The 115,343-nt window shown below is 46.1% G+C and carries 100 protein-coding genes, 1 tRNA gene and 1 pseudogene (1 of these 102 running past the window's edge); 16 read left to right on the top strand and 86 right to left on the bottom strand.

Going from position 1 to position 115,343, the window contains the following annotated elements; all coding sequences use genetic code 11:
- Positions 1-709, bottom strand: partial view of a DUF6612 family protein gene (locus H065_RS0119320; RefSeq protein WP_017814733.1) — the 5' portion only. Its footprint begins 158 nt before the window's first position; the window shows 709 of its 867 coding nt (coding positions 1-709); its start codon is at positions 707-709; its stop codon lies off the left edge, out of view.
- A 258-nt stretch (positions 710-967) separates the two neighbouring features.
- Positions 968-1,441 (bottom strand): hypothetical protein, encoded by a 474-nt coding sequence (locus H065_RS0119315; RefSeq protein WP_017814732.1) that lies wholly within the window; start codon positions 1,439-1,441, stop codon positions 968-970.
- Between the two features lie 160 nt (positions 1,442-1,601).
- Between H065_RS0119315 and nfi the strand changes: the two genes are divergently transcribed.
- Positions 1,602-2,282 carry a deoxyribonuclease V gene (gene nfi, locus H065_RS0119310; RefSeq protein ID WP_017814731.1) on the top strand — a complete coding sequence of 227 codons (681 nt, stop codon included), beginning with the start codon at positions 1,602-1,604 and terminating at the stop codon, positions 2,280-2,282.
- Between the two features lie 221 nt (positions 2,283-2,503).
- Here nfi and H065_RS0119305 read toward each other — a convergent pair whose 3' ends face one another.
- The 25 genes from H065_RS0119305 to H065_RS0119185 all read right to left on the bottom strand — a co-directional run bounded on the left by H065_RS0119305 (position 2,504) and on the right by H065_RS0119185 (position 33,652).
- Positions 2,504-3,040 carry a 3'-5' exonuclease gene (locus H065_RS0119305; RefSeq protein ID WP_017814730.1) on the bottom strand — a complete coding sequence of 179 codons (537 nt, stop codon included), beginning with the start codon at positions 3,038-3,040 and terminating at the stop codon, positions 2,504-2,506.
- A gap of 369 nt (positions 3,041-3,409) precedes the next feature.
- On the bottom strand, positions 3,410-3,739 hold the full coding sequence (locus H065_RS0119300) for a hypothetical protein (RefSeq protein WP_026136344.1): 330 nt from the start codon (positions 3,737-3,739) through the stop codon (positions 3,410-3,412).
- Positions 3,740-4,514: 775 nt separating this feature from the next.
- On the bottom strand, positions 4,515-5,201 hold the full coding sequence (locus H065_RS0119295; protein ID WP_017814728.1) for an Imm3 family immunity protein: 687 nt from the start codon (positions 5,199-5,201) through the stop codon (positions 4,515-4,517).
- An 11-nt stretch (positions 5,202-5,212) separates the two neighbouring features.
- Complete coding sequence (locus H065_RS0119290; RefSeq protein WP_017814727.1) at positions 5,213-8,509, bottom strand: deaminase domain-containing protein; 3,297 nt, start codon at positions 8,507-8,509, stop codon at positions 5,213-5,215.
- 18 nt (positions 8,510-8,527) lie between these two features.
- Positions 8,528-8,947, bottom strand: coding sequence for a DUF4280 domain-containing protein (locus tag H065_RS0119285; protein WP_017814726.1), 420 nt, complete (start codon positions 8,945-8,947; stop codon positions 8,528-8,530).
- A gap of 32 nt (positions 8,948-8,979) precedes the next feature.
- Complete coding sequence (locus H065_RS0119280; RefSeq protein WP_017814725.1) at positions 8,980-9,510, bottom strand: hypothetical protein; 531 nt, start codon at positions 9,508-9,510, stop codon at positions 8,980-8,982.
- On the bottom strand, positions 9,507-10,814 hold the full coding sequence (locus H065_RS26405; RefSeq protein WP_017814724.1) for a pentapeptide repeat-containing protein: 1,308 nt from the start codon (positions 10,812-10,814) through the stop codon (positions 9,507-9,509). The genes H065_RS0119280 and H065_RS26405 overlap by 4 nt, the downstream gene beginning before the upstream one ends.
- Before the next feature lie 190 nt (positions 10,815-11,004).
- Positions 11,005-12,420: a phage baseplate assembly protein V gene (locus tag H065_RS0119270; RefSeq protein ID WP_017814723.1), complete on the bottom strand. Its 1,416-nt coding sequence runs from the start codon at positions 12,418-12,420 to the stop codon at positions 11,005-11,007.
- On the bottom strand, positions 12,401-13,060 hold the full coding sequence (locus tag H065_RS26400) for a hypothetical protein (protein WP_017814722.1): 660 nt from the start codon (positions 13,058-13,060) through the stop codon (positions 12,401-12,403). The genes H065_RS0119270 and H065_RS26400 overlap by 20 nt, the downstream gene beginning before the upstream one ends.
- A gap of 144 nt (positions 13,061-13,204) precedes the next feature.
- The gene (locus H065_RS0119260; protein ID WP_017814721.1) at positions 13,205-13,981 is read right to left on the bottom strand and encodes a hypothetical protein; all 777 of its coding nucleotides are present in this window, start codon (positions 13,979-13,981) and stop codon (positions 13,205-13,207) included.
- A gap of 530 nt (positions 13,982-14,511) precedes the next feature.
- On the bottom strand, positions 14,512-17,199 hold the full coding sequence (locus tag H065_RS0119255; protein ID WP_017814720.1) for an acetate and sugar kinases/Hsc70/actin family protein: 2,688 nt from the start codon (positions 17,197-17,199) through the stop codon (positions 14,512-14,514).
- Positions 17,200-17,221: 22 nt separating this feature from the next.
- Positions 17,222-17,911, bottom strand: coding sequence for a hypothetical protein (locus H065_RS0119250; protein ID WP_017814719.1), 690 nt, complete (start codon positions 17,909-17,911; stop codon positions 17,222-17,224).
- A complete protein-coding gene (locus tag H065_RS0119245; RefSeq protein ID WP_017814718.1) occupies positions 17,908-19,227 on the bottom strand; it encodes a hypothetical protein in 1,320 nt (439 codons plus the stop codon). Before H065_RS0119245 ends, H065_RS0119250 begins: the two co-directional genes overlap by 4 nt.
- Before the next feature lie 55 nt (positions 19,228-19,282).
- Positions 19,283-21,058: a PP2C family protein-serine/threonine phosphatase gene (locus tag H065_RS26395; protein ID WP_017814717.1), complete on the bottom strand. Its 1,776-nt coding sequence runs from the start codon at positions 21,056-21,058 to the stop codon at positions 19,283-19,285.
- Between the two features lie 11 nt (positions 21,059-21,069).
- Complete coding sequence (locus tag H065_RS0119235) at positions 21,070-21,933, bottom strand: PP2C family protein-serine/threonine phosphatase (RefSeq protein ID WP_017814716.1); 864 nt, start codon at positions 21,931-21,933, stop codon at positions 21,070-21,072.
- Positions 21,934-21,947: 14 nt separating this feature from the next.
- Positions 21,948-22,484, bottom strand: a complete 537-nt coding sequence (locus H065_RS0119230) for an FHA domain-containing protein (RefSeq protein ID WP_017814715.1) — start codon at positions 22,482-22,484, stop codon at positions 21,948-21,950.
- Between the two features lie 19 nt (positions 22,485-22,503).
- The gene (locus H065_RS0119225; RefSeq protein ID WP_017814714.1) at positions 22,504-23,040 is read right to left on the bottom strand and encodes an FHA domain-containing protein; all 537 of its coding nucleotides are present in this window, start codon (positions 23,038-23,040) and stop codon (positions 22,504-22,506) included.
- 27 nt (positions 23,041-23,067) lie between these two features.
- A complete protein-coding gene (locus tag H065_RS28490) occupies positions 23,068-23,520 on the bottom strand; it encodes a DnaJ domain-containing protein (RefSeq protein WP_017814713.1) in 453 nt (150 codons plus the stop codon).
- Positions 23,521-23,601: 81 nt separating this feature from the next.
- Entirely contained in the window at positions 23,602-24,027 is a 426-nt protein-coding gene (locus tag H065_RS0119215; RefSeq protein ID WP_017814712.1) for a hypothetical protein, read from the bottom strand.
- 308 nt (positions 24,028-24,335) lie between these two features.
- A complete protein-coding gene (locus H065_RS0119210; RefSeq protein WP_017814711.1) occupies positions 24,336-26,504 on the bottom strand; it encodes a hypothetical protein in 2,169 nt (722 codons plus the stop codon).
- Between the two features lie 734 nt (positions 26,505-27,238).
- A complete protein-coding gene (locus tag H065_RS0119205) occupies positions 27,239-28,264 on the bottom strand; it encodes a serine/threonine protein kinase (protein WP_017814710.1) in 1,026 nt (341 codons plus the stop codon).
- A gap of 413 nt (positions 28,265-28,677) precedes the next feature.
- The gene (locus H065_RS0119200) at positions 28,678-29,283 is read right to left on the bottom strand and encodes a HEAT repeat domain-containing protein (protein ID WP_017814709.1); all 606 of its coding nucleotides are present in this window, start codon (positions 29,281-29,283) and stop codon (positions 28,678-28,680) included.
- Between the two features lie 278 nt (positions 29,284-29,561).
- The gene (locus H065_RS0119195) at positions 29,562-30,899 is read right to left on the bottom strand and encodes an L-lactate MFS transporter (RefSeq protein WP_152425936.1); all 1,338 of its coding nucleotides are present in this window, start codon (positions 30,897-30,899) and stop codon (positions 29,562-29,564) included.
- Between the two features lie 207 nt (positions 30,900-31,106).
- Positions 31,107-31,964 (bottom strand): LytR/AlgR family response regulator transcription factor, encoded by an 858-nt coding sequence (locus tag H065_RS0119190; protein ID WP_017814707.1) that lies wholly within the window; start codon positions 31,962-31,964, stop codon positions 31,107-31,109.
- The gene (locus tag H065_RS0119185) at positions 31,961-33,652 is read right to left on the bottom strand and encodes a sensor histidine kinase (protein ID WP_017814706.1); all 1,692 of its coding nucleotides are present in this window, start codon (positions 33,650-33,652) and stop codon (positions 31,961-31,963) included. The genes H065_RS0119190 and H065_RS0119185 overlap by 4 nt, the downstream gene beginning before the upstream one ends.
- 304 nt (positions 33,653-33,956) lie before the next feature.
- Here H065_RS0119185 and H065_RS28345 point away from each other — a divergent pair, with 304 nt between their 5' ends.
- A complete protein-coding gene (locus H065_RS28345; RefSeq protein WP_017814705.1) occupies positions 33,957-34,097 on the top strand; it encodes a hypothetical protein in 141 nt (46 codons plus the stop codon).
- A complete protein-coding gene (locus H065_RS0119175; protein WP_017814704.1) occupies positions 34,097-34,417 on the top strand; it encodes a hypothetical protein in 321 nt (106 codons plus the stop codon). Before H065_RS28345 ends, H065_RS0119175 begins: the two co-directional genes overlap by 1 nt.
- A gap of 366 nt (positions 34,418-34,783) precedes the next feature.
- Here the strand turns inward: H065_RS0119175 and recG are convergent, their stop codons facing one another.
- The 3 genes from recG to H065_RS0119160 all read right to left on the bottom strand — a co-directional run bounded on the left by recG (position 34,784) and on the right by H065_RS0119160 (position 39,620).
- A complete protein-coding gene (gene recG / locus H065_RS0119170; RefSeq protein WP_026136341.1) occupies positions 34,784-36,835 on the bottom strand; it encodes an ATP-dependent DNA helicase RecG in 2,052 nt (683 codons plus the stop codon).
- A gap of 13 nt (positions 36,836-36,848) precedes the next feature.
- Complete coding sequence (locus H065_RS0119165; protein ID WP_017814702.1) at positions 36,849-37,709, bottom strand: DegV family protein; 861 nt, start codon at positions 37,707-37,709, stop codon at positions 36,849-36,851.
- Between the two features lie 102 nt (positions 37,710-37,811).
- Positions 37,812-39,620 carry a DAK2 domain-containing protein gene (locus tag H065_RS0119160; RefSeq protein WP_017814701.1) on the bottom strand — a complete coding sequence of 603 codons (1,809 nt, stop codon included), beginning with the start codon at positions 39,618-39,620 and terminating at the stop codon, positions 37,812-37,814.
- Positions 39,621-40,079: 459 nt separating this feature from the next.
- Between H065_RS0119160 and rpmB the strand changes: the two genes are divergently transcribed.
- Complete coding sequence (gene rpmB, locus H065_RS0119155; RefSeq protein ID WP_017814700.1) at positions 40,080-40,268, top strand: 50S ribosomal protein L28; 189 nt, start codon at positions 40,080-40,082, stop codon at positions 40,266-40,268.
- 283 nt (positions 40,269-40,551) lie between these two features.
- Here the strand turns inward: rpmB and rpe are convergent, their stop codons facing one another.
- From rpe to dapF, 16 genes are all read right to left on the bottom strand, one after another.
- Positions 40,552-41,214: a ribulose-phosphate 3-epimerase gene (gene rpe / locus H065_RS0119150; protein WP_017814699.1), complete on the bottom strand. Its 663-nt coding sequence runs from the start codon at positions 41,212-41,214 to the stop codon at positions 40,552-40,554.
- Positions 41,215-41,216: 2 nt separating this feature from the next.
- Positions 41,217-42,140, bottom strand: coding sequence for a ribosome small subunit-dependent GTPase A (gene rsgA / locus H065_RS0119145; RefSeq protein WP_017814698.1), 924 nt, complete (start codon positions 42,138-42,140; stop codon positions 41,217-41,219).
- Positions 42,141-42,187: 47 nt separating this feature from the next.
- On the bottom strand, positions 42,188-44,404 hold the full coding sequence (gene pknB, locus H065_RS0119140; RefSeq protein WP_017814697.1) for a Stk1 family PASTA domain-containing Ser/Thr kinase: 2,217 nt from the start codon (positions 44,402-44,404) through the stop codon (positions 42,188-42,190).
- Positions 44,401-45,174, bottom strand: coding sequence for a Stp1/IreP family PP2C-type Ser/Thr phosphatase (locus H065_RS0119135; RefSeq protein ID WP_017814696.1), 774 nt, complete (start codon positions 45,172-45,174; stop codon positions 44,401-44,403). Before H065_RS0119135 ends, pknB begins: the two co-directional genes overlap by 4 nt.
- 6 nt (positions 45,175-45,180) lie before the next feature.
- Positions 45,181-46,227: a dual-specificity RNA methyltransferase RlmN gene (gene rlmN / locus H065_RS0119130; protein ID WP_017814695.1), complete on the bottom strand. Its 1,047-nt coding sequence runs from the start codon at positions 46,225-46,227 to the stop codon at positions 45,181-45,183.
- A gap of 220 nt (positions 46,228-46,447) precedes the next feature.
- Positions 46,448-47,797 carry a 16S rRNA (cytosine(967)-C(5))-methyltransferase RsmB gene (gene rsmB, locus H065_RS0119125; RefSeq protein ID WP_026136340.1) on the bottom strand — a complete coding sequence of 450 codons (1,350 nt, stop codon included), beginning with the start codon at positions 47,795-47,797 and terminating at the stop codon, positions 46,448-46,450.
- Positions 47,798-47,931: 134 nt separating this feature from the next.
- Positions 47,932-48,867 carry a methionyl-tRNA formyltransferase gene (gene fmt / locus H065_RS0119120; protein WP_036630397.1) on the bottom strand — a complete coding sequence of 312 codons (936 nt, stop codon included), beginning with the start codon at positions 48,865-48,867 and terminating at the stop codon, positions 47,932-47,934.
- A gap of 24 nt (positions 48,868-48,891) precedes the next feature.
- Complete coding sequence (gene def / locus H065_RS0119115; RefSeq protein WP_017814692.1) at positions 48,892-49,371, bottom strand: peptide deformylase; 480 nt, start codon at positions 49,369-49,371, stop codon at positions 48,892-48,894.
- A 254-nt stretch (positions 49,372-49,625) separates the two neighbouring features.
- Positions 49,626-52,178, bottom strand: coding sequence for a primosomal protein N' (gene priA, locus H065_RS0119110; RefSeq protein ID WP_017814691.1), 2,553 nt, complete (start codon positions 52,176-52,178; stop codon positions 49,626-49,628).
- Entirely contained in the window at positions 52,175-53,404 is a 1,230-nt protein-coding gene (gene coaBC, locus H065_RS0119105) for a bifunctional phosphopantothenoylcysteine decarboxylase/phosphopantothenate--cysteine ligase CoaBC (RefSeq protein WP_017814690.1), read from the bottom strand. The genes priA and coaBC overlap by 4 nt, the downstream gene beginning before the upstream one ends.
- A 379-nt stretch (positions 53,405-53,783) precedes the next feature.
- Entirely contained in the window at positions 53,784-54,017 is a 234-nt protein-coding gene (rpoZ, locus tag H065_RS0119100) for a DNA-directed RNA polymerase subunit omega (RefSeq protein WP_017814689.1), read from the bottom strand.
- Positions 54,018-54,063: 46 nt separating this feature from the next.
- A complete protein-coding gene (gene gmk, locus H065_RS0119095; protein WP_017814688.1) occupies positions 54,064-54,636 on the bottom strand; it encodes a guanylate kinase in 573 nt (190 codons plus the stop codon).
- Positions 54,637-54,703: 67 nt separating this feature from the next.
- Positions 54,704-54,964, bottom strand: coding sequence for an extracellular matrix/biofilm regulator RemA (gene remA, locus H065_RS0119090; RefSeq protein WP_017814687.1), 261 nt, complete (start codon positions 54,962-54,964; stop codon positions 54,704-54,706).
- Positions 54,965-55,027: 63 nt separating this feature from the next.
- On the bottom strand, positions 55,028-55,915 hold the full coding sequence (locus H065_RS0119085) for a YicC/YloC family endoribonuclease (RefSeq protein ID WP_017814686.1): 888 nt from the start codon (positions 55,913-55,915) through the stop codon (positions 55,028-55,030).
- Positions 55,916-55,947: 32 nt separating this feature from the next.
- Positions 55,948-57,840 carry a bifunctional homocysteine S-methyltransferase/methylenetetrahydrofolate reductase gene (locus H065_RS0119080; protein WP_017814685.1) on the bottom strand — a complete coding sequence of 631 codons (1,893 nt, stop codon included), beginning with the start codon at positions 57,838-57,840 and terminating at the stop codon, positions 55,948-55,950.
- 100 nt (positions 57,841-57,940) lie between these two features.
- Positions 57,941-58,777 (bottom strand): diaminopimelate epimerase, encoded by an 837-nt coding sequence (gene dapF / locus H065_RS0119075; RefSeq protein WP_017814684.1) that lies wholly within the window; start codon positions 58,775-58,777, stop codon positions 57,941-57,943.
- A gap of 204 nt (positions 58,778-58,981) precedes the next feature.
- On the opposite strand from dapF, the gene H065_RS0119070 reads away from it, so the two are divergent.
- A complete protein-coding gene (locus H065_RS0119070; protein ID WP_017814683.1) occupies positions 58,982-60,790 on the top strand; it encodes an Rqc2 family fibronectin-binding protein in 1,809 nt (602 codons plus the stop codon).
- A 182-nt stretch (positions 60,791-60,972) separates the two neighbouring features.
- Here H065_RS0119070 and H065_RS26390 read toward each other — a convergent pair whose 3' ends face one another.
- The 8 genes from H065_RS26390 to H065_RS0119035 all read right to left on the bottom strand — a co-directional run bounded on the left by H065_RS26390 (position 60,973) and on the right by H065_RS0119035 (position 66,811).
- Positions 60,973-61,578, bottom strand: coding sequence for an NAD-dependent epimerase/dehydratase family protein (locus H065_RS26390; RefSeq protein ID WP_274517942.1), 606 nt, complete (start codon positions 61,576-61,578; stop codon positions 60,973-60,975).
- A gap of 3 nt (positions 61,579-61,581) precedes the next feature.
- Complete coding sequence (locus H065_RS28340; RefSeq protein WP_017814681.1) at positions 61,582-61,719, bottom strand: hypothetical protein; 138 nt, start codon at positions 61,717-61,719, stop codon at positions 61,582-61,584.
- Positions 61,720-61,807: 88 nt separating this feature from the next.
- Positions 61,808-62,659 carry a PHP domain-containing protein gene (locus H065_RS0119060; protein ID WP_036630395.1) on the bottom strand — a complete coding sequence of 284 codons (852 nt, stop codon included), beginning with the start codon at positions 62,657-62,659 and terminating at the stop codon, positions 61,808-61,810.
- A 140-nt stretch (positions 62,660-62,799) separates the two neighbouring features.
- Positions 62,800-63,702: a LysR family transcriptional regulator gene (locus H065_RS0119055; RefSeq protein WP_017814679.1), complete on the bottom strand. Its 903-nt coding sequence runs from the start codon at positions 63,700-63,702 to the stop codon at positions 62,800-62,802.
- Between the two features lie 163 nt (positions 63,703-63,865).
- Positions 63,866-64,303, bottom strand: coding sequence for a hypothetical protein (locus H065_RS0119050; protein WP_017814678.1), 438 nt, complete (start codon positions 64,301-64,303; stop codon positions 63,866-63,868).
- 436 nt (positions 64,304-64,739) lie between these two features.
- Entirely contained in the window at positions 64,740-65,060 is a 321-nt protein-coding gene (locus H065_RS0119045) for a YlbG family protein (RefSeq protein WP_017814677.1), read from the bottom strand.
- Positions 65,032-65,475: a YlbF/YmcA family competence regulator gene (locus tag H065_RS0119040; protein WP_017814676.1), complete on the bottom strand. Its 444-nt coding sequence runs from the start codon at positions 65,473-65,475 to the stop codon at positions 65,032-65,034. Before H065_RS0119040 ends, H065_RS0119045 begins: the two co-directional genes overlap by 29 nt.
- A 157-nt stretch (positions 65,476-65,632) precedes the next feature.
- On the bottom strand, positions 65,633-66,811 hold the full coding sequence (locus tag H065_RS0119035) for a M20 metallopeptidase family protein (protein ID WP_017814675.1): 1,179 nt from the start codon (positions 66,809-66,811) through the stop codon (positions 65,633-65,635).
- Between the two features lie 410 nt (positions 66,812-67,221).
- Between H065_RS0119035 and ftsW the strand changes: the two genes are divergently transcribed.
- Positions 67,222-68,457 (top strand): putative lipid II flippase FtsW, encoded by a 1,236-nt coding sequence (gene ftsW, locus H065_RS0119025; RefSeq protein WP_036630392.1) that lies wholly within the window; start codon positions 67,222-67,224, stop codon positions 68,455-68,457.
- A gap of 90 nt (positions 68,458-68,547) precedes the next feature.
- On the opposite strand, the gene H065_RS0119020 is transcribed toward ftsW, so the two are convergent.
- Positions 68,548-68,940, bottom strand: a complete 393-nt coding sequence (locus H065_RS0119020; RefSeq protein ID WP_017814673.1) for an Asp23/Gls24 family envelope stress response protein — start codon at positions 68,938-68,940, stop codon at positions 68,548-68,550.
- A 419-nt stretch (positions 68,941-69,359) separates the two neighbouring features.
- Between H065_RS0119020 and cax the strand changes: the two genes are divergently transcribed.
- Complete coding sequence (gene cax / locus H065_RS0119015; protein WP_017814672.1) at positions 69,360-70,421, top strand: calcium/proton exchanger; 1,062 nt, start codon at positions 69,360-69,362, stop codon at positions 70,419-70,421.
- Positions 70,422-70,649: 228 nt separating this feature from the next.
- Here the strand turns inward: cax and H065_RS0119010 are convergent, their stop codons facing one another.
- From H065_RS0119010 to H065_RS0118995, 4 genes are all read right to left on the bottom strand, one after another.
- On the bottom strand, positions 70,650-70,949 hold the full coding sequence (locus tag H065_RS0119010; protein ID WP_017814671.1) for an Fpa/YlaN family protein: 300 nt from the start codon (positions 70,947-70,949) through the stop codon (positions 70,650-70,652).
- 250 nt (positions 70,950-71,199) lie between these two features.
- Positions 71,200-71,454 carry an HPr family phosphocarrier protein gene (locus H065_RS0119005; RefSeq protein WP_017814670.1) on the bottom strand — a complete coding sequence of 85 codons (255 nt, stop codon included), beginning with the start codon at positions 71,452-71,454 and terminating at the stop codon, positions 71,200-71,202.
- A gap of 233 nt (positions 71,455-71,687) precedes the next feature.
- A complete protein-coding gene (locus tag H065_RS0119000; RefSeq protein WP_017814668.1) occupies positions 71,688-72,803 on the bottom strand; it encodes an aminopeptidase in 1,116 nt (371 codons plus the stop codon).
- Between the two features lie 154 nt (positions 72,804-72,957).
- A complete protein-coding gene (locus H065_RS0118995; protein ID WP_017814667.1) occupies positions 72,958-74,922 on the bottom strand; it encodes a sensor domain-containing diguanylate cyclase in 1,965 nt (654 codons plus the stop codon).
- 395 nt (positions 74,923-75,317) lie between these two features.
- Between H065_RS0118995 and rpsD the strand changes: the two genes are divergently transcribed.
- Positions 75,318-75,917 carry a 30S ribosomal protein S4 gene (rpsD, locus tag H065_RS0118990; protein ID WP_017814666.1) on the top strand — a complete coding sequence of 200 codons (600 nt, stop codon included), beginning with the start codon at positions 75,318-75,320 and terminating at the stop codon, positions 75,915-75,917.
- Between the two features lie 162 nt (positions 75,918-76,079).
- On the opposite strand, the gene H065_RS0118985 is transcribed toward rpsD, so the two are convergent.
- The 3 genes from H065_RS0118985 to tyrS all read right to left on the bottom strand — a co-directional run bounded on the left by H065_RS0118985 (position 76,080) and on the right by tyrS (position 82,197).
- The gene (locus H065_RS0118985) at positions 76,080-78,095 is read right to left on the bottom strand and encodes a methyl-accepting chemotaxis protein (protein ID WP_238557995.1); all 2,016 of its coding nucleotides are present in this window, start codon (positions 78,093-78,095) and stop codon (positions 76,080-76,082) included.
- Positions 78,096-78,322: 227 nt separating this feature from the next.
- Complete coding sequence (locus H065_RS26385) at positions 78,323-80,575, bottom strand: methyl-accepting chemotaxis protein (RefSeq protein ID WP_017814664.1); 2,253 nt, start codon at positions 80,573-80,575, stop codon at positions 78,323-78,325.
- A gap of 365 nt (positions 80,576-80,940) precedes the next feature.
- Complete coding sequence (gene tyrS / locus H065_RS0118975; RefSeq protein ID WP_017814663.1) at positions 80,941-82,197, bottom strand: tyrosine--tRNA ligase; 1,257 nt, start codon at positions 82,195-82,197, stop codon at positions 80,941-80,943.
- A 599-nt stretch (positions 82,198-82,796) separates the two neighbouring features.
- On the opposite strand from tyrS, the gene H065_RS0118970 reads away from it, so the two are divergent.
- On the top strand, positions 82,797-85,916 hold the full coding sequence (locus H065_RS0118970) for a transglycosylase domain-containing protein (RefSeq protein WP_017814662.1): 3,120 nt from the start codon (positions 82,797-82,799) through the stop codon (positions 85,914-85,916).
- 439 nt (positions 85,917-86,355) lie between these two features.
- On the opposite strand, the gene ccpA is transcribed toward H065_RS0118970, so the two are convergent.
- The gene (gene ccpA / locus H065_RS0118965) at positions 86,356-87,360 is read right to left on the bottom strand and encodes a catabolite control protein A (protein WP_017814661.1); all 1,005 of its coding nucleotides are present in this window, start codon (positions 87,358-87,360) and stop codon (positions 86,356-86,358) included.
- Positions 87,361-87,476: 116 nt separating this feature from the next.
- On the bottom strand, positions 87,477-87,818 hold the full coding sequence (gene ytxJ, locus H065_RS0118960; RefSeq protein WP_017814660.1) for a bacillithiol system redox-active protein YtxJ: 342 nt from the start codon (positions 87,816-87,818) through the stop codon (positions 87,477-87,479).
- A gap of 359 nt (positions 87,819-88,177) precedes the next feature.
- Here ytxJ and H065_RS0118955 point away from each other — a divergent pair, with 359 nt between their 5' ends.
- Entirely contained in the window at positions 88,178-88,705 is a 528-nt protein-coding gene (locus H065_RS0118955) for a type 1 glutamine amidotransferase domain-containing protein (protein ID WP_026136337.1), read from the top strand.
- 75 nt (positions 88,706-88,780) lie between these two features.
- Here the strand turns inward: H065_RS0118955 and ptsP are convergent, their stop codons facing one another.
- The 4 genes from ptsP to aroA all read right to left on the bottom strand — a co-directional run bounded on the left by ptsP (position 88,781) and on the right by aroA (position 94,580).
- Positions 88,781-90,550, bottom strand: coding sequence for a phosphoenolpyruvate--protein phosphotransferase (ptsP, locus tag H065_RS0118950; RefSeq protein WP_017814658.1), 1,770 nt, complete (start codon positions 90,548-90,550; stop codon positions 88,781-88,783).
- Complete coding sequence (locus H065_RS0118945) at positions 90,547-92,427, bottom strand: glucose PTS transporter subunit IIA (protein WP_017814657.1); 1,881 nt, start codon at positions 92,425-92,427, stop codon at positions 90,547-90,549. Before H065_RS0118945 ends, ptsP begins: the two co-directional genes overlap by 4 nt.
- Before the next feature lie 395 nt (positions 92,428-92,822).
- Positions 92,823-93,254 (bottom strand): CoA-binding protein, encoded by a 432-nt coding sequence (locus H065_RS0118940; RefSeq protein WP_017814656.1) that lies wholly within the window; start codon positions 93,252-93,254, stop codon positions 92,823-92,825.
- Between the two features lie 36 nt (positions 93,255-93,290).
- A complete protein-coding gene (gene aroA / locus H065_RS0118935) occupies positions 93,291-94,580 on the bottom strand; it encodes a 3-phosphoshikimate 1-carboxyvinyltransferase (RefSeq protein WP_017814655.1) in 1,290 nt (429 codons plus the stop codon).
- A 190-nt stretch (positions 94,581-94,770) separates the two neighbouring features.
- Between aroA and H065_RS0118930 the strand changes: the two genes are divergently transcribed.
- Entirely contained in the window at positions 94,771-95,076 is a 306-nt protein-coding gene (locus tag H065_RS0118930) for a rhodanese-like domain-containing protein (protein ID WP_017814654.1), read from the top strand.
- 91 nt (positions 95,077-95,167) lie between these two features.
- On the opposite strand, the gene H065_RS0118925 is transcribed toward H065_RS0118930, so the two are convergent.
- The 3 genes from H065_RS0118925 to H065_RS0118915 all read right to left on the bottom strand — a co-directional run bounded on the left by H065_RS0118925 (position 95,168) and on the right by H065_RS0118915 (position 98,335).
- Positions 95,168-95,692, bottom strand: a complete 525-nt coding sequence (locus H065_RS0118925; RefSeq protein WP_017814653.1) for a shikimate kinase — start codon at positions 95,690-95,692, stop codon at positions 95,168-95,170.
- A 428-nt stretch (positions 95,693-96,120) separates the two neighbouring features.
- Positions 96,121-97,536, bottom strand: coding sequence for an NADP-dependent phosphogluconate dehydrogenase (gnd, locus tag H065_RS0118920; RefSeq protein WP_017814652.1), 1,416 nt, complete (start codon positions 97,534-97,536; stop codon positions 96,121-96,123).
- 202 nt (positions 97,537-97,738) lie between these two features.
- The gene (locus tag H065_RS0118915) at positions 97,739-98,335 is read right to left on the bottom strand and encodes a YkzI domain-containing protein (protein ID WP_017814651.1); all 597 of its coding nucleotides are present in this window, start codon (positions 98,333-98,335) and stop codon (positions 97,739-97,741) included.
- Positions 98,336-98,604: 269 nt separating this feature from the next.
- On the opposite strand from H065_RS0118915, the gene H065_RS0118910 reads away from it, so the two are divergent.
- Complete coding sequence (locus tag H065_RS0118910) at positions 98,605-99,240, top strand: YktB family protein (RefSeq protein ID WP_017814650.1); 636 nt, start codon at positions 98,605-98,607, stop codon at positions 99,238-99,240.
- A 429-nt stretch (positions 99,241-99,669) separates the two neighbouring features.
- Here the strand turns inward: H065_RS0118910 and H065_RS27480 are convergent.
- Positions 99,670-99,861: pseudogene (locus H065_RS27480) on the bottom strand (MFS transporter); the annotation flags it as partial.
- Between the two features lie 372 nt (positions 99,862-100,233).
- Here H065_RS27480 and H065_RS0118895 point away from each other — a divergent pair.
- On the top strand, positions 100,234-101,712 hold the full coding sequence (locus H065_RS0118895; protein WP_017814647.1) for an aminotransferase class I/II-fold pyridoxal phosphate-dependent enzyme: 1,479 nt from the start codon (positions 100,234-100,236) through the stop codon (positions 101,710-101,712).
- A gap of 220 nt (positions 101,713-101,932) precedes the next feature.
- On the opposite strand, the gene H065_RS0118890 is transcribed toward H065_RS0118895, so the two are convergent.
- Positions 101,933-102,244: a DUF1292 domain-containing protein gene (locus H065_RS0118890; protein ID WP_017814646.1), complete on the bottom strand. Its 312-nt coding sequence runs from the start codon at positions 102,242-102,244 to the stop codon at positions 101,933-101,935.
- Between the two features lie 162 nt (positions 102,245-102,406).
- Positions 102,407-102,961 (bottom strand): stalk domain-containing protein, encoded by a 555-nt coding sequence (locus tag H065_RS0118885; protein WP_017814645.1) that lies wholly within the window; start codon positions 102,959-102,961, stop codon positions 102,407-102,409.
- Between the two features lie 280 nt (positions 102,962-103,241).
- On the opposite strand from H065_RS0118885, the gene H065_RS0118880 reads away from it, so the two are divergent.
- Positions 103,242-103,982 (top strand): MBL fold metallo-hydrolase, encoded by a 741-nt coding sequence (locus H065_RS0118880; protein WP_017814644.1) that lies wholly within the window; start codon positions 103,242-103,244, stop codon positions 103,980-103,982.
- Between the two features lie 166 nt (positions 103,983-104,148).
- On the opposite strand, the gene H065_RS0118875 is transcribed toward H065_RS0118880, so the two are convergent.
- Both H065_RS0118875 and H065_RS0118870 read right to left on the bottom strand, forming a co-directional pair.
- Positions 104,149-104,592, bottom strand: a complete 444-nt coding sequence (locus tag H065_RS0118875) for a GNAT family N-acetyltransferase (RefSeq protein WP_017814643.1) — start codon at positions 104,590-104,592, stop codon at positions 104,149-104,151.
- Positions 104,593-104,758: 166 nt separating this feature from the next.
- Complete coding sequence (locus H065_RS0118870) at positions 104,759-107,041, bottom strand: glycoside hydrolase family 3 C-terminal domain-containing protein (RefSeq protein ID WP_017814642.1); 2,283 nt, start codon at positions 107,039-107,041, stop codon at positions 104,759-104,761.
- 320 nt (positions 107,042-107,361) lie between these two features.
- Between H065_RS0118870 and H065_RS26380 the strand changes: the two genes are divergently transcribed.
- Positions 107,362-107,781 carry a hypothetical protein gene (locus H065_RS26380; protein WP_017814641.1) on the top strand — a complete coding sequence of 140 codons (420 nt, stop codon included), beginning with the start codon at positions 107,362-107,364 and terminating at the stop codon, positions 107,779-107,781.
- Positions 107,782-107,971: 190 nt separating this feature from the next.
- On the opposite strand, the gene murI is transcribed toward H065_RS26380, so the two are convergent.
- From murI to H065_RS0118825, 8 genes are all read right to left on the bottom strand, one after another.
- On the bottom strand, positions 107,972-108,742 hold the full coding sequence (murI, locus tag H065_RS0118860) for a glutamate racemase (protein ID WP_017814640.1): 771 nt from the start codon (positions 108,740-108,742) through the stop codon (positions 107,972-107,974).
- Between the two features lie 115 nt (positions 108,743-108,857).
- Positions 108,858-109,853: an alpha/beta hydrolase gene (locus H065_RS0118855; RefSeq protein ID WP_017814639.1), complete on the bottom strand. Its 996-nt coding sequence runs from the start codon at positions 109,851-109,853 to the stop codon at positions 108,858-108,860.
- Between the two features lie 249 nt (positions 109,854-110,102).
- Positions 110,103-110,705, bottom strand: a complete 603-nt coding sequence (locus tag H065_RS0118850; protein WP_017814638.1) for a YdhK family protein — start codon at positions 110,703-110,705, stop codon at positions 110,103-110,105.
- A gap of 371 nt (positions 110,706-111,076) precedes the next feature.
- A complete protein-coding gene (locus H065_RS26375; protein ID WP_017814637.1) occupies positions 111,077-111,646 on the bottom strand; it encodes a DUF3841 domain-containing protein in 570 nt (189 codons plus the stop codon).
- Between the two features lie 323 nt (positions 111,647-111,969).
- Positions 111,970-112,128, bottom strand: coding sequence for a hypothetical protein (locus H065_RS27955; RefSeq protein WP_017814636.1), 159 nt, complete (start codon positions 112,126-112,128; stop codon positions 111,970-111,972).
- A 341-nt stretch (positions 112,129-112,469) separates the two neighbouring features.
- Positions 112,470-112,778, bottom strand: a complete 309-nt coding sequence (locus H065_RS0118835) for a hypothetical protein (RefSeq protein ID WP_017814635.1) — start codon at positions 112,776-112,778, stop codon at positions 112,470-112,472.
- Positions 112,779-112,883: 105 nt separating this feature from the next.
- Entirely contained in the window at positions 112,884-113,126 is a 243-nt protein-coding gene (locus H065_RS0118830; RefSeq protein WP_017814634.1) for a hypothetical protein, read from the bottom strand.
- 26 nt (positions 113,127-113,152) lie between these two features.
- Positions 113,153-113,986 (bottom strand): MerR family transcriptional regulator, encoded by an 834-nt coding sequence (locus H065_RS0118825; protein WP_017814633.1) that lies wholly within the window; start codon positions 113,984-113,986, stop codon positions 113,153-113,155.
- Positions 113,987-114,088: 102 nt separating this feature from the next.
- Here H065_RS0118825 and H065_RS0118820 point away from each other — a divergent pair, with 102 nt between their 5' ends.
- Complete coding sequence (locus H065_RS0118820) at positions 114,089-114,550, top strand: GNAT family N-acetyltransferase (RefSeq protein ID WP_017814632.1); 462 nt, start codon at positions 114,089-114,091, stop codon at positions 114,548-114,550.
- A gap of 82 nt (positions 114,551-114,632) precedes the next feature.
- Here H065_RS0118820 and H065_RS0118815 read toward each other — a convergent pair.
- Both H065_RS0118815 and H065_RS0118810 read right to left on the bottom strand, forming a co-directional pair.
- Positions 114,633-114,704, bottom strand: a tRNA-Val gene (locus H065_RS0118815).
- 197 nt (positions 114,705-114,901) lie between these two features.
- Complete coding sequence (locus H065_RS0118810; protein ID WP_017814631.1) at positions 114,902-115,183, bottom strand: hypothetical protein; 282 nt, start codon at positions 115,181-115,183, stop codon at positions 114,902-114,904.
- Positions 115,184-115,343 lie beyond the last annotated feature (160 nt).

The raw sequence follows: 115,343 nt of genomic DNA, 5'->3' as shown, positions 1-115,343 counted from the left end.
TCGTTTTGTCCATCATATAAGTAACTTCCATATCATGAATATTCATTTGTTTCATCATTTCAGCCATTTGTGCATTGGCAGCATCACCGCTCAGGAACTTTTGAGCCTGTTCTTTTACTTTGTCGCCGGTCAGCGTAGCTACCAGATTGTAGTGATCGCCCTCATCGGTTACTTTAGTGTCGCTTGCCATGGATTTCATGCGATCGATCGTATCTTTCAGGGTACCCTGTTGTTTGATCAGATCAACAAACTGCTGCTTGGCAGAGTCTGGTGCTTTCTGCCAGGTATCGTTAGCGTTCAGATACACTGCATCATTTGTTATGTACAGTTCCTGCTTTTGCTCCTGGTTTTGCTCACCTTGTACCACTTTGGTAGAGATATTCATGTGTGCAGACATTGGCTCTTGAACAACTTCCATTGTTGTAGAGTTCTCATTCTGCATTTTTTGTTCCTTGCCATCTACACTTACAGTAATATCCTGCTTGATGACTGCGTCTGCAGCATAACTTTTTACTTTGGCTGCTGCTTCACTCGCTTTGGTCAACAGCTCATCTGCTGTAGGTACGGCTGCTGGAGCGGTAGTAGATGCTTCTGTACCTGCAGGTGCGGTAGTGTTGGCAGGTGCTTTTGCGGCTTCCTGATCATTACCACAAGCTGCCAGTGATACAGCTACTGCTGCTCCGAGTAATACAACGCTAAACTTTTTCAAAACAAAAACCCCCATTTTTTATAGTCAACTTATTATACAGTAATTTAATTGGAAATAAAAGGGCGGCAAGCCCCGAAAAATTGGTAGTAAAGTTGATGTCAGGTTTCTACAAATAAATAGTTATTCGTCATAGTTCGTCATTCCCTTGTTATAACCAGTTATTTACGAAATGAAATCATCAGTATCCCCTCCCCATTATTTCATGTAGATAATGGGGTTGCTGACCGCTCTACTAAAATGCAAAGCGACTGCGGATACCTATAACCAGTATTTCTGCTCATCAGGAAGCTGTTCCATAAAATTCTCGTAATGCCCCGTCCATCCATCCGGCACATATTGTTCGAACGAAGCAGGCTCGGGAAAATAGGAAAACAACTGGCGCTGATCAAAATCAAGCAGCAGCGATGGCGTCCAGCCTGCTACAAATTCCGAATCTCCACCATGCTTGTTGACCTCTGCAATGAAGCCTGCATGCAGATCGGCCACGCTAAACTGCTCTTCTTGAATACATTTCAAAAAAGTATGCACGGTATTCTCATTCAATACCGGAATATGGAAACGATAATCATAATCCGTATCCGCAGATAATGTATGTCCTTTATGTGCAAAGGCTTGTTCAAATCGGGGCAGATCCATAAACCAGTATTCCTTTTCTGTCACATACCAGCTCCAGCTGCCTTCTAGTCGAACCGCTACAATAATATTCTCACCATAGCTAACGGGTATTGTCATAGGATATAGTCACCTGCCAGAAAGGATTGTAAGAAATATAAACGAAGCTGACTATAACAGCCTGCGTTTACATTTTGCCATTATACTATGTATCATACATAATATGAAAACTATCCGATTGCTTGATATCTATAATACATAAAGACAGGTGGGAAAAATGATGAAAGTAAATCTTCAGCATCGCTGGGATTTGAATGAAGAAGAAGCCATATTACTTCAGCAAGAGCTGGCTGAACAGATAATCACAACGGATCAGCTGCCAGATATCCATTATGTGGCTGGAGTAGATGTTGCCTACAGTGAGCACACGGATCAGCTGATCGCAGCCGTCGTTATCCTGAACGCCGTTACGCTGGAAGTGGTCGAATCGATCACGGTAAAGGATGCTGTACAATTCTCTTATCTGCCGAGTCTGTTCTCTTTCCGGGAACTGCCACCGGTGATTAAGGCATTGGAGCAGGTTCATCATGAACCACAGCTGATCGTATGCGACAGCCAGGGACTCGCTCATCCGAGACGCTTTGGACTGGCCTGTCATCTGGGCCTGTTATTGGATGTGCCTGCTATTGGCTGTGGAAAAACGAGATTGATCGGTGAGTATACAGAGCCAGGCCGGAGCCGCGGATCCGCTGCTCCTCTCATTGATGGAGAAGAAAAAGTGGGTAGTGTACTGCGCACACAGACTGATGTAAAACCTGTATTTGTATCCGTAGGGCACCGCATCAGCCTGGAATCTGCCAACGAATGGATTCTGCGGCTTGCTCCGCGCTATCGCTTGCCCGAGACGACCAGGATGGCAGATCAACTTGTACGCAAGGCAATGTCTGAGCAGCAGCTTTGATTGGTCATTGAAGGACTTGGTTTGGATTATTTCAAATCAATGTCCAAATGGTTACTTGCTATCCGGCTATATACATTATTGAATGCTTCGCTTATTTTCATATCATCAGCTTCATTCTAAATGTTATTAGGGTTCATGAAATCTAAATTCTATGGTAGATGAGTAAGAGCAAATTTGCAGTGTACTTCATCTAGTTTTGGTTCGAGGAGACTGTAGTTGTATTATTCCCAGCGAATATGCTCGAATATATGAGTAAAAATACCAGCGATATTGCGTGCATCATCGATAGCACGATGAGGTGTCCCGAGAAATGGCAGATTCATCATCTGCAGGGCACGCTGCATGCCTATTCCCTTTTCGCGGCCAATCATCCGTCCATGCTGATGTTTGATACTGATATGCTGCTGAAGCCAATCGCTTGGCAATTGATGCAGTCGGCAGTCCTGTTCCAGCTGACGCCGGTCATAGAATCCCCACGAACATAACAGATACTCCTCCGTCCCGATCCAGCTCCGGAATCCGCTGAGCGCTTCCGGAAAATAGGGAGCATGCTCGATCTGCTCTTGTGAAATGGATGTTAGCTGCGTACAGAATGGGGAGAGCTGGTAATGCAGTACCGGTCGTACAAATGTCTGGTACTCTCCGATCTGCTGCAGCCGGTCGTCGAGTCGTACGGCTCCAATCTCAATAATCTCTCTGGCTCTGGAAGTATGCTCTTGCCAGCAGGTCGCTTCCAGGTCAAAAATAATATAGTTCATGTTGCCTCCTTCAGTATGGATAAACAGAGAACGATGCTATAAAGGAATAATACTATATATGTTATCATATCGCTCCTCTCTTGATTTTGCCTGATATGGACACACGGATACATACAGAAAACAGGCTGTTCCCAGTAGCTTTTATACGCCGGGAACGGCCTGTTTTTTGTGATTTTTTGTAGTTATACTCATGCAGTAATATGCGGCGATCCTACTCAGCAAACTCTGTATCTATTAAGGTAAACATGTATACCGTTCTATGTACATGAGACAGTTGTAATATATCTGCTGCTTATAAGTATGTATCTTTCATATTACTTGACAAGTGGGTCGTACGATCAAGCTATCGTCTGCGGCTATCCGCCAGTATTAATCGAAAAGAGCGGTCAAGATACAGACGAAACCAAGAACCAGCCCAATGGGTCCCCAATAATGCATAGGAATAAAGAAAAGACTATGCTGGTTGCCCATACGGAAAGCTTCACCGGTCTCCTGATCAATAAAAACACGATCCGACTTGGCATTGAACTTCTTCCCCAGATGCCAGATGATCATACCGGATATAATGAAGGCCAATGCCATCGGCAACCGCGAGTCGATTCCATCCAGTCCTACAAGGGAAAGTAATCCATGTACCGCAAAAACCATCACCCCCATAATCACAATATTTAAAATTCCCCAGCCTTTCCAAATCAAAATCACGTACGTTTCCTCCTGTTTTTCCTTAGTATTTGACTTCACCACTTCTTTTGGTACTTTCCAGTAGTATTTTAATTATACGATTAAAATACTTATGCAAATAATCATATACAACAAATTTTATACTCGTTTGATTAAGATTAAAGATTTGCTCGATAATCTGAGGTCACGTCAAATTATTATTGGCGGAACTCTTTCATCATTCGAAGTTCAAAGTAAAATGTTAGTATCCTATAACTTAAGTCTTAAACGTGAGGCAAAGCGCTTAAGGTATTCCCTGTTGTTTTCTTCATTCTGTATCAAGAAGTTGCTTCTCGCTTATTCGTTGGTGCCAATATCTTGATCCTACACTTTGCCATAGGGTGTGGCAATTTTGTGGATCTGTTTGTTATTAAGTTATTAGCAGATTCTAAATGAACACTTATAACGCTTGCTATCCAGTCCATATGTATGCGAGATGGCTTTATCGGTCAGGTAATGCACTCTGTTGATTACCTGTTTTCCACTTACATAACTATGCCAAAGAAAATTGGATATTGGTAATACATGCTTTTACCTGGGTATATCGTTTGAAGCTTTGACATATAATTTGATAATACCAGTAAAGATCATCTAGGCATGATTTTAATCTAGTAATATGTGATCGCATACTGAATAGGAACCTCCAAATCATTATGAAAGACCGACACAGCATCCTATAATATAAATAAAATAGTACTACTGTGCCAGTCTAGTTTTATTTAATTCTGTAATACTCTTCTGGATTAAATAATAATTACAAAACTTTCAAAACCTTATCAATACGTGCTTGAAGCTCTTCTTTTTCATTATTGGTTAGTTGCTCTCCTAATTCCTCAACATTATATTCTTTTAAAACAGTTTTAAGGCTTTCAAAATCAATGCTATTTATTAAGCCACTACTCAGTAATTGTTCAGCAAGGGTAATATAAACCACAAATTTTTCACTTTTAGTATTTTTACAATCTCTTTTAAACCGATCTAAAGTCTTCTTTATTAATTGCTCTGCTGTTATATCACTTTGAAAAATTGTTTTATAATAATTAATAACTTCAGTAGTTAATTCGCTATAATACCATCTAGCTCTTGCACTATTGGTTAAGGGTTTGTTGTTAAGCTCAGATATTGCTTTGTCTCTTTTTTTAATCAATTCATCATATTGCATACTTGACAGTTCTTTTTTTACTAAATCATAATTAATTTCTTTAAGATAATTTATTAAATAATCTTTTGATTTATAAAATATATATGGTTGTTGCATGACTTTCTCACAATATTCGATTAATATTATAGCTTTCTGTAAATCTCCTTGATTCATAATCAACTCAAAATCTTCGTAAGTTTTAGATAAAGCCTCTAAATTACTCATGTTTCTCTTTTTATAGTCTTGAAATGTCTCATTGAATGAATCTATTAATTCTTGGTAAAGTGGATTTGTGGTCATAATTTTACTCCTTAATTTTTTTTAATGGGAATGATAGGTTTTCCTTGATTGTGTACTACTTCAATTTGGATAAATTTATAATATTCTTTAAACTGACTAATGATATAATTACAGCTACCACAAGTATCTTTTTCTGTAAACAAAGTTATTTTACCTTTTACATTTGGCTTATCACCTATATCTTTTGCTATATTATTTAATATTTTATACTCAGTATCATCATCTCTCAAAGATTCAATTCCAAGACCATTTGGTGCTACTTTAGCTTCAAACTTTGGTTCCTCAGGCATTTCAGATATATCTTTTATATTAGGATTTCCCGAATGCTTTTCGATTTGACTATGAGCATAATATTCGGTTTTAGGTAATTTTATATCTAAATCTACTTTTGTGTAAGAAAAATTTCCTTTTCCGCTTTTAAGAACTGTATTAGATAATTTACCTTTATAACTTGCAGCAGTATCCAGTAATGCTCGGTCTTTATCCAGATCAGCTGCTTTTGTCGTTACCCATTCAAAATCTAATAATTGCTCAGTATCTGGATCACGAGCATATCTATGTTCATGAGGCGTATGACCATCAAGTGATTTAAATGTATCTATTTTTTGACTTGAAGATTTACCATTGGCTCGTTCCTGTTCTAATGATTGCTCTGCTTTAAAGTGGTCTCCAATATTCGAACTTTCACGCGCCGCTCGGCTATCGGCAATATTCGCTTCGACCCGGCTTCTTGTGGCTGAGGCAGAATCTACTATCGGAGCAGTCGATACTTTAGCGGGCGGAAGCTTTTCTCCAGCTATTCCCTTCACTGGAAAACCTTTAAGCCCAAAAAACAACCCTGCTAAGCCAATGCTATTGGCCCAGTGTTCTTTTGAGAAGGGATCTTTAGGATTTAGAGCTCCACCGGCCATATCCAGCGTTCCTGATGTCAGCCAGTTTGCCCAGCCATAAATGTCTGTATTACCTTGAATTCGGTTATAATTGCTTTCATTCATATCGGCTATATTTTTAATGCCGCCTGGAATACCAATTAAAATCCAATTTACAAAGTCATAAGTTGAATCCAGTTTGTGATCATTACGCTCAGTAACGCCACCCCAAAAGTCAGTGACTAACCCACCCAAACTATTCATGGATTTATTAAATCCACCTATAAAAGTAGCTTCCTCTGCGCGTTTCGCAGCTTCTTGTCTGGCTTTTTCTTCTGCAGCCTGTTTGGCCTCATATGCTTTTTGCTTTTCCCACCAATGTTGACGAATATGAGGAGGCACTTCCTGATACGCATCATAGATACCTTTTGCTGCGTCCCCTAAATTGGATAACGCTTGGCTTGGATGGCTAAGCAGATCTCCTAGAGAAACATGCCTTGCTTTCGTCCATGCTTTTCCCCAGGCTTGATACATATGATACCTGGCTTGCTGCTCCTGAACAGCTGCCCGGTAGACGCCCTGAATCGCAGCCGTCACAATGCCCTGACTTCCTCTGCTACTACCTCCGCCGCCGGATCGACGTGCCGGCACAGTAGCATTTACCTGCATCATTACTCCTGCCACTCTTGCCAGCGGGTTGTTGATTCCCATTAACACCTTGCTCGTCGTCTTCATCGGAATGGCAGCAGTCACCTTGGATAGCAAACCCAGCAGACCGCTTGCTTTTTTCTGTTCGGCTGGTGGGGTCACTTTCGCTTTCGGTGGTGCAGCTACTGCCTGAGCTTTCGCCTTCTGCTGCTGCGCTGCGGCCTGACCGGCTTTGTACGCTTCTATCGTCATTAGCGGTGGCTCTGGTACTGGGGCAAGATCGGCTACAAACACAGGAGCTTTGACCGTTCCCACCTCATGAATGGTCGGCGCATGCAAATCGGTATCGCCATCGACAATCATGCTGCTCTGGCCGCCTTTCAGGCGAATCGCTTCTCCAGCTTCCAGCGATAATGTCTGGCTGGCATTGAGCTGTACACTGCCGCCCTGAATGCTAACACTTCCCGGACTGGTAATCTCAATTCCGCTGTCTGGCTGCAAGGAAATCGTCATGTGACCAGAAGTGAACAGGCGAAGCTCCTGTCCATCCATCTGCAGCTGACTGCCTGCCGGGTGGCTCCATATTTTGGTATCCGGATCACTAATACCGGCATTTTGCTGGCGCAAGCTGCCTAGCACATGAGCATTGGATTCCAGAGAATTAGGCATATGCAGCTCGATCTGCTCCCCTTTCTCGGGCATGTCGTACCAGCCGGTATGCTGTTCGGCAGCATAAGGCGTACTGACTGGAAACCAGCCGAGTTCTTGGTTCACTGCTGCTCTCGGATGCTTACGATGATACGCCTCATCGATATCCAGCTTCACGCGGACAAAGTCAGCCGCTACTTCCTCTACCGTACCGGTTAGGGTAATCCCGATCATCGATTCATTGTCATAGCTGTAGAATCGGATTTGCTGGGGATGCTGCAGTTCATAGGAGGTCTCGAGTAATCCGTCTCGCAGCACCGTATGGGCTTGTACCACAACCAACTCGGTCGAACCGGCACTCGCTGGCAAGGTGAGATGATCCCCCAGTGCATAATACTGCAGGCTGTCAATAAAGTAGGAGATATAACCAGGCATAGGCTTGTTATTAGAAGAGGTACTTGCATTGCCACTATAGTCTTCTACATCTCCATCCGCTGAGCGAATCTGTCCAAACGTTTTGCGAATTCGGTAAAAGGTATCTTCACCGAGCACATAGGCTTTTCCTTCCGGCACGCCAAAAAAGACTTTGGGCGAAGCCGCCGTAATCTCCGGGACAAGTACCGAACCAAATCGGGAGGCCAGCCGCTTCAGGAACTGCCAGTCCGTCTCATCATACTGTAATACCAGGCCACCTAACGGGGTAATATTCGCTATGGTATCAATAGCATCTCCATACGTATACTCGCGTACCAGTGCAGTGACCAGTTCAGCATACGTCTGCTCCGTATGCTGAAAAGATCGCCGTTTACGCTCCACATCCATTTGCCCTGATTGCGAGATCGCTTCCAGCTCAAACGTATACACACTTCGAATACAGTGAACCGTGAAGCGGGTAATGATCCCATGAAATAATCGCTGAACCGAATGACCCTCCGTATCCAAGTGACGAAGCACCACCGGTTGCCCTTCCAGCTCATGATGAATCATACCTGCACCTTGTTCTTCTGGCAATACCCCGGTGACCATCATATAACCATGTTCATTGATTTTGCGGGTAATGGTCAGCTCATTGAAATGCTGGGGATGAATAGGGCCATCCAGCCGCAGACTTTCATAGCCAATCCCTTTGAATAGTAAAGTCAAGGTATGTAGTCTCCTATTCTAGAAATCTAATTCCTGTCCATCATTCTCAATCTTGATATTGCCTCCATACAGACATTGATGGGTGCAGTTATGAGTAAGTGCAGGCTGTCCTTCAATCAGCACATCCGACTTTCCATTTAGCCATGGTCGGGTGAGTGCTGGTATGCATGGCGCCTTTTTGACACCATAGATATCGACCATATTGCTGGCTTGCACAGCAGGATTTTGTAGACAAGAACAATGGCCAAATGAGCTGATATTGGTACCCGGCAGATAGTCACCAATATTCATTTGCGCCTTGTTTTTGACATAGACGCCATGACTAAACGGGCGCTTTAGCCGGGTAGGCTGCGTACCGTAACTGCAGCTGAGAATAGCCCCTGCTACTACATAGCTTTTTTTGGCACCATTGCCTGCCTGAATCTGGGAATTCTCCATAAGTCTCTCCTTTCCACGCCTGAATAATATATTTATTCTGCTCTCACTGTCGGTATTCTAATCAGCCGGATTCCTGTATAGGATCGACGCAGCATACTTTCTGCTGCAGCCAGATTGATATAGATATACGGTTCACGCAATCCGGCAACACGAAAAACAGGCTGCTGGATCTTTTCATGATGCAATACAAGCTGCTTCAAGGTACCATCCGGGCGAAATATACTTTGAACAGAACGGGCTTCAACAACGTCCGGCTGCAGCAGCCAGTATAGATGCTGGCGGCCACGATCGATATCCGACAGCATCACCGCACGCCATCCTTTGTTCGGCAAGAACTTTTCCAACAACTGCTTCAGTGAATCCGATACGAGCGGTGCCGGAATGTTCAGAATATCCGGATAAATAGTATAATCATCTTCATGTACATGAATGGTTAACGGAGGCAGCTCTCGACCGGGAAGTGATAGCGAAGACAAGATGTCACGCTGCTGAAGAATTGACCAGGCTGGCGGCTTAATCGTATTCGGTATGCGATCATCACCTGATAGTTGAAAATACCTCATTGCAATCTACCTCCGGCTACATCGATACCGTATGCATTATGACGCTGCTGCGCGTCCAGCTGTTCAACCGATAATACAGCATCCGTAAAATCTATATTTTTCAGCTTTGTTCCGTTAAAAGATGCTCCCTGCAAATTAGCTCCTGCAAAAGAAACATTATCCAGGTTGCAGTGATCAAAACACGCATTTCGAAGATCGGCATCCTGAAAAATAATATTCGTAAGCCGGGATTCCCGGAAATCGACCTGTCGCAAACCTGCTTTGCTGAAATCGACCTGATCGAGTTGGCTGTATTGGAAACAGGCTTCCTGAAGTTTGGACTCCCGCAGCCAGCAATGTGAAATTTGTGTCTGCGTAAAATTCACACCATCATATCCAAGCGGTTCCCAATCCAGTTCCTCTATTCCTGCCGATCCCATAACTCCATCCAGCAGTACATACTGTAATGTACAACCACTAAAATCAGCTCCATGCAGCAGACTGAATGGAAGAGCAGACTTTTCCAGTTTGCATTCCCGCCACTGGGTACCTGCCAGAATTGAGAAATCCATACGACATAGCTCCACTTGAATATTTTGAAAAGTAGTGTATCTAAAATCCATTTCCTTATAATCATTCATCGAAAGCGTTATATCATGTATATGCTGATACCCATAGGTGTAAGAATTCTTTTCTGAGAGCCAACGATGTATCTCGGCAGCATCGGGATCAGTACAATCCTCTTTGTAAATTAAAATACTCTGATCAAGGTACTCACCTGCTCGTATTTCCAGCTGTTCTGATCGATTCATCTCCATATACTCCGGCAGCTGAACGGCTTGGCGAATCGCTTTACGCAATAAAGGTATTATTGCATGATGAAAATAATTTGCTTCTTCCAGACGGATATGCTCCATTTCGACCACACTGATTTGCCAGCCGCTGCTGCTTGCTTCTGCAGCCAGCTCTTCCAACAGCAGTTTCCAATAGCGATACAGACAATTACCGTCATACTCATATTCTAAGGGATCGCGGTCAAAGACATTGTTTTCGTCTGTTGCTTGGATCAGATAGGCAGGCTGATCGTCTATCAGCCCAGTACGCAGAAGCGAATACAAAATGTAATGGACTGCTTCTTTGGTGCCAGCAGCCTGCTGAATGCAAATGTGACGACAGCATGAGATAAAGTTTGCTTTGATCTCTTCTAACCAGTCATTTCGAAATACACGATAATCACTTCTCATCTGCTGCTGAATACGCGCTCTAACCTGACTACGTATACTTTCTTTTTGCTCTGCCGTTATTATGGATCTGTTTAAAAACATTATTTCTCACCTGCTCTAGATATGCTGCATCCGGTCTATTGAGTTTCGTTACAGATTTTCTGCCATATCCGTGATGGAGTTGTATATGGTTGTAATTCTTACCAATTTAATAAAGACTGCGATTACACTGGGCAACACCATGGTGCTTATTTTTTTGGCATCCTTTGGACTGGAGCATCCAAATTATAATTTAATTCGATTTTACTTCGGCACCCTTCACATCTGCTGTTCCGCTGAGGTTAATATGACTTCCATTACAATCCAGTGTCAGCGATCCGCCTGCTGATAAGCTCATCGTTTTGCCTGCCGATAGACTGAGATTGCCACCTGCAGAGATACTTACCTGTTGATTGCTGACAATCTGGATGCCATTTTTATTATCCAGATGGATATATACAGCGCCGTCCTGAGCGCTCACAGTAATTCCATCCGGTGCCAACTGGATCTCACGTCCATAAGGAGTACGCCATATTTTTACAGCTGGATTGGAAAGTTTGTTATTGGAGGCGTTTCTTGCAGCCCTGCGAATGGCTCCCCGTGCGAATCCATCCTCTTCTCTGCTGCCCGGGAAATACAGACTAACCGGGTCTCCTTTTTCAGGCATTACATACCAACCTGTATGATCCCCCGCACTATAGACTGTGGAATATGGGAACCAATGCGCTCTGGATACATCCTGTTTTTCATCACAATCCAGCTGTATTTTTACTTGATCGCCTTGAACATCAATGACCGTACCATTTAGCGAAGCACCAGCGAGTATTTCCTGATAATAACTTTTCTGTCGCAGGCCCTTATAGGAACTAAGCACATAGAGGTGACGGATTAAGCCGTTATGCATATCCATGTAGGCCTCTGTTACATATAGAATTTTGCCTTGAAAATGAATATGGCTGCCTAAATCCAGTACTTCATCGGTCTCTACTTCATATACTACAAAATCATTTTCTTCCATGGTTGTGCCATCATTCTGCTGAAAATAACGGAAAGGTACCATACGCTTGCGCACCGTATAACGTGTATGGTCCAGAGCTACAGGCTGATATGTATGCTGAATACCGAAATAAAATTTCGGTTCATCAAACTGCGCTACTGGCATGAGACTTGTATGATAACGTGACGCGAGGCGGCGAAGAAATTGCCAATCCGTTTCTTTGTATTGAATAGCAATACGTTTCATTGCTATTCCTCCTGTAGCTCCATCGATCACGTCCAAACCTTCGTAATTTTTACCGATTTGTTTTAGTAGTTCAGGTAAAGTCATTTCTACATCCTGAAATGAACGGATTCGGCGCTGCACATCCATTCGATAGGTATGGGAAGCAGCTTCTACCTCCAGATAATACACACCGCGTACTACTTTCACTTCAATAGAGAGTGCAATCCCGCTAAATAAAGGTTTGATTTGTCCACTTTCATCCAGCTGCCCTACCTGAATAACAGTGTCTGCCTCCGTACTGTTAATATAGCTATCCTTCATTTCTTCAGGAATAACTCCTGTAAAGTATAAGTGAGTGTGCTCATTAATTTTCTTTGTTAAGTTGAACTGCTCCAGATTCAATAGCGGAAACGGCTGTATTTGCAAATTATGATAATCCAGACTCATATGTATGCTCCTTTTCTGTCAAAAAACGCAATGAACGGATAATGGCTTCTGTCACTGGTTCCCACTGCTCCATTTGTTCGGCTTCACAATGAAAAGTACCGATTTGTAGCCTACCATTACGATTAAACAGGAGCATTTTATTATAAATATGACCATCAATCGCCGATGTTACAAAGCGCATGATAATTAGCATCATATGCTCGGTTGTCAGCGTCTCCATGCCTTTCCAACTGCGGATAGGCTGTGTGTCACGAAGCATAACAGAGAGCTGCTTGGCAATCTGTTCCAATTCATGATCTTCGGCCTCCATATCGGAAGGATTGAGTGTGAAATCCACTGTGCCTTCCGGATTACAGTAAATTACGGTTGGACGCTGCTCGGATGGATATTTCACACGTGCTTCTTCTATAGGCATTGGAGCAAAGTAATCAGGAAGCAGACACGCTATGCCTTCTTCCGGCAGTTCTACAGCTGTAAGGCGAATCGGTTTTTCATCTATAGTAATTACTGTTTCTTCCTGTGAGCCCTCAACTGCTGTATTTAAGACAGCTCCTTTATTCTTCAGTTCGTTAGATGAACTGGAGTTTGTAGAAGAAGTTCCGTACATTCGCGAGATAATATATTCATCCATATGTTTCATTAGCAAGTACCTTCTTTCATTCCCACTGCAAATAATGATACCGATTTTTTACACCTATAATGCCTTTAACGGCTTGGATTATCAAATCCTACTTTGCTATTATCTGCCCTATTACTCAACTTACTTTTATTCTCAATAAAATGTTCAGTCTACCAGCATACGCTGCGGACCGGAGCGCTGCATACCCGACTTGCCGCGTCGTCCGCCGTTTTCGGCCAGTACGCGTTCCAGGGAATGATGTATCTTGGTATTGTCCATCTCGCGATAAGGATGACCGAAACGGGCAGAGAGATAACTCAGTACTGCAGCACGCTGTATGCGTTCCTCATTCAGACACATCAGTCCAAATGACAGATCCAGCGGATTCGGATGACTGGCTCCCTGGGCGAACAGTTCACGGGCAAACCAGCGGAAAACAAAAGGCGATACCGTGGCTTCCCCAATACCGCTGTACAGAATATGAATCGTATGGAACGTGTTATACTCCGTCACCAGATCGGCAAAGTCCACATATTCCGAACGTAATACAGCTCCATGTTTCAATTTGAATCGGCCCAGCTCGATTTCGTTGTCACTGACGATTTCTTCTTCCAGTACAATCTCGCCGGTATATCGTTCGAAATCCCGGTCTGATCCATTTTCGTAAAAACGTACTTTTAGTACGGTCTCTACGCCGGTCGCATCGTATTCAATCTGCTGCTCCTGCTCCAGCACATATATCCGGCCCTGGTGCTTGATCAGTCCCGGAGCAATCGTCAGCTCCCGTTCGTTTACGGTCACCTGCGCACCTGTAATAATGCCGTCGCTGTACTCATGATAGCGAACATCGACCAGACTGCGGGGATAATCCCGTACACTGGCGAGCATTTCTGTCTTGAGTACGCGTCCTTTCTCGAACCGGGGATAAGTGTATTGGAACATACCGGTTCCTCCCTTCTTTCTGTTGTAAACATCGATAATATAATAGGTTGCTTAACTCCGCTGCTTCAGAGTGACTCTGTTGCTTCTGCTCTCTGTCCTGGCTGTATTCTGATTGGATCGTGTTCCGGTAGTACTACTTATCTTGGAGACTGCTATTCAACTGCCATGTTGCTCATTTACTTTCTTGTAGGTGTATGGATTCTTATAGGTGTATGGATTCTTATAGGCAGGAACAGACAGAATCTGATCCCTGGCACTGAACCGGCCTTTCCGGCTGAAGGATATGGGCAGATCCGTTGAAAAGAACTGCTAATTATATGCGATCCGGAACAAATGCTGCTTATGATTAATTCAACGATATGGAGAACACATATGGAGTAACAGAATCACTCTGAAGAAGCGCAGCGAGCGGAGAATCTTCCGCTCTGCAGGCTTCTATTCAATCTTGGTCTTGATCTGGATCAGACTATACTACGTAGAACCAGAGCTGATGATTCGTACTGATTATCTGAACCGAATATCAATACGATTTATTTGGTGCCGTCAAAGAAATCAAGCTCCGACAGATCATTTTCAAAAGCAAAGAACTGACGATTCGCCACATACAGCTGTTCATTGTCACGCAGTACCGGTACCACATTGAACCCCCAGCGCTGATCGCCGGCAAAGACGAAGAACTTGGTCTCTCCGTTGCTGATCGAATCCGTCTCGTCCTGGATGATATGGTCGCCGTACATATCGGCAATCTCTTCATACACAACCTGGCGGAAGCTTGGTGCCCAGCCTTTGTAAATGTATCGGTGGCGCAGGCTGCCGTCATCGGCCCAGACGAAGAATTCGATCTCGGATGTATGCTGCGGTCGGGAGACATGACCATACGTATGATTGCGTTCCAGGCTGCGGATCAGCATTTTCTCCTGACGGGTATGCGTATAGGCGCTGACCGAATATGGAATTGCCGGGATTTCATTGGTCAGTACTGGCTTGATCATGCCGATTTTCTTGGCATTCAAGTAACGGATCGCGCCGCGCAGGCAGGCGAGCTTAAGATCGGGCACCTGGCTGTTTTCTTTGGCCTTCTGACGGAACTCGATACTGCGACCGGGAACGAATTCTTTGAGTGCTTCACGGAACACATCGATTCGGCAGGACTGTCCGGTCAATTTGATAATCGAGTAATCCTGCAGCCGTCCATCCTGATAGAACTCATCCAGGAACTTGCGGACAATCTCGTAGATATCCGCCTTAATTAGCTGATTGATCTCGCGGATATTAAATACAACATCCGGTGGACGGTACTCATTACGCAGTCGTCCATCGGGCTCACTGACAGACAAGAACCAGCGGTCTACTTTGGTGATTTTGATGTCACTGTCCAGAATGGTCTCGTTATCATCCTGGAAGCGGCTGCGCAGAATACCGGTCTTGCGGAAGAACTCCTGCTTCATCTGATCGGCCATCGCCCACAGGAAGTAGAAATTACCGCGTACACGCTGATATTCATCCCGGCTGTGATGCTCATAATCCCGGTATTTCGTCGGAATAATCTTCTCCGCTTCCAGATAGCGTGCTTCCATACCTTCATATACAGCCTTGATACCGTACTCATCCACATAGCGGAACAGCTCCGCACCCGGAATATCGATCAGGGCATCCATATCGATCCGGCGCTGCTGACCGCTGTACCATTCGGCAAATACAATCTTCATCCACTGCATAATCCGGTAGGTGATATTGTTACCGCCAAAGTTGGTGTCCCCGTTCTCATAGCTGGTATGGATATCCAGACCGTAGGAGATACGACCTTCATGAATGCTGAATCGGCAGGAACTGAGATCGGTTGTTCCGCCGCCGCAATCGATTACAAGCGCCTGATACTCTTCGCCATCAATATAGGTTCCTTTGTCAATCTGGTCGGCGATGGTGTTGTACAGTACCGCCATGCCTTCATCCAGCGCATCGTTCATCTCGATCCGATAATCCGGCAGGATCTGGTTGAACATGTCGAGGAACTGGGTTTTGAGCTTGACCGGACTGGAAATATGCAAATGCTCGAACCGGCATTTGAACTGCTGCTCGGCGGTCTCAACTACATAGGAAATATAGCCTTTGAGAATCTCACTGCGGGACAGATAGGCGGTATTGCCTGCCGCATCCATCAGCTCTTCCACCCGCTCATAATCATTCACCCAACGCTTCATCCCGCGGAACACAGTAGCTCTGCTGTTATGACCATTGCGCTGAATATAAGCCAGCGCATCATAGCCGTATACCAGTCGGACATTATCCGGGTCAGCGCAATCGGCGGCTGCTGCCAGTGTCGGCAGCAGCTCCAGCCACTGCTCCTGCTTGTCAGTCACATTTGGGAAGACTACATAATTGACAGCATCCTGAGTGCGATAAGCATTACTTTCTCCAAGCAGACGATCCGTACTGCGCACTGGAGAATCTTCCCGCTGGATCATCGAACCGTAGCCACTACCCAGATACGCACCTGCTGTTGTATTCGATGTACCAAAGTCGATTGCCAGCACCGTATCGGTTGGCTCCGGCATACGAATCTCCAGTTCTGCTACCGGCACCCGGTAATAATGCAGATTGGAAGGAATCAGCGGACGATCACTGTAATACGCGTGATATAGATAATCCGAATCCTGACGGCGGGTAAAGTAAAGACTGTAATTCTGGTTCGATGTCATTCGGTGTTCCCAGTGACTTGGTGCGCTGAGCAGATATTTGCCAGGTTGATCTTCAATCATCTTCACGTTCAGAATACCGCACAGCTCTCCATTGCCGTTCACGAGCAATACATTCTCGCCGATCACTGTACCGGACTCGATTTTGTATCCATCGAGTCTCCCCAGGCGAATCCCCTGGTACAGTACGATACGGGCAGGCACTCTGATGCTGCCATGATCCGGCTTTTGTGCATTCAGATAGCGTCCCAGTACCGACTGAATCCGCTCGAATCCACCTTTGCGGAACTGCTCGATACGCAGTGTATTCTGCATACCACGGAACTTGAGAATCGTGCGAATCAGTTCTTCGCGGTCCAGTGTACCTGCGATCCCTTCGACCAGACGCTCTTTATAACAAATATTGCGCAGTTCAAAGGTGGTCATCTCTTCCAGTTCTTCTCTGGTAAAACGAGCCTGACCTTTACTGCTCTGGGGTTCCAGCGGATGATTGTGCAGCCGGTAGGAGTATGGTTTATTCATTGCGGTCATTCCTTTCCCTCAATCAGTACATTGCGATCCGGTCCATAATCATCGTCTCTCCTGTGCCGATCAGACCAAAGTGATGTGTCCAATACAGTCGTACTTCGAAATGCACAGGCAGGAACAGCGTCAGCAGCAGTTCTACTTTGGCTCTATTCGGCGGTGTATCCTGCTTGCCGATATAGATCATCAATTCTTCCTTTTCCTCACGGTTGACATAGATCAGGGAACGCGGGAACCAGTCACGGAGTGTACGGCGTAGCAGCGCAAGCGGCTCTCCGGTCTCGTACAGACGCAGCAGCTGCTCTCCCAGCTGTTCCCGTTCTTCGCGGCTGAGCAGTGCCAGCTGATGAACAGCGGCCTCTCCAAATACACCTTCTTCGATATCACGCAAAATAAAACGAATATGATACTCTCTTCGGGTCATGCCCTGGTACATATCCATCTGCGCCAGGAAATGAACGATAATATCGAACAAGGCATGTCGGAACTCCTCATCCTCTTCCAGATCCGGATGGAACCAGCTGCCAAACAATTGTTCAAAACGATAGTACGGATTCAGTTCCACATACGTATCGACCGTAGTTGCATTCAGATCATACAGACTGAGTTCCATATATGGCGAATAATTGCGAGCCGGCCGAAAATGAATCTGCTGCGGCTCTATGCCATTATCCTGTGCTTTGATCATCAAATCCCAGATATAGTTCACAGCCAGACTCCTTTGCAGCGGTATTCTGGCAGCTGGCGCTGAAGTTCAGCCGTAAGATAAGCCAGCTGATCACCATGCAGAAAAGCAGGAAGACGGTGTTCAGGTAACCGGCGGAAATGAAGTTCCAGTATCGGACGATGTGCATCCAGACGAATATTATCCCCGAGAAACGGGTTCAGTTCGATCGCTTCTGTAGAATCAGCATCGCCAGTATCTGCATGCTGGCGAACCTGTACATTTTGTAGTTCGACTCCTACTGAAGCCTGCTGTGCGCGAACCATTCGGGTTAGTTCTCCCATAGTACGCACCGGCAGCATCTGTCCTGCAGCATGATGATGAACAAATTGATCCAGATGACCATTGCTCACCAGCGGATACGAAGAAGATGACCAGCGCTGCTCGACCGGGCGGTTGATTTTGATAATATCCCAGAATCCCGAACGATCTCCTGGCGAGACGATGACCATTTCTCCTGGACTGCGTTTGATATAGCGGATATCCGACGCTTCTCCATCTGCCAGGTATCCGTGTTCGGAGCCATATTTATGCAGTGCAATAATATGCTCATAATGTATCCGGTCCAGCGCCGGAATCGGAAAGCCACTGTTCTTGATCTTCAATCGCTGCACGTTCCATACCGGGATCCAGCCGGGGCGCTGATACGATTCGTACTCTTCCATATCTACAGTAATGGATACAATAGATTCTTCCGGTTGCGGCTTCTGTTCCCAGCTATGTAACATGACATCTACAAATTTATAAATATACGGATGATGAACCGTTCGCCATGCCAATCCATTTACCTGAAAATTATGATACAGCCGTTCGATCTCACGCTGGTAATCGGTACTTGGTCTGAGCTGAACCCCTACATGATACACACCAACATCTGTCGTTACCCGCGCCCGGAAAATGCGTTCACTGCGGGTGAGTGCCAGTACTTGCGCACTGTCCATTTCCAGAAAAAGGCGGATCAGCCGATTGCCGGATGGCTGTTCTACTCCCTGCTGAACCATCAGCAGCTCCGGCAGACTCAGTACCTGTGGCTGTACATCTTCCGGCAGTACCGGATGCAGAAATTCATGCGATACATCCCAGTCTTCCTGTCGGTAGATCGTAGTATGAATATCGTACAGGCTGCTGAGCGTTTTGCTTTCTTCCAGTACACGCTGCTCCAGTTTGTCCAGCATCTGATCCTGATAATCAACCATATTAACAAGGAATTCATTAACCAGCTGACGCATCAGTTTGCGGTCTTCGAGCTGGCTCAGCTTATGAATCCGATCCTGCATGAGGGACTCCAGCATTTCTTTCATGGATCACCCTCTCCTTTCGCTGCTGTCTGTTCTAAATTCAATGAGGAAAACGATATTATCTGGCAATTCGGCTGTCTGTCAGTCCATATTGTGTTCCTGCACCCGTACCGGCAGCTGTACCACTTGTGCCGGAAGCTACTGTATCGGGGCTATTGGTGTTGGCTGCTGTGCCTGCGGGATTCATCCCCGTACCTGACGCAGCTGCAGGCATACTGCTATTCATGGCTGCTGCGGCCGCTGCCTGAGCTGATGCCGCGGATGCCGCATCAGCAGCACTTTTGGCTTCTTCAGCCAGCTTATCCTGTTCGGCTTCCACTTTGCTGATTTTGCGCTCCATCGCCAGTACTTTTTCCAGCTTGTCAATATCCTGGTAAATGCCCTGCGCATCTCCATAAGCATCTACAGCCAGATCATAGTTACCAGCGTCCAGTGCTTTGTCTCCACGTTTCTCTTGCTTCTCGGCGCGCAGCTCCTGGGTCTGCTGCTGAATATCATCCAGCTTGGCCTGTGTATCATTGAGCTTGGTCGCTACATCCTTTTGGGCATCTGTGTAGGAGGCCTGAGTAGCTTCCTTGCTCGCTTGTTCATACAGCTTCTTGGCTGCGCTGTATTCACCAGACTGGAATTTGAGATCCGCGTCTTTGACCGTTTCATTCACAGCAGCAAACGATTTGGTCTGATCCAGCTTTTTCTGAATATCCGCTTCACTGAAAATCGGATAATTCTCCGCCTGTTTCTGGGCGCTCTGATAGCTGATAATCGCTTTGTCATACTCCTGATTTTTGAGATGGCCATCGCCATCGACCAGTGCCTGGGCGATTTTCATTTTATCGGTCAGTGTCACTTTATGCAGACGATCCTTGATCTTGATCGCAGCATTGCGGGCTTCACTGTACGATTTGAGCGCTTTGCTGTAGTCTCCCTGCTGGGTATACTGGTCACCGGTCTGCTGATACTCGACCAGGTTGGCTGCGGCTTCCGCTTTTTTCTCGATATTACGGTAGGTTGCCCAGAGCACACCTCCACCGAGTACAAAAAATACCAGTGCAGCAATCAGAATACGACGGATAATCCGCCATTTCTTCTTGGGATCATCCTGGTACACCTTGTTCATATAAACGGCTGCTGCCGTATAGTTGTCATAGTAATAAGACTGCTTGCTGAGCAGTACCTCTTCCAGCGTATCCGTGAATTCCTCCGGTCCTTTGGCTTCGGACAAGGAATCCAGAATCTCGGTCAGATCAAGACCTTTCCACAGTCCGGCACTGCTCAGCAGCAGCACATCGCCATCGACCATACGCGTTTTGCGGACAAAGGACATGCCAAACCCTTCCGGCATGCCAAGATACTGCATCAGATTACTGCTCTCTTCGTGATGATATACACGATCCGGCGCCAGCTTGCCCCGATCCGCCATAATCTGGGCCAGACTCTGGTCATTGCTTTTGAGCAGCAAACGACCATTGCGCAGATGATGCAGACGGGTATTCCCGCTGGAGGCACATACATACTTGGTATAGTCGGTAACGACAACAAGCAGACTGGCCTTGAGGCGCATCCGGCGACTCTCGAACTTGAGTGTCTCATGTGCTTCTTTCAACCATCTGCGTATGCGCCATTTGGACATCGTCGGCTTTTCCATAAAGTTCTCAAGGATGATCTTGGCAGCCAGCTCGGCGCTGCGCTGCTGCTGATCTTCATCCAGCCCATCCGCAAGTACATAACAGGCCATATCATCCAGTTCGGTATATGCAAAATAATCACGATTATCGAGCAAAGAGCCTGCTTCCGACACAAAAGCCGTCTTTACGTCGCTATTTTCCCTTCTCATCGGTACCCCCGTTAGCCCTGCTGCATAATGATGACAGTCGCATTATCCTGATGCTTCAGATTTTTTTGCTCAATATGATCAATGATCTGATCGGCAGCATCCTGCGGATCGTCTGTACTTGTCAGAATCGCTTCCAATTCCACTTCCGTCAGTGCGTCATGAATACCGTCGCTGCACAGCAGCACCTTGTCCCCCGGGCGCAGTACGAATGGATAGTCCCCTATCTCCATACTGTCGAAAGCTTCGTAGCCCAGGTAGTTAACGAGCTGTTTGCGCTGCGGACTGCTGTCTGCCTGTTCCCGTGTCATTTCACCAGCCAGTACTTTTTGATTAAGTACCGCCCCCAGTGTATGCATGGAGTTGACCGGGATAAAGCTGTTATTGCGGAATACGCTGATAATACTGTCGCCTACCGCTCCCCAGTACAGATGATGTCCATTCATCACGACAGCAGCCAGTGTAGTTCCTCCATGATTGCCCTTGAGCTGCTGTACAATCTCTCGATTACTGGCATAAGCTGCTTCTTCCATATAGTCCGGAATCTGCTGGTAATTCTGTACTTCATCATATTCCCGCAGGAAAGTCGTAACTGCCAGCGTACTCGCCATCCGTCCATTTGCCAGTCCGCTGATCCCATCAGCCAAAACCGCAAGTGTACCGGCAGCAGTCGCCTTGCTGGCAAAATAGTCATCTTGTTCAGCGCGTGTTCCAATAGTCTGACCGTTACCGATCAGCACCTGGGACGCTTCTCTGGCTGTCTCGCCTACCAGAATGGGATCTTCCTGCATACCGGTAGTCAAATGACGACGCCAGAGAATCAATCCGATCAGGATGATACAGGCACAGAGTACGATAATATAAGGTGTTCCACTCATACGATTTCGTTCTCCTATTCTGCAATCATCGCGTTGTTTTCCCATTCGAAGTGGGCACCGCACAGCGGGATAAAGATAAATTTGCTATGTCCCAGCTGGATCACATCATAAGCATTCAGCTCCACCGGTGAGTAGACCGCTTCATTGTTATGATAAGCCAGTCCTGAAGCATCACCCGGTAGCAGATAGAAATTGCGCTTTTTCGGATCATAGACGATAACCGCATGATTGCGTCTGGAAATGGTGTTATCACCAATGATGCGAATATGCATTTCTTCCGCACGACCGATAAAGTTTTTCTCCGCCATAATACGATAATCCTGACCCAGTTGCGGGCCTTCGATGCATACTAGCCATCCGGTTACCGGATGAATGCCAACTGTCTCTCCGAGATAAGGCATGGTCTTGTCTTCTTCATCCTGAACACGTACAGCAGGACGCTGATTCGGATAAGCCGCTTCAGCAGCTACAACCGTATTGCAATAAGGGCAAGTGCTTCCGTGTCTTCTTGTACTGAACATGTGTCCATTCGGGCATCTGGTCAAACTCATTTATGCTCATCTCCCAATCTTAATTTACGAGTAGTCTGGTGTTGGCAATATATAAAACGTCTCCCGGTCCAATCTGATAGGGACGTCCGATTTCGATTTTATTGGACTTATTCTGGGCTGCAGAACGAATACCGGTACCATTGCTGGAATCTGCATCTTCTACATACCATTCGCCATTGACACAATTCAGTACGGCATGCTGCGAACTGATGAGTGAAGCATAGTCGCTGCCGGACAGATCAATATCCACTTTGTTATGGCGGGTATTCTTGCCGATCAGCATGCTGGTCTCTCCGACAATATCCCAGCCTTTGATCCGCTCGCCGAATTCATCGATAAGAATAATCTCCCGTACTTCCTGATAAACGGGTACATCGGTTTGATTTTTGAAAAAATGGTGATAGGCATACCAGCCAAAAGCAACGACCATAGCCAAAATGGCTACAATTTTTAGCAAAATCGATGGAATTACAAAAATATACACCAGTGTAGACAGCGAGATCAGCGCAATGCCGATATCGATACACCATAAACCTGCGGTTCTTTCCGATTTCACTTATGTACAACCTCCATCACTTCACGATCATTTTTTTCCGGGGCCAAAATATTGTTCAAAGATTGCTGAAGTATCCAGCGGATTTTTCTTTTTGTTGTCATCTTTTTTGATAGATACATTATTGTTTTTGGGATTAAAACCGAAAAAGCGTTCAAACTGGGTCTGTACATCACGCGGATCAAAATCTTTGCTGCCTGCCGATGCTGTCGTTCGGTTGGAAGTACGGTTTCCTGCCGTCTGTCCATTTGGAGCGGTACGCCCTGTCGATGCTCCTGCCAGCTTCTGATCATACTGCTGACGGGTATCGTCATTACTTAGCGTCTCATACGCTTTTTGTACTTCTTTGAACTTCTGTTCGGCTTCGGCACTGCCCTGATTGGTATCCGGATGATACTGCTTGGCGAGCTTACGGTATGTCTGTTTGATCTCGGCTGCCGTAGCGGTCCTGGATACGCCCAGCACCTCATAATAATTGATCAAGCGTTCCTGCCTCCTTAATAAAAAAAGATACTCAAAAGTAAGTTATGGAGCCGCGCAGCTGCACGGCTCCAACTTGGTGGATTAAACTGCGTATCCGCCCTCGATTTTCGCGAGTTCGGTTTTGTCTTTCTTTTGTTTGATGTAGATCGAGAATTGACCTACGCCTTCTACATCGCCGAAGTGCTCTGTGTAATCTACAACAAAAGCGTTAGGGAAGTAGATTTTGCGGATCACTTGATCAGCGGCGATAACTTCCAGTGTTACTTTGCGGTAGCAATCTGCTTTCTCAGCAGGTACCAGAGACCACAGTGCCAGCTTCATGGTGTCGTCTGCATTGTCACCATCGGTAGCTGTGATGATTTTACCTGTGATTCTCAGTGTGGAACCAACGTCTGTGGAACGAGCGTTGGAATCGTCCGGTGTATCTGTGTCATAGATCACCGTTTGGATGTTATCCATCCCCAGTTCAATTGTTTCTGCGCCTTCTACTTTGAGTGTGAAACCCATTTGTGTTCCTCCTTGATATAAATGCTTTTTTTAATTTATGTAAAAGAGTGAGCCTGTTAAGGCACTCCCAACATACAACCTGAGCATTATACCTGAGTACCGGCACAATTACGCTTGCTATGAAGTTCTGTAATTAGTCCTAAAGTAAGCATACTGCCGATGACTCTATGTATAACGGTTCCGGCTTGTTACCCGATGCTGGTACAGCATAATGCTGATCAGGCACCAGGCGGGGCAGGGATACCAGACGGTTATACCCGTCTTCACATTGCGGAATCCCTGCCGTGTTCTGCTGCAAATCATGATGATCAGGCTCTGGCAGCGCTGGTGGCCTTGGTGATGGTAACTTCCAGGTTCTTCACATTGCCGTTAAATACCAGATCGATATTGCAAAGATTATTTTTCTCGTCGATGACATAGTTCAGATCGTCGCCATCTTGAACGATGGAGTTGACTGCGCCTTTGGCACCGAGCCAGCGGCTCTTCTGACTGCTTGGGTTGTTGCTGAAGAATTTGACGATGTTCTCGTATTTGAAATCGCTCGTCTGGAAGCGCAGAATACGCTCCACATACGTACTAACCAGCGTCTTGTAGATGGAATCGAATCCGTCTTCGGACATTGCCAGGCTTCTTGCTTTGTATACGGTAATTCTGCGAATATCTTTGCCCTGCAGCTGTGCATTCTCCGATGAGAAGACGAAGCCGAAGTTACGGCGGTTAATGGAGTCCTTGATGCTATTCGTAAAGCCGGTGATTTCTTTGGCCATTGTTGTGACGAAGCGCAGGCTGTTGTCACCGGATTCAATATCAAAGCGTACGCCCGGAGCATCGCGCTGTACATCCTTGAACATTTCTTTGAGATATTCAGGGCACTGATAAGCGGATACCAGACCGGCAGCCACATAAGCAGCTCCTACATAGACGCCTTCGATCCACAGCTTGAGGATATCTTCTTTTTCCTTGGACAACTGCACACCCGCTTCGGTCTGCATCATACGGCTGTCAATGACAATGCCGGATTTGTCTTTTGGAATAATCGTAAAGTTCGGTACGCAAGGAATAGCGAATTCACTATAATCCTGGCGCAGCAGCGGTGTACATTTCTCCATGAACTTGTCGATGCCGGAAGTAGCCACATGGTTAAATGTCGTTTCTTCACCGGATTCAAAGTTGAAGAATAGCTGCACTTTGTAGTTTTTGACAATCTGCAGCAGCATGGACATGGACTCGAGTGTATTACCTTCCTGCTTGGCCGATTTCTCGGTTCCTTTGAAACGCGCACGGCTGACGCGTACGTTGCCTGCTGCTTCCATTTCAACGGATGGTACGATACCAAACCAGATGGTGTCGGTAAAGTCATTTTTGGAATTGACCGTGTTCAGATACGTTTCCAGACGCGGTGCATTCGTACTTTTTACCAGCATATCCAGCTTGGTATTTGTAACGAGCAGGGTCGGCGCCATACCGCGGTTTTTGGTTGCATACTGGTCGAAGAACATCTTCACACCAAGCAGTTTCTCTACCAGAGGTTTGACTGCTTTTACAAACTCGTCTTTGGCATTTTTGTAGAATTCCAGATACGTATTATAGTTCTGTACTTCCAGCTCTGTATTTACTTCTGTGTTAATAGCCGGAAGCGGACAGAAGGTGCGAACAACCAGATCTTTGACATACATGGATGGATTCTCACTTACGCTCTCATAGTCTTCTTCAAAGACAGAGATCAGCTCGGTTGTACCATTGTCATCCAGCAGCATCAGCTCGGTTGTGTCGGATTTGGGCGCTTCTACGATCTGCAGTTCGCCGCCTTCGCCAATGGTCAGCATACCAATACGGAATTCTTCAGCCGCTTGATCATCCTGGGCACTTCCCAGCAGCAGGCGGGTCTTGATATCTTCAATAGCCAATGGCAGCATCGCCATAACATTATTGTAATTCTGGCTGGCTTCCTCGAACATCTGATTGAGCTTATCGCCCATTTCCAGTTTTTTCGGATCCGCTTCGTCCAGCTGGTCATACTGTCCATACATATAATGAATTTCTTTACGTACCTGACGAATATCATCCATTACCTTTTTAGGAGAGATCATATCCAGCAGATTCTCGAATTTGAAGTCAACATTGGTGATTCCCTGGCTGCGCTTCGTGTCGATCAGAGTGAACAGCATTTTCAGGAAATCATTGTTTTGGTCGATCCGGATTTCGGAAATGCAGTCATCTGCAATACCGTCCGGCTTTTTAAGGGTATAGACCACTTTTTGATTGGCTGCATTAAAGAAGGAATAGACGGTCGGTGTAAATTTGTTCAAAAAATCATCAAAGCTGCGCACCAGTAGATGCTGGCTGATTTCTTTGATTTTATCGTCACTAAGGCTATCGATACCTTTGACATCACCAACCAGGGTGATTAGGTCGTGCTTTTCTGGGTTAATTTCTTCAAAAAGCATTGTACGGTTCGTTTGATTAATAATATCCAACGCAATTTCCTCCATTCTGGCCTTCACGCTATGTATACAACGTTCACACCCGGAGCCGGAAACAGCTGAGGAAAATACGAATACGATTAAAATGGTGTTTGCAATTCCCACTTTGGTTCCATGACTTCCGAGTTACAGGAAGTATCATACAATATGAATAGTATATGTTGTCAATTTTTTGAATTCAGACTTGATTATAGGAAAATACGACTATATGTACATAAGAGATATTGTCGAAATTATCGAATTCTTCCTTTCAGCAGAAAATTACTGTCGAAAAAATAACAATATAAATTAATTTCTATTACTTTTTTACTTTTAATGAAAATTATAGTATTTTGAGAAGCTACAGGTCTTTAGTCCCGATATAGGAAAGCATGTTCGCCTTTTCAATTCTCTGTTCTTCCTATAAGGAATTTGAATTTCCCTTTACGTTACTGGGCGATATCAAAAAGTTAATATTACATTATTAAGTATCGCCTGTTAATCATTTACTTTTTATATTAACTTTATAAATTTCACCGAAACTTTAGTACTATTTTTGAATTGCGCAAATATGATTCCAAAAATAGTCCATGTTTGTGTAATTTAAAATTCTTTTTCGCTTTTATCTGTCATATTCTTCTAGTTTATAAAATGATTTGCAAGAAATTTTTACATTCTTCTAACAAAAAAACCACACATTAAACGTGTGGTTTTCGGTCTATACTCTTGTTAGATGATGGCAAAAACATTTATTTTGATAAATGAGTGCTTTCTTTCATGCTCTCTTCTGCATCGGAAAATGGAAGTGTGGACATCGTATCTGGATGAGTCATTGACTCTTTTACGTCAGTACTCATAGAAGATCCCTTTTTGCTCCGGGTCAATACCAGATTCCGTTTCCAGAAGCGTTCTGCTTGAACAGCAATTTTGAACCATTTTAGCGAAGCACAACGCTTGTCCGCCGATACCGCCAGTCCCCAGTGAATAACCCGGGAGAGAATTGGAGAAGAGACCTGTTCGCTACCGAGCTTTTCCAATGTGTCATTAAACAGACGCTTGGGTACATCGACCGGAGCCCGGCCCTGACAGCAAAAATAAAATGTGGCTGCCAGACTGTAAATGTCCGAGACCGGTCCCTGACTGGAACGACCGGAATAAAATTCGATTGGTGAATAACCTGCGGTTGTAAGGATGCTGTGCGTTTTATTCTGATAGCGTACTGCCGATCCAAAATCCAGCAGCTTGGTCTGCCCATCCTCTACGAGCATAATATTGCTGGGCTTTACATCTCTGTGAATATACCCCAGTTGATGTATATGCTCCAATGCCTCGATAACCGGCAGCAGCCTGGACTGCATAAAAGCAGGATCAGCCTGTGGTGCAGATTGGCGAATATACCGGTCAAGCGTAATTCCGCGGCAGTATTCCATAACCAGATAAGCTGTATTATTCTCCTCAAATTCGTCCTCATATTTTACAATACCAGGATGATTCAGTTCACGAAGAATACTGCCTTCCTGACGGAAAGTAGACAGCATTTCGTTATATTTAGATTTCAGCCCTAGCTGGGAACATTGTACCGACCGGCGATCACGGCTGCGCTCTACCAATGCTCCAGGGAAGAATTCCTTGATTACATGCAGGGTGCCCTTCTCCATATGTCTTGCCACATAGACAACAGATAATTCGCTGACAGATAATGTGCGGCGAATCAGATATGTATTTGCAAGCTTCTGATTGCGGGTAAGGGCTGGATTGGTCATTTTCTTGTTCATCGTCCACCTCTTCGCAACTTTCTCCAGCATGGTGTGTTTTTACTGATAAATGTGTACCTGCTGGCGAGAAATAAATAAAATGCCATATCCATGCAAAACTTTTTATACTGATAAAAAGTTTGCTTATGTTATGTATGGCCATCATTATAGACATTTTAGCATGAATTTAGAAGAATGTGATTCTCTGAATAAAGAAATTTGCCCGATTTCAGCAAATTTCCGCTTTTTTTGGTGTTTTTTTACGCTTTTTTATTTTTTTCTGACTGCAATTATAATCAAAAGCGGTAAAAGCACCATAAGGCTTTTACCGCTTTTGATTATAATTCTATTTCACTGTACCTACAAATACAGCATAAATACGTTCTTACTTGCAATCTCAATCAGATATTTAGCATAACCAATATAGGGACTGTCTATCTTGTCGTTTTCTCTGCTTTCCAATCGCTCTCCCGCATAATGCGAATTGCACTCTCTGCGATCATCGATACCCGCTCGTCAGGGTCTCTCTCGGCTGTACGCAGCAGAATGGGTTCGAAGTCCTGCCAGCCGACAAAACTGGTTGCAAATACGGCGGATTGTCTGACTCGCACATCCGTATCCTGCATATACCGTGTGAAAATCTCGACAATATCGTGACGTGGCAGAAAATAGGAAGCAATCCCCAATCGACAGATGGCATCCATTTTGTCTTCTGTCGTATCTGCCTGAAGACACCACTGAATAACTTCGTCTGCCGAACCTACCATTCCTGTCTCGTATAGCAGACGCGCAGCCTCTTCAGCAGAAGGACCCGATAACAGCAAATACGGAATACTGGTGGACTGATCAATAATCACATACACCAGTGTCGAATGATCATCCATTACAAATGTATAATATCCCGCTTCTGCAGTCAGATCTCTTCGTTCTACTGACTCATGCTGTGCTTTTAACATGGATAGGCGACTCTCTCTGGATAACGCTTCCAATAGATTCATATAAATAACCTGTGGCCGGGTACACAATCGAATCTGCGACATACGTCTCACTCCTCCTTTGGGGGTTGGGATAGAGATGGTTATATTCAATATTACTATATTCCGTGCTTTAAGAATCATTTTTCTAAATTTTGTAAGTTAATTTCCATATTATTTATGTTGATTTCTTTTATATTTATACAATTAAACCAAACAACCTGCGGTTCCGAAGTAATGTCAGCGTTCGGAATCGCAGGTTATTTGATCTGATCATTGATACTATTGAATACTTATACATATCGTATCCAGCTGACGTTAAGCCAAATGGTAAAGAAATACCATTAGCCTGCAGTATGGGGTTTGGTAGCCCATTTCGCTTCTTTGGAAGCTTCTTCCCGTGTGGTTTGCGGTGCAACCGGCGGTTTGATCAATACGGCAATCAGGAAAGAAATAATACACATAATACCGATCACGATAAAGGTTGGTTTAAATCCACCCATCCAGGCTGCCACAAAGGAACCCGATAGCGCGCCAATCCCAAAGCCCTGATAAATCACACCATAGTTTTTGCCGTGATTTTTCAGGCCGAAGAAATCACTGACGATTGTAGGGAATACCGTAATATTACCGCCGAAGCAAAAGGCAATAGCTGCAACAGAAGCAAAGAAGACGCCATACGTCAGTGGTACAAAGCTCAGTACGGCCACTGCAGCAGCTGTCACGATAAAGGTACTACAGATAACCTTGATCCGGCCCACCTTATCCGACAGCGCACCCAGAATAATACGACCGACTGTATTGAAGATTGCGATCATGGCAACGGCATTGGCTGCTGTAGACAAATCCAGTCCTGCCAGTTGTACACCAATATCTTTGACAATACCGATCAGGTACAGTCCACTCATACAAGCGGTAAAGAACATAATAAATAATAAGTAGGCTTCTTTGGTTTTCAGCATTTCTTTGACTGAATAATTATGACTGACAACCATTGGTGTGGATGTAGATCTGGTTTGATATTTTTTTGTACTATTTTTCACTTGTTCTGTGCTAGCAACTGGAACGGTGTCGATTACTACTGCTTCACGAATCAGGCGAGAACCGATCACAATCATGAGCAGTACAATAATACCCCAATATAGAAATGCCATAGACACACCGGCTGAACCGATTAACGAGCCATTAATATATTTAAAAATCAGACTGCCTGTACCATAAGCACCGACCGAGATACCCGAGATCAGTCCCTTGCGTTCAGGGAACCATTTGATCAGATTCGAGAGTGAAGTCATATAGGCAGTACCATCCGCAAAGCCGACAACTACCCCAGCCAGCAAATACAGCAGTGACAAGGAAGATACCTGTGAGCTGAGCATCAGACCCAGACCGAGTATAATACCTGATGTTCCAATCAGGCGGCGGATTCCCCATTTTTCCTGCAATTTACCCGAGAACAACGTGGCAAATGCCAGAGCGAAGCTGGTAATCGAGAATGTAATAGCGACCGAGCTGAGTTCCCAGCCAAATTTGTCAACGAGCGGCTGATTGAACAGGCTCCATGTATAAATGGTTCCAAGTCCCATTTGTACGATAATGGTTCCAAGCGCGATTAGCCAGCGATTGGCGGGCTTGCCGGAAGAATTGGTTTGTGACATCGAAGCTTGAGTGTGCGTTACCATTTGGCTCATAGTGGATGTTCCTTTCCGTAATTACCGCGAAGTATAGTGTGTATACAGGATGTAAGGTACTCAACCTGTGCAGGCTGCCTGGTTTACTAATGAAGCAGTCCGTTTATCGAGAATTCTCTACACCCCAAGTATACCCCTACAATAATGAGCCGATAACGAATACGGAATGAAATGCGGTATTTACGGAATGAAATGCCTTTATATATTCATGATCTGCCGGAACTCTTTGGCCTTGCTGCGACTGACCGGAACTTCGTATTCCATATCATGTAAGCGCAGTAAATAAGTGTTGTTAAACCATGGAACAATTTCACGGATTTTGCTGATATTAACGATATATGAACGGTGACATCGAAAAAAATACTCCTCCGGTAATGTAGTCTGGAACTCGCTGATACTGGCGTTGACCGTGTATTCATCCCGCCGGGTATAAACATGGGTCACCTTCTCGCTCGCTGATGCATAATACACATCATCGACAGGGATTACCTGGATCTTATCATTTTTCCAGAGGCTGATCTTGCCCTGCAGGGCATGAGCGGTATGAGCTGCCGAATGATCGACCTGATGATGTACAAAAGCCTGGCTGCTGCCTACAGGATGAGCTGGTGAACTTGTATTGTCCGGCTGCTGGGAGCCTGCAGAAGGGCGTTGTGCATTCGGACTGGAGATACCGTCTGTGCGCTGCTGATCGCGCTCATACGTATTTTCCAGCTTGCGCAGCATGGACGTAATCCGTGATTCGCTATAGGGTTTTAGAATATAGTCGAATGCTTCGATCTCAAATGCTTCGGCCGCATGTTCCTTGTACGCGGTAATAAAAATAATATAAGGTTTGCGCGAGAATTTGCTGATATTATGGGCGAGCAGTACGCCATCAAGAGACGGAATATTAATATCGAGGAATATGGCATCGACCTCATGATTTTGTACATATTTCAGCACATCGAGACCATCGTCAAAGCTGCCTGCAATCTCAATACTACTGTAGGTTTTGATATAGTATTCCAGCTCCTGGCGAGCCAGGAATTCGTCTTCCACTACGATTGCTTTCATAAACGCTCCTTTTTGATCTTGAATTGGATGCGGGTACCTTTGTCGAGCCGCTGGATATGCAGTCCCTCTCCATAGATCAGCTTTACCCGCTGATGCACATTGGATAGACCGATTCGATTTTCCGGCATCTGACTGGTATATACTTTCTGGATAATTTCATCCTCTATACCAGTACCGGTATCTTCCACGATAATCTCTACCTGTTCTCCGCGGTCTTTGACTGACAGGGTAACGGTGCCTGATCCTCTACCCTTGAGAATTCCATGTACAATTGCATTCTCCACCAGCGGCTGAATAATCAGACTGGGAATCTTCACTTCTACTTCTTCGTCAATATCATAAATGACTGTCAACTTGCTGCCAAATCGAGCCTTTTCAATCTCCACATAATTTACAACCTGACCGAGTTCCTTGTTGATATCGATCAGCTGATCGCTCCATTCCAGGCTATGACGCAGATAACCGGACAGATTAATAATCATCTCCCGCGCATTATCGGGATCGATGCGGATCGAGGAAGCAATAGCGTTCAGTGCATTAAACAGAAAATGCGGATTGATACTCGTCTGCAGCGCTTTGATTTCGGCTTTATTTGCCATTTCCTTCATCTGCTCAATCCGTGACACTTCCATCAGGGTGGAAATGATCTGAGATAGACCAACAGCCAGTGTCTGCAGGGAATAAGTGATTTTGTAGGCTTTGCTGTAATAGATCTTGAGTGCGCCGGTTACAATACCTTTTTCCTTGAGCGGAATAATAATCAGAGATTGAATATTCGGCACCTTACCCTCGGTATCATCATTAATAATGACAATTTCCCCGCTGGAAATTGCCTGCTTGGTCGCATCCGTGATAATTTCGTTGCCAATATTATACCGCTCTTCCCCGATCCCTACATAAGCCAGGATAAAGCGTGTGTCAGTAATCGCAACCGCATCCGCCTGTATATCTCCGCGAATAATCGTGCATATTTTGCGCAGCGAATCGCTGTTGATCGATCGAAAATAGGGCAGAGTCTTATTGGCAATATCAAGCGCAAGCTTCGCCTGTCTGGCAGCGATATTCTCCCGCTCCCCTTCTACACCCTGTACAAATAAAACAATCAACCCTACACTCACTTCGCCCAGAATCATCGGCAGAGCAATAATGGATACGATCTCGCGCCCGATTTCTACCGGATTCATCAGCAGAATAAGTAGCATTGTCAGTGCCTCACAGGTCATCCCGGCGATAATCCCGACGATCCAGCGGCGCTTGCGGCTGATCCGGCTGTGAATGTATCCAGACAGAATACCAGCGATGATACTGGTGATTAGACAAGGAACCGAGGTCACGCCGTCAATATCAATCAGATACCGGTGCAGTCCCGATACGACGCCTGTAATCAATCCTACTGGCCAACCAAACAGAATACCGCCCGAGACGACCGCTATAATCCGCACGTTAACAAGAGAACCCTCCACATTAATACCCGTGTAGGTTCCCAAAATTGCAAAACCACTAAAAATAACTGATAAAATAATACGATCCTTGGTATCCAGCACTTCCTTTTGGAAAATCTGCCGGAAATGCGGCAGCTTGCTGAGTAAAAATAAACAGATCAGCAGCAGGGCTGCCCGTTCGAATAATTGTAATAAGATAATACCTGTATAGTGTCCGCTCAATGCCCATGCCTCCAGCTTCGTCATTAAAAATCATAATCTATAGTATAAACGATGTCTCCAGCTGGTGTGTGACAGGTTTGCAAAAAGCATGCATTTTGCGTCAATTTCATCCGAATTTAAGTTTGTCTTAACCGATTGTTCATGCAGCAAGGGTACAATGTAGACAGTATTCTTAACAGCAGAGGGGCAGGAAGCATCATGGAGATGAAACATATCCTTACCACTAGTTCAATGGCGCTGGCCATTTCCATAGGCAGCACAGTATGCCACACATCGCTATCTGCTGCATCCGGATTCAAGACAGGTCCTAACCGGACATTACTATCACATGACTTTATGCCGGATTACAGCAGACTATCATTGGTACACAATCATTCCTATTCTGATTCACATACAGCATCAGCATCAGCATCAGCATCAGCATCAGCATCAGCATCAGCATCAGGCCAATTATATGGAGATCGGCTAATGGATAGCCAGCATAATAGTAAAAGTTCATATACAGATCTGGATTCTGAACTTATTCTATCCTATATTATTGATGGAGCAGCCAGTCTGCTTGGACTCACTTCTCTGGAGTTAAGACAGTATTTACAAGATGGAGACAGCATTCAGCATATTGCAGAGCATCAGGGCTTCACTGCCGCACAATTCAGCGAACAGCTGCTCGAACACATAAGTATGACCCTTAAGGAAGCGCAGGCTTCCGGGCAAATTACACAGCGGCAGTACGAAGACCATTTACAGCTGGCCAGACAGCAGATTGAACGATTGGTTGATATGTATTAGGATTGGCGTATTCAATGATGGCTTGGACATGTTAACCGATAACTGCTCTGCTTGATAAGTTTTTTATAATTGACCAGTACGAAGAAGATCAGTTAGGACACAATCCTGTTCAGGATTTGATTTTCTTATACACTCTAGCCTGATGTATCCCATAACCGTTTTAGGGATCTATACTTTTATCCGGTTTATATACGTTGTATCACATAATAAAAGGTTGTATTCTTTTTGCCATTCAGCTGTTATAGCTGTTAATGGATTAGAGAATACAACCTTTTCATTATTTCAGTACATGATGATATTAATTGAGATATAAGCTTCGTTTTAGAAACTATCTATTGTTTAGATACAATGGATACTTTCATACAATCAGTCGATCAGTTCGCCCTGGAATACCTGCTGTCTGTTCAAAAACTCCCGCAGTGGTTCATATTCCGGAGAAGTCCAGAAAAACTCATTGCTGACCAACCTGGCTGCATCGTTACGAGCAATTTCCAGAACTTCAAAGTCGCTGACCATATCCGCAATCTTGAACTCCGGCAGACCGCTCTGCTTCGTTCCGAAAAATTCTCCAGGTCCGCGCAGCTCCAGATCTCGCCGCGATACTTCAAATCCGTCATCCGTCTCGGTCATCGCTCGCATCCGTTCCTGACCAATCTCTGACTTGGGATCGGCTATCAGAATACAGAAAGATTCATGTTCTCCCCGACCCACACGCCCACGCAGCTGATGCAGCTGGGACAGTCCAAACCGGTCTGCATCCATGATAATCATCAGCGTCGCGTTTGGCACGTCAACACCGACTTCAACGACGGTTGTAGAGACGAGCAGCTGCATCTCATTGCTGTAAAAGGCACGCATGGTCTCTTCCTTTTCGGCGGCATTCATCCGTCCATGCAGCAGCCCCACCTGATAACCCGGAAAAGCCTGATCCATCTGTACAAATAGATCAATTGCATTTTGCACATCCAGCTTATCGGATTCTTCAATCAGTGGACAGATCAGATAAGCCTGGCGTCCCTGATCGATTTCTTTGGAAATAAAACCCATCACCCGATCCATCATATTATGCTTGACCCAGTAAGTGGAAATTGGTTTGCGTCCTTTGGGACGCTCGGAAATCGTGGATACATCCATATCGCCAAAAGCGGTAATCGCCAGTGTCCGCGGAATCGGCGTAGCCGTCATCGTCAGCACATCCGGATCAAATCCCTTACGCCGCAGTACACTGCGCTGATTAACACCGAAGCGATGCTGCTCATCTGTAACTACCAGTCCAAGACTGCGGAAAAAGACATCTTCCTGAATCAGCGCATGGGTACCGACAATAATATCGGTCATTCCCATTTGCAGGGAAGCGATCAGATCCTTGCGCTTGCGACCGCTCACACTGCTGGTCAGCATTTCTACGGTAATATCAAATGGCTCAAACATGCGCTTCAGCGAGCGTACATGCTGCTCTGCCAGAATCTCGGTTGGCACCATGAGTGCGCCCTGATGACCCGAACGAACCGTAGCAAACAAAGCAATCGCTGCAATAACCGTTTTGCCTGAACCCACATCCCCTTGCAGCAGTCGATTCATACTATGGGGAGAACGCATATCCTTGAGAATTTCAAGCTCTACCTGCTTCTGTGCATCGGTCAATTCAAAGGGAAGACTGCGTACAAACTCGCGTATCGTCGCATTATCGGTCGTATGCACAATACCTGTCGACCGCTTGCGGTTCATGCTGCGATAAGCCTGCAGCTTGAGCTGGAACAAAAATAACTCCTCATATACCATCCGTCTACGTGCCTGCTTGCCCTCGCCTGCATCGACAGGCTGATGCAGCTGACGAATCGCCTGTTTGCGCGGCATCAGCTTATACTGCCGGATCAGCTCTTGAGGCAGCACTTCGGGAATCATTTCTCCATATTGATCCAGCGCCTGACCGATCATTTTACGAATCCAGGTCTGCGTAATCTTGCCACCGATCGAATAGACCGGCTGCAGACTGCCGCTGCGCTGGGTTCCTTTGTCCGGAAATTCCGAATCCGTAATGGTCATGGTCGATCGGCGTTGATCCCATTTGCCGGTCAGAATAATGACCCTGCCGGAAGTAAGCTGGTCTTTGAGAAAATGGCGATTGAACCAGGTCGCTGTTACCATCCAGTCATCCACCATAACTTTACAGGTCAAACGTGATTTTTTGCCATAGCGCTGTAATATCGGCAGGCCGACAATCTTGCCTTCGACCGTGATTTTATCGCCGTCCTTGACCTCCTGAAGCGCACGAAGGCGATAATCTTCATACCGGAATGGAAAATATTCCAGCAGATCAAGTACGGTAGAGATGCCAAAGGCGTGAAGCTCCCCTTCTTTGGAAGCACTCACGCCACTGACCTGCCGAACGCCAATCTGATCCAGATTGATATTCATCATCATCCCTCATCTATTCCTCATCCGGCCATGCGAACATGGCGATTGTGCCCGGTCCTGCATGTGTACCAATAACAGGTCCTACTTCAGAAAAGACCAGTTCGCCAATCTCATAATGCTCTCTGATCATCTGCAGCAAGGGTTCACACGATTCCCGGTTCGCCGTATGTCCAAGAGCCAGATTGATTTTACGTACATTCAGATTTTGACGCATCATCTCGACAATACGCGTCATAGCTTTTTTCTGTCCACGTACCTTTTCGACCGGATAGATCACGCCATTCTCGTCGATAGAGAGAATCGGCTTGACGTTGAGCAGCGTCCCCAGCACCGCCGAGGCTCTGCCGATCCGGCCGCCTTTGCGCAGATATTCCAGATCATCCACCATAAAGTAAAGCTCACGTCTGCTAAGTATATGCGCTACACCCGCTTCAATCTCTGCAACACTTTTACCCTGCTCGGCCAGTCTTGCTGCATGCACAACAGCCAGTCCATACCCATAAGAAGCCGATTTGGAATCAATCACGGTAATATGGCTATGATCGTCCAGCATCGAACGTCCAATCGTCGCCGACTGATACGTCCCACTAAGGCCTGATGACAGATGAATAGATACGATCGGACTGCCTGGATGCTCGGCTGTGAGCTTCTCGTACATCGCCGTATAATCCACCGGTGAAGGCTGGGATGTCGTAGGCAGCTGTGCTGAAGCAGACAATTTACTATAAAATTCAGCGGAGGTTATATCGACTCCATCCGCATAAGACTGCTCTCCAAAAAACAATCGTAACGGGATAATGCGTATATCATACTTTGCAATCAGCTCTGCAGGAATATCTGCCGTGCTCTCTGTCACAATAATGGTATGTGTCATAGCTTATCCCTCCTTCTCTCCAAAATAACACAACTGCTGTGAAATGCTTGATGCAGCTGCATGAGGCATTTCACAGTATTCCTTGCATCCTACTTTTTATATTCAGGATTCCACGGAGAACAGATAATGATATACCGGCTGATCGCCTTCATGAATCTCCACTTCGGCATCCGGATAAGTCTCGCTGATCCAGCTCGCCAGAGCCGTTGTATCGGCATCATTCGCTTCATTACCCACCAGCACGGTTACCACTTCCTGACCATCCTCAATCATGGAAGACAGCAGTTCCTGACAAGTCTGCAGCAGGGATGGGGCAGTAGCCACAATCTTGGAATTATGAATTCCGATATAATGGCCTTCCTTGATATCGATATTCTCCATGGTCGTATCACGTACCGCTACAGTCACCTGACCCGATTTCACATGATCGAGTGCTTCGGTCATATTACTCTCGTTCATTTCCACACTCTCGTCTTCCTGGAAAGCAAAAGCGGAGGCGATACCCTGTGGAATACTTTTACTTGGAATAACCGTAATCTGGCGGCTTCCTTCCAGCAGATCACGTGCCTGCTGTGCAGCCAGTACGATATTCGAGTTATTCGGCAAAATAAAGATATGACGTGCAGACAGATTCTCTACCGCTTTGACGAAGTCTTCAGTACTTGGATTCATTGTCTGGCCACCTGCCAGGATCGCATCTACACCAAGGCTACGGAAAATCTCCGAAATGCCGTCGCCTGACGATACTGCAATCAGCCCGTAAGCGGCTACTTCTTCGGCAGGAGGAACAGCGGCTGTCTGCGGATCGAGCGGTTCTTGTGGAATCTCGGCAAACAGATCCGGCGGAGGCGCAATATCCAGTCCGGCAGACAGCAGATCACGATGTTGTTCACGCATATTCAGAATATGGATTTGCGTAATCTCGCCATACTGCAGTGCTAGATTCAGCACTTCTCCCGGCGCTTTGGAATGGACGTGTACCTTGATGACCTCATCATCGGCAATCACGATAATAGAGTCACCATTTACAGCCAGCGCTTGACGGAACTTCTCTTCTTCAAAGCGAACATTACGGTTCGGTCCCAGCTGACGATTAATGAAAAACTCCATATCATAAAGGAATTCGATATCTTCGGTTTCCAGGCGTGCCTGAGCCGGCATCGGTGTATCAAATGCAGGGTTCTGGGCTACTACAGAAGCGGATGCTGGATTGGATGTACCTGTCATGCCCGGCTGCATAGCCTGGCCTGTATGAACGGCTGCAAAAGCCTGCTCTGTACTTGTAGCTGTGGTTCCATTCTGCAGATAGGCATAGAACCCTTCATAAATATATACAAGCCCCTGTCCGCCGGAATCGACTACGCCTACCTGTTTCAGTACAGGCAGCATTTCCTGCGTCTGTGCCAGCGTCTCCTGGGCACGGCGAAGTACTTCGCCCATCAGTTCTGTAATATCGGTAGTTCGACGCGCATAATAGGTAGCGTGCTTGGCTGCTTCCTTGGCAACAGTCAGAATCGTTCCTTCCACTGGTTTGACTACAGCCTTGTAGGCTGTCTCTACACCGTTTTGCAGCGCAGCCGCAAATTGTGCGGCATTTAGCTCATCACGCGATGCAGCTGCACGGCTGAAGCCACGGAACAACTGGGATAAAATAACGCCGGAATTGCCTCGCGCTCCCATAAGCAGTCCTTTGGACAGCACGGTAGCTGTCTGACCGATCAATGGAGAAGTGCCGCGTTTTAACTCGTTTACTCCTGCAGTCATAGTCAGATTCATATTAGTTCCTGTATCGCCATCCGGCACAGGAAATACATTCAGGGAATTGACGTGCTCTGCATGCTGATGCAGACGCTCCGCTCCCGCCAATACCATAGCGGTAAAATCAGTTCCATTTAAAGAACGCTTACTCAATGATAATTCCCCTTCCTCATGTATCCATACCAGCTCTGTCCGGGATGATATTTGAACAGAACGCATTGTTGAGTTTTCGTTTTCAGGTGTACCTATGATCTTATTTGTATTGTAAAAAAGCATATATGGGTTACTTATACGCTTTCTGTTCTCTGCCCGTTTCAAATAATTTAGAACCACGTACTTGTACCAAGTACCAATAACGGGCAAAGCTTTGTGTAGTGGAGGTTGTTCAGCTGCATGCGGACCTCTGCAGCATGGATAATCCACCCTGTCAGTCGGCAGAATGATACCTGCCAATCATGCAAAAAAAATACATATTGAACTACCTTATATTGTACTATAACCCTTTACAGAAATAAATAAAGTATTTAGAAGTGTTGACGTCGCTTTCTTGATTGTGATAATATGTTATGAGTGTTGTTTTCATGCACTTTTTCGGAAATAGGAGGTGTAACTATGGCTCGTAAATGTTATGTAACTGGTAAAACAGCTGGCAGCGGTAACAACGTATCCCACGCTAACAACCGTAACCGCCGTACTTGGGGCGTGAACGTTCAAAAAGTTCGCATCCTCGTAGACGGTAAACCAAAACGCGTATACGTAAGTACTCGCGCTTTGAAATCCGGTAAAGTTACCCGCGTATAATGATATGTTCATGAAGAAAGCATCTCTATTGAGTAGAGATGCTTTTTTGCTATCTTCCGATAGTTCTATTTAGTTTTTGATAACGGATAGATTGATCATCAAATCGATAAAACAACAAACAAATAGTCTCAAACAAAACGCGCCAATCCATTTAAGGGATTGGCGCGTTTTATTTATACTTATGCATCTTTACAGGATCATAATGGATGCACGAATATTGGCTAAAATAAGGCATCTACTCTTCAAATCCTTCATATCCTGAACAGCAAGATTGAAGATCTTTTTAGTGCAGACTATCGCGAATACTCTGAATAGCTTTGGCACGATCAGGCGTATTGAATACTGCGCTGCCTGCTACGAGTACGTCTGCACCTGCTTCTACAACCTGCTTGGCTGTAGAGGCAGTAATACCACCGTCTACCTCGATATGCAAAGCAGTATGACCCATAGCATTGGCCCACTCGCGAATCTCGCGGATTTTGTTCACGGTACGCGGAATGAAAGCCTGTCCGCCAAACCCTGGGTTCACTGTCATAACGAGAACCAGATCTACATCTTCCAGTACTTCACGGATCGCCGCTGCCGGTGTAGCCGGATTAATCGCCACCCCTGCTTTGATACCATGTTCCTTGATAAGATGAATCACACGGTGCAGATGAATACATGCTTCTGCATGAACGGTGATCATCTGTGCACCTGCTTTCACAAAATCTTCGATATAACGTTCCGGATTTTCGATCATCAGATGAACATCTTTGAACAGACCGGTATGTGACGAGATCGACTGCATCACCGGTGCTCCAAATGTAATATTCGGAACGAAATGACCATCCATCACATCAATATGCACCCAATCGGCTCCACCGCGCTCTACATCAGCTACTTCTGCCAGCAGTTTACCAAAATCAGCTGACAGAATAGAAGGTGCTATTTTCACTTTATGCATGATTAATACCTCCGTTTCTCGTCTTTCATTTCCTGATAAAATTGCTCATAGTGCTTGTATCTGCTATTGGCAATTTCTCCATTCTCCAGAGCATCCAGAACTTTGCAGCCCGGCTCGTGTAGATGGGTACATCCACGGAACTTGCAGTCGCTCGAATAGCGATTGAATTCACGGAAGCATGAGCCCAGATCCTCAACGCCCAGTTGTGTAAAGTTCAATTGACTGAAGCCCGGCGTATCTGCTACATAGCCGCCACCTTCCAGTTCGATCAGTTCCACATGACGTGTCGTATGCTTACCACGACCGAGACGCATACTGATTTCACTGGTGTTCAGATCGCTGCCGGGAATGACTTTGTTCAGCAAGGAAGATTTACCCACACCTGACTGTCCGGCAAACATGCTGATCTTGTTATTCAGCTCTTGCCGAATCTGATCGGTACCCAGATCCTGCTCGGCACTGGTAAGAATAACCTGATAGCCAATATCTTCATACAGCTGTCTGGCCTGCTCTACAGCCTGACGCATCGCTGTATCTTCTTCACGCAGCAAATCCATTTTGGTAAAACAGATCAATGGTTCCAGACCCGCATGCTCGATATGTACCAGGAATTTGTCCAGCAGAATCAGGCTCAGATCGGGTTCTTTTACGGAAAAAAGCAGTACAGCCTGACGAATATTAGCCACAGGAGGACGGATCAATTCCGTCCTCCGTGGCAGTATTTCATCTACCATACCTTCACCATTCTCAGTGAATGAAAAGATAACCTGATCGCCAACCAGTGGGGATTCCCCTCTTTTTTTGAAGATGCCGCGGCCGCGGCATTGTATCGTATCCGGTTGATCTGCAGGGATCGCTTCATCTGTCTGCTCGGGTTTTACATAATAATATCCGCTTAGTGCTTTGACGATTAAGCCTTCTGGCATGTAATCCGTCCTCTCATTGATCTTGCATGTTGAGTCATGATCTACGATTAGGGCGTACTGGTATCACTGCCCGTATCATCGGTATTTCCATTGCCGTTACCCTGACCATTCCCTTGTCCATTACCATTACCGAGACCATTTCCATTTCCGTTGCCATTACCGTTTCCTTCACCAGGAACAGGATCAACTGTCCCTTCATCTTCTGGAGGAGTGGTCTCTTCGGCTGGAGGAGTTGTTGTCTCCGGTGGCGGTGTCACTTCTCCGGTATTTTCAGGCTCTACTACACCTTCGGACAGTGTTCCCTGCTTGGCTTCATTGTACCCAATTGCAAAAGTATCCAGGAACTGACCATCACGGTAGACTTTAACGACACCATTTTGGTTAGGATCCAGCACCATATTGACTTGCAGCGATTTGCGGGAATCAATCGTTTTGGTTCCCCAGTCGCGATCGGCACCACGGGCATCTGTATAGACAATATTAATCTTGCTGGTCTTGCCTGCTGTAGCTGGCGGTACAGATACGGTATATGTGTAGTTCAGCGCTTCCGGCGGATAGCCGGTGCTTACCCATATATCCACTGCACTTCCTTTGGTCACCGAACCACCAGATTGTGGATTCTGGCGAGTTACTTTACCTTTATCCACTGTATAGCTTGCTTCCTGCTGTACATTGCCTACTTTCAGACCGGCAGAGGAAATTTTGGATTGGGCATCCGACTGGCTGATCCCTGCTACAGACGGTACCGAGGTAGTAGATACGCCTTTGCTTACGATTAATGTGACCGGTTGGGATTCCGGATCTACATCTTCGTTCGCTCCAGGTTTCTGGTCAAATACCTTGCCTGCTTCTACACTGTCGTTATTTTGGTCCTGTCTGGCAATCTGATCATCCTTGAAGCCCATTTCGATCAATTCTTTGCGGGCATCATCATAGGTCGAATTTGTAAAATCAGGCATTTTTTTAAGTTCTTTGGCCATAGCGACACTGAGTTTGACCTCAGCTCCTTTTTTGACCGTTGCATTCGGCTGTGGATCTTGTTCATATACCGTTCCAGGTGCAATACCTTCCTGGTATTCTCGGTGGACATCATCTGCAGGCTTCAATCCGTATTTTTCTAGTTCCACTTTGGCCTGCAGTTCCGTCATATTCGTAACACTCGGTACCGTAACTTCATCCTTGTTCAGCGTCTGATTTACATAGAATACAATTAAGAACATGATCAGCAATACAGCCAGTACCGAAGAGACAATGATTATCGTTTTTTTACGGTTGTTCTGTTTGGAAGCTGCTGTAGCTTTACTTTTGCCTCGGTCTCTCTCCATGCTTCGCACCTCATCATCCGGCAGACCGACCGGGATTGAATTAGGGCGAATCGCCGATACGACCTTGGTCTGCTCGTCATCATCATTACTCGCAAAGTAGACTCTGGATTCCGTGCTGCGCTCCGGCAGCAAACAGGTATCCAGATCCGTTAGCATATCATGGGCAGAATGATATCGTTCCGCCGGATTTTTACGCATTGATTTAAGTATAATATTCTCTACGCTCTGCGGAATCAGCGGGTTAATGAGTCTTGGATCTTCGAACTCATCCTGCAGATGCTTCAGCGCAACACTGATAGGGCTCTCCCCCTGGAAAGGCAATCTGCCGGTCAGCATCTGATAAAGCACAATCCCGAGCGAATAAAGATCGGATTTTTCTCCAGTTGTTACCCCTTTGGCATGTTCGGGAGAAAAATAATGTACAGAACCGATAACAGAGCCTGTCTGGGTAATGGTCGTCGATGTAACTGCACGGGCAATACCAAAGTCCGTTACTTTTACTCGTCCATTACGACCGATCAGTATATTATGCGGCTTGATATCGCGGTGAATAATCTGATTATGATGCGCATGTTCCAGTGCATCACAGATTTGCGTTGCAACTCGTACCGCTTCCTCAACAGGCAAAGGAGCACGTTCTTTGATAATTTCGTTCAGATTCTGGCCATTTACATATTCCATAACGATGTAATGAATATCATCTTCTTGTCCTACATCATAAATACTGACAACATTCGGATGGGACAATGATGCCGCTGATTGAGCTTCACGGCGAAATCTGCGAATAAATTCTTCATCATATACAAATTGCTGACGCAGTACCTTGATCGCTACATGGCGGTTTAGCAGTACGTCCTTGGCACGATAAACGAGTGCCATGCCGCCGCCGCCGATTTCTTCCAATACTTCATAACGGCCGCCCAGAATACGTCCTATCACGATGTCCACCCCTTTGTATCCGACCTGGGTGCAGAGTCATTGACCTCGAACAAGGCAACCGTGATATTATCTTCGCCACCGGCTTCCAGTGCAAGAGCAACCAGATGCTTGGCACGGTCTTCCAGTGGAATACCTGCCAGTGCAACGGTCTCGATCTGATCACCGGTAACCATATTGGTCAATCCATCGCTGCAGAGCAGCAGCACTTCTCCCGAGGATAATTGAATATCATCCAGCTCTACACTCACTTCGGAATCTGTTCCCAGCGCACGTGTCAGTACATTACGGCGCGGATGGGCAGCAGCTTCTTCCTGACTGATCTGTCCGGTCTTGAGCAGCTCATTGACGAGGCTATGATCCTGCGTTAACAAACGCAGTTCGTCCTCTCCGACCAGATAGGCACGGCTGTCTCCAATATGTCCGATAATGCCTTGATTGCCTCGCAGAAGTGCCGCTACGATCGTCGTTCCCATGTTGTAGTAATCGCTGTTCGTCTTTGCCATATGAAAAACAATGTCATTGGCATGCAAAATCGCGTCATGAAGCGCTGCACGGCAGGCTTCGGTCGATAATCCGGCCTCCAGCCCCTGCAGATCGCTTACTACAGTCTGGACGGCCAGCTCGCTGGCTGTATCGCCTGCCCGATGGCCGCCCATTCCGTCTGCCACAATACCAAGTATATATTCTTCCTGTATACTACCGATCCACACCGAATCCTCATTCACCTGTCGAACGCGTCCCTTATCACTCAGCTGCGCTGCTCTAATCAACTCTGATCACCTCGCTGTCGATTCCATGTGCTTCGCCCGCAACTGTCCGCAGGCCGCAGCGATATCATGACCCTGTTCGCGACGGATCGTTACATTAACACCTTTATCCGCCAGAATACGCTGGAATTCAAAAATATCTTTGCGTGGTGTACGCACATAGTTACGTTCAGGTACATAGTTGACAGGGATCAGGTTGACGTGACACATCATATCCTTAAGAACATTTGCCAATTCTTCGGCATGCTCCGGACGGTCATTCACGCCGCCGATCAGTGCATATTCAAATGTAATACGACGTCCTGTTTTTTCCATATAATAATGCAGGGATTTCATTACATCATCAAACGGGAAGCGACGGTTAACCGGCATCAGCTTGGAACGCAGCTTGTCATTTGGTGCATGAATGGAGATCGCCAGATTGATCTGGGTTTCTTCGTCTGCAAATTTATAGATATTCGGTACGATACCACTTGTAGATACAGTGATATGACGCTGGCCGATATTCAGACCTTTTTCGTGAATCATGATGCGCAGGAATTTCATGGTTGCTTCGTAGTTCTCGAAAGGCTCACCCGAACCCATGATTACGATACTGCTGACACGCTCATTGGTCTCATCCAGGATTTTCTGTGCCTGAACGACCTGAGCTACAATCTCGCCTGCTGTCAGGTTACGCTTCAGACCGCCCAGTGTCGACGCACAGAATGTGCAACCGATGCGGCAGCCTACCTGTGTCGTTACACAGATACTGTTACCATAGTTGTGACGCATAATAACTGTCTCAATCGCATGATCATCATGCAGACCAAACAGGAATTTCACCGTGCCATCCTTGGATTGCAGCTTGGTGATTTCGCTCAGTGTCACAAAAGAAAACTGGTCGTTCAGCTTGGCGCGCAGTCCTTTGGAAAGGTTCGTCATTTCCTCAAAAGAAGATACACGCTTCACATACAGCCAGTCAAAAATTTGTCCTGCCCGGAAAGCAGGCTCGCTATTTTCTTGCACCCATGCCTGGAGATCTTCCAGTGAATAATCATATATAAAGGGTTTCATTGAATTTATCACACCTATTCTTCATCTCTTATTTTTGTAAGTCATTTTTGTACATTTACAATACAGGTTACATCGGGTTTGCATCTTTACTATTTTAGCACAAAAAAAAGAAAGCCTAAAGAGGTGCCCGCCAGCTTCTGCTATTTTAAAGCGAAAGCATTGCCTGACGTACCCGCTGTAGGCCGTTATTGTGTATCCGTAGTTGTGCTAAGACCCTATACTAACTCATTCTGCGCAAAGCCGCAATATAAAATCCGTCCGAATGATAATCCTGCGGCAATATTTGCAGACCGATACTGGATTCGTTACTTTTTTTGCCTGACGAGCCGCGCTGTTTGGCAGCTGCTTCCTGTAAAGGTGCCAGTGGTGTGTCTGCTGCTTCAAATGAAGGATTCTCTTCCAGGAAACTGCGTACTACATATTCATTCTCGCTATACTCGATTGTACAGGTGCTATAGACCAGAATACCACCCGGCTTGAGCAGGGTAGATACCTGGCGGATCAGCTGCTGCTGAAGCTCGGAAATCTCCTGGATATCCTGCGGAGATTTATTCCATTTCAGATCCGGTTTGCGACGGATAACGCCAAGCCCCGAGCATGGTGCATCCAGCAGAATCCGGTCAAAGGAAGCTGCCGGATAACGGTCGGTCAGTGTGAGTGCATCCCCGATCGCTGTCTCGATCATATTCAGATGCAGGCGCTGTGCCTGATCATCGATCAGCTTGCGCTTGTGATCATGAATATCATTGGCAGTAATTTGTCCCTGATCATTCATTTTCTCAGCTATATGAGCTGTCTTGCCGCCCGGAGCTGCACAGCAGTCCAGCACTTTCATACCCGGCTGCGGCTGTACCGCTTCCGCGACCAGCATGGAACTTTCATCCTGAATGGAGATCAGACCTTCGCGATACCAATCTGTCAGTGCCATATTGCCACTGCCACCTACCAGAATACCATCCGGTGCTACTGCCGAAGGCTGAGCATAATAACCGGCTTCATTCATCGTCCGCATCATCTCATCCCGGGAAATCCGGAACGTATTGACCCGTACGCTGACCGCAGGCGGTTCATTGTTGGACATGCAGATCTGCTCGGTCGTCTCTGCGCCATACTGCTTGATCCAACGTTTTACCATCCACTGGGGATGAGAGTACTGCAGCGATATACGCTGTGCGGTTGGCAGACCGTCCGGAATCGATAGTTCATCCAACTGACGAAGCACATTACGCAGCACGCCATTTACCATGCCTGATACACCCTGATGTCCACGACGTTTGGCAATATTGACGGCTTCGTTCACCGCTGCGTGAGACGGAATGCGATCCAGGTAATAAATCTGGTAAAAGCTCATACGCAGCAAGTTGCGTACCCATGGCTGCAGCTTTTGGGTACCTTTGGCAACCAGCTGGTCAAGAAAATAATCAATTGTATTGAGATGAGCTACGGTGCCGTAAACGAGTTCTGTAGCAAGACCTGCATCCGAACGTTCCAGATCTGCCTGGATCAATGCCTGATTCAGCTTAAGGTTACTGTAGGAACCCTCCACCTCTACGTCGGTCAGTACATTCAGCGCCACATCACGGGCGGACAGCTTGCGACTCGCTCCACCGCCACTGCGTTGATGCTGAACATTATGCTTTGGACGAGCTGATTGACTGCCAGCGGAACGCTCTTGTCCGTTGCTTCTTTTTTTCTTGTCGTCGCTCACTGGAACACCGTACCTTTGGTCAGGGATGTACCGCGTACATAGTCTGCCGCACGCAGTGCTTTTTTACCGGCTGGCTGTACTTCGGTTAGTGTAATAACGCCATCCCCCGTACGGACGGTAATACCTTCAGTTCCCATATCTATGACAGTACCCGGTGCAGCATCAGTCACTCCCGCAGGTAACGCAGCCGCTGGATCAGGCTGAAGGGTTTTCCATACTTTGAATACTTCATCATTCCAGATTGTGAATCCACCGGCAAAAGGCACCAGTCCACGAATCTGGTTGTAAATGGACCGGCTGTCTTTCGACCAGTTGATCTTCTCGTCATCACGTGTCAGATTGGGCGCGTACGTCGCCTGCTCATCATCCTGCGGCTCCGCCTCAAGCGGTCCTTGCAGTAGACGCGGCAGCTCCTGACGCAGCAGTACGGCTCCAGCCTCACTCATTTTGGCAAATAATGTACCTGAGGTATCTTCATCTGTAATTGGAACTTCCAGACGGGAAATCATATCTCCGGTATCCAGTCCTTCTGCCATATACATCAGTGTAATACCGGTTACGGTCTCGCCATTAATGATAGAGCGCTGAATAGGTGCTCCACCACGGTATTTGGGCAGCAGCGAGCCATGAATATTTACACAACCCAGACGAGGCAGATCAAGTACCGCTTTTGGCAAAATCTGTCCATAGGCAGCTGTTACGATCAGGTCCGGTTCATAGGCAGCCAGCTCGGCTACCGCTTCAGGACTGCGCATACGCTGTGGCTGCAATACAGGCAGTCCATGCTCCATAGCTGCTGCTTTGACTGGAGTAGGTGTCAATACTTTTTTGCGTCCCTGTGGACGATCCGGCTGCGTGACTACACAGACCACATTCATTCCTTCTTCCAGTAGTACATTCAAGCTGGCCACGGCAAAATCAGGTGTTCCCATAAATGCAATTTTAACAGTCAAAGCTTATTCTCCTTCCTCATCCAGTCTGCGGTCATAGACACGCTCGGCAATATCGGTAAATAGTACACCGTTCAAATGATCAATCTCATGCTGAAGCGCACGTGCGAGCAGTTCGCTTCCGGTAATAGTGATTTCTTTCCCGTTACGATCCAGGCCTTTGACGGTCACTTCCATCGCACGGCGAACTTCACCGTTCAGTGCCGGGATGCTCAGACAGCCTTCCGAACCGAGCTGTTCTCCGCTGCTGTCTACAATCTCCGGATTGATCAATTCGATCAGACCGTGTTCATCTCCTACGTCCACGACGATAGCGCGTTTTAGTATCCCGACCTGTGGTGCAGCCAGACCTACGCCATCTGCATCATACATTGTGTCTGCCATATCGGTCAGCAGTTTTTGTACATTAGGTGTGATTTTGGTAACTTCTTTTGCTTTTTTATGCAATACTTCATCGGGTTCTTTTACAATAATACGAATTGCCATCGGGTATCCCATCCTTTATTTGTTCTACATTACAAGTGTTTATTGCTGTGCATTACAGATTTCAATCGCACATAGATGCAGTGCATACTGTCATTCTCTGTCTGACAGGTATTTCTGTTTGTGCGCAGAGTACAGGGCAGCACTTCAACAGCTGCTGCCCTTCTACTCTAGCTATCCCATATCCGTTATACCCCTTGGCCGCGATCCATTATGATACTGGAAATGTATATCCCGGATCATTATTTCACGGATGATTACATCAATACCTGCGGGTCTACGTCGATGCTGATCTGAAGATCTTTATCACGTACGCTGTCCTGGAGCTGTTCAGATAATTGCTCTGCCAGCCGGGCCACGTCCATATCTCCACGCCATTTTATCATACATTGGAATCTGTATCTATTTTTCAGTCTTGGAATCGGGGAAGCGACGGGTCCGAGTACATCGAGCGCTTCTGTTGAGAAACGCTCCAGACTACCGAGCCAGCCAAGCTTATGCGACTGATCCTTGACCATCTGCACATAATTCTCGGCAATGCGCACGAGCAGCGGCAGCTTTTCATGGGAAAAGGTAATGAGTGCCAATCGGCAGTATGGAGGATAGCTGAGCACCTGACGATGCTTGAGTTCCTCGCGTACAAAAGAAGCATAATCATGATGACTGGCATGCACAACCGAATAATGATCCGGATTGTACGTCTGTACGATAACTTCACCTGGCAAATGGTGTCGTCCTGCCCGCCCTGCTACCTGGGTCAGCAGCTGGAACGTTTTCTCGGCTGCACGGAAATCCGGTAAATGCAGTGCGGAATCCGCAGCGATAACACCAACCAGCGTCACATCAGGGAAATCCAGTCCTTTGGCGACCATCTGTGTACCCAGCAGCAGATCGGCCTGTTTATCGCGAAACTGGTTCAGCAGCTTTTCGTGCGAACCTTTTTGCGTCGTCGTATCCACATCCATACGTACAACGCGTATGCCCGGAAACAGCTTGGCAAGTTCTTCCTCAACCCGCTGGGTGCCTGTACCAAAGTAGCGTATGTGCTCACTGCCACACTCTGGACAGATCTCGGGCGCCGGCTGCGCATGTCCGCAGTAATGACAGCGCAGATTGTTGGAACGCTGATGGAATGTCAGTGAAATATCGCAGTTCGGACATTCCGCTACATAGCCGCAGGTACGGCACATCACAAAGGTCGAGTGACCCCGCCGGTTCAGCAGCAGCACAATCTGCTGCTTTTTCTCCAAACGGTCTTCGATCGCTTGATGCAGCGGACGGCTGAACATGGAGCGATTGCCTTCCTTGAGTTCTTCTCGCATATCGACGATATGCACTTCCGGCAGATCACTTCCAAGTGCACGTCCGTGAATTTCCAGCAGTGCTGGATTGAATTCGTCGCTGCTCTGGGAACGGGCTGCATGGTAACTTTCCAGTGACGGCGTCGCCGAGCCGAGAATGACCACTGCTCCATGCTGATGAGCACGACGTACTGCTACGTCACGTGCATGATACTTAGGACTCTCTTCCTGCTTGTAAGAGGTCTCATGCTCCTCGTCCATAATAATCAGACCCAGGTTGGCAAAAGGAGCAAAAATGGCCGATCGCGCGCCAATCGCTACAAGTGCCTGGCCCTCGCGGATTTTGCGCCATTCGTCATAACGTTCTCCACTGGATAGACGGCTGTGCATAGCGGCTACATGATCACCAAAACGGCTTTTGAAACGTTCTACCATCTGGGGAGTCAGTGCAATCTCCGGCACCAGCATAATAGCCTGCCGATTCTGCTCGATAACGCGCTGAATCGATTGTAAATACACTTCGGTCTTGCCGCTTCCTGTAATCCCGTGAACGAGAAATTCGCCTTCAGTACGTGTATCCAGACGCTGTACGATCGCATTGTAGACCATCTGTTGTTCATCGGTCAGTACAAACGGCTGACTCGGAGCAAAACTATGATTTTTGTAAGGATCACGGAACACTTCCATATCGCGAATTACAATATACCCTTTATCCGCGAGTGATTTGACGGTTCCTGCCGTTACACCGAGTACACTCATAATATCCTTGAGCGGAATCTCGCCGCCGGTATCTGCAATAAATGTAAGTACTTCTTTTTGGCGCCGTGCTTTGGCCGGGAATTCTTCAATAATGGTACGAATCTCATCCTCTGGCAAATGCAGCGCCACGGCTCGGATGGTTTTTTTCTGCACTTTGTCACGAATACTGCGGCTCTCGGATAAGACACCTCGCTGCAGCAGCTGCTTGATCACATCGGCATGACTGGCAAATTTGCGGGTCAGATGCTCCATCCGTACTTCCTGCTGCTTTTGGATATGGGCTACAATCTGCGCTTCCGTATCCGTCAGCTCATCCATACTTTCAAACAAGACCGGCTCATCCGGATCACGCTGCAAATCAGATCCGCGTTCTCCCCATTCCGAACGGTCGGTTACACGAATATAGCGTTCCGCCTTGCCTTTGAGCGCTGCAGGCAGCATCACTTGAAGTGCCGTAATCCGGTGGCATGCATACCGAGCACTCATCCATTCCGATAATTCAACCAGATCCTCGGACAAAGGAGGCGTCAGATCGAGCAGTTCCTTGATCGGCTTGAGCTTGACCGGAGGAGTGTCTGATTCCATACTCAGCCCCACTACAAATCCTTGCAGTGTCCGCGGACCAAAAGGAACCCCCACCCGACTGCCGATTTCCAGCCATCCTTTCATGGATTCGGGAATCAGATAGTCAAAGGGTCGATCTGTGCCCCGGCTAGGTACATCGACAATGACCTGGGCAATCCTGCTCATGAAGCAGACACCCCGTTCAGCCGGCTTGCAGCAATCTGCAATAATTGAAATGCCACATCATCTTTGCTCATCAGCGGCAGATCTTCTACCAGTCCTCGGGCATCATAGATCTGTACTTTATTTGTATCGGTACCAAAACCTGCTCCAGCTTTGGTGACATCGTTGGCTACTAGCAGATCGCAGTTTTTGCGCTTTACTTTGTCCATTGCATATTCGGCAACATTATTGGTTTCTGCGGCAAAACCGATCAGGAACTGTTGTTGTTTGCGCTGACCGAGACTTTCCAGAATATCGACGGTTTTTTCCAGTTCAAGTACCAAATCTTCATCTTTTTTCTTCATTTTGGTAGCATGAACGGTCTTGGGACGATAATCGGCAACAGCAGCGGTCTGAACCATGATGTCCGTATGATTCCATTCTCCGAGTACTGCTTCATACATATCCTGTGCTGATTGCACCTGTACCGTATCGATTCCTTCGGGAAGCGGCACCTGTATGGAACCAGCGATCAGACATACTTCAGCTCCCATCGCGTGGGCGGCACGAGCAACTGCTATCCCCATTTTGCCTGAAGAATCATTGGTGATATAACGGACAGGATCAATACGTTCTATGGTACCTCCTGCGGTTACCGTTACTTTGCGTCCGGCCAGCAGATGTCGCATCTCTTCGCGCTGCTGCTGGGCAGCAAAGAAATCGTTCACTACACGAATAATAGTCTCCGGTTCTTCCAGACGCCCTTTGCCTACATAGCCACAAGCGAGCATGCCTTCCCCTGGCTCAATCATCAGTACACCACGATTCACGAGTGTATTCATGTTCTGGATGATCGCGGGATGCTGGTACATATGCACATTCATTGCGGGTGCGACCATAATCGGTGCAGTAGTCGCTAATAGCATGGAAGAGAGCATATCGTCTGCCAGACCGAGCGTCATTTTGGAAATCGTATTAGCTGTCGCCGGCGCGATCAGTACCAGATCTGCCAGATCCGCCAGATGGATATGAGTAACGACTTCCGGATTGCGCTCGTCAAATGTATCAATATGAACCGGATTACGGGAAAGTGTCTGCAGCGTCAGCTCTGTAATAAATTTGGATGCCGATTCCGTCATGATGACATGCACATCTGCTCCCTGCTTCACCAGGCCACTACACAGCGCAGCCGCTTTGTAGGCTGCAATACCGCCGGTAATACCGAGTACGATCTTTTTACCTCGTAGCATCTATTTCCCCTGCTTTCCTATAGAATAATTGGAAATAAAGAAAGTCATACAAGAGTCCGTTTCTTTCATTTTCCTATAACTGATATCGTTAAAATATATAATATGATAGTGGATTATAGACTGTGTATAAAACCATTTGTGCAAAAAAAGATCGAACATTCAGCCCTTGGACGAAATCATGTTCAATCCCTTAATTATAACTCTTTTCCGCAAAAAAAGTAACCGGAAGAAAGACCTTCTTCCGGTTATCTGTGTATACATATGGACACAAAAAATAACAACCTCACGGTTGTTATCCTTGTCAGTCAGTATATTGGCCGACTGTTGATACTACATCTCTGTAACAGGCGCCATACTGCCAACGCCGCTGCAGTGAGATTTATTTGTTTTCGCGATCGCTTTGCTCCAGCTCGGCTTCGGTTCTGCGCTCGATTTTGATATTGTCATTGTAGATTTCTTCCAATGCCACACCTACATACTTGTGGGAACGTGGATCATGAAGTTCACTTTTGCTGCCGTCGCGCAGTTGTCTTGCACGGCGGGAAGCTGCTACAACGAGGGAATACTTGCTGTCTACTTTGTTCATCATTTCATCAATAGAAGGATATAACATGAATTAAGCACCTCTTCATCGGGCTGGAAGCTCAGGCTTCAGCCTCTTATTTGCGGATCTTGCAATGCTCGGCAATAATAATGCTCTCGATACGCTCGCACGCCAGATCAATCTCATCATTGACTACTGCATAATCGTAATGCTTCATCATTTCGAGTTCATCTGCAGCAACAGTCATACGGTTGTTGATGGTGTCCAGCGTCTCGGTTCCCCGATTTTGCAGACGGTTCTGCAGTTCTTCAAATGATGGAGGGGTCAGGAAAATAAATACGCCTTCCGGAAACTTCTCCATCACTTTCAATGCGCCCTGTACTTCAATTTCCAGGAAAATATCATTACCTGCCTCAAGCGTTCTATCCACAAAATCACGCGGCGTCCCATAATGATTACCCACATATTCCGCATATTCCAGCAGCATATCGTTATCAATCATCTTTTTGAACTCATCATGTGTCTTGAAGAAGTAGTTCACTCCATCGACTTCGCCAGTTCGCGGCTGACGAGTCGTCGCCGATACCGAATAGATCAGCTCAGGCTTGCGGATACGCAGTTCTGCGCTTACGGTTCCTTTACCCACACCGGACGGACCGGATAATACAAATAATAATCCCTTAGACATGGTACACTCCAATGTAGGGCTGCCGACGGTCATTACCGAAGCAAGGAGGCCGACAGCCTGTTTTTGTTTATTCGTCGTTATCGTCGTCTTTGAGAGACAGACGATGTGCTACAGTCTCCGGCTGTACAGCCGACAGGATAACATGATCGCTGTCTGTGATGATAACCGCACGGGTACGTCTTCCGTAGGTGGCATCGATCAGCATATGACGATCACGCGCTTCCTGAATAATACGTTTGATTGGCGCGGATTCCGGACTTACGATGGAGATAATCCGGTTCGCTGATACAATATTACCAAAGCCAATATTGATAAGTTTGATTGCCATCTTCAGGTTTTTCCCCCTATACATTTGACTCAATCGCGCCGAAATAAGGTCGCTTGTTGGTCTTTATTCCAAATTGGCGGCTTGTTCACGGATTTTTTCCAGCTCCGCTTTCATCTCGACGACATGGTTAACTAGAGCCAGATGATTAGCTTTGGAACCAATCGTGTTCACTTCCCGGTTCATTTCCTGAAGCAAGAAATCCATTTTACGTCCAATCGGATCATCGGTATGCAGCAGATTTCTGAACTGTTCAAAATGACTCGCCAGACGTGTTAATTCTTCGTCAATATTGGAACGATCCGCAAAAATGGCGATTTCCATTCCCACACGGGATTCATCCCAGTGAAAACTTCCGTCCTGCAGTTCGGATAAACGCTGCCGCAGCCGGACACGATGTTCTTCTACGACTGTAGGAGCCAGACGCCGCATCTCGGTATAGAGCTGCTCCAGATGATCGAGTCGTCCGCGCAGATCTTCTGCCAGATGACACCCTTCTCTGGCACGCATCTCAAGCAGGCCTGTCAGCGCTTCGCCTAGACCTTGCTCCAGTAGCTCTCTCCACTGCTCCGGATCATCATCGTTCCCATTCTCCTGAACGGTCATGACCCCGGGCAGCGCCAGCAGCTGATTAATATCCAGCCGGCCTTCCAGCTCCTCAAACTGCTGAAGCTCACGGGCTGCCTGAATATAGGATCGGACTGCTGCCTGATCCAGCTTCAATGCTGCCTGTTCGCCGCCATCCTGCTCCTTATTTACAAACACATCAATCCGTCCACGCTTTAGCTGGCTCTGTACCAGCTTGCGCAGCGTATCCTCCAGGCCAGCCCATTCACGGGGCAGCCGGAGCATCACTTCGCAGTAGCGATGATTGACGGATTTGACTTCAATCTGGATTTTGTAGCCGCCATATTGCACGGCGGACTGACCGTATCCGGTCATACTGAATGACATCGGCATCACATCCGTTATTCTATTGTAATTGATTATTTACCATGAAACAAGGGGTTTGGACGCTGCTTTGCTTTTGCCCATACATATTCAGTAAGCTGTGCACTCATATCGTACAACATAAATGGAGTCATGATATAAATTCCATTAAAATACTCCAAGGCCACATCCACCAGCTCACGGGCGATAGCGACACCCGTTTGTCTGGCATCCGGTCCTTCGAGCCCTGCCATACGGCCACGAATATGATCAGGCAGCTGAATCCCAGGTACCTCATTATGCAGGTATTCCGCATTGCGTCCACTGGCCAGCGGCATAATACCGATAAAAATAGGAACGCTCAGATGTTTGGTTGCTTCATACATATCACGAATCAGCTGTTCATCATAGACCGGCTGGGTCATGATATAGTCGGCACCTGCAGCGATTTTCTTCTCCAGACGCTGTACCGCTTTGTCCAGATGCTTCACATTCGGGTTAAAAGCAGCCCCGACTACAAAACGTGCTCGATGCTTGAGTACTTTGCCCGAGAAGGCTATTCCCTCATTCAGTTGCTTGATCATACGGATCATGTCAAATGAAGTCATATCGTAGACCGAGCTTGCGCCAGGCAGATCACCGAACTTGGATGGATCGCCTGTGACCGCGAGGATATGATCCACGCCCAGTGCATTCAGCCCCATCATATGTGACTGATTACCGATCATATTGCGATCCCGGCATGTTACATGCACGAGCGGACGAAGTCCGGTCTCCCGCTGAACCAGATGAGCCAGTGCCATATTGCTCATCCGCGTAACAGCAAGTGAATTATCCGCCATGGTTACAGCATCGGCACCGGCCTTTTTGAGCGCTTCGGCTCCAGCCATAAAGCCTGTAATATCCAGATCACGCGGCGGATCAAGTTCCACGATAACCGTCGGTCGTTCTTTGACCAATTCAACCAGTGTAGGCGGTACATCCTCCCGATCGGAGCCCCAGCCGCCTAGAATATCCTTTTCCATCGTAATACTAACCTGCGGTGAAGGAACGCGCACATTCGAAAAGTCGAGTGGTGCCGGCACATAATCAGCCAGTGCACGAGCAATCGCAGCAATATGCTTTGGCGTCGTTCCACAGCAGCCGCCGATTACTCTGGCACCCAGCTCTGCCAAGCGAACCGAACTTTGTCCAAAATATGAAGGCTTCGCCTTGTAGCGGTACTCACCATCCACATAGCTGGCTACACCGGCATCCGGATACACTGATAGCGGCAGTGATACTTTGCCACGTACATATTCCAATGCCCGCATCGTTCCATTTGGACCGACGCGGCAGTTCAGTCCTACCATGTCTGCTCCAGCTTCTGTCAGAATGGCAAAAGCATCCGGCAGACTGTACCCATCCAGTGTACGCACTGCATCCTCCACCGTTAATTGGCAGATAACCGGAATATCGGTCAGCTTGCGCACTTGCTTGAGAGCAACAGCCAGCTCCTCCAGCTCGAAGAATGTCTCCAGCAGAATGCCATCGACCCCTTCTTCCAATATCGCATTCAGCTGCTGTCTGAAATATTTGCGCAGCTGCGGAAGCGGCGTATTCGAACGTTTGCCTTCCCGGATCGCACCGACCGATCCAACCACATAAGCCTGATCCCCGGCTGCCTGCCTGGCAATACGTACACCGGCCCGGTTAATCTCTTCTACTTTATGTTCAAGCCCATATTTGGCCAGCTTTTCATGATTGGCGGAAAAGGTATTCGTCTCCAGCATTTCTGCCCCTGCAGTCACATACTGTCGATGCACATCTTCAATAATATGCGGACTCAGCAGGTTCAGCTCCTCATAGGAGATGCCTACCGGGAATCCCAGCTGATATAAATAGGTTCCCATTGCTCCGTCGCCTACAATAACACCTTCTGTCCATCTTGATCGCAAATCCGGCTTCATCTGCTACACCTCGCTGTATCGATTTATGCTTAAATGTATCATAAATCCCAAGCAAATCGAGGCAGAAATAGCTGATATAGCTAAAAGGTATAACCGGAGCTTAATCCAGCGTCTGTCCGGTATATACCGTTGCTGCCGGACCGGTCATATAGACATGATTACTGCTCTCATCCCACTCAATATACAGGTCTCCGCCCTTGAGCGAGACATGGGCATTACGGTCGGAATAACCATTCAGCACTGAAGCCACGAGTGTCGCACAAGCTCCCGTACCACAGGCAAGTGTCGGTCCCGCTCCCCGTTCCCAGACTCTCATATCGATCCGGTCACGGCTCTGTACCGTGGTAAACTCTACATTGACCTTGCGTGGAAATAGCGGATGAGTCTCCAGCAGCGGTCCCCATTGATGCAGATCAAAATTCACTGCATCCTCCACATAAATTACGCAGTGCGGGTTCCCCATTGATACAGCTGTAAAATGAAAATGCCGCCCTTCTACTTCTACCGGCTGGTTCAGGACCGGATTGCCTTCTAGAGCAACCGGGATCAGACCTGCTTCGAGGACAGGCTCACCCATATCCACACGTACCGTAACCGCTTTGCCATTCTCTTCTTGCACCGTAACTGCCTGAACGCCGGCACCGATCGTCTCGATCTGAATCTCTGTGCCTGCTGCAAAACCACGGTCAAACACATATTTGGCTACGCAACGGATTGCATTGCCACACTGCTCTGCTTCCGATCCATCTGCATTAATAATCCGCATCATATAATCTGCTCGGGCGGAAGGCAAAATAAAGACCAGCCCATCCGCACCGATCCCAAAGTACCGATTGCAGTGCTGGATCGCCAGTTCCGCCGCGTTAGCAGGCAGAGATGGCTCGCCATACACCACGATAAAATCATTGCCAAGTCCGTTCATTTTGGTAAATTCCATCGCTGCTCTCTCCCCTGAATATGCTGTTTAATCACTTCCTACTGGGTAAGCATACATGATACGACTATAAATTGCGAATGCTTTGTGGCATGATAGAATAGGTGGAATAGGATGGAGTTCGTGCAATATTTTGCTTTGCAAAAATTGCTTTTTTATTGAACATCGCGTTTAACAAGTTAAACGCTAGAATAAGGAGAAAATGACATGGCACTTGATGGTATTGTAACTCGCGCGATTGTGCAGGACCTGCAGGTTCTGGTGGGGTCGCGTATTAATAAGATTTATCAGCCTACAGATAGTGATATTGTTTTTCAAATTCGTGCGCAGCGGGAGAATCGCAAGTTATTGCTGAGTGCGAATCCGACGTACCCCCGTGTGCAGTTTACCGAACAATCATTTATGAATCCGCAGGAAGCTCCAATGTTCTGCATGCTGTTGCGCAAGCACTGCGAGAGCGGGATTATCGAAGCGATTGAGCAGGTAGGTATGGAGCGTATTATTCATTTCCAGATTCGTCAGCGGGATGAATTAGGCGATGTATCGGTTAAGCGGATTATCGTGGAACTGATGGGACGACATAGTAATCTGATTCTGGTTGATCCGATAGCAAATACGATTATAGACGGTATTCATCATGTTACTCCGGCGATCAGTAGTTACCGGATTATTATGCCGGGCTTCAGTTATCAGGAACCCCCACAGCAGAACAAGCTGAACCCGCTGGAGACAGGTCGGGAGCAGTTCTTGAGCAGCTATGCCGATTATGCGGATACGTCTGCCCGTTTTATTCTGGATACTTTTACAGGGATCAGTCCATTGATTGCCAGTGAAGTGGTACAGCGTGCGCTTCAGGCTACTCCAGTGCAAGAATCTGCGGATACACAGAATTTATCAACGGAGTCTAATTCCGATCAACAACAATCACAGTCGCCGGACAAAGTAGATGCAGATGCACTGTGGACTTCTTTCGAGTCCTTCATGGAACCGATTCGTCAAGGGCAGTATGATCCGGTGAGCGGATTAAATGCCAAAAGCAAGCTTATCTTCTCGGCTGTACCACTGATACAGATTCAAGAGGAAGAGAAGCATTACTCTTCCATGAGCGAATGTATCGAAGCTTATTATGGCAGCAAGGCCGAGCGCGATACCGTTAAGCAGAAAACCAGTGATCTGCTGCGTTTTTTGCAAAATGAACGAAGCAAAAATATCAAAAAGCTAGATAATCTGCGCAAGGATCAGCTGGAAGCCGATGATGCCGAGAAATATCGTATTCAGGGCGAGCTGCTATTCGCTTCACTGCATCAGATTACCAAAGGAGACAAAGAGATTGAGCTTATCAATTTCTACGATGAAGAGCAGCGCCCGATCAAAGTTCAGCTTGATCCGCAATTGTCTCCTTCCGACAATGCCCAGCGTTATTTTAAAAAGTACAATAAATACAAAAATAGCCTGGCAGTGATTGAAGAACAGCTAACCCGTACGCATGAGGAAATTGCTTATCTCGATTCTCTGCTGCAGCAGCTGCAAAGTGCGGCACTCCAGGATATCGACGAGATTCGGGAAGAGCTGGCCGAACAGGGCTACGTCCGCAATCGTAACAAAAAGAACAAAAAGAAAAAGAAAGATAACCGTCCTACTCTGCACATCTATACTTCCAGTGAAGGTATCGAGATGTATGTCGGCAAAAATAATCTGCAAAACGAATATATTACCAATAAAATGGCAAACAATAATGATACCTGGCTGCACACCAAGGATATTCCAGGCTCCCATGTTGTTATTCGCAGCAGTGAATTTGGCGATGCAACCCTAGCTGAAGCTGCACAGCTCGCTGCCTACTTTAGCCAGGCCAAAGAATCAAGCAGCGTGCCGGTCGATTATACCCAGATCCGTCATGTACACAAACCGAGCGGCTCCAAACCGGGCTTTGTCATTTACGATCATCAGACTACCCTGTTTATTACGCCGGAAGAAGATATGATCAAGCGTCTGAGCAGCACGATCAAAATGTAATAGCGAATAGCCCAGCAGCTTATTTAGGTACTTGTGGCTGTTCTGTACGGTAGTATAGTTCTCTACTGCGCAAAAAAGCGTTCCGAACGTCTATTTCGACGTACCGGAACGCTTTTTTTGCGTAGCATCTGCTTACACTTGTCGTATAGATGTACCTTTTTTGCCTTACAGACCTGCGATCATTATTCCTCATCTTTGAAAATCTGCTGCAAAGCAAAAGCGTTATCCTGCGGCTCATATCCCAATTCACGAATCGCATCTTCGATATTCAGCCGTTTAAAGCGATTATTTGAAATAGCATTAACAAGCAGAAAAGGCTCCTTCAGCGGAGCAGTCAATCCTTTTTCCACCAAATGACATAGATCCCGTGGACTCAGATACGCACTCATATCACGTGTAGTCATCGGCTCTCCCGGATGGAAATCATCAAATGCACCGATTCGTAGGCCTATACTCTCCAGACCATGTTCATAGGCATAATAGCTGGCAAGCGATTCCAGAAATGCTTTGCTGACTCCGTACATATTTTTGGGACGCATCTGCATGGCAGTGGTGGTCTGGACATCTACAGGATATGCTTCCATCGTCTGTGCACTGCTTGCGAATACGATACGTTTTACTCCATTTTGCTGACAAGCATGGAACAGATTATAGCTGCCTTTGATATTGTTATCTAGCAAATCTTCATAAAAGTCTGCGTCTGGTGAAGGATTGCCTGCCAGATGGATCACAAGGTCTATACCGGATGTTAATTGCAGACAGGCCTCGGGATCCGCTAGATTATTGATCTGCTACTCGGTTTGCTGCCGAATCTCCGAAGCCAGTCGATCAAAGTGAAGATCTGCCAGCAGCAAATCATATTTGCTTACGAGATACGTGGTAAGTACCGTACCTATTTTGCCGGAAGAACCCGTAATTAATATGCGCATATGCTGCTCCTTTGTGAAGTATATTTTCAGAGCGGTAGAGGACAGAATATACTTCTAATTCATTACTTTTTATATTTACACTTTAGACTCAACCTGAAGTCCGTTCAAGCAGTTGAGTGAGTACACTTGTCGGTACCCTTTTACCACCGATTGGACCATGAAATGCTTTGCCTTGCCGCGCGCCATGATAATCGGATCCGCCAGTGACAATCAGTCCTCTTTGACTTGCAAATTGCAGATAGCGCTGTTCATCCGCCGGTGAATGATCGGAATGATACACTTCCAGTCCTGCCAGTTCACTCTGATCGAGTATACGGGCGACCAGATCGTCGTCTCCATAGATACCTGGATGTGCCATAACAGGTACACCACCTGCCTCTATAATCCACTGCGCCGCTTCGTGTGGACGAATACGCGGCGAGGATACATAAGCAGCGGCATCCTGAGCCAGATATTTGTTAAAAGCATCACGCATATCTTCGGCATACCCTTTGGCTACAAGTGTATCTGCCATATGCGGTCGTCCAATACTCTCGTCCGGCATTAATTCGCGCCCGAGCTGCTTCAATACATCTTCCATTGTAATCTCAACACCAAGCTCACGCAGCTTTGCCAGAATCATCTCGTTACGCGTATCCCTGATCTGGCGAAGTCCGGCGAGTCTCTCCAGAAAAACAGGATCTTCGATATTCATATAATAGCCGAGAATATGAATATCCTTGTCTTCTTCCATAGTGCTGATCTCTACTCCCGGTATGATGGTCACTCCATACTGTTCACCTGCTGCCAGTGCTTCTGCTACGCCAGCTACCGTATCATGATCCGTAATAGCAAGAGCACTCAGTCCGGCTGCTACAGCCAGCTGTACATTTTCGGTTGGTGTATTCATTCCGTCCGAAGCCTGGGTATGGGTATGCATATCTGCATATCCTGTATACATAGAGTCTGTAGGATTCAAATGATCTCACTCCTGACTATTTTTAAAATCACGCTCATTGTTAATATATTTATTCGATTTTTGGCAGAAAAACGAATACAATCAGCCGATATCCAAACCATATTCAAATCAGCCAACACATTTTAAGTCAATGAATATTCCTGCAAAAATTGTAAAAAAGAAATCGATGGAATGCTGAGCAGTGTAGATTTGAGATGGATCGAATAGAACTGCCTTTGAAAAGAAACACCCTCGATATCCAGCACTTTGAGCAGGCCGAGTGCAACTTCATGCTTGACCGAAGACGGAGACAGGATCGTAATTCCGAGTCCGGCTTCTACCGCTGACTTGACTGCTCCCGTGCTGCCCAGTTCCATAATGGTATCGATACGTTCCAGATCCATATGATGCCGGATAAATTCTTCTTCCATCACTTGTCTTGTACCCGATCCCTTCTCTCGCAGCACAAAGGAATACTTCAGCACGTCTTCCAATGTGATTCTTGGCAGTTCGTCCAAGGGATGCCCCGCAGGTATAATCAGTTTCAATTCATCCTGCATTACCGGCTTGATCGTCATATCGGGATGCTCTACCCATGCTTCAATCAGACCAAAGTCCAGTTGATTGCGGCTAATTTCTTCTAGAATCTGTGTTGTATTCATCACCTTAAGCATGATTTTCATATCCGGATAACGCTGCCCCAGTGGAACAAGCAGCCGGGGGAGTACGTATTCGCCAATCGTATTGCTTGCACCCAGCATGAGACGTCCAGCCATATTATCGGTAAACCGTGACATGGCTGCATCTGTTTCACGCATCAGCTCAATCCCCCGACGCGCAAAAGGCATAAGCGCATGTCCTGCTTCCGATAGCTCGATCCGTTTGGTCGTACGAATCAGTAATTTGGTACCAAAATGTTCCTCCAGCGATTGTACCTGCATGGTCACTGCAGGCTGGGTCATATGAAGCGCCTGGGCTGCTGCAGAGAAACTGCCCCGCTCGGCAACAGTATAAAAGATATGTAACTGATGAAAGTTAAAAGCCAATGCCGTTTCCCTCCTTGGTCGTACTTTATTGTACCCCAAAAAAAGCACATAACAAAAGAGCCTGCATATGCAGGCTCCCGAGGGTTCATATGATGATAAAGCAGACTGCTCATCCATTACGAATGCAAGCTAGGCCCGTTCATGAATCCACTCTATTCACGTATTATTTACGTTTACGGCTATTTTTGATCAATGTCATGCGGCGAGAGTGTCTCAACCATGAATAATAAGATTTCAGATCACGGAGCTCGATCGTTTCGGACATTTTTCCGAGGAAGGTAACTACGATCATTTTGTGAAGCGGATTACCTGCAAGATCAAACTCACCGGGCAGTTCAGCGAATTCAGCAACAACGACTACGTCTTCATCAATCAGATATACATCTTCTTCTTTGCGATAATAGGAAATGATGCGATCCTGCTTTAGGCTATCCCACATAAAGGAAGCGATATCTTCTGTAGGGGTATCTGCTTTGGCGATTCGATCATTAAAACGACTGATAGCATGATTGGTAATAACTACATCTGCCACTTTCTTCTCACCCAGTGCAACATGGAATGGTTCATAAGTACTCCAGCGCTCCATTACTTTGTCTCTCATTATAATTATTCACTCCCCATCTTCGCAGGTCTTTCCGCCTAAGTATTATTGCCTATTGATTATCATTTAATAATTCTAAAGACCTACAATAGGGCGAGAAAGCTACCAATTGATATATTGTTTTACGGCCCAGACTACGTTACGGTGTCATTTTTATCATATTAATTAAACTACTGTACTATTACTACAGTTCTTGAGTCCCACTACAAAGTATATCGACAGTTCCTTACTCTCTTTTAACCCATAAAGTCAAAAAGTTAAAAATTATATCATATATTTTACTATTTTATACCAATTTCCACCCTTTTATGAAACCGCTTTCCAGAAAAGAATAAAAAAAGCGACCCAAAGGTCGCTGCTATATTTCATCCGGGCCTGCTGCAGCACTCTGACAATGAGTGCTGCCTGCAATCCCATTATTTATAAACTGTAAAATTTAAATACCGTAGAACTGTGTCTGATCCGGTACATTTTTGCTGTATTCTGTCTTGATTTCATTACGATACGAACGCTCGATCTTCCGTACATACGGAAGTCTCCGCATATTTTTGAGTATATCATCCGTTTTCTCGGAATTCATATACATAACGACGTACTGCATACGGCGTGAAATATAATGTACACATCCGTATTTTTCAAGATTACGTGCTGCTTTTACATCACTCACCCAGATAATATATCCGATTCGTTCTGGAAAAACGGCCTGTTCCTGTTCTTGACGCGGATTGTTATCCGCCGCATCCACATGAGCCTCCACTGCCGCATCCGCCTCCTTTTGGTAAAGGATCATTACTTGGAACCTTGATTGTCTCGGAGACCGAATGTGCGATCATCTCAGACATCTCATACAGCATGCGATCCAGGTTGCTCTCAGCTTCTGTAAATCTGCGAACTTCCTCAATGCGCTGCATTTCCTCCTGTACAGCCTCGACTTCTTGCATCGCAGCGTGATAGTTGGGATGGAAATGACCAAAACGCTGGGTTTCCTCGAAAAGCTCCTTCTTGCTATCCAGCTTGATAACCAAGCGTTGTACTTCCGGATGAATTTGCATCCGTTCTTTCCAATATAGATAATTCGCGACTTCGATAGAATTGTTGATCATATCGCCCAAATCATAGGCGCATGTCAAGACTTCGGCCATATCAACCGTTCTGGTCTCGGTTACGCTCATGAAGTTCATCCCATTCCTGTATATAATGGACAGCTATGGTACGTGTGAATTACACGTGCTGTCTCTTCCATCATAGCATAAGGAATTGGCAGATTAGAAGTCTTTTTCCAAAAACAATAGACAGCATGTTACGGATTCTGCCATAAGCAAGTTAGCACTATTCTGTTTCGGGTTGATTCAGAAAATCTTCCGCCATCGCTGCCAGAATGCGGGCTGCGCTCAGCATGGCAGACTCATCAATATCAAATCTGGCATGATGGTGCGGGTAAACGGCTCCGAGCTCCTGATTACCTGCCCCTACAAAAATAAAGCAGCCGGGAACCTTTTGCACATAATAAGCAAAATCTTCGGCAGGCATCATCGGCGGTGTCTGAAACACCTGCTCTTGGCCAAACATCTCTTTGGCTACCTGGAAAAACCGTTCCGTCTCGCCAGCATGGTTCACGAGCGTCGGATAACCCATCATATATTCGATGTCTACTTCAGCCCCGTTAAGCGCACATAATTGTTGACTGACTTCTTCAATACGCTTTCGGATCAGCGTGCGTGTCTCTTCATCAAAGGTACGTACAGTTCCGGTAATACGGCAGTTCTCTGCAATAATATTCTGTGCTGTACCACTCTGGAACGTGCCTACGGTCAGCACAGCCGGATTCAGCGGGTTCACATTGCGGCTGATAATCGATTGCAGCTGCACGACCAGCTGCGCGCCGATCAGCAGACTATCCACCGTCACATGCGGGATACCGCCGTGTCCACCTTTTCCCGTAATGTTAATAAAGAACTCATCGGTTGATGCCATTACCGGTCCCGGTGCGCTAGCCAGTGTTCCTGCTGCAAAGGGAGTCCACAGATGGACACCATAGATCGCATCCACCCCATTGAGCGCACCTGCTTCGATCATCTTGAGTGCTCCGCCCGGACAAACCTCTTCTCCCGGCTGGAAAATAAGACGCACTTCACCACGAAGCTTTTCCCTGTTCTCACTAAAGTATCGCGCAACTGCCAGCAGACCGGAAGTATGTCCGTCGTGACCGCAAGCATGCATCACTCCAGGCACCTGTGAGGCGTATTCGCAATCCTTTTCGTCCTGTATAGGCAAAGCATCCATATCTGCTCGCAATGCTACCGTTTTGCCGGGCAGGCTGCCCTTGATGATTCCAATCACTCCTGTATCTCCTACACCATCCTGTGTCTCTACCCCAAAAGAGCGCAAGCGCTCTGCCACAAACGCCATGGTCTGATGCTCCTGATAAGACAGCTCGGGGTGCTGGTGGAGATGACGCCGCCACTGTACCATATCCGGATATAATGCTTGCCAGTTGTAATCTCCCATCTGCACTCCATCCCTTCGCTTTATAGGTAAATTCGTTTTTTTCACTCCACTTTATGTTTCAGCTGCTTAATCAAGGTTAAATAAACTGTTAGGCATTATTTTGAAGCAAAAACAGTTGTTTGTAAAATGCCTTTGTACATAGGTATCCAAAAGCGAGCAAAAGCTTGCACCTGCTTTTAAAACGTACTATCATGAAAGATAAACTTAACATAATTGAGTATTTTTATTTCAAAGGAGGATTTGTGCATGATGAAAATTCGTCTGAACATAGACAACCGTGCTGCACATTTGTACATATCCGTTCCATTACCGGGGATACATGAATGAATAAAATAAGACAAACTACATCGAGATCTTCCAACCAGAGTATTGCGGATCGTTATCGTACCAAAAGTTCCAATGTACGCAACATGCCAAAGCCTGCCCAAGCGACTCCCAAAACCATCAAAAAAGGCGCACCGGATTTTCAGCTACTCGTCCTCACCTTTGTCCTGATCGGCTTTGGTATTCTAATGGTGTTCAGTGCCAGCTCCAGTCTGGCGTTGACCAGTGCCAGCTATAACAATGATGCGCTGTATTTTACAAAGCGACATATTATGTATGCGATCATCGGTACAATCGCCATGTTCTTCGCGATGAAGGCCCATTACAGTAAATATAAAAAGTGGTTTGCCCCCTTTTTCCTGATCACGCTGGTTCTGCTACTGGCCGTGCTTGTGGTCGGTGTGCATCTGAATGGTGCGCGAAGCTGGATTCGTCTGCCAGGTGGTGCTTCATTGCAGCCGGCGGAATTTGCCAAGCTCGCGGTCATCCTGTATCTCTCGGCCCTGATTGCCAAAAAAGGCGATCGACTGCGAGACCTGCGCACCGGATACATTCCGGTCATGTTAATCGTCGGGCTCGTTGCCGGACTGATCATGCTGCAGCCTGACCTTGGTTCCTGTATGATTCTGGTAGCAACTGCGGGACTGATTATTTACGTGGGTGGTGCCAGTATGAAGCATATTATGGCTTCTGTCATGCTACTTGTACTTGGGGCAGCCATTGTGTTTGGTATCAGTTCGCTGTTCACTAAAGATGAGCCTGCCAGCGGAAACTACAGGGCTGATCGGATTGAAGCCTATCTTAACCCATTTGCCGATCCGACAGGTGGCACTTATAATATGCTTCAGTCGCTTATAGCCATTGGCGAAGGCGGCGTTACAGGAGCAGGGTTCGGTAAAAGTATTCAGAAACTCCACTATCTACCCAATCCGTATAATGACTTTATTTTCGCTATTATCGCCGAAGAATTCGGCTTGATTGGAACGGTACTGTTCCTACTGGTCTATGCCTACTTTATCTGGCGAGGCATTATTATTGCGCTCCGATGTCCGGATATTTTTGGTACACTGGCGGGCGTAGGTATTATGGGCTTGTTTGCGATCCAGGCCTTTATCAATATCGGCGGGGTGACCAAGACGATTCCTCTAACCGGGGTTCCACTTCCCTTTATCAGTTATGGTGGTACTTCACTCGTCATTATGATGCTCAGTATGGGCATTATGCTCAGTATCTCCAGAGAGACCAATCGTGCTCTGGCGGAAAAGCAGGAGACTGGCAACGGATATACACGTCGTCAATCCGTCTCCATGCGAATGAAATAAGCTATCCAACCAAATCGTAATATAAAAAACGGCGGGGAATTCCCCGCCGTTTTTGTATGTGCAGTTCTGGTATGCTGTTGTATGGGCTGATTAGGATCTGGAACGAACTGGTGGCTCGAAGTCGATCATGTCATCCTTGAAGGCTACACCTTCTACTTTGACATTCACTTCAACAACTTTGAGACCGGTCAAGGTCTCTACTGCTTCACGCACATTTTGCTGGAGCATACGGCATACTTCGTGAATCGGTGTCTCGTACAGTACAATGATACGCAGATCAATGGCTGCCTCGCGTTGTCCGACTTCGACAGTTACCCCTTTTTGTACATTTTTACCACTTAGACGTTTGGCGAATCCTTCGGATAATCCGCCGGACATAGCAGCAATCCCCGGTGTCTCCAGTGCGGCCATGCCCGCCACTTTTGCTACGACGTCATCGGCAATCTTGATTGTGCCCATCTCCAATTGTAATGATTCGGTCATGTCCATCCTCCTCCAAAGCTTGCACCCCTGTTGGCATATTACAGCCTGGATGCAACTAACCATAATGTTTACTTCTCTATTTTATTGCATATTGCGCAGATATTCAAAAACAATATTTATACCCGCTATTTCTGCTTATGAAACGTTTATGCTGTGTCGTTTACATTTTCATTAGATTTGGGTATATTGTTAAAGAATTTACATAGTTAGTATGATGCGATTCCCATGTCCTGACCTGTGCGAATATAACAGGATCCGGTCAAATGCGGCAGATGATTGGTTAATGAATAGGAAGATCACGCTGTACGGTACATTCGCAGACTGCTGCCGTACTCTTCATCCTGTCATTGATTCTGTGCGGAAGCATCAACCATATGTAGAATATCAAACATATATTTATTCAAAAGTGAGGTGGCGCAATGAAAAAGAATCTTTCTACTATTCTGCTTGTTATTTTCTTCGTATTCAGTGCAATCGCTCATTATGCCCATCTGAATCCGATTCTCCAGTTTGTCGTATCGGCTATCGCCGTCATACTGGTAGCAGGATTCCTCGGACGTGCGACAGAGAATGTAGCACATTATGCCGGACAGCGGCTGGGCGGATTCCTGAATGCAACCTTCGGTAATGCGGCAGAACTGATCATCGCAATCATGCTGCTGCGTGAAGGGCTGTATGATATGGTCAAAGCCAGTCTGACCGGTTCCATTATCGGGAACCTGCTGCTGGTACTCGGCCTGAGTATTTTCGCCGGCGGGGTCAAGTTCAAAGTACAGAACTTCAACGTTTCTCTCGCAGGGATGAACGGCTCACTAATGATCGTTGCGGTGATTGCACTGTTCGTGCCGGCACTATTCCTGAATACTCACTCCATTACGAGTACCGAAGTGGATACGCTCAGTCTGATCGTCGCCGGACTGCTTATTCTGGCTTATATCGCCTGGTTGGTCTTCTCGATGTTCACGCACAAGACTTATCTGGCGGATGTCACCAATGAAGGCGATAATGAGCACGAATCACCGGATTGGAGCAAAGGCAGAGCTATTCTCTATCTGGTAATCGCTACAGTGATGACGGCCTTTGTCAGTGAATGGCTGGTCGGTACACTTGAGACTTTTACCAAAGACTTTGGATTCAGTGAATTGTTCGTGGGTGCCTTTGTAGTCGCAATTATCGGTAATGCTGCCGAGCACAGTGCAGCGATTATGCTTGCCATGAAAAACAAAATCGGTGCTTCTGTCGAAATCGCAGTCGGCAGCAGCCTGCAAATTGCTCTATTTGTGGCTCCCGTATTGATCTTTGTCAGCTTTTTCCTTGGCAACACTATGGATATCGTCTTCACTACACTGGAATTGGTAGCTATTATGGTGTCTGTCTTTATCGCCAAGTCCATCATACAGGATGGTTCAACCAACTGGTATGAAGGTACGCTACTGCTGGTTGTTTATATTATTCTCGGCGTTTCCTTCTATCTCGTTTAGACAACACAATAGAGCCCCATTTATGCTATAGATATCGCTTCTGTTCATAAATGAATGCTCCTATCGACCCTGTCCGCTGCTTTGTGCAGTTTATGGACAGGGTCTTTTGCTAATCAACCGCCCCATTGGCATTCGATCTTCCGGTTTGGCAAATGCACTTTGCTCTACAGCAAAAAATGCCTGTACCTCAATTACAAGGTACAGGCATTTCTATGTCATTCAAGTCTGCTACTCTGCAGACTGTGTCTTATTGTTCATTGCTTCATACAATACGGACAAGTTGCGCTCCAAGTTACTGATGAGCTGCTTGCCTACAGGATCCGACACCAGACCAGCACGTACAGCAAAATCCACTTCTTTGGAAAAGCCGTATACCTGGGTATCCAGCACTTCCTCATAGAGAGGACAGTAACGGGTATCCAAATTCTCCATCTGGATTTCAATCAACTTTTCAATTTTATGTGCATCTTCCTGAAGAAGATTTAATGCTTTTATATTCAACTGCTCTTGCAAATCAGATGAAGTCATGTTCTTCCCCCCCATGTTCAAGAACTCTCGGCCATTACTATTCTTAATATTAGACGAAATTGAAGGGCAATACAAGAACCTCCCTGTAAATCGGGCGGAAATATCTTATATTTAAAATATCTATCCTTGCTGCTCATTAATCCTTCCATTTTCTGCATGTTAATGCTGTGCAGGCAGTAAAAAAGCAGCACATATACACTATAGCAACAAAAATGCTGCCATCACGAGGATGGCAGCATTTCTGAATGGTTTAATTATCTGCAACTTTGACGCTCAGACCATGCTTTTCAAAAGCAGCGATAACCGCAGCCTTGGCTGCTTCTTCGTCTGGTCCGTGTACGTGAAGCTCGTAGTTGTGGTTGGCTACCAGCGTAGTGAACAGTCCCAGGATACTTTTGACATCGATGAACTTGGTCTCATACTGCAGTACGATTGAAGAAGTGTACTGACCGGCAGTTTGTGCAATCTCTACTACTGCTGCGTTATTCGTGTTACTGGTTGCCATGAGAAACCCTCCTATTTTGCTTTGAATTTCACTAAACCTCGTTTTCCCTTACATCATAAATGAATACGCTTTCTTATGCAACTTCTTTCTTAGGGCCGTTTTCAGAGAAAAAGAGGTTATATCGTGAAGTCGCCCATCAGGCGCCCTATCCATATATAACCTCTTTTTGCCTATTTGATCAAGCTATGAATAACAGTATTTTGCGAACAGACTGTAATAGCCACCAATATGCCTTATTTCAGGTTCTCGGGATTCAGTGATTCCAGCTCTGGCAGTACAAAAATACCATCTTTGCGAATTAGCACATCGTCAAAGTAAATTTCGCCGCCGCCATATTCGGGACGCTGGATAAATACCAGATCCCAGTGAATCGATGAGCGATTGCCATTATCGGTCTCTTCATACGCTTGTCCAGGAGTGAAGTGGAAGCTACCGGCGATTTTCTCGTCGAACAGGATATCATTCATCGGATGCAGGATATGCGGATTGAAGCCAATTGCGAATTCACCGATATAACGTGCACCTTCATCCGAATCCAGAATATTATTCAGCTTCTCGGTATCATTGCTCGATGCTTCTACAATTTTGCCGTTTTCAAAACGGAATGTGACACGCTCAAAGCTAATGCCATTATATACGGTCGGCGTATTGTAAGTGATCGTACCATTGACCGAGTCACGTACAGGTGCGCTGAATACTTCACCATCTGGAATATTACGCTGACCGGAGCATTTTTTGGCACCGATATCTTTGATCGAAAAGGCAAGATCGGTATCTTTGCCGACCAGACGTACTTTATCCGTACGTTCCATAAGAGCCTGCAACGCATCCTGTGCTTTATCCATTTTGGCATAATCCAGGTTACATACATCAAAGTAGAAATCTTCAAAAGCTTCCGTACTCATACCAGCCAGCTGAGCCATGCTTGCATTTGGATAACGCAGCACAACCCACTTGGTATGCTTGACGCGCTGTTCACTATGTACAACATGCTGATAGAGACGGTTGTACATTTTGATTTTCTCTTCCGGTACATCAGCCAGATCGTTGATATTGTCGCCGGCACGAATACCGATGTATCCCTGCATCTGTTTCATCCGTTCCAGATCCAGTGCTGCCCATGCAGCCAGGCTCTCTTCGGTTGCATTGATCAGCATGGCGCGCTGTACCTTGCGGTCTGTCAGCTGTACAAATACATTACCGCCTCTGGCACCTACTTCATGAATAACTGCATTTAACAGATCGCGCTCTGTACCAATCATTTCAACTAGCACATTTTCGCCTGGCTGTACGTCGATGGAATACTGTACGAGGTTTCTGGCGAGTACTTTTATTCTAGGATCCTGCATTGTATCGTCCCCTTTTCGTGATGTTTTTGAACAACGGTTAATTATTCAAAAAATAGTGTACCATGCGTACCTGTTTTTTGTCGTCACCAAAAAAGCACAACAATGCCCCCGGACAGGAGTACGCCTGTTGTGCTGCTTTTGTATCCAAATGTAATCAGGATCGCATTTCGGCATCCATTCGAATCTGATTGCGTCCGCTATTTTTGGCCTGATACAGTGCCATATCTGCACGGTAGAACAATGACTCTACGCTGACATCTTTGTCTTTCCAGTTCCAGTCGGAGACTCCGCCGGACACAGTGACTTTGGGCTCTGTCTCTGTGCTCACTCTCTCTCTGATCTGTTCCGCAATGTGATAAGCACGGCTCTTATCGACCTGCGGGAAATAAACAGCCAATTCTTCGCCTCCCCACCGGGCAGCAATATCTCCATCACGAATCAGCCGCTGAATGATCCGACTCACCTGCTTGAGAATCTCATCACCTACCTGATGACCATACGTATCATTTACTACTTTGAATTTATCAATGTCTACCATCAACAGTGATCCGCTATAGGTCGCATTCTGATAATTGCTGATCGAATCATCCAGATACCGGCGCTGATACAATCCTGTCAGTGCATCTCGACTGGCCATGCGCTGAACCTCCGAATGAAGAGCAGCGTTGGCTACTGACAATCCGATATGTGTAGTAATGACCTGTAGCAATTTAAAATTGTCATAGGAAAAATAATGACTTTTCGGATGCCCCAGGTAAATGGCACCTATGACTTCCCCGCTGCTCATCAGTGGTGAGGCAATCATCGAACAGGAACCCGTCTCTCTCATGAAAATCGATTCCGTTCCCGGTACACTGCAGTAATCGGACATAATGATAGGCTCTCTATTCCGGTAAATTAGTCCGGTATAGCCCTCATTTTTGTCTACCGATCCACCTACCAGAGCTGGTACATTACCTGAAACGACTTCAAATCGATCTGACTTTGGATTCAGATATAATACAATCACATGCTCGGCTTTGAATACTTTCAGCAGTTCGCCTACAGCAAATTCAAATATTTCTTCCAGCTTCAGGCTCTGATTCAGCCGATGGGTAATATTATTGATCAGCCGCAGATCCTCATTGAGCAGCTGGGACTGTTCATACAGCCTTGCATTTTCAAAAGTTCGTCCTGCCGCTTCGGCGATAATCACCAGCAGCTCCAGATCTTCTTCCTCCAGCGGGTAATCCGACATAATATGAAAGACCCCATAAATGCCCTGTTTGCCCATAAGTGGAATCGCCGCTTCCATTCTATCGGAATCACCGTCTGTGCCTGGATGAACAGCCACCGATAATTCTCCTGTCGAAAATGTGCGTAAACACATATCATCCAGCGAAGACTGCATGACTAGCGGCTTAACGCGTGGATTCAGATTCTGATCTCCCTGGGACACCAGCAACTCGAATTGAACAAGCGGATACATCTGATCTACAATAGCGAACATCTCGGTAATGATCGCATCTACCTCGAACTTGTCATACATTCGCTGGATAATATGAAACAATACAGTTCGGCGCTGTGCCTCCCGTTCAATTACCGTCTGGGAACTCAGCATATCTGCAACAAACGTATATTCAAACCGCTTGTAAAATAGTGACCGGTAATGCATCCCCAGCATCTCCAGATCACTGACCGATACCGGATGATCCTCTAAAGAAATGCAGCCAAGCAGCACAAACAAGGTATCGTTTGTACGTGTGTACAGCGGCATAGTCATTACCCCTGCCATTTCTACAGATAACTCTTCCGTTGTCGCAGAACGCTGCCAATCCTTGATAGACTGCTGGATTAGCAGCTCCTGACCGGGCTTCAGGCCGACTCCTCCTATATATTTACGCTTATGGTTCAGCAGGAACCAGGCAGAACGACAGACTTTGTCAATCGTCCGATTCTGCTCATACCAGTCTTTGAGAGATTCTTCAAGTAATGCTTCAATATGCAAAAAATCGGATTCGCCGATATCTGCCTTTTGCAGCCAGAACGCGTCATCAGTGACAGGCACCACAGGGTAGGAGGTATGCCCGGCTTCAGCGCGCCAGCTCTGTGCTGACGAATTCCATAGATGATCTGGCATAAAATCCTCCTCATGAATTCGGCGTATTCAGCCGGTAAATTTAGACTATGAATCATTTTCATTTTACAAGCAGACCCTCTGGATTGCACGTATAATTCCAAACACTTAACACAGAAAAATTCTCGCTGATTATTGCGTGAAAATGATTGACTTTATGTTTATATTCAAGATATAATTTATTCTTGATGAAGAATGGATAGATTCTGATTTGGGCGTAACGTTGTTTCACCCTCACGCTTATGGTTGCTGACAAGACTGCGGCTGAACATTCCTGTCAGTAGTGTGGTTTTCTATCCTGCCTCACGACAAATCATAAGCGGCAACTTGAATCAAAGACCCAAAGCCCCGTATTTTTATCAAAAACTATACTTTAATTACGAAGGAGCTTGCTATAAATGGCACGTTACACTGGTCCTAAATTTAAATTAAGCCGTCGCGTAGGTATTTCCCTGAGCGGCACTGGTAAAGAATTGAAACGCCCTTTCCCTCCGGGACAACACGGTCCTAACCAACGCAGAAAAATGAGCAACTACGGTATGCAGTTGCAAGAAAAACAAAAACTGCGTTTCATGTACGGTCTGGGTGAAAAACAATTCGCTACATTGTTCGAAAGAGCACAAAAACTGCCAGGCATCGCTGGTGAGAACTTCATGTTCCTGCTGGAAAGCCGTCTGGACAACCTCGTTTACCGTATCGGCTTCGCAAACAGCCGTCCAGGTGCTCGTCAGCTGGTAGCTCACGGTCACGTGACTGTAAACGGTAAAAAAGTAGATATCGCTTCTTACTCCGTAAAACCAGGCGATGTAATCGGTCTTCGTGAAAAAAGCCGTGGCCTGACTTCTGTTAAAGAAGCTCTGGAAAATCGCACTCATCTGGTAGCTTACGTTGAGTTCAACGAAGGCGCAGTAGAAGGTAAATTCATCCGTCTGCCTGAGCGTTCTGAACTGACTCAAGACATCGATGAAAGACAAATCGTTGAGTGGTACAACCGTTAATCTTAACGACGAAAAACCGCCGGAATCTCCGGCGGTTTTTTTTATGCTTTTTTTCAATTGTATCGAATAAGAAAATCGTATTTTATAGATCCATTTTGCCTGATTGCTACTTGATGCATAGTCCTTCTCATAGCTAAAGGCGTGACCTGCACCGTCCTCATATTACTGTACTTTGAACTGGGAAACAACCGAGTTCAGCCCATCGGATACCTGATTCAGTGATTCTGCAGACTGATTAAGCTCTTCCAGTGAAGTGAGCTGTAGTCGAGAACGTTCCAATGCATTCGTGGCACCTGCCGAAGAGGTTCTGGCGATATCAGCCAGCTGGCTAATCGAGGCGCTTACTTCCTCCGAACCGGCAGACATTTGTTCAGAAGCCGACGATACCTCCTGTACTTCATCCGCTACACGCTCAATATCACGGCTGATGGCGATAAATCTTGTTTCGATCTCCTCCAAAACATGCAGTCCTTCATTCACCTGCATACTGCCTTCCTGCATGCCTTGCAGCGCTGCACGTGTCTCGGTCTGCATAGCACTTACCTGAGTAGTAATCTGTCCGGCAGACGAACTTACATTTTCGGCCAGCTTACTGATCTCGGAAGCCACGACAGCAAATCCTTTACCATGCTCGCCTGCACGTGCAGCTTCAATCGAAGCATTAAGTGCCAGCAGCTTGGTCTGTCCACTAATCTCCTGGATAATATCAATAATACCGCCGATCTGGATCGACCGCTCATCCAGAGAGTTTACGACCTCGCCTGCCTGATCCAAAGCACTTTTGGCTGTATGAATCTGCTGGTTCAGTTCAGCCAGCTTGGCATTACCCTGACGGGTCTTGTGATCAATCCCCTGGGTAGCTTCGGATACCTGCTGCACCGATTCTGCAACACGCTGAATACCGATAGCCATCTCTTCCATAGCTGTAGTACTCTCCGATGCAGCAACCATCTGGACTTCCGCTCCATGTTTTACCTTCTCCATCTGTTCCACATTTTGCTGGGCTTCACGAGCAGCCTGGGACATTCCATCCGACAGATGCCCAGCGGTCTCCTGTACCGTGTTGGATTCTTGACGCAGTTGGCTGATCACAGAAGATGTCGATTGTAATACACGCTGGAACCCATCGGACATTTGCCCGAACTCATCCTGCCGATCACTGGTCAGTTCGTTCGAATAGTCTCCCTGTGCCATCTGATCACTTAGCTGACGAATTTTACGGACTTCTTTGACCATGCTGCGGTTATTCATCCACAGTGTACTAAGGATAATCACAATCCCGATCAAGCTGATAATACTGAGTAGGAGCAGCAGATCATTGGTCGGTTTTTGTACCTGTGCTTCAGGCAGCATAATACCTATTTTCCAACCTGTCTGTTCAATAGTATCAAACAGGAATTGTTGATCTTCGTCGCCAAGAGAAAGATTCATCTGGCCGGAAGCATTGCTCTGAATCTGCTGTTCAAATGCACTACCAGCGGCATCAGAAATAGAAGTTCCTGCTTTCATCGTCGTGCTGCCACTTGCCAGAATATTCCCCTGGCGATCGATCAGAACAGCGGCTCCGCCCATACCCACATTCAGTTTGCTGACGATATTCTGAATATTGCTCATATCCAGATCTCCCGTAGCTACACCGATGATTTGATTATTGGCATTATAGATAGCCTGACCTGCTGTAATCATGGATACATTGAGTTTGGTATCCAGATAAGGATCGGAATAATACATATTCTGCTTGGCCGCCACACTACCGGTATACCAAGCCTGATTCAGATAATCGTAAGCCGGATCATCATATTCAGACGTAGAAGTAATTTGCTGTCCATCATGATGTGCATAGGTAGAGCGGTATTTCACACCCGGCGCATACGCATTTTCCGCAAAAAATATCCCCATTCCATAGGTAATACTACTTTGCTTAACGTCTTTTTCAATAATTTCTGTATATTTGGCAATATTAATGTCCGAGCCAAGCTGCCCTGCTGTACTTGCAAATGAAGATACAAGCAGCGAATGACTGGATAGCTGATTTGTAATATTGTCGGCTACATTGGTCAAAGAGTGACTCACACTGTTATTAATCTGTTCGTTCAGCTTTTGCTTGGCAAACTCATAGGAGATTGTACTGATCAGCAAAAGGACAACGAATATAATAGGCATCACAGTCCACATCATTCTTGCCTGGATGCTTTTGAATCGGTATCTGGTCAAATCCTTCTTCCTTTCCATGGTAGGTTGGTTATCTAACTCCTTTTATCGACATTTTTGGATAAATTGTATATAGCAAACTCATAAGGTCATTAAATATACATAGCTATACCATTTTCCCTATAACAAAAAGGGAATAGAACAATGTTCTATTCCCTGCATGTATGGATAAATGAAATGCTATCTTTAGTATATTAAGCAGACCGGGGGCTGGATGTATCAGTGGTAGATTGTTCTGCCTGTCTGGTCTCGTTACTTTCTTCACTCTCTTTTGGATCTGTTTCTGTTTGAGAATCTGTACTTTCTTTATGTTCCTGCAGATCATGTACATGGATAAGTTCGTGCTCATCAGATGGACCGGCATCCGATTTCGGAGTCATTTCAGCTACAGGTTCTGTCTGAAATTGTGCAATCAGCTCATTCAGGGTATCCGAGATACTATGAAGCGACTGTGCAGAAGCTTCGAGACGATCAAGCGCAGATAGCTGCTCGACAGAACGTTTGTTAGCCTGACCTGCTTTGGATGATGTATTTTTGGCAATATCCGCCAGGTTTTCGAGTGAAGCTGTAATCTGCTGTGCACCTGCAGACATCTCTTCGGAAGCAGAAGAGACTTCCTGGATCTCGGCAGACATCTGCTCTACATCTCCTTTGATCGAATCGAACATTCGGCGGGTATCTTCCAGCGAGCTGAGTCCACGAGTTACCCGTACAGCCCCACTTTCCATTCCCATCAGTACAGCTGCCGTTTCTTCCTGCATAGCTACGATCTGTGCGGTAATCATTTTGGTGGACTCGCCTACACTGGTTGCCAGATTACTGATCTCGGAAGCGACCACCCCAAATCCGCGCCCTGCTTCTCCTGCACGTGCAGCTTCAATCGAAGCATTGAGAGCCAACAGTGTTGTCTGCTTGTTAATGCCCTGGATCATATCGATAATACTGCTGATTTGCTGGGCCCGTTCATTGAGCGAGCCAGCCATTTTACCGGCTTCATCCATTACCAGCTTGGCCGAATCCATTTGCTTGACCACTTTATGCAGCTGATGATTGCCTTCTCCGGTCTTCTGTTCCATTTGCTGTGCAGCACTGGCTACTTCTTGTACCGACTCAGCAATCCGCTGTACACCTGCTGCCATTTCTTCCATGGCTGTAGTACTTTCATCCGTAGCTTGCAGCTGTGTCAGAGAACCCTGCTCCATATCTACCAGCTCATCCACATTATGCCGCGCATCTGCTGCAGTCTGTCTGGAATCCTCGACCATATGTGCTGCAGTGTTCTGGATCAGGGAAGACTGTTCATCCAATCGCCGAATAACTGTACCTGTAGATTCCAGAATATGATTGAATTCTACAGCCATTTGTCCAAACTCATCGCGACGATTGACTTCCAGACGTTCAGAGTAATCACCAGCTGCCATTTTACGGCTCAGATTCATCATTTTTCGGATCTCCCGAATCATGCCCAGATTATTCCACAGTATAGCTCCTGCCAGTACAATTAGACTGATACCGCCGATAATGAGCAGAGTATTCAGCATCTCGCGTGCAGGCTGCTGGATTTCAGCTTGGGATAAAATAATCCCTGTCTTCCATCCGGTTCCTTCCAGCGTCTGGAAATACATTGTGTAACTCTGGCCTGCCAGCTGAATCGAAGCTTGCCCTTTATTTTGCGCCATCACCGCAGCCAATGCTGCTTTATTAACGTTCTCTGCTCCGGTAAACGCACCGCCTGCCTTAATCCCTGTCTCGCTGCTGGCCAGTACATTTCCATTATGATCCAGCAGTAAAGCATGTCCAACCGCTCCAATATCCATATTATTAATGTAATCACGGATACTATTGATATTCAGATCGGATGTTGCTACTCCCAGAGCCTGACCTGTAGCACTACGAATCGTTTTGCCCGCCGTAATCATCGTCGTGCCTGTTTTCTCATCGGTAAAAGGTTCGGTGTAATAGATCCGGTCAAAATTACCCAATGTGCCTGTGTACCATGGCTTACTCAAATAATCATATGCCGGATCGTCATATTCAAAAGTAGACGAAATATTGTCTCCTTTGCGTGCTGCATAGACAGAGTGGTATTTGGCCCCATCATCAAAAGCATCTGCTGCAAAATAGATACCGCTGCCGTAGGTCATGGCACTCAGCATTGTCCAGCGTTCGGTGAGCTGGGCATAATCGTCCATATTCATTATTTCATGAGTCTGTCCGGCGGCAGCAGCCAGTGAAGAAGCTACCGTCGAATTGTTAGTAATCTGTTCCTTGATACTGGCAGTCACTCCATTAAGACTGCTGGTCGCCGTATTGTTCATTTCTTCATTGAGCTTTTGCTTCGCAAATTGGTAAGAAAGCACACTAATAAGTACCAGTACGATCAACACAATCGGCAATAATGTTGCCAGTGTGCGTGCCTGGATACTTTTAAATTGAAAACGTCCCACGATAATCCTGTCTCCTCTATTATGTATTCAAATAAACCCCACAATCTATATATATCGGCTGAAGGCTTCTATAACTTTAGAACTATATTCACACAAATATTGTTCAAGCAATATTTGTGTTAAGGATGTGTCTAATTCTACAAGCTACTTACCCAAGAAAAAAATATACTCATCCATTGTATTTGAACAAAAATTGCAGTTTATATTCCTTTATGCGTTTCCATAGCGATGATTTCTATTGATTTTATTCATCTCTATATACAAAAACACACGCTCTTTTCACCGGTTGGTCCGTGAAAAAAGCGTGTGCCTTATATGCCATTTGGCCCTGGGTAATGATGGCCCAATTAGATGCTTCTATACTATTAGCTGGTTTTCAGTTTGGCAAATTTACGTTTGCCGACCTGTACGATATCTCCGTCTGCAGGTGTAATCATCGCGTTCACATCATCAATTTTCTGTTCATTAATTTTGACAGCACCCTGCTGAACGCTGCGTCTTGCTTCACTCTTCGAAGAAGCAAAGCCCAAATGGCTAATCAGGTCGATCAGACCGATACTGCCGTCTGTGAGTATACTTTGTTCCAGAGTCACTTCCTGAATATCATCCGGCAGTGCACGCTGCTGGAATACGGTAACAAAATGGTTTTTCGCAGCTTCTGCAGCTTCCTGGTTATGGTACATGCGAACATAAGTATGAGCCAGATTCATTTTGGCATCACGAGGGTGTACACTGCCATCTTCCAGGCCTTTGCGCAGTGCAGCCAGATCTTCATTGGAAATGTCTGTAGTCAGCTCGTAGTATTTCGCCATCAGCTCATCCGGGATACTCATCGCTTTACCGTAGATCTCATTCGGCTCTTCATCAATACCGATGTAGTTGCCCAGACTTTTACTCATCTTCTGTACGCCGTCCAAGCCTTCAATCAATGGCAGCATGATCGCTACCTGCTGCTCTTTGCCGTACTCTTTTTGCAAGGTACGACCCATCAGCAAGTTGAACTTCTGATCCGTACCCCCCAGCTCGATATCACTTTCGAGTGCAACCGAGTCCATCCCCTGCATCAGCGGGTAGAAAAATTCATGAATGCTGATCGGCAATCCACCCTGGAAACGTTTGGTAAAGTCATCCCGTTCCATCATGCGTGCTACCGTTACTTTGGCAGCCAGGTTCACCACTTCTGCAAAATTCATCGGGCTCAGCCATTCCGAGTTGAAATATACTTTGGTCTGGGCAGGGTCAAGGATTTTGTTAATCTGCTGCTGGTAGGTCTCTGCATTATGCTTAACCTGTTCTTCGGTAAGCTGTTTACGGGTTTCGGATTTACCGGTAGGATCACCGATTCGGCCAGTGAAATCACCAATAATCAGCTGCACCATATGACCAAGCTCCTGGAACTGGCGCAGCTTTTGCAGTACAACCGTATGGCCTACATGAATATCCGGTGCAGAAGGGTCAAGACCCAGCTTGACGGTCAATGGTTTGCCGGTTGTAATCGATTTGATAATCTTGCGGCGCAGCTCATCCTCCGGTACAATCTCGGTTACTCCGCGCCGAATTACGCTTAACTGACGTTCCACTTCAGCTTGCTGATCTGGTGTTAGTTCTTCCCATTTTGCCATCATAATCGCTCCTTTAAATTAACTCTTTTATCCTGAATAAATCGGTTCCTGATAGGACAGACAGGCTTGCGAGATTATTTATGAACGCAAAAAAGACCTGTCCACCCCTATAAAGGGACGAGCAGGTCTCGCGTTACCACCCTAATTAGAACCTGATCCGATCGTCCAGCAATCGACTGCTATAGTACAGCTGCCGATCCCAAAGACGTCTTCTCCGGATTCTCACTTCATTATTTATAACGGAACATTCATTCCGGTCCTGGCTTATATGTGCTTCATATCCTGACGAAGGTTATGTCTGCATTTTCACCGGACGGCTCCAGACCTGTAATTCAAAGGAAGTCCTCTCCGGTTCGCACCAACCACCGGCTCTCTGATTCAGGATGATCTTCACTTCTACTGGGTGTCTTTCTCAGCCTTTGCCATATCCAATTGTCGAAAACTTGCTGTAAAGATATTACGTTTATATCACACTCATACAATCAAGTCAACGCTACGACTTCCGACTTTGTGCCTATCTGCTGCTTATCGGTCGTAAGAAACTGATTGTAGACTCATGTTTTATGCTATAATAGTGGCTGGTAAAAGGGGGAAGAATCATGGCTGAAAAGAAGGACATTCGTCCAACAAAAAAACCTGACCGTTCCGCCGGTACCCGTTCTCGGGGCCGCAGGATCTGGACAACCATCAAGTGGATCTTGATCGCAGGCTTTACCTTCTGTCTGTTCGCTGGTGGTATTTTGCTGGGCTACGTCTCTTCCATTGTAAAAGATGAACCCGTACGTTCGCGTGCAGAAATTGTAAAGTCGATTGATGAAAATGCAGTAACCGGCTTTGCCTATTTTAGTGATGCTTCTCCAATTGGTCAGCTCAGAACAGAGGAAGACCGGAGACTTGTTACTTTTGATCAAATTCCGCAATCCGTTATCAATGCTATTATATCCATAGAAGACAACCGGTTTTATGAACATATGGGTGTGGATATGAATGGTACACTTCGCGCCGTCAAACAGAAAGTGCTGAATGAATCGGTTCAGACTGGCGGTAGTACGCTCACCCAGCAGTTAGCAAGACGGGTATTTCTGAGTGCGGATAAGACCAACGACCGCAAAATCAAAGAAATGCTGTTATCCATGCGGATCGAGCGTTTCCTGACCAAAGATGAGATTTTAACAGCGTATCTGAATAAAATGCCTTTCGGTAAAGGCTCCAGTGGATACAATATTTTTGGTATCAAGGCAGCCGCCAAAGGAATTTTCGGTATTAATGATCTGAATGAAGTCAATATTGCAGAAGCTGCCTATATGGCAGGTCTGCCCCAGCTTCCAACTGCCTATTCTGCGTTTAACAGCGGCGGCAGTTTCAACGAGGCCGGCTTCAAACGTGCTGTAGAGCGCCAGCAGCTGGTACTGAAACGTATGAATGAGCTGGGCAAAATTACAAATCAGCAGTATCGCGAAGCTCTTGCTTTTGATATCAAAGGAGCTCTTGCCAAACCAACATCCAAAGCCTACTCTACGTATCCTTATCTGATGATGGAGACTGAGCGTCAGGGTGCCCAGATTCTGCTGAAGCTGAATAATCCTGATCTGGATAAAGCCAAAGTTTCTTCCCAGGAATATAATGAGTTATTGGAAGAATCACGGCAAAAACTGCTTACAGGTGGCTACCGTGTGTATACGACGATCAACAAAACGGTCTATAACACCATGCATGAAATTGCAGCGGACAGCAGCAATTTCTCACCTGATAGCAGCAGCAAAGGAAAAGAACAAACGGCAGCAATGATGATCAATCACAAGACCGGGGCAATTCTCGGTATGATTGAAGGTCGCAGCTTCCAGGAAGAACAGATGAACTATGCGACCCAGATGACAAGGCAGCCCGGCTCAACAATGAAGCCTATTGCCGCCTACCTGCCGGGACTCGATTCCGGAGCAGTACAGCCGGCGAGCATTCTGGATGATGCACCGCTCATTATGGAAAATGGCAGCAGAGGATATCATATTCCTGGTAATGCCAATGGGCGTTACCAGGGTCTGGTTACTGCACGTACAGCGCTGAATGAATCTCTCAACCTGCCTGCCCTAAAAGTATTCAACCAGAAAGTCGGCATTGCCAAAGCATGGGCATTTGCCAAAAAACTCGGCATTACTACGATTACCCAGGATGATTATTCCGCTCAGACCGGCGTACTCGGAGGTTTAAAATATGGGGTAACTGTTGAAGAACTCACCAATGCATACGGCTCTATTCCAAACCAGGGTGTATTCAATGATTCCTATATGATCAGCAAAATTGTGGATCCATATGGTAATGTAGTCTATCAACACAAAGCAGAGCCTACACGTGTCTACTCCAAGCAGACAGCGTATCTGATGACCGATATGCTGCGTACGGTTATCTCGGGTTCTGATGGAACAGGACGTTCCCTGCAAAGCCTGTTTAACAAATACGGCAAAATTCCGATTGCCGGTAAAACAGGATCTACCCAGAACTATGCAGATGTATGGTTTATGGGCTTTACACCGGATGTAACGCTTGGCGTATGGGCAGGTTATCGTGAACCTGTTAATACGCTGTCCGAGGATGGCAAAAAGCGTGCCCGTACACTCTGGGCAACGATTATGAACAGAGTGACGGACAGTGATCCGGAGCTGTTCAAGACCGATTCCTTTACCAAACCGGACGGCATTGTAACCCAGACTGTATCGGGTTATAGCGGCAAGCTGCCGACCAGCGCTACACGGCGATCCGGCAAGCTGGTTACCGATATTTTTAATGCCAAGTTTGTACCCAAAGACTTTGATGATGGTGTATCCTATGCCAAATATATTACCTATAACGGTGTAAACTATATTCCGCAGGACAGTACGCCGGATGATATGGTCAATCAGCGTACAGTTGTCAAACGTGAAATGCCTATTTCACAACTGATCAAAGATCTGCAAAAAGCATTGTCCAGGTCTTCTGGTGCCAGATATTCACTTAGTCATTATCTGCCGGAAGATGCAGGTGCAGATGCACCGACAGCTGTTGACCCGCGCAGGGATGATGGCAGTGCACCAGCTGCTCCAAGCAATGTACGTATCTCGATCAGTGGTGGTAGTGCCAGCATTACCTTTAACTCCAGTGGTTCCGCGGATGTAGTCGGATATCGTCTCTATCGTTCTACTGGCGGCGGATCGTATCAGTATCAGAAATCGATTCAGCTGGGCAGCAATTACTTTAGCTCCAGCGTACCGGGCGATGGTGCTTCATCCTTCTACGTGACTGCCGTGGATGTTGGCGGTCATGAATCAGCTTCCAGTGGTGCGGTGAGCTACAGTCCTGTACCTGTAGAGGAAGAAGTTGTTCCGGATGATCAACCAATGGAAGGCAGTGAGCTTGGTGATGGTTCAGCCGATGAGAATGATGGTGAACAAAGTGATAAACCGTCAGATGATGGCGGTGCACCGGAGACACCTTCTTCGCTCAGTGTTCAATCAGGAGGCTCGGGTATTGCCAATCTGACCTGGAAAGCATCATCCAAGACAACCACCAGCTACAAGGTGTATTTCAGTCACTCCAGTGGCGGTCCCTACAGCCTGGTCGGGGATGTCAAAGATCCTGCTTACCAGTACAACACAGGCACTAAGATCAAAGGATTCTTTTATGTTGTTGCTGTAAATGGCGATCAGTCCTCTGCGCCGTCTTCCGCTGTAGCATACAAAGAATAAACTTATGATCTGACAGCCCTATAATCCTTGGTTAAATCACAGCTACAAAACTTGTCACTCCACTAAACCATTGAACCAAGTCTCTTCACCATCCAAAGCGCATGTTCCGAAATCTACTGATTTCAGGAGCATGCGCTTTTTGATGATTGTTGAGTTGATGAATATCTCATTTTACAAATACATTTCTGCTATATCGCTTCTTTGGTAATGTCAGTACAGATGCGATATAGATACATTACAACTTAAGTTTTGTATCTAAGTCTAGATCTGTATCTGTACATATTTTGTATATTATCTACGTCTAGCGAAGCAAGATATCAGACTTTCATATGGATGATCAAATCAGCTCGTTTATTTTGCCTTGTTCACGCAAAAAAACCTCCTATTCTATATAGAATTAGGAGGTTTTTTGCATTCTAATTATATCTATTATTTGAAATTAACGCTGATTAACGGATAGACGCAAGATTGTCTCGTGAGGCAGAATCACGCGAGGATTATCTACGTTTTCCTTTTTCATCAGCTTGGTCAGCAGACGCATAGCTACTGCACCCAAATCATACATTGGCTGTGCAACAGTCGTTAGTTGTGGACGTACCATGGATGCCATACGAATGTTATCGACAGAAATAACAGAGAAGTCATCTGGCACTTTCAGTCCTTCATCCTGAATGCTGTGAATAGCACCAATTGCCATTTCATCGGTTGCCGCGAAAATAGCTGTCGGACGTTTTTTGAGGCCGATAAAGTACTTCATCGCTTCCACGCCGGACTCGTAACGATAATTACCGATACGTACCCAGTCTTCTTTGTATTCGATATTAGCGGCTTCCAGTGCCTTTTTGTAACCCTGGAAACGGGAATAACCATTCGCCGGATCCTGCAGCGTACCACTAATCATCGCAATTTCACGGTGTCCATGACGAATAAGTGTATTTACTGCATCGAATGCAGCCTGCTCATGATCGATGTCTACAGAAGGAATGATGCCTTCTTCGTCACGTGTCGCGCACAATACGATAGGTACTGCAGCCGTCTGAAACGCTTGCAGATGATCTTCGGTTACGGTTCCACCCATGAATAACAGGCCATCTACCTGTTTCTCCAGCAGGGTATTCACAACGCGAATCTCTTTTTCCTTTTTCTTGTCGGCATTACACAGGATAATATTATAATGGTACATATTTGCAATATCCTCGATACCACGAGCGATTTCGGCAAAGATTGAATTTGAAATATCGGGAATAACAACACCTACGGTTGTTGTCTTCTTGCTTGCCAGTCCACGTGCTACGGCATTCGGGCGATAACCCAGACGTTCAATCGCTTCATAGACCTTTTTGCGGGTCTGTGGTTTGACGTTAGGGTTATTATTTACTACCCGGGATACGGTAGCCATGGATACGCCAGCTTCGCGTGCTACATCGTAAATAGTTACTGTCACGTGCCTTCTCTCCATTACCAATAAATTTTCGTTACATTTTCAACATTTTTCTTAATTTTTCAATTACGTTCATGATACGATAAAACACTATGGTATGCAATCATATGAAATGATGCTTAGGATAGTGCCTCACGTAACGCGCCTGAAGTAATACGGGAATGCGATGTATTCCATACCGGTTCTCCGTTTTTGATCAATATAGCCTGTGGTGACTCATGCTTAAGTTCCAGCTTCTCTGCTGCCGCGTTGGAAACATCACGATTCTCCACCACATAAATCAATCCGTAATCCACCTCTTCGCTGGGACTGCCACCGAGGTAAGATTGAAATTCACTATATGCGCCTGCACTAATCGGACAACGGGTACTATGTTTAAAGACAAGAAGTGGTCTCTCTGTAGTGTGGTCGAGAGCTTCCTGTAATTGATCGATCGTTGTCAGTTGATTTACATTTGCCATTATCCACACATCCCCTTTTTTGCTATCCAGAATGTAAGAACGTTTTCATGATTAACTATCATAAGTATCTTACCAAAAAACGGCCGAAAAATCTATTTTTTTGTCATTGTTACCGCTTTTTTCGGGTTCTACGCTTGAAAGTCACTTTCATGAACATTCTCATTTATATTTCATAGAGTATACAATTAGCAGCAATTATATCTAATTATCCTTATCATGAGGTTAATGAAACAACAAAATCACTTCAATTTTGATTGATTTTTGTTATTTTGTTACAATATAGCCCATAGCCGCAGGCCATATGACTGAATCAAGCTATTATTTTTATCCCAATACTGATTGGTAAAGAAAGGAAGTTCATAATGAGATTAGCAGGGAAAAAGGTTATTGCTCTGGTTGATGAGGAATTCGAGGATCTGGAATTATGGGTTCCGGTATATCGCGTACGCGAAGAAGGGGCTGAAGTCCATCTTGCCGGCGCCGAAAAAGGCAAAAAGTATATCGGCAAATATGGTGTACCTGCCGAAGCCGAGTACAGCTTTGACGAACTCGATAGTGCCGATTATGATGGCATACTCGTTCCTGGCGGATGGGCGCCGGACAAATTGCGTCGTTATCCGAAAGTGCTGGAACTGGTACGCGAGATGAACGAAGCACGCAAGCCGATCGGTCAGATCTGTCATGCAGGCTGGGTTTTGATTTCTGCTCATATTTTGAAGGGCGTAACCGTCACTTCCACTCCAGGCATCCGTGACGATATGGAAAACGCCGGGGCTATCTGGAAAGACGAAGCGGTTGTGGTTGATGGACATATTATCTCAGCACGTCGTCCACCTGATCTGCCTCCTTATGGTAAAGCATTCTGCGATGCACTTGCAGGTGAATAAGCGTATTTAAACAACAATAACCGCTCCCATTAATATAGGGAGCGGTTATTGTTGTTATAGATTATGACGATTCTCTCAGGATATTGGCGAGCAGGCGAGCTGTTCGTCAGCAGCAATCAATTCGTGCAGTGCTGTGTTATAACGGCTCATCTCCTGCTCGATCTCGGCAGCCGTCTTGAGCTTCATCCAGCGGGCAGCTTGCTGTGCTGCTTCGGTTGATGAAGTGTGCAAAATGGATTGCTTGATGCGCAGCAGTGATTGCGGCGACATACTCAACTGCTGTACACCGAGATGCATCCAAAATGGCAGAGAACGCTCGTCTCCTGCCATCTCTCCGCAGATACTTACCGGAATGCCACTGGCACGGGCTGCTTCCACCGTCGCTCGCAGCATACGCAGCACAGCAGGATGATACGGATTATACATATGCGCGATATGCTCGTTCATCCGGTCTACCGCAAGCACATACTGTACCAGATCATTACTGCCGATACTGAAAAAATCGCATTCATCGGCCAGTAGATCTGCAATAGCAACAGCAGCCGGAACTTCAATCATAATTCCTACTTCGATATCGGGATCATAGTGTTCTTTACGTTGATCCAGTTCCTGCTTGGCTTGCTTCAATGCCGCGTTCGCCCGGCGCAATTCTTCCAGGGAAGAGATCATCGGATACATGATTTTAACTTTGCCGTAGGCACTTGCACGCAAAATAGCACGTAGCTGGGTTCTGAACATCTCCGGATGATCCAGACAGATACGAATAGCCCGGTAACCAAGGAATGGATTTTCTTCTTCGGGCAGCTCGAAATAATCAAGTTCCTTGTCGCCGCCAATGTCCAGTGTACGAATGACAACTGGCTGACTTTTGGACTTCTCTACTACCAGTCGGTAAATCTCAAACTGTTCCTGCTCTTCCGGCAATGATTTCCGGTCCATATACATAAATTCGGTGCGGAATAGTCCCACACCTTCGGCTCCATGATTCAGTGCAATATCCAGTTCCTTGATAGAGCTGATATTGGCAGACAGACGCATCTTCATGCCATCTGATGTAACCGGCTCTACTGACGTGAGCAGTGCCAGTTGACGCTTGCGCTGCTGCTGCTCGGTACGCAGACGCTGATAGGATTCTATGATCTGTGCATCGGGCTCCACATATACTCTGCCCTGGTCACCGTCGACCACGACCATTTCACCTGTCTGGATCAGAGACTCCAGCTCATTCTCCAGACCGGATACGAGTGGAATACCGAGTGCACGGGCCATAATGGCTGAATGGGATGTTTTGCCGCCCATCATCGTTACGATGCCCAGTACATGCTGTGGATTCAAATGCACCAACTGCGAAGGTGGCAGTTCCTTGGCGACCAGAACATAGGGCTGTGTATCGGTTGGAAGTGTCACTTCCGGTGCGCCCAGCAGATGCTTGAGCAGGCGATTGCCTACATCCTTGATATCGGCTGCACGTTCCTTCATATATTCATCATCCAGCAGATCGAACATCGTCACAAAATGGTCCGTGGCTTCCTGTACGGCAACTTCAGCTGCCTTGTACTGACGCTCGATCAGCCCCCGGATCTCATTCATAAACTCGGGATCTTCCAGAATAGCAATATGTGCATCGAAAATGCTGGATTCTTCCGGACCCGCAATTTCCTCGAACTCATTTTTCATCGACTCGATCTCGTGCTTGGATGTACGGATTCCTTCGTATAAACGTTCAAACTCCTGGGTCAAATCGACAGTATCCAGCTTCTGATCGGGTACATCCCATTCCCAGGTAGGCAGTACAAATGCTTTTCCAATGGCTACTCCAGCAGCAGCCGCAATTCCCTGAATCATGCTTTTTCCTCCCCACCGTTCTTATCATGCAGTACGACCGACATTACTGTACCCTGTCCTTTTTTCACCTGTTTGAATGGAGCATAGCTCCAGGATCGTACACGGTCAGGGTTCGTAATTACCATAGGTGTCGCAAGAGACGGTGCGTTTTTTTGCAAGGTATCGAGATCAAACTTGATTAACAGCTGACCGGGTTCGATAACATCTCCGGCAGCAACAAAAGCTTCAAAACATCCCTTTTGCTGGGATGTATCAATTCCGATATGAAGCAGAATTTCCACCCCTTCTACTGTTCGTATACCCAGTGCATGCATAGTTGGGTACATATGAATAATCGTACCCGCTACAGGTGCTACCAGTTCACCGCTCTCGGGAACAAAGGCAACTCCCTCACCAACCAGTTTGCCGGCAAAAATCTGATCCGGCACTTCCGCGAGCGGAATCATACGACCCTGTACCGGAGCACAGAATTTCACATGAGACAGATCGTGATCCATGAGTTTGCGAATTTCTTCGCGAATCAGTTCGGAGTATGTACCGAATACAATCTGTACATTGCCTCCACCAAGCTTGATCAGCCCGGCCGAGCCCAATTCCTTGAGCGCCCGGTTATCCAGTAGACGATCATTCACTACCGTGAGACGTAGACGAGTAATACATGCTTCCACCTGTATAACGTTGTCCTTGCCACCCAGTGCCTGCAAAATTAGCGGCGCCTGATACGGAATATTCCCGACCCAATCTCCCAGTGTCGAGGCTTCTTCGCGTCCGGGTGTCGGAATCCGGAACCTTCGAATAGCAAACCGGAAAATGGCATAATAGACCAGCGCATAGGCGATACCAATCGGTATAAGCAGCCAGGCGTTGGTAGACAAATGATAATTAAGCACATAATCAATCACACCGGCAGAATAAGAGAATCCATGGTGGATATCCAGCGCATACGTAATCCACATCGCCAGTCCGGACAGAAAAATATGAATCATGAACAAGCCCGGCGAAGCAAACAGAAACGCAAACTCAATCTGCTCGGATACACCAGTCAAAAAGCAGACAAGCGCTGCCCGCATAAACGTTTTACGGACTTTGGGTTTGAGATCTTCTCTTGCTTCATGAATAATAGCCAGCGCAGCCGCAGGCAATGCAAACATCATAACCGGATATAGTCCTGCCATATAGATGCCCGCCGTCGGATCACCACTGAAAAAGCGCGGAAGATCACCCTGCACTATATCTCCATGTGCTTCATACGATCCAATCTGAAACCAGAAAATATTATTGAGCAGATGATGCAGCCCAAAAGCCGACAGTACACGGTATAATGCTCCGTACAGGAACAATCCCAGACCGCCCATCGTAGATAACACCCAGGTCAGCCCATTTAGTACATTCTGAAGCAATGGAGCCATCCACAGCATCAGACAGGCAAACAAGGATGAGAATAATCCCATAAATAAAAGAACAAAACGCGATCCGCCAAAAAACTGGATCGCTTCAGGAAGCCGCACATTTTTGAACCGCCTGTAGGCCGCCCCGGCAATAACACCTATAATGATGCCGATTAATGTGGAAGGCTGGATTAATTCACTGCTAAAATGCCGAATGACATAGTCGTATAACGCCATACCGGCAAATGCAGCCAGACCGGCGGGGCCTTCCTGATTGGCAAGTCCCAACGCGACGCCTATCGCAAAAATGAAAGGTAAATAGTGAAAGATACTCTGTCCTGCTACAGTAGCGACTTCCGAGATCACAGGTGCACCCCATGTATCCCACGGTAGTCCGCCAACACTGAGCAGTATGGCTGCAGCTGGAAGTACCATCGTTGGCAGCATAATTGCCCTTCCGAACTGCTGCAGGGAACCTAGCCAGTTCAACGCGCCTTCCCCCTTCCTATACCTGATGGTACGCTGTTGATATGCATTTGTCAAAGCAGTTTATGCATTTTGTAACGCCGGTTTTCAGCGGATCGGAATACTTCATCAAAAGAACCTTATATACGCTGATTTTATACTATTTTGCTATCGATATATACCCGCAATCATTGCAGCAAAAATGCACCCCAAATGTTCATTGGATCACCTCAAAAGGAGTCCCCTGTTCATTTTAAAGGGTGCATTTTAAAAATGATATGCGATTAGCTGGATTTCGAATATTATTTAAACAACATATTATTTAAACAACCATCGGCGATCTTTACAGGTTGAGCATGAAAGTACCCGAACATCACATTCAGCCAAACCGTTCAGATTTGTAGCTGGCTCCATGCTTTCTAGCTCCGAACCGGACGCAAAATAGCTTCTTCGACTTTGATACAGCGGTCCATAATGATATTCATCTCATGCTGACGGGCAATCTCTGCCGCTTCCTCACTGAATACACCCAGCTGCAGCCACAGCGTACGGGCATGAACATCTGCCGCTTCCTGTGCCACTTCGGCACAGAACTCACTACGGCGGAATACATTGACCATATCGACTGGCTCCGGAATATCTCGAAGACTAGCATAACAGGTCTCGCCAAGAATCTGTTGACCGGCTGCCATTGGATTAACCGGGATAATGCGGTAGCCGCGGCTTTGCATAGCGCCTGCTACCATATATGAAGTACGATCAGGCTTGTCCGACAGCCCTACTACAGCGATCGTACCTACCTCTTCAAGTAATTTCTTAATTTCTTCTCTGGAAGGATTCTCAAAAGCCATCCTGTCCGCCTCCTTTATTACATGGGATATTCAACTTTATACCCATTCTACCTTGGCACCAAGCGCCTGAATATGATCAAAGTACTGCGGGTAGGACTTTGCTACATGATGAGCATCCTGAATACGGATCGGGGCTTTGGCACGCAGTCCAACAATCGACAGGGCCATGATAACGCGATGATCATAATGCGCATCGATCGTAACGCCACCTTCAACGCCTTCCGGACGGCCATGTACGATAATTTCTGCCTGCTTCTCTTCTACATTAGCCCCGGCTTTGCGCAGTTCATTCAAATAATCAGTAATCCGGTCACATTCCTTGTAGCGCAGATTCTCTACATTATAGAAACGTGAAGTGCCCTCGGCAAATACAGCAGCAGCTACCATGGCCAGTACAGCATCGGTGGCAGCATCGCCATCAAACTCTACTGCTTTGAGATGACCATTACCCTGTACATGTACAATTCCGTTTTCATGAGTAAGAGGTACCTGCATCATCTGAAGCACATCGACGACTGCTTTTTCTCCCTGTTTGCTCTCTACCGGCAGACGGTGAATCGTTACATCGGACCGGGTTACGGCTGCAGCGGCCAATACGGCTGCCGAACCAGGATAGTCTCCCTGCACGGTATATTCCTGCGCCTTGTACTGTTGTCGGCCCGGTACACGATAGTGCATCAGATCTTCACTCGCTTCGATAACGATACCTGCCTGGGACAATACTTCAAGCGTTTGTCCAACGACCACTTTGGATTTCAGATCATGCAGCACTGTAATCTCGCTGTCTTCTTCCAGCAGCGGAGTCAGGAACAACAACGCACTCAGATACTGGGAGCTGACACTACCGGAGACAGTAATTTTGCCACCTTTGGGTTGTCCACCGCGAATGGTAATCGGAAGACGTCCCTGCTGATGCTCTACCTGTACCCCCAGCTGACCGAGCGATTCAATCAGATCATCATGCGGACGTTTACCCAGTGAATCCGGATATGTATTGACAAAGGTAACCTCCGGGCACAGCGCTGCAATCGCCATCAAGAAGCGTAGTACCGCACCGGCGTTGCCTACATTCAGTTCTTTTACATCACGTGGCTTGCTGCCAAAACCGGTAATAACAATCTTTTCTTCATCTTCTTCCAGTATTGCTCCCAGATCGCGGATACAGCGGCGCATGGCATCACTGTCTTCACTGTGTGCCGGGAAATGGATTGTACTGGTACCTTCTGCCAGAGCGGCAACCAGCAGGTAACGAGTCGTATAGTTTTTGGAGGATAAAGCTCCAATCTCTCCTTTTAATACGGGGGTAGGGGTAACGATAACATCCATGATTCATTCTCCTTATTTAGACAAAATAATAATCGCATGATAGAACTCAAATTACGCCGGAACAGCTGTCAAATTGACAGTGCATATGATGCTCGGTATGATGAACACAGATCATTTTAATTTTTAAGCAGTATTACTATCTGCTCTTGATAATTATTCCAAAACTCAACGAATAGGGGTAAAACATATTATGGCTAACGAAACACAAATTACAACAGACGAACTGCGTCAGCGGTTAGCGGATGGTGAAAAGCTGCAGCTGATCGATGTACGCGAGCATGACGAAGTCATTTATGGCATGATCGAAGGGGCACGACATATTCCCATGAATCAGATTCCGGTACGAATGGAAGAGATCGATCCAGATGTTCAGACCGTTCTAATCTGCCGCAGCGGTGCGCGCAGTGAACGTGTACGTGAGTATCTAATCCAGAATGGCTATGATAACTGCCTCAACATGTCGGGCGGTATGATTGACTGGATGGAAGGCGAATAAGCCTTCCTTTTTTTATGTCAGTCTTCGATTTGCTGCTCCATCATTCTCTATAACATATCCCCTTTACTTCTCTGCCTAAAACCTAAAAAGCTTAGACGCGGTAACGTGCTAAAACGCAAGAAACGACTTCTTCCGGGGTTAACAGCGATGTATCCACTGTTACGTGAGCAAAGTGATAAGCATCTTTGCGTTCCTCCATAATGGTCTGTACTCGTTCTCTCGTGTCACCAGCAAGCAGCGGACGATTATTGTCGCCTGCCACACGACCCACAATATGATCGACATCGGCTGTCAGCGCTACAACCAGTCCTTTATCCAGCATAATGGCACGATTCAGCTCACGCAGTACGCATCCGCCTCCGGTAGAAATCACCTGACCGGTCGATTGAAGCATCTCTTCCAGCACCCGACTCTCCAAATCACGGAAATAGGCTTCACCTTTGGTACGAAAAATCTCCTGTACCGATATTCCTTCTCTCTCGGCAATGATCGTATCCATATCCACGAGCGGATAAGATAGCTGTTCAGCCAGCAGCGTACCTACAGTCGTTTTGCCTGTCCCCATCATACCGACGAGAATGATATTGGAATGCTGAATTTCACTTTCCTGATGCAATATACACACCTCTTTCAGCATCTGTTTTATTCCACACATCATAACATACGCGGGAAAGTTTAGACAATCCTTTAGAAGGTGGGAGGTGAGGGATGGATCGTTGCAGATCGCAGATGGACCACTCCGGGGAGGAAAATGCCAGCGGCCTCCGGTGAAGAGGGGAGTTTTGACCGAATAGGTAGGGATGGTGGTAAAAACTCCCCTCTTCAATGTCTGCCTTATGGCATTTTTCCTCCCCTTTGTTCCGTGCGATTTGCAAATATCAAGTCCCTCGCAAATGGAGAGTGGGCAATTTAATAAAGAAAACCCCTCTTCTGTTTGATAGAAAGAGGGGTTTATTATTACTAAATACGTTAAAGTACTGATATTTATTAATTATTCATTTGTGACTGGACAGATCTTTGGGAAATGTATAGTTGGTCAATACATTATTGTTCTTTCATCCACTCGTAGTGGAATGTGCCTTCTTTGTCTACACGTTTAAACGTGTGAGCGCCGAAGTAGTCACGTTGTGCCTGCAGCAGGTTGGCTGGCAGACGCTCAGTGCGGTAGCTATCGAAGTAAGCCAGTGCGCTGGAGAAACCAGGAACCGGAATACCATATTTCACTGCTGTAGCTACCACTTCACGCCAAGCGTCTTGATAGTTTTCAACGATATTTTTGAAGTAGTCGTCAAGCAGCAGGTTTTTCAGGCCGCCGTCTTTGTCGTATGCATCCTTGATGTTTTGCAGGAAGCGGGAACGAATGATACAGCCGCCGCGGAAGATCATGGCGATGTTACCGTATTTCAGATCCCAGCCATACTCGTCGGAAGCCGCACGCATTTGTGCGAAACCTTGAGCGTAGGATACGATTTTGGAAGCGTACAGTGCTTTACGGATCGCTTCGATAAATTCGGCTTTGTCACCGGAGAACGCTTCTGTTTTTGGTCCGCTCAGGATTTTGCTTGCGGCTACGCGTTCTTCCTTGATTGCAGACAGGAAGCGTGCGAATACGGATTCGGTAATCATGGACAATGGCACGCCGAGATCCAGTGCGCTTTGGCTCGTCCATTTACCTGTACCTTTTTGGCCGGCAGCATCGAGGATTACATCTACCATCGGTTTGCCGGTTTCTTCGTCATATTTGGTAAAGATATCTGTTGTAATTTCGATCAGGTAGCTATCCAGCTCGCCTTTATTCCATTCATCGAAAATGGAATGCAGTTCTTTGGTGTCTGCACCAAGTACAGAAGTAAGCAGGTTATACGCTTCACCGATCAGCTGCATGTCGCCATACTCGATACCGTTGTGGACCATTTTCACATAGTGGCCTGCACCGTCCGGTCCGATATATGTACAGCAAGGATCGCCGTTAACATGTGCAGAGATAGAAGTCAGGATCGGTTCAACCAGCTTGTAGGCACTTTCCTGTCCGCCCGGCATGATTGCAGGACCTTTCAGTGCGCCTTCTTCACCGCCGGATACGCCCGCTCCGATAAAGCGGAAACCTTTGTCTTCCAGTTCTTTGCTGCGGCGCTGTGTATCAGGGAAATGGGCGTTACCGCCATCAATAATAATATCGCCTTGATCCAGATGTGGAACCAGCTGTTCAATGGTAGCGTCTGTAGCAGGACCCGCCTGAACCATGATCAGAATTTTGCGTGGAACTTCCAGAGACTGGACAAATTCCTCGATTGAGAACGTACCAACCATATTTTTGCCTTTGGCTTCTTCCATCAGATCATGCGTTTTTTGCGGGGAGCGGTTGAATACAGATACGCTGAACCCTTTGCTTTCGATGTTCAGAGCCAGGTTCTTACCCATAACGGCAAGACCAACTACACCAATTTGTTGTTTAGACATTTCTGGTTCTCCATCCTTTACTACAGTATTTTTTATTCAATAATCTGTATAATCTCAGTTGAGTCAATTCAACATTTTACATGTTTTATGGATATAAAGAAAGTCTAAAGGCGTGATCCCATGAAAGTTCATAAAAATGTTGAATTTTTTACGTAAAATTCAAACTATTTTTATGAACCCCATGCATATCACGCCTTAAACTTTACTTTTCCAAGCGTACAAGTTCAAAACGAAGATTTTCCAACACTTTTTTGCACTCTTCAACACGCTTGGTATCGCCTGCTTTGATCGCTTCATTCAGCAGATCGAGCGATTCATCAATCTTGCGCTCGGTCGATTCGATGCGTTGCTCGCCTTCGGTCGACATGTACAGAGCATTGAGCGATTCACGGGTCGGTGTCGATTCTTTTTGATATAGAATACGTTGTTCGAATCCGGAAATCTCCACCATACGGATCACTTCGCCAAACAGTATATTTTCTACCAGAATCTGCTGATCCCGAAACCGTTTTACAATCGCATGACCTTTGGTATCACCGATCAGCTTTTCCATCCATTCAGCCAGACGTGCATCATGGATACGATAATCACCAATCAACTTGTAGCCTTCCTGAGTCTGCTGGAAACGAAGCTTGGTCATATGATCATCCGTCCGAATCGATACGATAAAGGAGTCCTCCGTCTCGCGCCAGTACAGCGAATAGCCCTCTTTGATCAAATCCCGTATCAGATTCTGAATATCCCGGCGTTCAAAACGAAGTTCCAGATTGCAGTATTCCACTTCATAGCTCTTGTTCATAGTAGTCCCTCCTTTTCCTTATATTATTTATTGGTATAACTACTCATGTATAAATGATCCACTCTGGATGTTGTGCAGGTATAAATTGTAGTAAGATAAAGATCGAATATGAGAATAATTGCTGGTTTGACTTGTTTATTTTTACCCGTTTGCCGGATCATCTAAGCAGTTAACAACTCAGACACATGTAATCTTCATGAAATATATCGTGAATCCTATGCTATAATTCGGCTAGAAGTGGCAACTGTCAGAAAGAGAGGCTTTTGAAAATGAATTCGACTGTTTTTCCGGGGTTTGATACCCGTGATTTTGAAGTATTCTCCATCGATGGACTGGAACCACGCATGGAAGCGCTGATTGAACGGGTCCGTCCCAAGCTCACCATGCTGGGTGAGATGATCCAGCCGCATCTGTCCGCTCTGAGCGGCGAAGAAATGTATGTGCATGTCGCCAAGCATGCACGCCGTACTGTTAATCCTCCCAAGGATACCTGGGTGGCATGGGCAGCCAACAAGCGTGGTTACAAGGCTCTGCCCCATTTTGAAGTAGGTATGTTCGGCAGTCATGTATTTGTTGTATTTGCCATCATTTATGAGAGTCCACGCAAGGTGGATTTTGGCAAAGCAATCGCCTCCCGGCTGCAGGAAATCCAAAAAACCGTACCGGATCATTTCTATTGGTCCACTGATCATATGTCTCCACAGGGCACCCTGCAATCCGATATGGATGAGCAGCAGCTGATGGCAATCGGTACCAAACTGCAAAATATCAAAAAGTCCGAGGTGGTCTGCGGACTGCGCATTGCCAAAGACGATCCTCTGCTAAGTAACGGTGAGGCATTCGTTCAGAAGGTGGAACAGACCTTTGAGCAGCTACTGCCACTGTATAAAATGGCTTTTGCCTGAACCCGCATGAAATAGCATCATAAACGTTATCGAGTGGATGTGCTTTGGATATTTATTCTTACACATGACTAAGCAATGAATCTAAAATGATGCTAACCTCACACTATCCATGAACACAAATAGTTCATTACCAAAAGCCCACTTTCCAGCATGGCAACGCTGCAGGAAAGTGGGTTTTTTTATTACCGATTCATTGTTGAATGTTTATATTCTTTTTTTGTTATTTATGCAGCGAGCTGATCGTTGGCTAACTGATTCGCTGCGAATGATAACTATTGATGGTTTTATTTCAGATCCGGCCGCTGTCTGACCATTACCCAATGAATAACAAACAAGCATACCATCGCTGTGGCACTGACAAAAAAGGGAGCTTGCGGACTAATCTTATCCCATAATGTGCCAGGGACAAGCGGACCGATTACCAATCCAGAACCCTAGTCGTTCAGCCAACCAGCCCGCCGGACTGCGCAGTGCATTATCCCCTACATATTGAAGAGCGAATGCCAGTCCGATTGTAAAAGCAGGCAATCCGAGCATATGTCCCATATATAGCGGCAACAGTGTGACCAGCAGTCCGCCTTTTACAAATTCAACAAGGAAAATGAGCAGCCATAGACAGATAAAGTTAAATTGGTGTCTCCGCCTGGACGAATGACGTGGCGACGAATAATTGGCAGTAACGGGCATAAGGGACTCCTCTCGGGCTAGCTTATAGCAGACTCGCATAATGTATACACTGTATATACTGCTTTGCCCATCTGCCGCTGAGCTGAACAGCAGGTCGACAAAGCAGTCATTTTATGGAAACGAATCTGGAAAAAGAATTCATTTTTGTGGGAATAACCATATGTATTGTAGCATGAGATAATCAGCGGTCTGCAACTCTCTCCCAAGATAACTATTGCATTCCCCCCTCATTTTGCTATACTCATTTTTGTTTGGTTTTAAAATGTTTACCCATATTCCACCTTTAGAAAGGTTGTGACAGCTTCGATGGATCATACGCAAACTCCGCTTTTCACTGCCCTTAAGCAGCATGCGGCAAGCAATCCCGTGCAATTTCACATTCCGGGACACAAAAAAGGACTCGGCAGTGATCAGGAATTCCGAGAGTTTATTGGGGATAACGCCCTTTCTATAGATCTGATCAATATCGCACCACTCGATGATCTTCATCAACCAATGGGTGTGATCGAACAGGCACAAAAGCTGGCTGCCGATGCGTTCGGCGCAGACTACACGTATTTCTCCGTACAGGGTACCAGCGGTGCGATCATGACGATGATTATGACCGTCTGCTCGCCCGGCGATAAACTGATTGTTCCGCGCAATGTACACAAATCGATTATGTCAGCGATTATCTTTGCAGGAGCCAAGCCGGTATTCGTCTCTCCGGTACGTGATGAGAACCTGGGGATCGATCATGGTATTACCACCTCTTCGGTACGCCGAGCGCTAGATCGCCATCCGGATGCCAAAGGGGTACTCGTGATTAATCCGACGTATTTCGGCGTATGCGCCGATCTCAAGGAGATCGTCGATCTGGCTCACAGCCGCGGCGTTCCGGTACTGGTCGATGAAGCGCATGGCGTACTGATTCATTTTAATGAAAAGCTGCCGGTATCGGCTATGGCTGCTGGTGCCGATATGGCTGCTACCAGCGTACACAAACTGGGCGGCTCCATGACCCAGAGTTCCGTACTGAATGTCAATGTGAAAAATGGCCATGTGAACCCGCAGCGGGTTCAGACGATCATCAGTATGTTGACTACAACCTCGACCTCCTATATTCTGCTGGCTTCGCTGGATACATCCCGCCGGAATCTGGCACTGAACGGACATGAAATGGCAGAGCGTACGATCGGACTGGCTCAAGAGTCACGCCGCAAAATCAATGAAATTGAAGGATTGTACTGCTTTGGCGAAGAGCTGCTTGGCGGTGAAGCGACTTTCAATTATGATCCGACCAAGCTGACGATTCATATCCGTCACCTGGGCATTACCGGTTACGACGCAGAGAACTGGTTGCGCGATCATTACAATCTGGAGATCGAGCTGAGTGATATGTACAATATCCTCTGTCTGGTGACTCCGGGTGATACACAGGACAGCGTGGATATTCTGATTCGCGCCCTGACCGATATGGCTGCTGAGTTCTACGGCAGCGGCCGCGAGATCAAAGAATTGATGGTCAAGATCCCCGAGATTCCGCAGCTGTCCCTGACGCCACGCGAAGCGTTTTATGGAGATACTGAGACGATTGCTTTCGAAGAATCGGCAGGACGGATTATTGCCGAATTCATCTATGTTTATCCGCCGGGTATTCCGATTCTGCTGCCGGGAGAAGTCATCTCCCAGGAGAACATCGACTACATTACTGACCATGTCAAAGTGGGTCTTCCTGTCAAAGGTCCGGAAGATCGCAGTGTACGCAATGTCAAAGTCATTGTAGAAACGGATGCTATTTTCTAAAAATTCCAATCCATAAGGCATGCAAATATCACGAAGTATCTACTGCTTGTATAGCGAAAAGACGATCTGCTTGTGCAGATCGTCTTTTTTTGGTGCATTCATTTCTTTTTTATTCGCATAGGGACAAACAAAAAAAAGCCCTGTTCCTCATCGGAACAAGACTCTTTTTGATGGAATATCAATAAGCAGGCAGCTGTAAGAGTCTGTCCGCTATGGAAGATTACTCTTCGGATTCTGCAACCAGCTCGGCGTACGCCTGCTCAACTGCTTTCCATTCTGCTTCATCTTCGATATTTTCCAGTACCATGCCATCGTCTTCTTCTTCCAGACGCATGATATAACCATCCGCTTCCGGATTGCCACGCTCCAGCAGCAGCGCATACAGTTTCTCGCCTACATCAAAAGTCTCAACGAGTACCATTTCTACATCGTTGCCTTCTTCGTCTGTCAGACTAAGTACAAACTCATCATGTTCGTGATCATGGTCATGATCGTGGTTGCTGTTCTCGTCGTGTACATGTTTATCGCTCATAGGATAACCCACTTTCGGTATAAATTTGGATGATATCTTTACGTTTGATGGACCTGCCAAATCCGGACAGTAGCTCCATATTAAAAATAACACTTGTGTATCGTACCACTTTACACCGTACAGGTCAATTGAACCATGTACACCCCAATCTCGTGATATGGACTACTGATTCAGCGCCGTAATCACCTTTTCGGAGACCAGTACATAATCACTTGATTTGGACTTCTTCATATAGAAGCCAACCTTGTATTCGCCTGATGTTGCAAAGTTATAAGTGAAGTCATACGTACGGAACCAGAAGTTATCTTTTTGCTGGGTAATATCCTGACTCTGAATATCTTTTTGGCTGCCGGAAGGATCGGTAATCGCTACCTTGACTGCAGCAATATCAGTCTCCAGATGATCGACCTGGGTGAATACGTTAAACTTGAGTTTGCCTTTGCTAACATTGCCGAAGGCAGTATCCCCTTTGAACAAAAAGATATGTACATTCGGTTTATACAACTTTACGGTTTTGGCATCATTATCATAATCTACCAATCCGTCCATTTCACGCAGAGGCACATAGGTTTTGCCATTGATTACATACGAACCGCCATCCACTTCATTTCCGTTAATCCAGACCCGCACCTGCTGATAAGCGGAATCTGCAAACAGAACCGAGCTTCCCATCAAAAAGAAAGCTAGCGTAAAGGCAGCTACCCTTTTCCACATCATACGTTGCCCCTCCTTTAAAATGTATACTAAACATTCAGTAACATACTCATCTTCCATACATGTATACTCCTCAACTCTGTTTCAGTTGCGGTAAAAATATTGTAACCTTTTGATCTTTAGCATGACGGTATCGTACAGCGAAATCTATACTCCATAGGAGCATTTCCATTCCTTACACTGCTCATGGTAAAGTGATAAGAGAATATAGTCATAGGAGTCAGCAACAGATGGAACAGCTGACTTCAGATCCATACCTTGATACCGGGACAGGAGGATATATATGTCAATTGAACTACAGATGCTGGGTACTGGCAATGCCTTTGCCAAAAAATATTACAACAACAATGCACTCGTACATGCCGGTGATTATACACTGATGATCGACTGCGGAATCACGGCTCCTGCTGCTCTGCATGAGCTGGGCAAAGATCTGAATGATATTGATGCCATTCTGATTACGCATATTCATGGTGATCATGTAGGCGGGCTCGAAGAGCTGGGCTTTCGTGGCAAATTTGTGCATAACCGCAAACCGGTACTGTATATTGCCAGTACGCTGATTCGTCCATTATGGGAGCATACACTGTATGGCGGGATGAGCCAGGAAGGCATTGAGCAGCTGGAAGATGTGTTTGATGTTAAACCACTCGTAGCCGATCAATCGGTGCAGCTTGCCGAAGGACTGACCATTGAGCTAATCCAGACCCCACATATTGATGGCAAAAACAGCTACTCCGTGCTGATCAACAATGAGATTTTCTACAGTGCAGATATGAAGTTCCAATCTGATCTGCTGGAACAACTCGTGCATGATCGCGGCGTCAGACAGATTCTGCACGACTGCCAGCTGCACCCGCCTGGTATTGTGCATGCTACACTGGATGAACTCATGTCACTGCCCGAAGCGGTACGTTCTCGGGTCAAGCTGATGCATTATAATGATGACAAGGATGACTTCGAAGGTAAAACAGCAGGCATGGAATTTCTGGAGCAGCATCGTATCTATCGCCTTCCGGAATAGCAACTCATTTATGTAAGGCTAGATAACGATATGCAGTGCATTAACCAAAAAAGCTGCTTCTCCGGTCCATAGACGTAACCGGGAAAGCAGCTTTTTACATATATCTATTTCTGATTGTATGATTACCGATACCACGGTTGTACAAGAAAGACAATAATCTGCTGGTTTACAGATCCTTGATCATACGAACATGGGGAATACCCGCATCATCAAAAGGCTCGGCAGAAATCGTACGGTAACCAAGGCGATCATAGAATCCTTCAGCATGACACTGCGCATCCAGGATTGCCCGGATATATCCATGACTGCGCGCACAATCTTCCATTCCGTTCATCAGGGATGAACCGTAACCCCCTTTGCGATAATCCGGCAATACGGCTACACGCTGCATTTTGGCAGAACCGTCCGTGTAGGTCGTGATTCGTCCGGTCGCTACCGGCTGTCCCTTGTCCAGTAACAGAACATGATAAGCACTGCTGTCCAGACGATCATAATCGTCTATTTCGATATGTTCGGGTACATTCTGTTCTTCAATAAACACTTTACGCCGAATAGCAAAACATGCATCCAGCTGCTGCTGGTTCTGAACCTCTATCACTTCTCTTGTCACCTCTGTCTTCTCCTCCACCCGGTCAAACCAACAAGCGGTCGATCCATTGTTCTGATTTCCGTCATTATTGTACCTTTTATTGAGTAGACTGACTACTGTATGAATCGTTGGTACACAACCAAACGGCTTCTTCCCCAAAATGGAAAGAAGCCGCCAAACCAAACTATTAGTGGTTATACTCGGCATGAAGACGGTTAAGTTCCGCGATATCACGACTAAGCATTTCTTCGGTATAGTTGCCCTGTCCGAATCCGATCATCGCACGCAGCGGCATGTATTTAATCATCGCCAGCAGCAGATCCTGACTGTCTCCCATCATCTCATTTAATCCGGAGCGCTCGGCAAACTGCTTGGCCATGTCAGCGGTTGCCGGATTGGCTGCTACATCGCCGATCATCGTATTGCGGTGAAATGTAACCGGCAGGCTGACTGTTGATTTCACTTCAATTGTACTTTCCAGACGAATGTCACGAGAAGAAGCTCCGATACGGATCGCAAAAGTACCTGTCTCTACATGCCAGTCTCCAATATTCACATTGTAATAGGCAAAAGCACGCTTACCCAGTTCGAATATAACCTTACGGCTCTCTCCCGGCTGCAGATCGACTTTGGCGAATCCTTTCAGTTCCTGCTGCGGCCGAATAACCGTACTCTCTACATCATGCACATAGAGCTGTACAATTTCTTGACCCCGAACCGGACCAGTATTCGTAACCGTCACTTCTACCTTCACGGTATCTTCGTCTGTGCAGCTGGACGTATTTACCGTGAGATCGCTGTATTCGAAAGTCGTATAACTCAGTCCATACCCGAAAGGAAACAGCGGTTCAATCTGCTTTTGGTCATAATAGCGATAGCCCACGAATAAGCCTTCACGGTACTCGACACGATCACCTTCACCCGGGAAGTTCAGGAATGACGGATTATCGCTCAGCTTCACCGGGAATGTCTCCGGCAGCTTGCCGCTGGGACTCACCTCTCCAAACAACAGATCGGCAGCTGCACCGCCTCCGGCTTGTCCACCCAGATAACCTTCCAATACTGATTTCACCTGGTTAAGCCACGGCATTGTTACCGGCGAACCGTTACTGAGAACGACCACCAGGTTGTCCTGTACATCCGAGAGCGATGTAATCAGACGCTGGTGATTATCCGGCAGATCCAGATGTTCACGATCATATCCCTCGGATTCATAACGATCCGGCAGACCGGTGAACAGAATGACTACATCGGCTTCGGAAGCGATCCGGACCGCTTCCTGTACAAGTTCTTCTTTTACTTCATCACTGTCCAGATCATAGCCAGCTGCATACGTAACTTCAGCCTGATCCCCTGCAAGTATACGAATTTCATCCAGCGCCTGATCCAGATGAGTCGGATTAATATGAGAGCTGCCACTGCCCTGATAACGCGGCTTGACGGCGAACTCACCGATTACCGCAATTTTCCCTTCTTTGCGAAGCGGCAGCAGATGATCTTCATTTTTGAGCAGCACCATACTTTCACGGGCAACCTCACGAGCCAGCTGATGATGTTGACGGGAATCGAAGGAAGCTTCTGTCTTCTGCGCTGCTGCAGCCTTGAATACAAAATTCAGCAGACGCTCCACCGCTGTATCGAGTACAGATTCATCCAGCGTTCCCTGCTGAACAGCAGCTACAATCTTGGCATCTCCGATCCCCGCACTTGTCGGCATTTCCAGCTCCATGCCTGCCTGCAGTGCAGCTACACGTTCATTCACCGCCCCCCAGTCGGATACAACGAATCCTTCGAATCCCCATTCCTCTCGCAAAATACGTGTGAGCAATTCATGATTTTCCCCGGCATATACACCGTTGATTTTATTGTAGGAGCACATTACACTCCATGGCTGTGACTGTTTCACGGCTCCCTCAAAGCTGGCCAGATAAATTTCGCGAAGTGTACGTTCATCCACGATCGTATCTACCGACATCCGCCGGGTCTCCTGATTGTTGGCGGCAAAATGCTTCAGCGATGTGCCTACACCCTGGCTCTGTACACCCTGAATATGACCTGCAGCAAGCTCCGAGGACAAATACGGATCTTCGGAAAAGTACTCAAAATTACGTCCACATAGCGGAGAACGCTTGATATTTACGCCCGGTCCCAGAATGACCGCTACCTCTTCTGCCTGCGATTCCTGCCCAAGTGCTGTACCAACATGGTGCATCAATTCCCTGTTCCATGAAGCCGCCATGCCTGCTGCTGTTGGAAAACATGTTGCCGGTACACTATCGTTGAGCCCCAAATGATCCCCTTCTGCATCCTGCTTGCGCAGCCCATGAGGACCATCGGTCATCATAACAGATGGAATATTCAGACGTTCTATCGGCTGTGTATGCCAGAAATCAAGACCTGAACACAAGCTTGCTTTCTCTTCCAGCGTCAGGTTGGAAATCAGTTCTTTGATCGAATATGGTGTGTTCATAAGTACCTCCTGCATAATCGGATTGGATTAACTGATGAGATCTGCAACTTTCTTGTCTTTACATTTATTCTGGTTACTCTCTATTCACTTACCCCATATCATCATATGCCGAACGAATATCGTTGTATGGTAAAATTCGCAGTAAATTGGTACACATCGCAAAAATAATCAAAATAACAGCAACCAAATCAAATATATTAATGAATCAAAATCATATTTCCCCTTCCAATATTTAATCGAAAATTAGATTGAAAAAGAACATTTGTTCGTATATAATAAGAATAAATAAGAGAACAAATGTTCTGATAAGAGGGATGATTATGCTAGCCAAACATATCGGAGAATTACTCGAAATTGTATATATGGATCAGTCCGGCAAATTGACCCAACGGAGGATTGAGATCAAGCGAATTCGCAATGGTCTGGTATATGCAGATTGCCTGCGTTCGGGAGAACCGCGCACTTTTCGTGAAGAGAATATTTTGGCATGGCAACCTTCCAAAGCGATCAGACCGACGATTTCCGTCAAGCAGTTGGCTGCTTCAGCAACTGCCGTTGCTACCAGTTCTTCTCCTTCGTCTTCCTCCACTACTATTCCAAAGTCTGCCACTTCTACCGGTTCATCTACTTCTACTTCAGCAGCATCCAGAAAATCTTCGAATTCGTCCCAATCGTATCGCAAATACACTTCGTATACCTCGAAAAAATCACGTGTCCAAGCGGCTTCTCACGTATCGTAATCTATTCTAATCTGTCCTCTATATTCTGCTGCTATCTATAGTTACTGCAATCCCTCAATACGATTAAACGGCCAGCCGATTTAATAAATTATCCATCGATATTGTTAAACAAATAAAAAAATAGCAGCTACCTCTGTTCAAAGGTAGCTGCTATTAACATAATAGTCGTTTGTTCAGTAACTGTGTCTACTCAGGATAACAAGCCCATCAGATGCCGATAATCCATCATTTCTTCCGGGCTTTCTGCAGTTACACCGGATTTGACAAAATTCATCTGTCCAGTGCCATCTCCGATTTGTCCACGTTCTTCCAGAACATGTTGCAGATGTCTGGCCGTACCATTGCTTCCATCAATAATATCCACTTCTTCGGGGAAAAAGCGGCATAGATTACTGCGGAAATAAGGAAAATGCGTACAGCCCAGCACTACTGTACCGTACTGTCGCAAATCCAGATCTCCCAGCGCCTGTTCTAAATAAGGAAGTACATCCTCATCCCCAAACTTGCGCTCCTCAGCCAGCTGTACCAGGCCAGGCATCGGTACACTTTCCACAATATCTTCAGTATCAATACTTTTGACCAGATTATGGAACTTCTCTTCATTCAACGTCAGTCTTGTCGCCAGCACCAGTACTTTTTTATGCTTAATAATACTGTTCTGTACGGCAGGTTTGACTGCCGGTTCAATGCCGATTACCGGAAAATCGTATCGTTGCCGCAGATCCGTTACAGCGATACTGGTTGCTGTATTGCATGCAATCACGAGTGCTTTGATATTCTGGGCAGCCAGATAATCTGCAGCTTCGATTACATACTGTCGGACTTCATCCTTGGACTTTTCTCCGTAAGGTACATGCCGGGTGTCCGCATAAAATACATAATCTTCATTTGGCATCAGCTTTAGTGCTTCATGCATTACCGTCAAACCACCAACACCGGAATCAAAAATTCCTATCTTCACTCCGTTCACTCTTCCCTCTGTCCATTCACGATATGTCTTGTCTAATAATTCGTGTTATCTATACCTAATTATAACTTTTTCGATTCCATTTGAAAATAAAAGGGGGATGACTGCATCATCCCTCTATAAATGCTACAGCTTCCTGCAGCATTTGGTTAAAATGAGCCGGATAATCATGGCCCAGACCCGTTACATTTTTGAATACATATGGAATACCTTTGAAATCAAGTGCTTCCACCAGCTCCTGTGCTCCAGGCATACACTCTTCATCACTCTCGCCGCAAATAATATACATTTTTACGCCATGCTCTTTCCAGGCATTTAATCCCAGTTCCCATTCTTCTCGATCAGGCATCCAGGGAGCCACGAGGATCATACCACGTACACCGGATGAATATTCAGCTGCTGTATTCATGGCAACTCTGGCCCCTGCGGAAAATCCCGCCAGAATAGGTCTTTTACCCGAAGGCAGTGCATTCTCCGGCAGCAGGCAATCCCGGATCTCCATTTGTGGATTATCGATACGAGCCAGTTCTTCCATGGACTGCTTGAGCTCATCCATTCCTGTATCGATATCTATCCAATCATAAGCTCCCGTGAACTGAATCTGGGAAGACTGCAGTAAAGCCAGCTTATATTCCCGATCAAGCAGTGAACTCCAGTAAGGCTGCACGATATCCATATTCTCCTGTTCCCCGTGCAGAACAAAGATCGTATGGAATGTAGCTGCCGGCTTCTCCTGATCAGGAAGCACAATATTGAGCTTGGCACTGCTTTCGCTCATCGCCTGCGTCTCACGTGCCCGGCAGATTCCGATCAACCGCTGAAATTCGGGATCATGCCGCAAAGGCTCCAAGGTCTCCTCTTCTAACAGATACTCGGCAGAATACCAATATTCATGCTGCTCTATAGCTTCGCGTAGCAGCTGCAGTGCCTCGTCATTCATATCTGCTGCAGCAGCCAGACTATAGCGCAGATTGTATACCTGTGCCGGATTGCCGATTCCATCTGCCTGATGTTCCGTTATAAAATGATACGCCTCCGCACTTCCATGCTGTTCATAGATTTCCATCGTCCGATTAAGTAATCCTGTATATGTAAACTGAGCCATGAGACCTCCTGAGTAAATGTAATGGGTTGCTGTTCGATCCACCGGGCACTGTTTATTCCGAATATTCGGCCCAAATAAAGCAAGCCTCTCGTAAAAGGCTTGCTTTGTAAATCATGACGCTATATTCATATTAATATACAGTCCCCGAAATAAACAATAGCTGCCTCTTCATAAGAAAAAGCACAGAATGCTTGCCTCTATTGTATAGCCGTTGTTCATACAATTGAATCAGTTCAATGGCTATCCTGTTTATTTGGCAGACAATTCATCGCCTGTGACCCATTTATGATTTTTGACAGGTTCCCCGCCCGTAGTAGGCATATAGTCAACCATATAGACTGTTGTCTGTTGCGCAGAATCGATTGTTGCCTGTGCGCCCTGCATGCCTGGCATATGATCAGCATTCAGTATGATCTTGCTACCTGGCTTGAGCGGAGATTGACCAGCATTCTGAATTTCTTCATGAATCACCCATTTATGGTCTTTGACCGGCTCTCCACCTGTGACGGGTGTATAGGACACACTATAGACAGTTGTATCATACGCACCTGTAATGGTAGCCTCCGCACCTTTCATGCCCTTCATATGATCCATATTCATTATAACTATAGTACCTACTGGAAATTGAGGATGCTGCGCAGTTTGCAGCCCCGCTGGCACTTCAGCTGAGCTGAAATGATGCATCGCTCCACCAGATGCCTCGTTTCCCATAGACATAGAATCATGATCCGCTGTCTCACTTGATGAGGTAGTTGATACCGGATGATCCGTAGCTGCAGAATTGGGCGTATTGCTGCAGCCATTGAGGATGAGCAGCGTACCGATTCCTGCAGAGATTAGAGCTTTTTTCATCATCGTTTGCTCCCTTCTTATCATTTACTTTTTGAAATCCATTTCCTTCATTCTATCTATTTATATACTATACCCCTGTATGGTATATTGAATACTATAAATATGAATATACTTTGACAACCTTTCTTAATAATTAGTCGAGTAAGCTACGAATGACACAGATACAGATACAGATACAGATACAGATACAGATACAGATACAGATACAGATAAGTATGTAAAACAACAACCAGATGCAATAGGTGCTTTGATCGAGCGTCAGATAAGATGCAGGCTAAATTGTTGTCTGCATCCTACCTATACAGCTCCTGTTCTATGACAGTCCCTATCTATGTAATGATCCGATTCTTACGTGTTACTATATAATCTGGTTAACAATAATAGTATTTTTTCGCCAGACTCGGTTCATCCAGATACTCTACTTTTAGAACCTGCTGCAGACGTACACGACCAGTGACACCCTGCAGGCGCCTCTCCTGTGTACCAGGCCAGTCGGCATCAAGTTGGCGTTTAAGATCGAATATGCGCAGCCAGCTCTGTTCTTTGCTTAGTAGAGAGTTTCCAGCCTGGAACTCCTCCCATTCTCCCTGGTCTGCAGCATTAAATGTATTATTTAATACCGCATGCCATTCCTGAAAGTCGGATAGCAGTACATTTAATGGATGTAAAGACAGGGTAAGACAGACACACTGCTCCCGACCGGTAAAATGATTCAATTGCAGGAGATCCGGTTTTTCTTTCCATACCCACACCGGGTAGCTACCATCGTAAAAAGGCAGACGCTCTATCATTTGGTCCATCATCCAGCGATAGGCTTCCGGATAAGAAATATGATCGATATGCCCTTCCAAAAAGCCGTGTTGCTGGGCTTGCTCCCAAGCAGACAAAGACTGCACTGTCCAGTACTTGGAAGTAGACACAGCCGGATGTTTTCTCTTCATTATAATTGTTCTCCTTCCCTGTATGAAATGTATAGCGCAATCCTTTATGTATCATCAGTCGCCAAACGGCAATTATATACAGTTAAGCAGGCATAGTACGGCAGGTGTGTTCATAATCTATGTATCATAACAAAAAAAGCAATAAATTTTAAGTGCGATCCGTATTTGCTCCTATTAAATAAACAGAAAAATCAGATTACCCATCAAATTAAAAACGTGCAGCAGGATATCGATGGATATCCAGAGCTGCACGCTGTAGGTTATATGCATGACCTGTACAAGAGTAAGATTCTTGAGGGTATATGCTATATTGAGTGATTGTTTTAGTTAGCTTCCATATACTGGCTGAGGAGCTGAGTCACTTTACCTCGTACGGCCAGATCCGAGTTATCACGGTTTTTAACGATTTGGCTCACCTGCATCATAAAGGAATCCATTTCGTTCTCTATGTCAAATCCATACTGTTCGTTTCTGTTTTCCACGTTTCTCATGCCTCCAAAATTGTAAATTCGTTGTCTATCTAATATCACCCCCTGGCTATCATTTTAAAACAGCAATTTGTATATTTTTTATTTGTTTTCAGAAATAATTCACTAGCTTCTTTGAATAAGGCAATCATAATCAAAAAGCCCGGGCTATTCAGCGCCTGGACTTTTTTGCAGAAAATCGGTAAATCTATTCAATCTCGGATATTAGCAGCTTACTATGGTTTTATGCTGTTCGTTCTTGTATAGGAACGGCCTTGACGAGCTCTACCCTGTCAAGATAGGGTTCATCGCAGCGTGTATGCTATAAACTAATATCATTAGATTCTTATACTGTATTAATCTTCGGCAATATCTGCACGCAGAGCACTGGCAATTTCAATCATTTTGGGAATGACAGCTTCATTCATGCCCGATACATACAGATCTCCATCAAAATGACGGAAAGGAATTGTTGCTCCTTCGATCTCCCAAAGGAAAAAGTCCCCTTCGATTGACATGGTGGCTTCACCTTTGACTGTGAAGACCGGTGTATATACGATATCGGGCTGCAATTCAAAATAAGCTTTGCATTCTTCAAGAGTAATCGGCTGTTTTGCATCGTTCTCCTGCTGCATTTCCCGGGTAATTCGGTAACGTTGACCCATATGATGTTATCTCCTTTATATAAAATGCGGTTATTTCAAAATTCCATTATACACAAAGCAAAAAGCTCCCGCTACCGGAAGCTGCAAAATTGCATGAAGAGAAATTCAGAGGAGTGCATCAATAGCTGCCTGGATATAAGCCGGAATCGGTTGGTTCTCCTTTTCGATTCGTCGTCCGGCGTATATGATCAGCTGCTGTTGATTAACGACTGGATAACCGCCAGCATGCTCACCACGATATTCGATGACTGATCCTTTTGCTTCTTTGCAGGCTACTTTATAATCATCCAGTACGTGAAATACCTCTTCGGCTGTACGATCAATGTAAGCATACGCTGTTTCATTCATACGTTATATCTCCTTTGCTGCTATATCTATCCATGATTGATAACTTCGACGGTTATTCTTGTAACATAATCCTCTTCACTCGTCACAGCCACTTCATCGATCAAATACTCTTCATACACATACTCACCGGGCTGCAAATCCTGCTGTTTTATAAAATCCTGCAGGCGTGTATATGTAGTATCAAGCGTATCATAAGTACCATGATGAAAAGCAACAGCATACCGGCCTCTCGGCTTAGTGAATGTCTGCAGATCCGTATGAATAGAGTCTGTTTTCACGAAAAAATAAGCCGTCTGTTGTTCTCCGGATAGCAGCTCTCTCGTGTCCATCATTGTACCTACGAATGAAGAAGCTACCGATTGAGTAAAATGATCGAATTCCCGAAACCGATTCGTCCATTCCAGATAACTGTTATGCTGATTATCATCTATCAACATCTCACTGCGAATCAGCTTCTCTTCAGGCTGTTCTTCTATGCGAATCTCGCTGTATTTGGCACTGAGTCCTTTCGCCGTAAAATCCACAGTTTCCTGCAGCACACGCTGGATCTGTCGCAGCTTGGTAATTTCCTGCTCAATATGCAGCATTTCTTTATCTGCGATCTCAATCAATTGTTCTGCAGTGCGATGATCCAGATAATAACGGATGTCTTTGAGCGGCATCTTCAGTTCTTTTAAAATATGAATAATTAGAAAGACATCCAGCTGACGATGAGAATAATAACGATATCCTTTTTCATTAGTGTATACAGGCTTAAGCAGATCAATCTCATCATAGTGAAAAAGTGTTCGTTTATTTACTTTGCACAAACGTGCAAACTCACCTGTTGTTAGGTATACTTCGTTTGGAGTTGTCTTCATATTGCCTCCTTGACTATCCGGTTACGGTATACTTTATTCTAAAACATAATGACCAAAATGAGGAGATACCATCCGTGATCTCCAGAAATTCAGGTGACTGGTATGAAAATAGAAATTCTAAATGTAACAGCAGATAATCTTCAGGCTGTTCTGGCACTGCATGTAGCGCCAAATCAAGTTTCTTATATTGAGAATACAGCCCAGTGTCTGGAAGAAGCAGAAGAGTGTTCTTTTTACCAACCGGCAGGCTTGTATGCTGATCATACACTTGTTGGCTTTGCTATGTATGGCTGGTTCCCGGGTGAAGGAAATGCAGGACGGGTATGGCTGGACCGTTTTCTCATTGATGAACACCATCAGGGACAAGGACTTGGTACGATCATGCTGACTGCCTTAATTGATCATCTTCATCATGTATATGGTCCTGCTGATATTTATCTTAGCCTGTTTGAGGATAATCAGGGAGCGCTTTATTTATATGAGAAATTTGGCTTTCGATTTAATGGAGAGTTGGATATTAATGGAGAGAAAGTCATGGTCAGAAGCTATTCCGGGAACAAATAGACTCCACGTCACAATTCTATCTGGCAACTGGATATAAAACAGCAATAAAAAAAGCCCTTGATATTCAAGGACTCTCTCGGTATGACCTGTAGTGGGATCGAACCACTGACCCCTACCCTGTCAAGATAGTGCTCTCCCGCTGAGCTAACAGGTCGTATAACAATCACAAGAAGTAATATACCAAATCACATCAAGACTGTCAATATCTAACTCGCTTGCCTGTACAGCCGGATTATCTGCTTGGGATGACAATAAGACGCAGGTACAAACAGCAGCATGATATGTACAAGGCAGCGATAGATCCTAGCATACGGGTTCATTCCATGTCGCGATATAATTCTCTATCCTCTTCTAATATTGGGTCCAATATGAAGCATCTTCTGATCGTGGTGTCGGTGTTCGTGGTCGTCTGGTCTCACGCTCCCAGCCGTCGATCATAATAAGAGTCTCCAGGTCTTCTTTGTTGTCCCAATATATGTAGCGCTTGTTCTCCAGTACAGTCAATGTATGTATCAGTTCATCGATGGATCGATAAGTTATGGCGGATAGTTCACGCCAGCCAGGCATCCGGCGATGACGGGCAAAAAAGTTGTATAGAACACGCAGCAGCTTCCTCTCCTGATCGTCCAGCATATTTCCCACTCCTCTAGTATTCAATATTTCACACCAAAAAAGAACGTATGTTCTTATATTTTATAGAGTATATTGCTTTTTGGCAAGGATAGATTTGTTGTTTTTTAATCAGATAACAAAAAACCCCCTGCTTTATACTGGTCAAGCCCCTATTTTGTAG

It is taken from the genome of Paenibacillus shenyangensis (assembly GCF_000346635.1).
Taxonomy (GTDB): domain Bacteria; phylum Bacillota; class Bacilli; order Paenibacillales; family Paenibacillaceae; genus Saccharibacillus; species Saccharibacillus dauci.
Note: the sequence above shows the minus strand (reverse complement) of the source record. Positions and strands in the feature narration are given on the sequence as shown.

Excerpts from the sequence above, each read along its gene's own strand:
- H065_RS0119185 (WP_017814706.1), bottom strand. The coding sequence starts at position 33,652 with ATGACGAAGCTGGAGGCATGGGCATTGAGCGGACACTATACAGGTATT.
- H065_RS0119215 (WP_017814712.1), bottom strand. The coding sequence starts at position 24,027 with ATGGGTTTCACACTCAAAGTAGAAGGCGCAGAAACAATTGAACTGGGG.
- H065_RS0118830 (WP_017814634.1), bottom strand. The coding sequence starts at position 113,126 with ATGAATGAAACAGCGTATGCTTACATTGATCGTACAGCCGAAGAGGTA.
- H065_RS0119270 (WP_017814723.1), bottom strand. The coding sequence starts at position 12,420 with ATGAGTCTGGATTATCATAATTTGCAAATACAGCCGTTTCCGCTATTG.
- rpmB (WP_017814700.1), top strand. The coding sequence starts at position 40,080 with ATGGCTCGTAAATGTTATGTAACTGGTAAAACAGCTGGCAGCGGTAAC.
- H065_RS0119230 (WP_017814715.1), bottom strand. The coding sequence starts at position 22,484 with ATGAGTTTGACCAGATGCCCGAATGGACACATGTTCAGTACAAGAAGA.
- H065_RS0118895 (WP_017814647.1), top strand. The coding sequence starts at position 100,234 with ATGGATCATACGCAAACTCCGCTTTTCACTGCCCTTAAGCAGCATGCG.
- nfi (WP_017814731.1), top strand. The coding sequence starts at position 1,602 with ATGAAAGTAAATCTTCAGCATCGCTGGGATTTGAATGAAGAAGAAGCC.
- H065_RS0118885 (WP_017814645.1), bottom strand. The coding sequence starts at position 102,961 with ATGATGTGGAAAAGGGTAGCTGCCTTTACGCTAGCTTTCTTTTTGATG.
- H065_RS0119245 (WP_017814718.1), bottom strand. The coding sequence starts at position 19,227 with ATGAAAGAAATGCTGGAGTCCCTCATGCAGGATCGGATTCATAAGCTG.
- H065_RS0119285 (WP_017814726.1), bottom strand. The coding sequence starts at position 8,947 with ATGGAGAATTCCCAGATTCAGGCAGGCAATGGTGCCAAAAAAAGCTAT.
- H065_RS0118930 (WP_017814654.1), top strand. The coding sequence starts at position 94,771 with ATGGCTAACGAAACACAAATTACAACAGACGAACTGCGTCAGCGGTTA.
- H065_RS0118915 (WP_017814651.1), bottom strand. The coding sequence starts at position 98,335 with ATGAACAAGAGCTATGAAGTGGAATACTGCAATCTGGAACTTCGTTTT.
- H065_RS0119255 (WP_017814720.1), bottom strand. The coding sequence starts at position 17,199 with ATGAATAAACCATACTCCTACCGGCTGCACAATCATCCGCTGGAACCC.
- H065_RS0119005 (WP_017814670.1), bottom strand. The coding sequence starts at position 71,454 with ATGGCAACCAGTAACACGAATAACGCAGCAGTAGTAGAGATTGCACAA.
- H065_RS0118880 (WP_017814644.1), top strand. The coding sequence starts at position 103,242 with ATGTCAATTGAACTACAGATGCTGGGTACTGGCAATGCCTTTGCCAAA.
- H065_RS0119050 (WP_017814678.1), bottom strand. The coding sequence starts at position 64,303 with ATGAGAGACAAAGTAATGGAGCGCTGGAGTACTTATGAACCATTCCAT.
- H065_RS0119040 (WP_017814676.1), bottom strand. The coding sequence starts at position 65,475 with ATGAGCGTAACCGAGACCAGAACGGTTGATATGGCCGAAGTCTTGACA.
- H065_RS0119315 (WP_017814732.1), bottom strand. The coding sequence starts at position 1,441 with ATGACAATACCCGTTAGCTATGGTGAGAATATTATTGTAGCGGTTCGA.
- fmt (WP_036630397.1), bottom strand. The coding sequence starts at position 48,867 with ATGGGAACACCTGATTTTGCCGTGGCCAGCTTGAATGTACTACTGGAA.
- aroA (WP_017814655.1), bottom strand. The coding sequence starts at position 94,580 with ATGGATGTTATCGTTACCCCTACCCCCGTATTAAAAGGAGAGATTGGA.
- H065_RS0118910 (WP_017814650.1), top strand. The coding sequence starts at position 98,605 with ATGAATTCGACTGTTTTTCCGGGGTTTGATACCCGTGATTTTGAAGTA.
- coaBC (WP_017814690.1), bottom strand. The coding sequence starts at position 53,404 with ATGCTACGAGGTAAAAAGATCGTACTCGGTATTACCGGCGGTATTGCA.
- ptsP (WP_017814658.1), bottom strand. The coding sequence starts at position 90,550 with ATGATTCAGGGAATTGCGGCTGCTGCTGGAGTAGCCATTGGAAAAGCA.
- H065_RS0119195 (WP_152425936.1), bottom strand. The coding sequence starts at position 30,899 with ATGGTAACGCACACTCAAGCTTCGATGTCACAAACCAATTCTTCCGGC.
- remA (WP_017814687.1), bottom strand. The coding sequence starts at position 54,964 with ATGGCAATCAAACTTATCAATATTGGCTTTGGTAATATTGTATCAGCG.
- H065_RS0119070 (WP_017814683.1), top strand. The coding sequence starts at position 58,982 with ATGGCACTTGATGGTATTGTAACTCGCGCGATTGTGCAGGACCTGCAG.
- ytxJ (WP_017814660.1), bottom strand. The coding sequence starts at position 87,818 with ATGGCAAATGTAAATCAACTGACAACGATCGATCAATTACAGGAAGCT.
- H065_RS0119085 (WP_017814686.1), bottom strand. The coding sequence starts at position 55,915 with ATGTCATTCAGTATGACCGGATACGGTCAGTCCGCCGTGCAATATGGC.
- def (WP_017814692.1), bottom strand. The coding sequence starts at position 49,371 with ATGGCAATTCGTATTATTGTAAAAGAACCCGATGAAGTATTGCATAAA.
- H065_RS0118825 (WP_017814633.1), bottom strand. The coding sequence starts at position 113,986 with ATGAAGACAACTCCAAACGAAGTATACCTAACAACAGGTGAGTTTGCA.
- dapF (WP_017814684.1), bottom strand. The coding sequence starts at position 58,777 with ATGGAATTTACCAAAATGAACGGACTTGGCAATGATTTTATCGTGGTG.
- H065_RS0119020 (WP_017814673.1), bottom strand. The coding sequence starts at position 68,940 with ATGACCGAATCATTACAATTGGAGATGGGCACAATCAAGATTGCCGAT.
- H065_RS26400 (WP_017814722.1), bottom strand. The coding sequence starts at position 13,060 with ATGAAACATATGGATGAATATATTATCTCGCGAATGTACGGAACTTCT.
- H065_RS0119200 (WP_017814709.1), bottom strand. The coding sequence starts at position 29,283 with ATGTCGCAGATTCGATTGTGTACCCGGCCACAGGTTATTTATATGAAT.
- H065_RS0118810 (WP_017814631.1), bottom strand. The coding sequence starts at position 115,183 with ATGCTGGACGATCAGGAGAGGAAGCTGCTGCGTGTTCTATACAACTTT.
- priA (WP_017814691.1), bottom strand. The coding sequence starts at position 52,178 with ATGAGCAGGATTGCCCAGGTCATTGTCGATGTACCTAGCCGGGGCACA.
- cax (WP_017814672.1), top strand. The coding sequence starts at position 69,360 with ATGAAAAAGAATCTTTCTACTATTCTGCTTGTTATTTTCTTCGTATTC.
- tyrS (WP_017814663.1), bottom strand. The coding sequence starts at position 82,197 with ATGGCAAAATGGGAAGAACTAACACCAGATCAGCAAGCTGAAGTGGAA.
- H065_RS0119295 (WP_017814728.1), bottom strand. The coding sequence starts at position 5,201 with ATGACCACAAATCCACTTTACCAAGAATTAATAGATTCATTCAATGAG.
- ftsW (WP_036630392.1), top strand. The coding sequence starts at position 67,222 with ATGCCAAAGCCTGCCCAAGCGACTCCCAAAACCATCAAAAAAGGCGCA.
- H065_RS0118850 (WP_017814638.1), bottom strand. The coding sequence starts at position 110,705 with ATGAAAAAAGCTCTAATCTCTGCAGGAATCGGTACGCTGCTCATCCTC.
- H065_RS0119165 (WP_017814702.1), bottom strand. The coding sequence starts at position 37,709 with ATGACACATACCATTATTGTGACAGAGAGCACGGCAGATATTCCTGCA.
- H065_RS0119035 (WP_017814675.1), bottom strand. The coding sequence starts at position 66,811 with ATGGGAGATTACAACTGGCAAGCATTATATCCGGATATGGTACAGTGG.
- H065_RS26405 (WP_017814724.1), bottom strand. The coding sequence starts at position 10,814 with ATGTTTTTAAACAGATCCATAATAACGGCAGAGCAAAAAGAAAGTATA.
- H065_RS28345 (WP_017814705.1), top strand. The coding sequence starts at position 33,957 with ATGACTTTATGCCGGATTACAGCAGACTATCATTGGTACACAATCATT.
- rlmN (WP_017814695.1), bottom strand. The coding sequence starts at position 46,227 with ATGAAACCCTTTATATATGATTATTCACTGGAAGATCTCCAGGCATGG.
- H065_RS26375 (WP_017814637.1), bottom strand. The coding sequence starts at position 111,646 with ATGAAGAGAAAACATCCGGCTGTGTCTACTTCCAAGTACTGGACAGTG.
- gnd (WP_017814652.1), bottom strand. The coding sequence starts at position 97,536 with ATGTCTAAACAACAAATTGGTGTAGTTGGTCTTGCCGTTATGGGTAAG.
- rsgA (WP_017814698.1), bottom strand. The coding sequence starts at position 42,140 with ATGCCAGAAGGCTTAATCGTCAAAGCACTAAGCGGATATTATTATGTA.
- recG (WP_026136341.1), bottom strand. The coding sequence starts at position 36,835 with ATGAATATCAATCTGGATCAGATTGGCGTTCGGCAGGTCAGTGGCGTG.
- H065_RS0119190 (WP_017814707.1), bottom strand. The coding sequence starts at position 31,964 with ATGAAAGCAATCGTAGTGGAAGACGAATTCCTGGCTCGCCAGGAGCTG.
- H065_RS0118855 (WP_017814639.1), bottom strand. The coding sequence starts at position 109,853 with ATGGCTCAGTTTACATATACAGGATTACTTAATCGGACGATGGAAATC.
- rpoZ (WP_017814689.1), bottom strand. The coding sequence starts at position 54,017 with ATGTTATATCCTTCTATTGATGAAATGATGAACAAAGTAGACAGCAAG.
- H065_RS0118985 (WP_238557995.1), bottom strand. The coding sequence starts at position 78,095 with ATGATGTGGACTGTGATGCCTATTATATTCGTTGTCCTTTTGCTGATC.
- H065_RS0119235 (WP_017814716.1), bottom strand. The coding sequence starts at position 21,933 with ATGAGTGGAACACCTTATATTATCGTACTCTGTGCCTGTATCATCCTG.
- H065_RS0118820 (WP_017814632.1), top strand. The coding sequence starts at position 114,089 with ATGAAAATAGAAATTCTAAATGTAACAGCAGATAATCTTCAGGCTGTT.
- H065_RS0119080 (WP_017814685.1), bottom strand. The coding sequence starts at position 57,840 with ATGAAGCCGGATTTGCGATCAAGATGGACAGAAGGTGTTATTGTAGGC.
- H065_RS0118995 (WP_017814667.1), bottom strand. The coding sequence starts at position 74,922 with ATGCCAGATCATCTATGGAATTCGTCAGCACAGAGCTGGCGCGCTGAA.
- H065_RS26395 (WP_017814717.1), bottom strand. The coding sequence starts at position 21,058 with ATGAGAAGGGAAAATAGCGACGTAAAGACGGCTTTTGTGTCGGAAGCA.
- H065_RS0119280 (WP_017814725.1), bottom strand. The coding sequence starts at position 9,510 with ATGAGGTATTTTCAACTATCAGGTGATGATCGCATACCGAATACGATT.
- H065_RS0118870 (WP_017814642.1), bottom strand. The coding sequence starts at position 107,041 with ATGAACACACCATATTCGATCAAAGAACTGATTTCCAACCTGACGCTG.
- H065_RS0119010 (WP_017814671.1), bottom strand. The coding sequence starts at position 70,949 with ATGACTTCATCTGATTTGCAAGAGCAGTTGAATATAAAAGCATTAAAT.
- H065_RS0118940 (WP_017814656.1), bottom strand. The coding sequence starts at position 93,254 with ATGGCTTTTGAGAATCCTTCCAGAGAAGAAATTAAGAAATTACTTGAA.
- H065_RS0119260 (WP_017814721.1), bottom strand. The coding sequence starts at position 13,981 with ATGTTCCAATACACTTATCCCCGGTTCGAGAAAGGACGCGTACTCAAG.
- H065_RS0119305 (WP_017814730.1), bottom strand. The coding sequence starts at position 3,040 with ATGAACTATATTATTTTTGACCTGGAAGCGACCTGCTGGCAAGAGCAT.
- H065_RS0119060 (WP_036630395.1), bottom strand. The coding sequence starts at position 62,659 with ATGTATACAGGATATGCAGATATGCATACCCATACCCAGGCTTCGGAC.
- H065_RS0118890 (WP_017814646.1), bottom strand. The coding sequence starts at position 102,244 with ATGAGCGATAAACATGTACACGACGAGAACAGCAACCACGATCATGAC.
- gmk (WP_017814688.1), bottom strand. The coding sequence starts at position 54,636 with ATGTCTAAGGGATTATTATTTGTATTATCCGGTCCGTCCGGTGTGGGT.
- H065_RS26380 (WP_017814641.1), top strand. The coding sequence starts at position 107,362 with ATGCTAGCCAAACATATCGGAGAATTACTCGAAATTGTATATATGGAT.
- rpe (WP_017814699.1), bottom strand. The coding sequence starts at position 41,214 with ATGCATAAAGTGAAAATAGCACCTTCTATTCTGTCAGCTGATTTTGGT.
- H065_RS0118835 (WP_017814635.1), bottom strand. The coding sequence starts at position 112,778 with ATGGGTCAACGTTACCGAATTACCCGGGAAATGCAGCAGGAGAACGAT.
- rpsD (WP_017814666.1), top strand. The coding sequence starts at position 75,318 with ATGGCACGTTACACTGGTCCTAAATTTAAATTAAGCCGTCGCGTAGGT.
- H065_RS0119175 (WP_017814704.1), top strand. The coding sequence starts at position 34,097 with ATGGATAGCCAGCATAATAGTAAAAGTTCATATACAGATCTGGATTCT.
- H065_RS0119000 (WP_017814668.1), bottom strand. The coding sequence starts at position 72,803 with ATGCAGGATCCTAGAATAAAAGTACTCGCCAGAAACCTCGTACAGTAT.
- H065_RS0118970 (WP_017814662.1), top strand. The coding sequence starts at position 82,797 with ATGGCTGAAAAGAAGGACATTCGTCCAACAAAAAAACCTGACCGTTCC.
- H065_RS0119205 (WP_017814710.1), bottom strand. The coding sequence starts at position 28,264 with ATGAACAAGAAAATGACCAATCCAGCCCTTACCCGCAATCAGAAGCTT.
- H065_RS28340 (WP_017814681.1), bottom strand. The coding sequence starts at position 61,719 with ATGCGCATATTAATTACGGGTTCTTCCGGCAAAATAGGTACGGTACTT.